The 115,343-nt window shown below is 43.3% G+C and carries 95 protein-coding genes, 4 tRNA genes and 1 pseudogene (1 of these 100 running past the window's edge); 31 read left to right on the top strand and 69 right to left on the bottom strand.

Annotation, left to right across the window (positions count from 1 at the left end):
* Both gyrA and DXK30_RS05055 read right to left on the bottom strand, forming a co-directional pair.
* Positions 1 to 765, bottom strand: partial view of a DNA gyrase subunit A gene (gene gyrA, locus DXK30_RS05060; RefSeq protein WP_114700781.1) — the 5' portion only. It extends 2,028 nt beyond the left edge of the window; 765 of the gene's 2,793 nt are visible here — the first part of the coding sequence; its start codon is at positions 763 to 765; the stop codon falls past the left edge of the window.
* Positions 766 to 1,069: 304 nt separating this feature from the next.
* Positions 1,070 to 1,249: a YdcA family protein gene (locus tag DXK30_RS05055; protein WP_114700780.1), complete on the bottom strand. Its 180-nt coding sequence runs from the start codon at positions 1,247 to 1,249 to the stop codon at positions 1,070 to 1,072.
* 467 nt (positions 1,250 to 1,716) lie between these two features.
* Here DXK30_RS05055 and DXK30_RS05050 point away from each other — a divergent pair, with 467 nt between their 5' ends.
* Together DXK30_RS05050 and DXK30_RS05045 are read left to right on the top strand one after the other, a co-directional pair.
* The gene (locus DXK30_RS05050; protein WP_114700779.1) at positions 1,717 to 1,998 is read left to right on the top strand and encodes a hypothetical protein; all 282 of its coding nucleotides are present in this window, start codon (positions 1,717 to 1,719) and stop codon (positions 1,996 to 1,998) included.
* Positions 1,999 to 2,054: 56 nt separating this feature from the next.
* Positions 2,055 to 2,924, top strand: a complete 870-nt coding sequence (locus DXK30_RS05045) for a methyltransferase domain-containing protein (RefSeq protein WP_114700778.1) — start codon at positions 2,055 to 2,057, stop codon at positions 2,922 to 2,924.
* Between the two features lie 33 nt (positions 2,925 to 2,957).
* Here the strand turns inward: DXK30_RS05045 and DXK30_RS05040 are convergent, their stop codons facing one another.
* From DXK30_RS05040 to DXK30_RS05010, 7 genes are all read right to left on the bottom strand, one after another.
* Positions 2,958 to 4,220, bottom strand: coding sequence for an ABC transporter ATP-binding protein (locus tag DXK30_RS05040; RefSeq protein ID WP_449314285.1), 1,263 nt, complete (start codon positions 4,218 to 4,220; stop codon positions 2,958 to 2,960).
* Positions 4,221 to 4,407: 187 nt separating this feature from the next.
* The gene (locus DXK30_RS05035; RefSeq protein ID WP_114700776.1) at positions 4,408 to 6,084 is read right to left on the bottom strand and encodes an ABC transporter permease; all 1,677 of its coding nucleotides are present in this window, start codon (positions 6,082 to 6,084) and stop codon (positions 4,408 to 4,410) included.
* Between the two features lie 199 nt (positions 6,085 to 6,283).
* Positions 6,284 to 7,408, bottom strand: coding sequence for an extracellular solute-binding protein (locus DXK30_RS05030; RefSeq protein ID WP_114700775.1), 1,125 nt, complete (start codon positions 7,406 to 7,408; stop codon positions 6,284 to 6,286).
* Between the two features lie 263 nt (positions 7,409 to 7,671).
* The gene (locus tag DXK30_RS05025; protein WP_114700774.1) at positions 7,672 to 8,394 is read right to left on the bottom strand and encodes a 16S rRNA (uracil(1498)-N(3))-methyltransferase; all 723 of its coding nucleotides are present in this window, start codon (positions 8,392 to 8,394) and stop codon (positions 7,672 to 7,674) included.
* Entirely contained in the window at positions 8,391 to 9,947 is a 1,557-nt protein-coding gene (locus DXK30_RS05020) for a 3-deoxy-D-manno-octulosonic acid transferase (protein ID WP_114700773.1), read from the bottom strand. Before DXK30_RS05020 ends, DXK30_RS05025 begins: the two co-directional genes overlap by 4 nt.
* Positions 9,948 to 10,079: 132 nt before the next feature.
* A complete protein-coding gene (locus DXK30_RS05015) occupies positions 10,080 to 11,609 on the bottom strand; it encodes a tetratricopeptide repeat protein (protein WP_114700772.1) in 1,530 nt (509 codons plus the stop codon).
* 116 nt (positions 11,610 to 11,725) lie between these two features.
* Complete coding sequence (locus DXK30_RS05010) at positions 11,726 to 13,363, bottom strand: cardiolipin synthase (protein ID WP_114700771.1); 1,638 nt, start codon at positions 13,361 to 13,363, stop codon at positions 11,726 to 11,728.
* Positions 13,364 to 13,664: 301 nt separating this feature from the next.
* Between DXK30_RS05010 and DXK30_RS05005 the strand changes: the two genes are divergently transcribed.
* Both DXK30_RS05005 and DXK30_RS05000 read left to right on the top strand, forming a co-directional pair.
* Positions 13,665 to 13,740, top strand: a tRNA-Val gene (locus DXK30_RS05005).
* 37 nt (positions 13,741 to 13,777) lie between these two features.
* Positions 13,778 to 13,854: transfer RNA gene (locus DXK30_RS05000), tRNA-Asp, on the top strand.
* A gap of 157 nt (positions 13,855 to 14,011) precedes the next feature.
* Here DXK30_RS05000 and modB read toward each other — a convergent pair.
* From modB to surE, 12 genes are all read right to left on the bottom strand, one after another.
* Entirely contained in the window at positions 14,012 to 14,713 is a 702-nt protein-coding gene (gene modB / locus DXK30_RS04995) for a molybdate ABC transporter permease subunit (RefSeq protein WP_114700770.1), read from the bottom strand.
* A gap of 46 nt (positions 14,714 to 14,759) precedes the next feature.
* Positions 14,760 to 15,632: a molybdate ABC transporter substrate-binding protein gene (gene modA / locus DXK30_RS04990; RefSeq protein WP_114700769.1), complete on the bottom strand. Its 873-nt coding sequence runs from the start codon at positions 15,630 to 15,632 to the stop codon at positions 14,760 to 14,762.
* A complete protein-coding gene (locus tag DXK30_RS04985) occupies positions 15,625 to 16,116 on the bottom strand; it encodes a molybdenum cofactor biosynthesis protein MoaE (RefSeq protein WP_114700768.1) in 492 nt (163 codons plus the stop codon). The genes modA and DXK30_RS04985 overlap by 8 nt, the downstream gene beginning before the upstream one ends.
* A 77-nt stretch (positions 16,117 to 16,193) precedes the next feature.
* Entirely contained in the window at positions 16,194 to 16,475 is a 282-nt protein-coding gene (locus tag DXK30_RS04980; RefSeq protein ID WP_114700767.1) for a MoaD/ThiS family protein, read from the bottom strand.
* A 101-nt stretch (positions 16,476 to 16,576) separates the two neighbouring features.
* Entirely contained in the window at positions 16,577 to 17,083 is a 507-nt protein-coding gene (gene moaC / locus DXK30_RS04975; protein ID WP_114700766.1) for a cyclic pyranopterin monophosphate synthase MoaC, read from the bottom strand.
* Between the two features lie 30 nt (positions 17,084 to 17,113).
* Positions 17,114 to 17,866, bottom strand: a complete 753-nt coding sequence (gene mobA, locus DXK30_RS04970) for a molybdenum cofactor guanylyltransferase (RefSeq protein WP_114700765.1) — start codon at positions 17,864 to 17,866, stop codon at positions 17,114 to 17,116.
* Positions 17,867 to 17,884: 18 nt separating this feature from the next.
* Positions 17,885 to 18,415 (bottom strand): molybdenum cofactor biosynthesis protein B, encoded by a 531-nt coding sequence (moaB, locus tag DXK30_RS04965; RefSeq protein WP_114700764.1) that lies wholly within the window; start codon positions 18,413 to 18,415, stop codon positions 17,885 to 17,887.
* Positions 18,416 to 18,544: 129 nt separating this feature from the next.
* Positions 18,545 to 19,657, bottom strand: a complete 1,113-nt coding sequence (gene moaA, locus DXK30_RS04960) for a GTP 3',8-cyclase MoaA (RefSeq protein WP_114700763.1) — start codon at positions 19,655 to 19,657, stop codon at positions 18,545 to 18,547.
* A 122-nt stretch (positions 19,658 to 19,779) separates the two neighbouring features.
* A complete protein-coding gene (locus DXK30_RS04955; protein ID WP_114700762.1) occupies positions 19,780 to 21,075 on the bottom strand; it encodes a molybdopterin molybdotransferase MoeA in 1,296 nt (431 codons plus the stop codon).
* A gap of 406 nt (positions 21,076 to 21,481) precedes the next feature.
* Complete coding sequence (locus DXK30_RS04950) at positions 21,482 to 22,780, bottom strand: lytic murein transglycosylase (protein WP_114700761.1); 1,299 nt, start codon at positions 22,778 to 22,780, stop codon at positions 21,482 to 21,484.
* A gap of 69 nt (positions 22,781 to 22,849) precedes the next feature.
* Entirely contained in the window at positions 22,850 to 23,638 is a 789-nt protein-coding gene (locus tag DXK30_RS04945) for a M23 family metallopeptidase (protein WP_114700760.1), read from the bottom strand.
* A gap of 135 nt (positions 23,639 to 23,773) precedes the next feature.
* The gene (surE, locus tag DXK30_RS04940) at positions 23,774 to 24,592 is read right to left on the bottom strand and encodes a 5'/3'-nucleotidase SurE (protein ID WP_114700759.1); all 819 of its coding nucleotides are present in this window, start codon (positions 24,590 to 24,592) and stop codon (positions 23,774 to 23,776) included.
* A 541-nt stretch (positions 24,593 to 25,133) separates the two neighbouring features.
* On the opposite strand from surE, the gene DXK30_RS04935 reads away from it, so the two are divergent.
* A complete protein-coding gene (locus DXK30_RS04935; protein WP_114700758.1) occupies positions 25,134 to 25,568 on the top strand; it encodes an MCR_0457 family protein in 435 nt (144 codons plus the stop codon).
* 503 nt (positions 25,569 to 26,071) lie between these two features.
* The gene (locus DXK30_RS04930; protein WP_114700757.1) at positions 26,072 to 27,238 is read left to right on the top strand and encodes a D-alanyl-D-alanine carboxypeptidase family protein; all 1,167 of its coding nucleotides are present in this window, start codon (positions 26,072 to 26,074) and stop codon (positions 27,236 to 27,238) included.
* A gap of 180 nt (positions 27,239 to 27,418) precedes the next feature.
* On the opposite strand, the gene DXK30_RS04925 is transcribed toward DXK30_RS04930, so the two are convergent.
* The 12 genes from DXK30_RS04925 to DXK30_RS04870 form a co-directional block, all read right to left on the bottom strand.
* Entirely contained in the window at positions 27,419 to 29,389 is a 1,971-nt protein-coding gene (locus DXK30_RS04925; RefSeq protein ID WP_114700756.1) for a sensor histidine kinase, read from the bottom strand.
* A 196-nt stretch (positions 29,390 to 29,585) separates the two neighbouring features.
* Positions 29,586 to 31,007, bottom strand: a complete 1,422-nt coding sequence (gene der / locus DXK30_RS04920; RefSeq protein WP_057759046.1) for a ribosome biogenesis GTPase Der — start codon at positions 31,005 to 31,007, stop codon at positions 29,586 to 29,588.
* A 385-nt stretch (positions 31,008 to 31,392) separates the two neighbouring features.
* Positions 31,393 to 32,601: an outer membrane protein assembly factor BamB gene (gene bamB, locus DXK30_RS04915; protein WP_114700755.1), complete on the bottom strand. Its 1,209-nt coding sequence runs from the start codon at positions 32,599 to 32,601 to the stop codon at positions 31,393 to 31,395.
* Between the two features lie 146 nt (positions 32,602 to 32,747).
* The gene (locus tag DXK30_RS04910; RefSeq protein ID WP_114700754.1) at positions 32,748 to 33,527 is read right to left on the bottom strand and encodes a YfgM family protein; all 780 of its coding nucleotides are present in this window, start codon (positions 33,525 to 33,527) and stop codon (positions 32,748 to 32,750) included.
* Between the two features lie 69 nt (positions 33,528 to 33,596).
* Complete coding sequence (hisS, locus tag DXK30_RS04905; RefSeq protein WP_114700753.1) at positions 33,597 to 34,886, bottom strand: histidine--tRNA ligase; 1,290 nt, start codon at positions 34,884 to 34,886, stop codon at positions 33,597 to 33,599.
* A 123-nt stretch (positions 34,887 to 35,009) separates the two neighbouring features.
* Positions 35,010 to 36,125, bottom strand: a complete 1,116-nt coding sequence (gene ispG / locus DXK30_RS04900) for a flavodoxin-dependent (E)-4-hydroxy-3-methylbut-2-enyl-diphosphate synthase (RefSeq protein WP_114700752.1) — start codon at positions 36,123 to 36,125, stop codon at positions 35,010 to 35,012.
* Positions 36,126 to 36,241: 116 nt separating this feature from the next.
* The gene (locus DXK30_RS04895) at positions 36,242 to 37,060 is read right to left on the bottom strand and encodes a helix-turn-helix domain-containing protein (protein WP_390178023.1); all 819 of its coding nucleotides are present in this window, start codon (positions 37,058 to 37,060) and stop codon (positions 36,242 to 36,244) included.
* Positions 37,051 to 37,986 (bottom strand): type IV pilus biogenesis/stability protein PilW, encoded by a 936-nt coding sequence (gene pilW, locus DXK30_RS04890; protein WP_227670800.1) that lies wholly within the window; start codon positions 37,984 to 37,986, stop codon positions 37,051 to 37,053. Before pilW ends, DXK30_RS04895 begins: the two co-directional genes overlap by 10 nt.
* Before the next feature lie 210 nt (positions 37,987 to 38,196).
* A complete protein-coding gene (rlmN, locus tag DXK30_RS04885; protein ID WP_057759033.1) occupies positions 38,197 to 39,426 on the bottom strand; it encodes a 23S rRNA (adenine(2503)-C(2))-methyltransferase RlmN in 1,230 nt (409 codons plus the stop codon).
* Between the two features lie 542 nt (positions 39,427 to 39,968).
* A complete protein-coding gene (gene ndk / locus DXK30_RS04880) occupies positions 39,969 to 40,400 on the bottom strand; it encodes a nucleoside-diphosphate kinase (protein WP_057759031.1) in 432 nt (143 codons plus the stop codon).
* A gap of 333 nt (positions 40,401 to 40,733) precedes the next feature.
* The gene (locus DXK30_RS04875; protein WP_057759029.1) at positions 40,734 to 42,023 is read right to left on the bottom strand and encodes an adenylosuccinate synthase; all 1,290 of its coding nucleotides are present in this window, start codon (positions 42,021 to 42,023) and stop codon (positions 40,734 to 40,736) included.
* Between the two features lie 208 nt (positions 42,024 to 42,231).
* Positions 42,232 to 43,530 carry an ATP phosphoribosyltransferase regulatory subunit gene (locus DXK30_RS04870; RefSeq protein ID WP_114700749.1) on the bottom strand — a complete coding sequence of 433 codons (1,299 nt, stop codon included), beginning with the start codon at positions 43,528 to 43,530 and terminating at the stop codon, positions 42,232 to 42,234.
* A gap of 488 nt (positions 43,531 to 44,018) precedes the next feature.
* On the opposite strand from DXK30_RS04870, the gene DXK30_RS04865 reads away from it, so the two are divergent.
* Together DXK30_RS04865 and corA are read left to right on the top strand one after the other, a co-directional pair.
* Entirely contained in the window at positions 44,019 to 44,408 is a 390-nt protein-coding gene (locus tag DXK30_RS04865) for a DUF2237 family protein (RefSeq protein WP_114700748.1), read from the top strand.
* A gap of 145 nt (positions 44,409 to 44,553) precedes the next feature.
* Positions 44,554 to 45,708: a magnesium/cobalt transporter CorA gene (gene corA, locus DXK30_RS04860; protein WP_390178026.1), complete on the top strand. Its 1,155-nt coding sequence runs from the start codon at positions 44,554 to 44,556 to the stop codon at positions 45,706 to 45,708.
* A gap of 80 nt (positions 45,709 to 45,788) precedes the next feature.
* On the opposite strand, the gene DXK30_RS04855 is transcribed toward corA, so the two are convergent.
* Positions 45,789 to 46,307, bottom strand: coding sequence for a phosphate-starvation-inducible protein PsiE (locus tag DXK30_RS04855; protein ID WP_114700746.1), 519 nt, complete (start codon positions 46,305 to 46,307; stop codon positions 45,789 to 45,791).
* Positions 46,308 to 46,406: 99 nt separating this feature from the next.
* Complete coding sequence (folD, locus tag DXK30_RS04850) at positions 46,407 to 47,285, bottom strand: bifunctional methylenetetrahydrofolate dehydrogenase/methenyltetrahydrofolate cyclohydrolase FolD (protein ID WP_114700745.1); 879 nt, start codon at positions 47,283 to 47,285, stop codon at positions 46,407 to 46,409.
* 322 nt (positions 47,286 to 47,607) lie between these two features.
* On the opposite strand from folD, the gene rluB reads away from it, so the two are divergent.
* Complete coding sequence (rluB, locus tag DXK30_RS04845) at positions 47,608 to 48,534, top strand: 23S rRNA pseudouridine(2605) synthase RluB (RefSeq protein WP_114700744.1); 927 nt, start codon at positions 47,608 to 47,610, stop codon at positions 48,532 to 48,534.
* A 139-nt stretch (positions 48,535 to 48,673) separates the two neighbouring features.
* Here the strand turns inward: rluB and DXK30_RS04840 are convergent, their stop codons facing one another.
* The 3 genes from DXK30_RS04840 to DXK30_RS04830 all read right to left on the bottom strand — a co-directional run bounded on the left by DXK30_RS04840 (position 48,674) and on the right by DXK30_RS04830 (position 50,854).
* A complete protein-coding gene (locus DXK30_RS04840; protein WP_114700743.1) occupies positions 48,674 to 49,225 on the bottom strand; it encodes a hypothetical protein in 552 nt (183 codons plus the stop codon).
* 40 nt (positions 49,226 to 49,265) lie between these two features.
* Positions 49,266 to 49,952 (bottom strand): hypothetical protein, encoded by a 687-nt coding sequence (locus DXK30_RS04835; protein ID WP_114700742.1) that lies wholly within the window; start codon positions 49,950 to 49,952, stop codon positions 49,266 to 49,268.
* A 173-nt stretch (positions 49,953 to 50,125) separates the two neighbouring features.
* Positions 50,126 to 50,854, bottom strand: a complete 729-nt coding sequence (locus DXK30_RS04830; RefSeq protein ID WP_114700741.1) for a hypothetical protein — start codon at positions 50,852 to 50,854, stop codon at positions 50,126 to 50,128.
* A gap of 166 nt (positions 50,855 to 51,020) precedes the next feature.
* Between DXK30_RS04830 and DXK30_RS04825 the strand changes: the two genes are divergently transcribed.
* Positions 51,021 to 51,623, top strand: coding sequence for a LysE/ArgO family amino acid transporter (locus tag DXK30_RS04825; protein ID WP_114700740.1), 603 nt, complete (start codon positions 51,021 to 51,023; stop codon positions 51,621 to 51,623).
* Between the two features lie 144 nt (positions 51,624 to 51,767).
* On the opposite strand, the gene DXK30_RS04820 is transcribed toward DXK30_RS04825, so the two are convergent.
* The 3 genes from DXK30_RS04820 to DXK30_RS04810 form a co-directional block, all read right to left on the bottom strand.
* Complete coding sequence (locus DXK30_RS04820) at positions 51,768 to 52,409, bottom strand: MarC family protein (protein WP_082624565.1); 642 nt, start codon at positions 52,407 to 52,409, stop codon at positions 51,768 to 51,770.
* A 302-nt stretch (positions 52,410 to 52,711) separates the two neighbouring features.
* Complete coding sequence (gene nadC / locus DXK30_RS04815; protein WP_114700739.1) at positions 52,712 to 53,572, bottom strand: carboxylating nicotinate-nucleotide diphosphorylase; 861 nt, start codon at positions 53,570 to 53,572, stop codon at positions 52,712 to 52,714.
* Positions 53,573 to 53,732: 160 nt separating this feature from the next.
* Positions 53,733 to 54,764 (bottom strand): NUDIX hydrolase, encoded by a 1,032-nt coding sequence (locus DXK30_RS04810; protein ID WP_114700738.1) that lies wholly within the window; start codon positions 54,762 to 54,764, stop codon positions 53,733 to 53,735.
* 303 nt (positions 54,765 to 55,067) lie between these two features.
* Between DXK30_RS04810 and nadA the strand changes: the two genes are divergently transcribed.
* The 3 genes from nadA (at position 55,068) to DXK30_RS04790 (ending at position 59,240) form a co-directional block, all read left to right on the top strand.
* Positions 55,068 to 56,207 carry a quinolinate synthase NadA gene (nadA, locus tag DXK30_RS04800; RefSeq protein ID WP_114700736.1) on the top strand — a complete coding sequence of 380 codons (1,140 nt, stop codon included), beginning with the start codon at positions 55,068 to 55,070 and terminating at the stop codon, positions 56,205 to 56,207.
* Positions 56,208 to 56,277: 70 nt separating this feature from the next.
* Positions 56,278 to 58,191: an L-aspartate oxidase gene (gene nadB / locus DXK30_RS04795; RefSeq protein ID WP_114700735.1), complete on the top strand. Its 1,914-nt coding sequence runs from the start codon at positions 56,278 to 56,280 to the stop codon at positions 58,189 to 58,191.
* A 137-nt stretch (positions 58,192 to 58,328) separates the two neighbouring features.
* Positions 58,329 to 59,240, top strand: coding sequence for a lysine exporter LysO family protein (locus tag DXK30_RS04790; protein ID WP_114700734.1), 912 nt, complete (start codon positions 58,329 to 58,331; stop codon positions 59,238 to 59,240).
* A gap of 38 nt (positions 59,241 to 59,278) precedes the next feature.
* Here DXK30_RS04790 and DXK30_RS04785 read toward each other — a convergent pair whose 3' ends face one another.
* From DXK30_RS04785 to DXK30_RS04775, 3 genes are all read right to left on the bottom strand, one after another.
* Positions 59,279 to 60,001 (bottom strand): OmpA family protein, encoded by a 723-nt coding sequence (locus DXK30_RS04785; protein ID WP_114700733.1) that lies wholly within the window; start codon positions 59,999 to 60,001, stop codon positions 59,279 to 59,281.
* Between the two features lie 26 nt (positions 60,002 to 60,027).
* Complete coding sequence (locus tag DXK30_RS04780) at positions 60,028 to 61,311, bottom strand: FAD-dependent monooxygenase (protein ID WP_114700732.1); 1,284 nt, start codon at positions 61,309 to 61,311, stop codon at positions 60,028 to 60,030.
* Between the two features lie 166 nt (positions 61,312 to 61,477).
* Positions 61,478 to 62,785: an FAD-dependent monooxygenase gene (locus DXK30_RS04775; RefSeq protein WP_114700731.1), complete on the bottom strand. Its 1,308-nt coding sequence runs from the start codon at positions 62,783 to 62,785 to the stop codon at positions 61,478 to 61,480.
* Between the two features lie 550 nt (positions 62,786 to 63,335).
* Here DXK30_RS04775 and DXK30_RS04770 point away from each other — a divergent pair.
* On the top strand, positions 63,336 to 64,430 hold the full coding sequence (locus DXK30_RS04770; RefSeq protein WP_114700730.1) for a PhoH family protein: 1,095 nt from the start codon (positions 63,336 to 63,338) through the stop codon (positions 64,428 to 64,430).
* Between the two features lie 312 nt (positions 64,431 to 64,742).
* Positions 64,743 to 65,342: an rRNA maturation RNase YbeY gene (ybeY, locus tag DXK30_RS04765; RefSeq protein WP_114700729.1), complete on the top strand. Its 600-nt coding sequence runs from the start codon at positions 64,743 to 64,745 to the stop codon at positions 65,340 to 65,342.
* 49 nt (positions 65,343 to 65,391) lie between these two features.
* On the opposite strand, the gene DXK30_RS04760 is transcribed toward ybeY, so the two are convergent.
* Both DXK30_RS04760 and DXK30_RS04750 read right to left on the bottom strand, forming a co-directional pair.
* Positions 65,392 to 66,267, bottom strand: a complete 876-nt coding sequence (locus tag DXK30_RS04760; protein WP_114700728.1) for a mechanosensitive ion channel family protein — start codon at positions 66,265 to 66,267, stop codon at positions 65,392 to 65,394.
* Between the two features lie 217 nt (positions 66,268 to 66,484).
* The gene (locus tag DXK30_RS04750) at positions 66,485 to 67,372 is read right to left on the bottom strand and encodes an energy transducer TonB (RefSeq protein ID WP_114700726.1); all 888 of its coding nucleotides are present in this window, start codon (positions 67,370 to 67,372) and stop codon (positions 66,485 to 66,487) included.
* 581 nt (positions 67,373 to 67,953) lie between these two features.
* Here DXK30_RS04750 and DXK30_RS04745 point away from each other — a divergent pair.
* The gene (locus DXK30_RS04745; protein WP_224737876.1) at positions 67,954 to 68,733 is read left to right on the top strand and encodes a hypothetical protein; all 780 of its coding nucleotides are present in this window, start codon (positions 67,954 to 67,956) and stop codon (positions 68,731 to 68,733) included.
* 107 nt (positions 68,734 to 68,840) lie between these two features.
* Here DXK30_RS04745 and DXK30_RS04740 read toward each other — a convergent pair whose 3' ends face one another.
* From DXK30_RS04740 to ndhC, 14 genes are all read right to left on the bottom strand, one after another.
* Positions 68,841 to 69,668 carry a ferredoxin--NADP reductase gene (locus DXK30_RS04740; RefSeq protein ID WP_114700725.1) on the bottom strand — a complete coding sequence of 276 codons (828 nt, stop codon included), beginning with the start codon at positions 69,666 to 69,668 and terminating at the stop codon, positions 68,841 to 68,843.
* Between the two features lie 194 nt (positions 69,669 to 69,862).
* Complete coding sequence (locus DXK30_RS04735) at positions 69,863 to 71,341, bottom strand: NADH-quinone oxidoreductase subunit N (protein ID WP_102091037.1); 1,479 nt, start codon at positions 71,339 to 71,341, stop codon at positions 69,863 to 69,865.
* A gap of 3 nt (positions 71,342 to 71,344) precedes the next feature.
* A complete protein-coding gene (gene nuoM / locus DXK30_RS04730; protein ID WP_114700724.1) occupies positions 71,345 to 72,970 on the bottom strand; it encodes an NADH-quinone oxidoreductase subunit M in 1,626 nt (541 codons plus the stop codon).
* A gap of 2 nt (positions 72,971 to 72,972) precedes the next feature.
* A complete protein-coding gene (gene nuoL, locus DXK30_RS04725) occupies positions 72,973 to 74,847 on the bottom strand; it encodes an NADH-quinone oxidoreductase subunit L (RefSeq protein WP_114700723.1) in 1,875 nt (624 codons plus the stop codon).
* A gap of 4 nt (positions 74,848 to 74,851) precedes the next feature.
* On the bottom strand, positions 74,852 to 75,160 hold the full coding sequence (gene nuoK / locus DXK30_RS04720) for an NADH-quinone oxidoreductase subunit NuoK (RefSeq protein WP_025653102.1): 309 nt from the start codon (positions 75,158 to 75,160) through the stop codon (positions 74,852 to 74,854).
* Positions 75,161 to 75,258: 98 nt separating this feature from the next.
* Positions 75,259 to 76,002, bottom strand: coding sequence for an NADH-quinone oxidoreductase subunit J (nuoJ, locus tag DXK30_RS04715; protein WP_114700722.1), 744 nt, complete (start codon positions 76,000 to 76,002; stop codon positions 75,259 to 75,261).
* A complete protein-coding gene (nuoI, locus tag DXK30_RS04710; protein ID WP_010198902.1) occupies positions 75,999 to 76,547 on the bottom strand; it encodes an NADH-quinone oxidoreductase subunit NuoI in 549 nt (182 codons plus the stop codon). Before nuoI ends, nuoJ begins: the two co-directional genes overlap by 4 nt.
* Before the next feature lie 55 nt (positions 76,548 to 76,602).
* Positions 76,603 to 77,595, bottom strand: a complete 993-nt coding sequence (gene nuoH, locus DXK30_RS04705; RefSeq protein WP_179798733.1) for an NADH-quinone oxidoreductase subunit NuoH — start codon at positions 77,593 to 77,595, stop codon at positions 76,603 to 76,605.
* Positions 77,596 to 77,647: 52 nt separating this feature from the next.
* Positions 77,648 to 80,716, bottom strand: coding sequence for an NADH-quinone oxidoreductase subunit NuoG (gene nuoG / locus DXK30_RS04700; protein WP_114700721.1), 3,069 nt, complete (start codon positions 80,714 to 80,716; stop codon positions 77,648 to 77,650).
* 10 nt (positions 80,717 to 80,726) lie between these two features.
* Complete coding sequence (nuoF, locus tag DXK30_RS04695; protein ID WP_114700720.1) at positions 80,727 to 82,151, bottom strand: NADH-quinone oxidoreductase subunit NuoF; 1,425 nt, start codon at positions 82,149 to 82,151, stop codon at positions 80,727 to 80,729.
* Positions 82,148 to 82,657, bottom strand: a complete 510-nt coding sequence (gene nuoE / locus DXK30_RS04690; protein WP_057758927.1) for an NADH-quinone oxidoreductase subunit NuoE — start codon at positions 82,655 to 82,657, stop codon at positions 82,148 to 82,150. The genes nuoF and nuoE overlap by 4 nt, the downstream gene beginning before the upstream one ends.
* Positions 82,658 to 82,804: 147 nt before the next feature.
* On the bottom strand, positions 82,805 to 84,580 hold the full coding sequence (gene nuoC / locus DXK30_RS04685; protein ID WP_114700719.1) for an NADH-quinone oxidoreductase subunit C/D: 1,776 nt from the start codon (positions 84,578 to 84,580) through the stop codon (positions 82,805 to 82,807).
* Between the two features lie 190 nt (positions 84,581 to 84,770).
* A complete protein-coding gene (locus tag DXK30_RS04680; RefSeq protein WP_101206265.1) occupies positions 84,771 to 85,439 on the bottom strand; it encodes a NuoB/complex I 20 kDa subunit family protein in 669 nt (222 codons plus the stop codon).
* A 174-nt stretch (positions 85,440 to 85,613) separates the two neighbouring features.
* Positions 85,614 to 86,237 carry an NADH-quinone oxidoreductase subunit A gene (gene ndhC / locus DXK30_RS04675; RefSeq protein WP_102091044.1) on the bottom strand — a complete coding sequence of 208 codons (624 nt, stop codon included), beginning with the start codon at positions 86,235 to 86,237 and terminating at the stop codon, positions 85,614 to 85,616.
* An 840-nt stretch (positions 86,238 to 87,077) separates the two neighbouring features.
* Between ndhC and DXK30_RS04670 the strand changes: the two genes are divergently transcribed.
* The 5 genes from DXK30_RS04670 (at position 87,078) to argB (ending at position 94,180) form a co-directional block, all read left to right on the top strand.
* Positions 87,078 to 89,111: a UvrD-helicase domain-containing protein gene (locus tag DXK30_RS04670; protein ID WP_114700718.1), complete on the top strand. Its 2,034-nt coding sequence runs from the start codon at positions 87,078 to 87,080 to the stop codon at positions 89,109 to 89,111.
* Between the two features lie 154 nt (positions 89,112 to 89,265).
* Positions 89,266 to 90,669, top strand: coding sequence for a magnesium transporter (gene mgtE, locus DXK30_RS04665; RefSeq protein WP_114700717.1), 1,404 nt, complete (start codon positions 89,266 to 89,268; stop codon positions 90,667 to 90,669).
* A 117-nt stretch (positions 90,670 to 90,786) separates the two neighbouring features.
* Positions 90,787 to 91,251: a dUTP diphosphatase gene (gene dut, locus DXK30_RS04660; protein ID WP_114700716.1), complete on the top strand. Its 465-nt coding sequence runs from the start codon at positions 90,787 to 90,789 to the stop codon at positions 91,249 to 91,251.
* Between the two features lie 137 nt (positions 91,252 to 91,388).
* Complete coding sequence (locus tag DXK30_RS04655) at positions 91,389 to 93,191, top strand: phosphohexomutase domain-containing protein (RefSeq protein WP_114700715.1); 1,803 nt, start codon at positions 91,389 to 91,391, stop codon at positions 93,189 to 93,191.
* A 77-nt stretch (positions 93,192 to 93,268) separates the two neighbouring features.
* Positions 93,269 to 94,180, top strand: a complete 912-nt coding sequence (gene argB, locus DXK30_RS04650) for an acetylglutamate kinase (protein ID WP_057758912.1) — start codon at positions 93,269 to 93,271, stop codon at positions 94,178 to 94,180.
* A 127-nt stretch (positions 94,181 to 94,307) separates the two neighbouring features.
* On the opposite strand, the gene DXK30_RS04645 is transcribed toward argB, so the two are convergent.
* Positions 94,308 to 94,679 carry an arsenate reductase gene (locus DXK30_RS04645; RefSeq protein ID WP_114700714.1) on the bottom strand — a complete coding sequence of 124 codons (372 nt, stop codon included), beginning with the start codon at positions 94,677 to 94,679 and terminating at the stop codon, positions 94,308 to 94,310.
* 135 nt (positions 94,680 to 94,814) lie between these two features.
* On the opposite strand from DXK30_RS04645, the pseudogene leuS reads away from it, so the two are divergent.
* From leuS to DXK30_RS04610, 8 genes and pseudogenes are all read left to right on the top strand, one after another.
* Positions 94,815 to 97,186: pseudogene (gene leuS, locus DXK30_RS04640) on the top strand (leucine--tRNA ligase); the annotation flags it as partial.
* An 8-nt stretch (positions 97,187 to 97,194) separates the two neighbouring features.
* Positions 97,195 to 97,761 carry a class I tRNA ligase family protein gene (locus DXK30_RS12930; RefSeq protein WP_390178025.1) on the top strand — a complete coding sequence of 189 codons (567 nt, stop codon included), beginning with the start codon at positions 97,195 to 97,197 and terminating at the stop codon, positions 97,759 to 97,761.
* Between the two features lie 66 nt (positions 97,762 to 97,827).
* Positions 97,828 to 98,544, top strand: a complete 717-nt coding sequence (locus DXK30_RS04635; protein WP_114700712.1) for an LPS-assembly lipoprotein LptE — start codon at positions 97,828 to 97,830, stop codon at positions 98,542 to 98,544.
* A 153-nt stretch (positions 98,545 to 98,697) separates the two neighbouring features.
* Positions 98,698 to 99,798, top strand: coding sequence for a DNA polymerase III subunit delta (locus DXK30_RS04630; RefSeq protein WP_114700711.1), 1,101 nt, complete (start codon positions 98,698 to 98,700; stop codon positions 99,796 to 99,798).
* Between the two features lie 298 nt (positions 99,799 to 100,096).
* Positions 100,097 to 101,422, top strand: a complete 1,326-nt coding sequence (locus DXK30_RS04625; protein ID WP_114700710.1) for an efflux RND transporter periplasmic adaptor subunit — start codon at positions 100,097 to 100,099, stop codon at positions 101,420 to 101,422.
* Between the two features lie 269 nt (positions 101,423 to 101,691).
* Positions 101,692 to 103,641 carry a MacB family efflux pump subunit gene (locus DXK30_RS04620; protein ID WP_198327634.1) on the top strand — a complete coding sequence of 650 codons (1,950 nt, stop codon included), beginning with the start codon at positions 101,692 to 101,694 and terminating at the stop codon, positions 103,639 to 103,641.
* 194 nt (positions 103,642 to 103,835) lie between these two features.
* Positions 103,836 to 103,911 (top strand) — tRNA-Lys (locus tag DXK30_RS04615).
* A gap of 182 nt (positions 103,912 to 104,093) precedes the next feature.
* Positions 104,094 to 104,169 (top strand) — tRNA-Lys (locus tag DXK30_RS04610).
* A gap of 87 nt (positions 104,170 to 104,256) precedes the next feature.
* On the opposite strand, the gene DXK30_RS04605 is transcribed toward DXK30_RS04610, so the two are convergent.
* Together DXK30_RS04605 and DXK30_RS04600 are read right to left on the bottom strand one after the other, a co-directional pair.
* Complete coding sequence (locus DXK30_RS04605) at positions 104,257 to 105,045, bottom strand: MBL fold metallo-hydrolase (RefSeq protein WP_114700708.1); 789 nt, start codon at positions 105,043 to 105,045, stop codon at positions 104,257 to 104,259.
* A 328-nt stretch (positions 105,046 to 105,373) separates the two neighbouring features.
* Positions 105,374 to 107,461, bottom strand: coding sequence for a catalase (locus DXK30_RS04600; protein ID WP_114700707.1), 2,088 nt, complete (start codon positions 107,459 to 107,461; stop codon positions 105,374 to 105,376).
* Between the two features lie 557 nt (positions 107,462 to 108,018).
* On the opposite strand from DXK30_RS04600, the gene DXK30_RS04595 reads away from it, so the two are divergent.
* The gene (locus tag DXK30_RS04595; protein ID WP_114700706.1) at positions 108,019 to 108,810 is read left to right on the top strand and encodes a dienelactone hydrolase family protein; all 792 of its coding nucleotides are present in this window, start codon (positions 108,019 to 108,021) and stop codon (positions 108,808 to 108,810) included.
* A 129-nt stretch (positions 108,811 to 108,939) separates the two neighbouring features.
* Here DXK30_RS04595 and DXK30_RS04590 read toward each other — a convergent pair whose 3' ends face one another.
* The 6 genes from DXK30_RS04590 to DXK30_RS04565 form a co-directional block, all read right to left on the bottom strand.
* A complete protein-coding gene (locus DXK30_RS04590) occupies positions 108,940 to 109,629 on the bottom strand; it encodes a DUF938 domain-containing protein (protein ID WP_201508083.1) in 690 nt (229 codons plus the stop codon).
* A 96-nt stretch (positions 109,630 to 109,725) separates the two neighbouring features.
* Positions 109,726 to 110,190, bottom strand: a complete 465-nt coding sequence (locus tag DXK30_RS04585) for a flavodoxin family protein (RefSeq protein ID WP_114700705.1) — start codon at positions 110,188 to 110,190, stop codon at positions 109,726 to 109,728.
* Position 110,191: 1 nt separating this feature from the next.
* The gene (locus DXK30_RS04580; protein ID WP_057758892.1) at positions 110,192 to 110,605 is read right to left on the bottom strand and encodes an OsmC family protein; all 414 of its coding nucleotides are present in this window, start codon (positions 110,603 to 110,605) and stop codon (positions 110,192 to 110,194) included.
* 149 nt (positions 110,606 to 110,754) lie between these two features.
* Positions 110,755 to 111,864, bottom strand: coding sequence for an LPO_1073/Vpar_1526 family protein (locus DXK30_RS04575; protein ID WP_201508084.1), 1,110 nt, complete (start codon positions 111,862 to 111,864; stop codon positions 110,755 to 110,757).
* Positions 111,851 to 112,045, bottom strand: a complete 195-nt coding sequence (locus tag DXK30_RS04570; RefSeq protein WP_114700704.1) for a hypothetical protein — start codon at positions 112,043 to 112,045, stop codon at positions 111,851 to 111,853. The genes DXK30_RS04575 and DXK30_RS04570 overlap by 14 nt, the downstream gene beginning before the upstream one ends.
* A gap of 85 nt (positions 112,046 to 112,130) precedes the next feature.
* On the bottom strand, positions 112,131 to 112,976 hold the full coding sequence (locus DXK30_RS04565) for a TIGR02391 family protein (RefSeq protein ID WP_114700703.1): 846 nt from the start codon (positions 112,974 to 112,976) through the stop codon (positions 112,131 to 112,133).
* A gap of 458 nt (positions 112,977 to 113,434) precedes the next feature.
* Here DXK30_RS04565 and DXK30_RS04560 point away from each other — a divergent pair, with 458 nt between their 5' ends.
* Positions 113,435 to 114,460 carry a purine-nucleoside phosphorylase gene (locus DXK30_RS04560; RefSeq protein WP_201508086.1) on the top strand — a complete coding sequence of 342 codons (1,026 nt, stop codon included), beginning with the start codon at positions 113,435 to 113,437 and terminating at the stop codon, positions 114,458 to 114,460.
* The last annotated feature ends 883 nt before the right edge of the window (positions 114,461 to 115,343 follow it).

Raw genomic sequence — 115,343 nt, 5'->3', positions numbered from 1 at the left:
GCGGTTAACGCCAGCATTGCTCATCGGCTCGATATGATAGCGACCACGGATATGCAAACGGCCTTTACCCGTACGATAAGCATCTAAAATGCCCGCGCGACCATAGATAATACCGCCCGTAGGGAAGTCAGGACCTGAAATATGTGACATCAACTCTTCAGCTGAAACTTGTGGATTTTCAGCATAGGCCAAACAAGCATTGATCACTTCAGTCAGGTTATGCGGGGCCATATTGGTCGCCATACCAACGGCAATACCCGTCGCACCATTGACCAATAGGTTAGGAATACGCGCTGGCATCACGCTTGGCATGCGCTCAGAGCCGTCGTAGTTGTCTTCCCAATCGACCGTGTCTTTGTCCAAATCAGCGAGCATCTGGTGGGTCAGTTTGGTCATACGTACTTCGGTATAACGCATCGCTGCCGGAGGATCATCATCGATCGAGCCAAAGTTACCTTGACCATCAACCATTGGATAGCGCAAGCTAAAATCCTGCGCCATACGGACGATGGCATCATAGACGGCACTATCGCCATGTGGATGGTACTTACCGATAACATCACCGACCACACGTGCTGATTTTTTGTACGGTTTGTTATAATCGTTTGATAGCACGTGCATGGCATACATCACGCGGCGGTGTACAGGTTTGAACCCATCACGCACATCAGGCAGCGCACGCGAGACGATCACGCTCATCGCATAATCCAAATACGACTGCTTTAGTTCATCTACGATGCCAATAGGACTGACCGATTCGCTCATATACACTCCTTCACTCACATTTTTTTCTAACGTTGACACATCGCTTATGGCACCCATAGATCATATAAAAATACTGCCACATAAATGGGCAGTCATGACCAAAATAGACACCATAAAAAAACACTGCTACACGTGCAAAACAATAGGAAAATAGTGATACGGTTTTTGTTAAAAACAATGTTTAATAAAAGAAGCTATTTTAGCACAAATTTGCTGATTTAGGGGGCTTTGACTGCCATTAAAATCAAGCTAGACGGTTCATTCACAGTGATATTTTGAATTATTGACACACACTAAAATAATTCTAATGACAGGTTTTTTTTGATTGGCTGATTTTGCCATTTTCACAGACGAACTTACCATCTGCTGAGCAATGAGACACCCCGCCCATTTTACCTGAACAAGGCGTATTTCGAGCTTGGGCTTGGCTCATAGATGTGAAGGCAAATACTAGGGCGAGTAGCGCTGTGCTGATTGATTTCATTGTTTATTCTCCGTATCTGATGGATATTAAATAGAAAAATACTATACTCATTAGCTACAGATCGACAAGATTTATTTTGACTAACTGAGTGGATACTTATATTTCTATCTACAATTCAACATGACATTTAATTTAACGCTAAAATCTTGAGCATAGGGCTCATACGTGGTTTGCATATAAGTTGTATTGGCCAAACAACTAAGATGCTTAGAATATTTAGCCAATACAACAAAACCTACAACTGTCTCTGACGTGAACTGATTGTTTTCATGAGCATGCTTTTTTTACAATCATAATTCTTTAATAAGCATACTGTTTTCAAAGTCATATTATTCTCATGAACACATTGTGATTTAAACCACTTTGATGCGATTATTTTTTAGTGATACTGGACAAAAAAATTCTAAACGCTACACTACCTCATCTTTTATAGCACTTACATAACGACCTAACAGGCTACTTTTATTATGGATATCATTCTTGCAATTGTTTGGATTTTAGCAATGGTGCTATACAGCTTTTCGAGCGATTATGTTGCTAGCTTTCCTAACCATAACAATCGCGCTGTCCCTTATGTCCGTTGGGGAGCACTTTTAGCCGCTATGGCTTTGTCAGCATACTTGTCAAAAGCCTACCAAGAAAACCTACAAGGCAATGGTATGTGGGTGTTTGTTATCGTCGTATTTGTGGTTATTGTTTTAGCGAAGGTCGTTTTTAAATGGGTAATTAACAGAGGTTTGAAACGCTAGGCTATATTGGATATTTTTATTGCTCTCAATCTCTCATCTATTGATCTGAACGCCTTATGACAACTGAACATCAAGACAGACAACCTGACTTAAACCGCTCTATATTACCAGAAGTCGATCGAGAAGATCGTAGCTTCGATGCCATTGCCGATCATTTCGAGAAAAAGGTCTATGGCGGTTTAAAAGGCGAGATTCGATTGGCCGTGCTACGCCGTGATATTTTTGAATATAGTGCACAGATGAGTGAGGCGCTTGGGCGACCTTTACGTATCTTGGATGTGGGTGCAGGGCTTGCGCAAATTGCGATAGAACTTGCTACTCAAGGTCATAGCGTAGTCATCAATGATATATCAGCAAATATGCTTGAGAAGGCGAAAGCGAGCGCAGAAAAAATTGATAAAAAGCTAGACATCACATGGTATGTTTGCCCTTATCAAGCGCTTGAAGAAAAACTGGCTCAGACAGAGACAGAGACAGAGACAGAGACAGAAAAATTTGATTTGATTATGTCGCACGCGCTACTTGAATGGTTGGCAGAACCAGCGGCAGTCATGGACTTTTTTGATCAATATCTAACAGATGATGGCGCGCTATCTTTGTGCTTTTATAATCCTGCAAGCTTTGATTATCGTAACCTTATCATGGGAAATTTTAATCTACTCGATAATACAGACTATAAGGCAGACAACAAGAAAAGTCTGACACCCAATCATCCCGTGGCCAAAGAAGAAGTCGAGTCGTGGCTCAAAGCGCATGATTATCAGACGGTACGTAGCAGTGGTTTACGGGTGTTTCATGACTATGCACCGCTCAAACGTGGCGGTCATAACGACCCAGATGCAGTGATCAGAATGGAGTTACGCTACTCACAATTAGAGCCGTACAAATGGCTTGGTCGTTACTTACACATTTTGGCTAAACGGTAAATTTAGACGATTGCCTATGAATGATGAATACTACTAAACCTCTTCATCCATTCTCAATGACCTATCGTATTCTGACCAAGTAGTGGCATTGATGTCTTTTTCATCAAAGACTACGACATGCTCTAGCAAAGGCAAAATGCCAATATGCGAGCCGATTGCATGATTATGATGGCTCGCAACCAAGGATAAGACAGTCTGTCCGTCATCTAACTGCAGACGGTACAAGTAGTTGGCACCGCGAAATACACGTCCAATAACTAAAGCTGTCTGTGTACTGTCGTCATCATGAATGATGTCATCAGGGCGCACGAGTACTTTGATCGGTGTGCCATTTGGATAATCATATTCGCAGTACTGTGGCTGGCCTGATTCGTCATAGACTTCCATGCGACGATAGATATTACCTAGCGCCGTCTCAACATGACCTTCTTTGATAATGCCGTCTATCATCGCGCCTTCGCCTACGAATTCAGCGACAAAAGGACTGATAGGCTCATGATACAGCTCACTTGGTCGCGCCCACTGAACCAATCGTCCTTTATCCATTACCCCTACTTTATCCGCTAGCGCAAACGCTTCATTTTGATCATGAGTGACCAAAATCGCTGTAGTATTGGTACGTTTGAGGATATCACGGACATTCATTGCCAATGATTCACGCAGTACCACATCTAGATTAGAGAACGGCTCATCAAGTAATAGTAGTTTTGGTTTAGGTGCTAGCGCTCTTGCGAGAGCCACGCGTTGCTGCTGACCACCAGAGAGCTCATTGGGACGTTTATCCGCATGCTCAGCCAATTCGACTAAGCTTAGCATCTCAGCCACTCGAGCTTTTTTGTCAGCAGCTGACCATTTATTCAGACCAAAGGCGATGTTCTTTGCCACGCTTAGATGACCAAACAGAGCATAGTCTTGAAACACCATACCCATGCCACGCTTGGCTGGCGCCACTGCAAATGATTGGCGAGCAGTTTTCTCTGTTAAGCGTTGATTATTTAGATAAATAGTGCCGCCGCGACTTTGCTCCAGTCCCGCGATTGCTCGTAGCGCTGTTGTCTTCCCGCAGCCGCTATAACCCAAGAAGCAACCAATCTCTCCTTGCTCCAGCATCAACGATAGACCGTTGACGACCATAGTATCGTCATAGCCTACGATGAGGTTTTGTACACTAAAGTAAGGATCTGTCGCGATATGTTTCTCAGTATTTTGTTGTGAGGTATTGCTCTGCTCTACAGTTTTATTCGGCTGAACTGGATTGATTCTATTTTGTGACAGTGGTGATTTTGCTACAGGCATGTGATTAGCCCGAGCCTTTTCTGACTTAGAATTTGTTGAGTCGTTCATTGAATCAGTGTACATAGACGGTACCAGTTCGCTATTAGTAAGTAAAACCATCGATAAAACAGAGCAAATTATAATATAGCTGACACTACGCGTGTGCTGTTAAACTTATGTCAAATTATTTCTATTAGCTTTGCTGTTACTAGCTGTGTTTGTCGCTTTGACGCAGTAATATCCAAACAGGGAGCAAACCAACCAGCACAATTAGTAAGCTCGGTAATGCGGCTCGTCCCCACATGCCTTCGCTCGTCATTTCAAACACCCGTACTGCAAGCGTATCCCAGCCTTGACGCCGTGTCATCAGCGTAATGGGCATCTCTTTCATCACTTCGACAAAGCCCATCAATAATGCGGTTAATACACCGGGGCTAAGTACAGGCAGCATCACATGACGCCAGCGCTGATAAGGACTGTCGCTAAGTAATTTTGCAGCCGCCTCTTGATTGACTGTCAATCGCTGCAATTGTCTGTCAACTGGTTGAAAACTCACCGTCATAAAACGTGTCGATAGCGCCAGTAGCATAACAATGACACTGCCAGAGAGCACTTGCTGTGATGTGATACCAAACGCAATCATTTGATTATCAAGCCACGCAATAGGTATAAATATCCCTACCGCCAACACAGTTCCAGGTACGACATAGCCTAGATTGGCTAAAGTGGTCATTAGCTTAGTCGATTTATCAGGATACTGCCGTTTGATCCACGCAATGATAATGGCCAAAAAGGCAATAAACAGCGTGGTCATACTAGCAATCATGAGGCTGTTGGTGACAAAATCAATGTAACGTGCATCAAAATCTTGGCGAAAATTCAGTGCTGTCCAATAGATAAGCTGTAAGAAAGGAATTAAGAAGGCGATTAAAAAAATGAGCGTACACAGCAGTGTCATGGCCAGTTTGGCAGGTTTACTAGCGTCAAAGCGTTGGCTGCTACCTTGGGTAAGTGAGCTACCACGCTTAGCTTGCCAATACTGCTCAAACAATACCACGATAAAGATCACACCAATGAGCAAGGCTGCTAGCTGAGCTGCTGTGGTCAAACTGAAAAAACCAAACCACGCTTTATAAATGGCGGTAGTAAAAGTATCGACATTAAATACCGATACTGCACCGAAATCCGCTAAGGTTTCCATACTAGCGAGCAACAAGCCGCCAATGATCCAAGGCAGTGCCTGCGGTAATGCCAATCGGAAAAATACACGGCTACGACTCAAACCTAGCATCTGCCCCGCTTCTATCGCTCGTCTGCCTTGTGATAAAAATGCCTGACGCGCTAGCAGATATACATAAGGGTAAAACGCTAGCGACAATACCAAGCCTGCGCCCCATACATTCCTTATCGACGGTATGGCAGTACTAATACCGGAATCGCGCAGAGCTGTCTGTAACGGCCCACTGAAATCAACAATGCCGATAGTGACAAATGCCAATACATAAGCAGGGATGGCAAGTGGCAACATCAACGCCCACGAAAAGAAACGCTGACCGGGGAAGCGATACATACTAGTGACCCAAGCCAAAGCAGTACCAATAGTGCCTGAAACGACAGTCACCATAAGCAATAAAATTGCCGTGTTTTTAAGCACTTGCGGCAGGACATAGTCTGCCATATGTGTCCAAATCTCTGCCACTGGTTGAGTCCACGACAGCAACACGATCCAAATCGGTACTAGCATAAACAACGAAATCAGCCCTAAGACTGATTTCGAGATAATACGTTTACGAAGGGCGTGGTCTTGGCTGACAGCCTGCTGGTCATTAACACCGTCATTGACAGTATCGTTCTGACTAACAGACGCATCTGGCGTTGTGATCATATTATCATTACCGTGTCATACGTATAGAGACCTTGTAAGCTTGTACCAAACTCAAAATCGTCATTACTTGAATAACTCATCTGTAACGACTAACCTTTGAACCTATTCTTTAAAAGCTGTGGTTTAAAAGCTACTGTTTTGAGAACTACTGTCTAAAAGTTATGATTTTGAGATTGGTATCAGTATTACTGGCGATCCCTTATTTATAACCCGCTTTATCCATCATTTGGATAGCTTGAGTTTGTAGTTCACCGAATTTTTGTACATTGATATCGTCTTTTTTGAACTCGCCCCATGATCTGAGCATGTCTGACTCATCGATACCTACTTTTACTGGGAATTCTTTGTCAGAGCTGGCATAGAGACCTTGTGCCTCATCAGATGACAACCACTCTATCAGTTTAAGCGTACCATCTGGATTGTCTGAACCTGCAACCACACCAGCGCCTGAGATGTTTACATGCGTACCAGTCGTATCTTGGTTTGCCCAGAATATCTTCACAGGGAAGTTTGGTTTTTCGTCCAATAGACGACCATAGTAGTAGCTATTGGCGATACCCACTTCACACTGACCAGCAGCGATAGCTTCTAGCATCGCAACGTCATCACTGAACACATCAGTCGCTAGGTTATCAACCCACCCTTTGATAACTGCTTCGGTTTTTTCTTCACCCAAATGCTCCATCATGCTGGCTACAAGCGATTGGTTATAAACCTTTTTAGAGGTACGTAAGCATAGTTTGCCTTTCCATTTTGGATCGGCCAAATCTGCATAAGTAGACAACTGGTCGGCAGTGACTTTGTTTGGATCATAAAAGATAGTACGTGCACGTAGTGACAGACCAGTCCACTGACCTTTTGGATCACGGTATTTTGCAGGGACGTTGGCTTCTAACACAGTAGAAGATATTGGCTGTAATAGACCTTGCTCTGCAGCCTGCCATAAGTTACCAGCGTCAACGGTCAATAGCATATCAGCAGGAGTATTCTGACCTTCCGCTTGCAAACGTGCCATCAAAGGACCTGTTTTGTCCGTGACCAACTCAACTTTTACACCTGTTTGCTCAGTATAGCGATCTAACAATGGCTTAATAAGCTGCTCATTACGTGATGAGTAGATAGTAATCGTCTGACCATCAGCAGTCGTAGCTTCGTCAGTTGCTGCTTGCTGCTCAGCACCTGTTTCTGTTGACTCTACTTCTACGCTCTCTTCTGTGGTTGAAGAATTACTACAACCTGCTAGACCCAACATCATGCCAAACACGGCTGCAGGTAAGATAAGCTTCGTAGAGGTTAGATTAGCGCTGATAGCGTTCAATGACATGGTTTTCCCCATAGTAATGCTATAAAAAAGTAAGATGTATAGTGAGACAAAATAACAGTGATTATAACGATGACTTGCTAAGCGTTAACAGTAATCAGGCCATAATATATCAAAGCAACATACTAATCGAAGTGAGATTAATTATCAATACATTTGTTTAACTAGCAAATATACTTGCGATAAGTCTTTAGCATTGGTTTTTAAGAACTATTTTTTACCAGCTCTTTCAATAGTTTGGTCTAGCGACGCGTTTTACTATCCATCTAAAGCAACCATTGCCCTAAGATCGCATTGACCGCAGCTTCTGTTCGCAAGATACGAGAGCCTATATGTACAGGCGTGCAGCCTTGTGCTGACAGCAGCTCTATCTCATAGTTAATCCAGCCACCTTCAGCGCCTATGCAGACTATACTCGGTAGCTCTCGTGATGGTTGCTGTTGTAAAAATTCAGAAAAGGACTGCTGACTATAAGGATGCGCGACAATCGCTTGACTGCTCATTAAGCTTGCAAGTGTGTCTTCAATAAATGGCTTAAAACGTTTTTGCAGCGTAATACTAGGAACAATCGTATCGATGCTTTGCTGCAGACCTTCTAATACAAACTCGTCTATCCGCTCAAGCATGGGACTTTGCCAATAGCTTTTTTGGGTACGGTAGCTATTGATAAGAATGATATCGCGTACACCAAGCGCCGTCATATCCATGATTAAACGTCGTAGCACTTTAGGACGCGGTAACGCTAAAATGACAGTCAGATCCAATTTGGCTGGCGGTGCAGTATTCAGCTGGACGTTACCTAGCTGAATGCTGTCAGAGGTAATACTTTCAATGATAGCAGTACCAAGGTTGCCGCCGATCTGTCCAATTTTAAGCGTATCACCGATTTTTGCACCCAGCACTTTAGTCACATGGCTGACTTGAGACAAGGCATCGATTTTTGCTGCGTCTGCTAAGAAGTTTTCAGCGGGCAATAATATACAGTTCATAAATTATCTTGGTTAGAAGACATCTCGATAGCGTCTTCAATCATCGTAAATTGGCGGGTCAATACTGCTTGCTGCTGTATCGTCATTTGCTCGCCAGCTTGTCCTGCCTGCGCGGCCAATGGCAAATTGCGTAGCCAAGTCGCCAGCTGCGTATAAATACTCACAGCGTCTTCACGGTTATAAGCTGCTTTCTTACGAGAGGATTTTTTATTCGCCTTTAATTGATCATCACTGACTATCTGTGCATCCGAACTACTTGAGTTATTTGACTCGATTGGACGATAGAAGTCATTACTTGGCTGATATACAGCGCCTACGCTAGCCAATTTGTCTATCACGCTTTGGCACGACTGAGTATAACGCCCCATCAGTACAGGCGTGGCCACACTTGCAGGCTCCACTGGATTATGCCCGCCAATATCTACCAGCGAGCCGCCCACAAGTGCTACATTTGCCAATGTATACCAAGTCATCATCTCACCCATGCTATCTGCTAGATAGACTTGCGTATCTGCACCAATCATATCTCCATCACTGCGCCGAGCCATATTTAACCCAGTTTTCTGAATGAGATCTGCTACTGCGTCAAAACGCTCAGGATGTCTAGGGACAATAACAAGCAACGTATCTGCTAATGTCGCTTGAGACAGTAGTTGCTGCTGCAATGACAGCGCTGCTGCCTCTTCGCCATCATGAGTACTCGCAGCTACCCATATAGGACGATCTGCTATACCAAACTCTGCGCGCAGATCAACTTTCTTATTATAAATAAGGTTACCTTCTATCGCCTTGTCATCAGTTTTGGACGCATTGATTACCCACTTTAATGAGCCTGCTACGCGAATTTGGGCGCTACTAGCCCCTAACTGCCGAAAGCGTTTAGCAGAGTCACTGTCTTGCGCAATGATTAAAGAAAGATTTTTCATCATACTGGTGCTGACTGCACCAATTTTTTGATAACTCTGAAAAGAAGAAGCAGATAATCGGCCATTGACTAGAATACTTGGAATACGGTGCTGAGATAATTTGGTCAAGATATTTGCCCACAGTTCTGTTTCTACAAACAACGCAGCGATAGGCTGTACATGCGTTAAGAAAGTCTCGATAACAGCAGGACTGTCGACTGGCACATAGCTGTGACTCATCTGACCTTGAGCTATCTTTTCTGCAAAACGACTGGCGCCACGAGCAAAACCTGTCTGAGTCGTATTGGTCAACCATATCTGATAGCCATTAGCCAATAACATATCTAACAAAGGCGCGACCGTATTGGTCTCACCTAATGAGACTGCGTGGCACCAAATAACCCCTTTATCGATATCAGCATTTACCACTGGACGCGGTGGATACTGCTTACCAAAACGCTGATCGATTTCCTGCTGATAGTTGTCGTTCTTATGAGATCGACGCCATACTTGCAGACGATATAGTGGCTTTAGCAGCCCAATAAGAGACTGATAATATAAAGGTGTCTCATATACCGCTAGACTAGGCAATGATACAGGGTCAATTGGATTTGCAGAGTGGTCAGACGGGGTATTAGATGATGGCATGGAACAGCCCAGATTAGTTATGAATCAAACAATAAAAGGGTAAAGGTAAAGCGCGCCAATTCTACCTGAATTTAAGCTGTAACAATAAGCTTTTAAAAAGTTACTGAGTAAATATTTATTAGATAACGATTTTTAGATAATGACTATTATCAATAAAGCGACTGCGATGATTGCGCCAATTAACAGCTGATAACGCTTGGTGCTATGCTGCTCTTGCTTCTGTGTGGTCAGCAGCATTTCTGCTTGCTGCCATTGCTTGACCAGATTGGCCGCTTCTGCATGACCATTATCCGCTGCCTGCTCTAACCAGTATTTACCGCTATCTATATCTTGGGATACCCCTACTCCTTGGTAATACATTTTACTGAGTATACGCTGAGCACGGCTGTCGTTTTTGCTGGCGGCTTGATTGACCCAATCTACGCCAGATTTTTTTTGATTGTCACTGTCCGCTGTCAAACCTTCCCCTAACAACTCATACATGGCCAAACGTAACATAGCAGCTGTATTACCATCTTCAGCAGCCGCTTGTAGTATTAGAAGCGCTTTGTTTTTTGCTGCGATATGATCATCTGAAAATATAACTTGGCGACGAGGTTTGTTCTGCTTGGCAATATGCTGCTCGAACTGATCCAGTACTTTGCGCGCTTGCTGATATTGCATATCACCAGTTGGTTGTGGCACCGCTATCTCATCTAACTCTACCAGCAGTTGCGTAAACATCTCTGGCGTTGATGTATTTTTTACAGGTGACGTAGGCTTGGCTATTGGCTTCGTTACTTTAGTCAGCTCAGGATTTATTAGGCTCTCAGGCTCAACAGATACTACACTTGCCTGTAATTCAGTTACGGCATCAGGTACAGTAGACTGAATTGCGCGATTCTCACTGTCAGTTACAACTATATTAGCTTGGCTAAGCTCAGCTCCTATCGACACTTCCTCTAGCTTTTCAAGAAGCTCACTCGATTGGCTAGTACTGATATGCATATTTAAATCTGCGCTCGGAACGATGCTTTCAGTGACTTGATGAGTGGTTGCTTTGTGTGTTGTTACTTTGTTTGTTGCTACTTTATCCGCTGTTAATTCAGGCACTGAATGAACGTCGTTACTTAAAGTAGTTGGTAGTCTAAGGCTAACCGCTTGATATAGTCCACTCTCTACTTGCCCGCCTTGTACTGCGTCAAACTGCCGATCAATATGACCAAACAGACGTAACCCTATTGGCTCTAGCGCAAAAAATAAACTTTTTTTAACCCCGCTATCATCATAACCGACTGCCATATGCTGATAAAAATCATCGGTGATCAATGTTAGCTCAGGATAACGTTTACGCAGCTCAAATTGACCATACCAATGTGGCTTGCTTTGCCACTGCTGCGCTAATACACGACCTGCATAAAACGCCAAAAACACCATGAAATTACGATAGCGTTCATCGACCAGCAGCGTCATCTCATCCCATATACCGCTCTTAATCATATCTCGGCGCACTTGGGACAATAATGTATCGATACGCTGTAAACTCTCAAGCGACTTGTCTAGTGTACAAGCGCGCAGCTCAGTTTCGTAGGCGATACCGCCCGCAATAGGACGCCCAGCTAAGAAATCTTGCCAGTAGCCTTCTGCAATATAGTCCAGTGGCGTTAAAGGTGATGCAGACATAGACGGGAGTGACCTCTTTGCAGATAGATAAACCAAAAAAGTATAAGGTATAAAAGTGCTACGACTAAGATGATAGAAAAATACTAGTAGATTACCTTACCCTAAAAATCCGAGTGCTACAATAAAGGACTGAACAAGCGCACGACATTATCAAACAAGCGTTTTGAGCCATGACGCTGTTGCCACTCATCACTATCCAAGATTCGACAGTTTTCTAAATAGACTTCCTGACAGTCCGCTACTTGGGCAACCATTTCTGGCGTATAAATCGCCAAACTGACTTCCATATTTAAGTAAAAGCTGCGCATATCAATATTGACGGTGCCAAATAGACAGTAGTCATCATCGATAACTACTGTTTTTGCGTGTAGCAAACCACCTCTAAACAATGCAATCGTTACCCCAGCGTCCAACAACTCTTGATAATAAGCCTGAGAAGCATGCTGTACCAGAAATGAATCTACTTTTTCAGGAACAATAATCGTTACATCAACACCGCGCTTAGCCGCTATCGTCAGCGCGCCCGATAGGGACTCATCCGGTACAAAGTAAGGTGTGGTAATGCGGATGCGCTTATTGGCACGATGAATCACGGTAACTAATGTATTGTAAATCACATGAGCCGTTAGCTGCGGTGCTGAAGGTATTAGCTGCGCCAAGACTTTGTCCACGACAGGCATCTTTGGTACGACAATCGAGGTGGCACCTATATCTGGCTGCTCATGATCATCAATCGTATCCGCCAATACCTTCACACGGCTATTTAGATCATTGATGGTCGGATGCATCACATATAATTTACGGGTGTAGTTATTAACCCGCTGATGCAGTTCAGCAAGATTGTCATTACTTTCAGCACCGATGTCGGTAACAATCACCTTAGCCATCGCTGTATTAATACTAATCGAGTGCTGGCTAGTCGTTCGTAGCGCCACATCAATCCATTGACCGACATTTTTATTTTGCTTAAAAAACCTTGGATCAACCAGATTGAAGCTGCCGATATAGCCAATATGTTCATCGATAACCACCATTTTACGATGATTGCGCAAATCAGAGCGTTTAAATAGTGTCTTAAACAACCCTACTGGCAATGACTGATGGACATAAACCCCTGCTTTTTCTAATTTACGATGCACGCTACTATTAATAAAGCTAAAACTACCCACACTATCAGCCAATATATGACACTCTACGCCGCGCTGAGCCGCTACGGATAGCGCTTCTATGACTTCTAACACCTGTCCTTTTGGATAGACAATATAAAACTCCATAAGGACAATACGCTGGGCGGCATGAATATCTTCAATCAAACGCTGAAAAATAGAAGCAGGATCGGTCAATAGCTGCATTTGATGATTGGGAAATACACCAAATCCGGTCCAGCGCGTTCCTATTTGGCTAACACCGCGGTAGTTGGCTGGTACTAAGTCCTGCCCTTTGTCAAAAATCAGATGCTCACGCCTTGCCATATCGTTCATCAAGATACTGGCTTGATCAACACGTTCACGATAGCGCCGCCCAATCATCGGCTCACCGAGCAGGATATAAGCAATAAAACCAAATACTGGCAACGTGTAAAGCACCGCCACCCACGCAATAGACACGCCAATATTGCGCTGCACCGAAACCACTCGCAGCGTCATTACTATCATAAGTACAATATGCAGCACCAGACCTAGACCCGCTAAGTCTCCCCAGGTCCAGCTAGTAAAAGTATCTTTAATAGTAAAAGTGTTTATATTGGCCTCCATCAACCGTGTTCAACGAATAAAGCATCCATAACGAGCAAAGCATCCATAGTATAGTAGCTTTTCACCGCCAAACAACAAATAATGATAATAAGTGTATTGTTAGAAATGCTATATAATACATGGCTTTGAGTGCTATTTTTGATAGATTACAAGTCCGATTTATAATTATTTTCTAAAAACATTAAAATAATATTTGACACCCAACTGTAAATCTATATAATACACACCCACAGCAACGGAGCTTAGTGACAAACTTAAGAGCTCAGTTGATGTTGAATAAATTGCCTAGCAATTGTTCGAAGGGTGATTAGCTCAGTTGGTAGAGCGTCTGCCTTACACGCAGAATGTCGGCGGTTCGAATCCGTCATCACCCACCACTTCTTAGCAAGTGGCTAAACAAGCTAAGAGACCTAAGCAGCGGTAGTTCAGTTGGTTAGAATACCGGCCTGTCACGCCGGGGGTCGCGGGTTCGAGTCCCGTCCGCTGCGCCATATTTAAAACGAATTTAAACCTTTGGGTTTAAGCAAGTTTCGCCTCAAGCATTAGATTGCTTGAGGTTTTTTTGTGTCTGCGTATTTTTCTTAGACATTGTTCATACAGCTACTGTGATATCTAACACTTCTCAACTCGCATACAAATGTTCCAGTGCTATGGACGTTGACTTATTCGGCTTACGCTAGCGATTAACGCTACCATCATTACACCCATAATAATCAGAATACCAGACATGATATGCGCCGCCTCATAGTTGAGCGCCTCTACTTGCTCATATATCGCAATCGATACCACTTTGGTTTCGCCTGAGATGCTGCCGCCTATCATCAGTACAACACCAAACTCACCAATGGTATGAGCAAAACTCACCAAACCACCCAAAATGATACCTACGCGCACTTGCGGTAAGGCTACTTTCATAAACCGTCGCATACGACTTGGTTCTAAGAGATGAGCAACTTCTGTGACACTTTGTGGAATACGCAAAAACTGTGCATAGACAGGCTGTATATAAAAAGGTAATGAGTAAATAATGGAACCAATGACCAAACCTTCAAAGGTAAAAATCAACGGGCTAATATTATGTTCGCTCAACCATTTACCGATACCCACACTAGGACTGAGCAGTAACAGTAGATAAAAACCAATCACGGTAGGTGGTAGCACCAGGGGCATCGCAATGATGCCCATGAGCAGTACCTTAAGACGCCCAATTGCTTTTATACGACTCGGCTTAGCCAACCAATAAGCTATAGGCGTTGCAAATAGCAGTAAGCATAAGGTAGTCACGCAAGCGAGCTTGATGCTCACCCAAAATGGACTGAGCATATCTGACATAAGAGACTGGTCGATCATATAATGTCACTGCTCGTTCTATGATGAGAGGGGTTAGTCTAACGTATTACTGGACGGCCAGATAGCCTGCTTGCAAGAAGTGCTGCTGCCCTGCTTTTGAGCGCAGGTAGTCGGTGAAGTCTGCTGCTTGGTCAATGTTATTAACGATTATCCCATCTTGTAAGATAGCTGGATAAGACGCTGGCAATAAGGTAATAAACTGCTCAGGCTTGGCTTTAATCGCAACAAGCTGAGACTGTGCCACAAACCCATAGTCTACGCTACCTGTATGAGCGTATTGGAACGCCTGACCGATATTCTCTGACTGTATCAAACTTTTTTGAGCATTTAACTTATCGTACATGTATTGTGATTGCAGATAGGCTTTTGCAGAGGCACCATAAGGCGCAAGGTCAGGGTTCGCAATAGCTACCTTGCTGTCCTGAGTAAAGTCAGCACTGGTAAACACATCACCTAGCGACGTTGGCGTAAAATCGTTTAAAGGTTTGGTGACACTATAGAGCGCTAATTGACCTCTGGTATACGTAAAAGGCTTGGTTAGCTTATTATCTTCGTTAATAACACTAGCTGAATTTTCATCAGCCAATTTAGCAGGGAAATCCTGATTGGCAGACAAGAATATATCATAAGGTGCCCCTGCTTTGATTTGCGCATATAACTTACCAGAAGAGGCATAAGTAACTTCAATATCTGAGATACTTGAAACATTTTGGGCAGATGAGCTGTTATCAGCCTGATAGCTATCAATAATATGAGGTAGTACATCAGATAAGTTAGCAGCCGCAGCGATACGCAATGTTTGAGCTGGTTCAACTTTGTCAGAAGCAAGCGCCATATTGGCGTCTTTGTCTTGCGTACAAGCATTTAGTGACAATAGCAGACAAGCAGATACACAGGCAGTAACTAATGACTTAACCATTATTGCTGAGCCATTTAGACGAGTCGTCTTCGTAGTACTCTTGCTTCCACACAGGAATGTCCGCTTTGATAGTATCTAATATCCAGCGACAAGCATCAAATGCTGGATAACGGTGCGCTGATACTACCCCAACCCACACAGCTACATCGCCAATTTCTAGCGCACCGATACGATGTATCGCGATGGCATGGGTAATTTCAAAACGCTTTTTGGCTTCTTCTATAATGGCGCGGCCTTGATTGATGGCCAAATCCTCATAACCATAATAGGTAAGACGATCAACGCTCGTGGCGTTATTATGGTTGCGCACTCGCCCTTCAAAACAAACAAACGCGCCGCAGCTGTCATTATCTAACGTACTTTTTAGCCTATCTTCATCAATCGCAATATCTAGTAGTGCAAAACCATCACGCTCAGCGATAAGGTAAGCGTCGTCAGCACTACGTTTGATGCTCATTGAATGATCGTGGACGTTGTCGGTCATTTTTTTTCTCTATTTATTATTTTTTCTTTGTAACCACTGAATAGCCACTGAAAAAATGGACACTAGTAAATGCTTGTCTAACCACCAGCGACTGGCGTAATGAAAACCACGCTATCACCATCATTTATCTGGTCAGTCCATTTAGCAAAGTAGTCATTTACTGCAACACGTAGCTCCGACTGCGAACGGCCAAAACGATGCTTTTGACTAAGCTGTTCGTATAGTTCAGTCAATGACGTATCCTGCTGTACGCTTACTGTCTCTTGCTGACAATGGGCCTCGTCAGCCAAACTGGCAAAATACATGACATTAATATTCATCGTTGATTCGATATTAGTTGTCATATCGATAGCACTCATAAATCTCTCCATCTTATGCAAGCTTCCTTGCTTGGCATTTAGCATATCTTTATTGATTAATTGGTTGATTAATTGATGACGTACTCTGCAATTTCGTCATTTTAAGCATGACTGTAATCTGACTTACCACCTGTCTTTTTAACCAAATGAATATCGTCTATAACGATATCATGCGATAGTGCTTTGGTCATATCATAGATAGTTAAGCAGGCAACACTAACTGCTGTTAGCGCTTCCATCTCAACCCCTGTTTTGTGCGTGACCTTGACTACGGCACTGACCGTGATGCTGCTGAGCGCGTCGTTGTACTCAAAGCTCAAACCTATCTTGTCTAGCGGTAGTGGATGACAAAGCGGTATAAGATCATGAGTGCGTTTGGCCGCCATGATACCAGCGATGTGTGCCGTTTGCGTGATACTACCTTTTTTGGTCATTCCATCAGCCGCTTTAATCTGCGCATAAATCTCACTGGGAAAGCGTACTTGTCCAGTGGCATTGGCTTCTCGCGTTGTTGCTGTCTTACCACTGACATCGACCATGGTAATATCACCATCACTGTCTAAGTGAGATAAAGTAGATTGCTGATTTATCTGAACGCTGTCACTCATTTATATAACCTTTCTTATTTGATATTTTTATTATTTTGATAGAGCAGCACATGCCCGCTTAAAATCTTCAGGCGTATTAAAGTTGGTCAAATTCTGCCACTCTTTGCTAAATGGTACGGCTTGCACCAATGGCTGAATAAACTGCATCACTCTACGCTGTCCGTTATCTATATAGGCCTTCAAATCAGGCTCGATGCTCAACTGATAAAACCCTAACAATGGATATAAATGACCGTCATCTTTTAAGCAAATTACTTTTTTATCGGCAGCAAGTCTTATTTCACATTGTAATTTCTGCCACAAGTCAGTTGCTGGTATTAAGCTATCACAGCTAATAACCAGTAACCATAATGCTTGTACGTTTTTTGATATGCCTAAATCATTCAAATCGTTCAAATCGCTCAATGTTTGTAAGGCTGATTCGATAGCGACCAAAGCGCCGCCAGTTTTAATCTGCTCATCATGCTCACTAGAGTCAACATCAGTACCATAATCAGCAATGTGAATAACAGGCGCATTAGGTTCTTCTGAATGGATATCTAAACCCGTTTGAAAGTCGCGACCATTATCTGCAATCAATATAGGAACTTGTAACTTGTTCGCATGACGAACATGATAGTTTAACAGCTGCTCACCTGACGGTAGCGTCAATATAGCCTTAGCCGTTCCCATACGTCTAGATGCCCCGCCTGCCAAGATAACCACACCTGCCAAACCATCCAGATTATTTGAGCAATCTGTTACTATGCTATTACCTGTCAGGCTTGATTGTATATCACTCATAGCTCAATTATTTATATCTCAATTATGGCTAGGATTTTGTGCCAAAAAATGCGGCACAAAATTGCACGGACGAGTACGACTATCAAACTGATCTTTTAAGATATTTTCCCAACCAGTACGGCAAGCACCAGAAGAACCTGGTAGACAGAATATACCCGTACCATTGGCCATGCCAGCAACTGCTCGCGATTGTACGGTAGACATACCGATTTCGTCTTTTGAGATTAAACGGAACATTTCACCAAAGCCATCGATTGATTTGTCAAACAGTACACTCACAGCTTCTGGCATGCTATCTCTAATAAAGAACCCTGTACCGCCAGTTGTAATAACCGCATGGACGTCTGGACTAGCAATCCAACCACTGATAACTGCGCGAATCTGGTAGATATCGTCGGTAATTAGTTGACGATCTGCTAAATGATGCCCTGCTTCAGTCAAGCTATCTACTAAGTACTGGCCTGACGTATCTTCTGCCAGCGTACGGCTATCAGAAACAGTCAATACAGCAATATTAAGCGGTGTAAATTGTGCAGCAGGCTTACTCATAAATAATCCTTTATAGATTTCATTTTATAATTGTATTAAAGATCTGTTGTATCGAAAAAAGCTATATTGAAAAACGATTGCGTTGGAAAACAATCTCTATCAGCGTCATGATTGCAGACTCAAAATGTTTTATCCGCCGATTATCGATAGATTGTGCATGATGCCACTGTTAGAGTTATGGAGATGATGATGCTCAGGCTTGATTGGCATAAAGCTATGTAAAGTGTTCACCAGTCCTTGGATATCGTCTTGCTGTAAGTATGGACGGATATCGTAGTTGCCTTGGTCAAACAGACACAAATGCACCTTGCCTTGGCTGCTTACGCGCAAGCGGTTACAGGTATCACAGAAGTGCGCCGCATATGGGGCAATCATACCGATACGACCGACATATTCAGGGTGGCTATACTCTACTGCGGGACCATCGGCACTACCGCGCTCGTGCGGCTGCCAGCCATTTTCTAACAAGTAATCAGTGATAATATCAGACTGAGCATGCTGCGCAAAAAACAAATCGCTATTATCACTGGTCTGCATAAATTCAATAAAGCGATAGGTCACTTGTCTGTCTCTGACATAGTCGATCGCCGTGATTAAGTTCTCAAAAGCAGTCTCTGCCATCAAGACACTATTTATTTTGAGTTTGATATCAGTCGTTTCTAATAATGTATCCATGTCAGCCAATATCTGCGGCAAGGTATCAAAGCCTGTCATTTTATGAAAGGTAGCTGCATCAAAACTGTCCATACTGATATTGAGCTGATCAAGTCCAGCAGCTTGCCAGTTGGCTATATGTTTACCCAATTTATAGCCGTTACTGGTCATCGCGACCGTCTCAATACCGTCAGTCTGCTTAATCGTTTCGATAATTTCGACAACATCACGACGAATAGAAGGCTCACCACCTGTAATTCTAACTTTTTTGGTACCTACTTGAGCAAAGCCGCGCACCAAGGTGGCAATTTCAGAGATACTCAGCTCATCATCAGGGCGCTTACCTTGATAACCATTTGGCAGGCAATACTCACAGCGAAAATTACAAAAGTCAGTAATAGATAGACGCAGATATGTCAGACGCCGTGCAAACCCATCGGTTAGCGGCTGGTGATAGTCACTCATCTGTTCAGCGGGCACGACCAAGGAAGGCTCTATGTAGCCATCAGATAATGCCGGTGCCAAGCTCGGCGAATAGAGTTGCGGGCTGTCTATTTTGTGTTTGTCATCTATGTTGTCATCAATCATATGTTACTGCCATCAGTACTGCTTACTATAAGCACTACTTTATTATTCGTGTTTAGCATACCAATGTAAGGTTACTCTCTAGCATTGTATGAGCACCTTACAATAAATTGGCAAACGATGAATTAGCGATGTAGCCAAGAAAACGGTTGTACAACGACGTCATTACCAGCTGCTACGTTCCCACTGTCTTTGTCCAATACAATAAAGCAATTGGCGCGGCTCAGCTGTTTGATTCTATGTGACTGCTGTCTTGAGAAGCACTCAACTTGATAATTACCCGTATCGTCTCGTGACAATACGCCACGCTGAAAGTCTTTGCGGCCGGGAGATTTTCTGATATCACTGATGAGTTTGGCTTTAATAGCTAGCGGCATAGGCTGCTCTGACACACTAGCACCTGACATTTGCCACAATGCAGGTATCACAAACTGTAGCGTACCCACAACAGTAGAGAGCGGATTGCCCGGTAGGCCAAAATACAGTACTGGCTTATCGAGATTTTTATTCAATTCACCAAATACAAAAGGCTTACCAGGTTTCATCGCCACTTTGTAATGGTTAATCTGACCTAGTGTTTCAATCACCGTGGTCAAAAAATCATAGTCACCAACTGAGACACCTGCCGTCGATATCAGTACATCACAGTCCTGCATGGCATCATTGACTGCGATAGTTGTCTGCTCTAGGCTATCAGGGATAATGCCATAATCACGAATAGTGATAGGCAGATCTGATAGCAAGCTTTTGAGCGTTGGGGTATTAGAGTTATATATTTGGGCTAGACTTTGTAGCTCATTGCCAATAGCCACTAGCTCATCACCTGTTGCCAACACGCCTACAACGAGCGGCTGGAACACGTTCACTTGGCTAATACCAAGGTTGGCCAGTAAGCTAATATCTGCAGGATTTAGTCGTTTACCGATTTTTAAAACGGCTTCCCCAGACTCAATCTCTTCGCCTTGTGAGCGGATATTATCGTCAACTTTGGCGGTTTGCGTGAGCGTGATGTCGTAAGGTCGAGATTTATCAACGGTCGCTTTGATAGCTGCAAAATTTGTATTCTCTTGCATAATGACCGTATCACAGCAATCTGGCACGACTGCACCCGTAAAAATCCGCACCCCTTGCCCTGCAGCTGTTTCACCAGTATAAGCACTACCAGCTTGCGACTCACCAACGATTTCGATAGTACTGTTTTCTGATAATTCACTACCTTTGGCAATCGCATAGCCATCCATTGCAGATAGGTTTTGTCGCGGTACATCAAAAGGCGAAGCAATATCTTGAGCCAGTATATGGTTTAGGCTGCCCAGCAACTCTAGAGTGTTAACGGCTCTTTTTTGTAGCGGAAAGTCAGTAATATGATAATTATCTATCCGTTGCTGTATCGCAGCTTGTAATTCTTCCATGGTAATCATAAGGTCACGCTCTTTCTGTCGTTCTAATTATTTATAATCGAAACTGTTATTAAAAATGGTCGTTAAAGACTGTCACTAAAAACTATGAGTAAAAGCCATCGTTAGAAAACACATTATCTAGAGTCTATCATTCAAAGTATCAACTTTCTTGTATTAACCTTGTCCTGATAAGTTTTGAATAAAGCCAGATTACACTGGTCTTAATATTTGATACTTATTGCATTGTCCATTGTGTTAAAGATGTCAGCAAAATCAGACATAGATTGAGACAAAAAAAGCACCTTGGCAAGGTGCTTTTTGTAGAACAAAGTAAATTATCGTTTGATGACTAGTGGCTAATTAATAATGGCTAAGTATGATTAAAAAGAGCCACTTTTATACAGTGCATAAATACCGTCAGCCTACCTCACCATCCAGCCAATGAAGACGCACTGTTTTGAGTGATAAATCCATCTGGCGTTTGGCCATTATCTGCTTGCCAGCGCTGGAATGCCATACGAGTATTGGTACCCACGATACCATCAGCGCCTTTGGTATCGTAACCCATACTAGTCAAACGACGTTGTAGGTTAGTCACTTGCGTAGTCGATAACGGACGCTCATAACGAGGCCAAGATTTTTGCAAACCGCTTTGTCCATCAATCGTTTTGCCTAGCAGACTAACCCCCAACGCATAGCTTGATGAGTTGTTATAGACTTTGATTACATCAAAATTTGGGCTTAACAGTAACACTGGACCGTCTTTACCGGCAGGTAACCATAGCTCCATCTGAGTATTGGCATCTAGGTAAACGTCCGCTATCGTATCGACACCCATCGCAGCCCATCTAGCAGCAGGTTGTTTGCTACCAACCACTGAGTAATCAAACGAGGCTGGCACCGTTGCTTCATAAAATGGCGCTAAGCCACGAACCCAACCTGAGTTACTAAGATAGTTGGCCGTCGAGGCTAGTGCATCACCAGTCGCCCAAGGATTGCGATGTCCATTGCCATCACCATCGACCCCTTGTTTGAGCCAAGTCTCAGGGATAAACTGTGTTTGTCCCATACCGCCTGCCCAAGAGCCATCTAACTGTGACCATGATACGTCACCACGTTGTAGCAAGGTCGCTAACGATAGCAACTGCGTTTCAGCGAACTCTTGACGACGACCATCATAAGCAAGGCTGGCAAGCGAACTTGGCAAATCACTATTGCCCGTCACAGCGCCATACGATGACTCCATACCCCATATCGCAGCGATAATCTCTGCACTAACCCCATACTGAGACTCTAGCTGAGACAAGTAAGCACGCTGCTCAGAAAATTTACGTTTACCCACACTGACGCGTCCACTTGATACCGCAGAATCTACGTATTCCCACGGCATCTTAGAAAACTCGGGCTGACCTGAATCTAATGAGATGACTTGCTGATTTAGATAAGCAGAATCGAGCAATCGACCAATAACTTGGGCATCATAGCCTGACGATATGGCCCGCATAGAAAAGTCTGACTTCCAATCAGAAAAGCTACTGTAGCTAGGCTTTGGCGCAGGCTGCGGTTTGACTACTGGCGTAGGTGTTGGTTTGACCTGAACGGTTTGGGTTTGAGTAATTTCAACGCCGCCTTGACGAACAGGCTTATTTTGCATTGCCTGCTGGCTTGTACACCCGACCATCACTAATGCTGGCATAAGGGTGAGGTATTGCTTTTTTAATCTCATAAAAAATCTCAAACATGAATAAATAAAATGGCTCACAGTGGCCAAGCTATCCGTAGCTATTATTTAAGTCTAACGCCCAAGTACGCTACGTGGATCAATAGGATTACCGTTTAAGCGAACTTGAAACTCTAAGCCTACCTCATTGGTCTGACCACTGCTGCCCATACTGGCAATGCGTTGACCTCGCTGTACTGTGTCGCCTTCTTGCACCAATAATTGGCTATTGTGCGCGTAGGCTGTGATGTAGTTATCACTATGACGAATCATAATTAGATTGCCATACTCTGGCAGACCGTTGCCTGAGTAAAGCACAGTTCCTGATTGGCTAGCAAGTACTGGATCACCAACTTTGCCCGCAAACCACATTCCCATATTGCCTGAAGCAGGGTCAATATTACGAGTCACTGGATTGCGCGTAGGATAATCATAACCAGAGGTCGAGTTGGCAGTGACTTCATAGGCTGGGGTTTGAGATTGGGTGACAGGTGGCGTATAAGTTGGCTGTGATTGGATTGGGGCACTATAGCTACTGTTACTCGCAGTAGTTGCCGCATTGCCTTGCCATAGTTTGAGCCATTGACCACTATAGATGGTGTATTTACTATCTAGATTGTTCATCGCCCCGATTTGGCGATAGTTCAGACGATAACGCGCTGCAATCTGGCTGACCGTGTCACCGCGTTGTACACGGTGATAGTTAGGGATGCCTTGCGCGTTAGTAATAATCTTAGGACCTGCTTGGTTTGCCGATTGATAGGTAGGCTTCGTTGCACAGCCGACGACAGATAGAGTAGCGACTGCCATAGTACCAATCAACGCAGCTTTAACAAGGTGCGATCCAGCTATGATTTTTTTCATACAAGGTTCCTGTTCTTTGTGTTGCTCATTCATTGTTTAATCATTCAAAAGCGCTTGATATTACACAAGAGTCTTCTGATATTCTCATAACACGTCAGTGTTTAATAAGCCGATATGGATTATATCTTATAGAATTTATAGCGCGAGTGTTGATAATCTATCTAGCGCTGCCGTTGGTGTATGATGCAGGCGTACTGGTGATAAACTGACATACCCTGCCGCTACAGCCTGATAGTCTGTTATCGCATCCTGCTTAGCTTGTATCGCATCGATTGACGGCTCTAATGGTCTCTCATTTTTACCTTTTCGTAGAGACAACCAATACGCGTCTCGACCGCGTGGGTCTATCATATGGCACACTGGCTGAGCAGCCTGCTTATGTCCTAACGAAGTTATTTTTCGACCTTTGATATCGTCAGCATGCTGCACATCAGGAATATTAACGTTTAATACATGATAGGGCAAACTTTTGAGCATCTCTAAAATCGAAGTCTCGGTAAGCAGTTTGACGATTTCATGTGCGGCCACTTGATAATCACTGGCTGATTCTTGCCCGCCATTTTTGACACCCCCGCCTACTAAAGACGTTGCTATAGCAGGGATACCAGATAGTTGCGCAGTCAATGCAGCACCGAACGTACCAGAGAACATCACATCTTGTCCCAAGTTAGCCCCTGAGTTAATGCCTGTAATCACGCAGTCAAAGTCAGTATCACGATACAACTCATGGATTGCTAGATAAACACAATCAGCTGGTGAACCATTTACTGCTACGAATCCAGAAGGCAGCTGATGCGTATGCAGTGGTCTTGAGACACTCAGCGCACTGGCATAGCCGCTTTGTTCATCGTTCGGGCCGACGACCACCACTTCACCAATAGTCGATAATGCCTGAGATAGTGCCAATAATCCTGGCGCATACACACCATCATCGTTACTAATTAAAAATCTCATTTCTACTCAGTATATGGTTAATATTTTATTAGCTGTCTTTCTACATCTCTACTTGATAATTCTGCTATCGCGCCATGTCTGTTCAAAATATGGCATAAAAATACGATACCCATATTTAAAATGAAAACATGATACTCTAATTCTCCAACGACATGACGTCTCAGTCCAGCGAAAAATAATCATTTTGATAGCGTGGGCGATTATAACTGAATAATATACAGACACGAACCCTGTCTTTAGCAAAGTATCATTCTCATCTTATACTAATGATTATATGCTAAGAATGACGCGACAAACATGTGTATCAAACGGATGACAACTAGTAGATTAAGCATCACGTTACAATACGCAACACCCCACAACAATACAAACTGATGTACTGATACTGAGGTAACGTCATTAGGGTATGCTACTGATATGTTGCTAAAAAACGGTTTTGACTCACAAGATATCTACACATAAATCAATATTTTATGTGACTTTTGTTTTTTTACCGATTAACATATGACCATTAAATAAAGACAAGCGAGTGTAATACTGAATGAATAAACAATCGATATTATCTATAGCTTCTGTGATAGCAAATACTGCTTCAAAAGTTGGGATTGCAGGACTGATAACGTCTGTTGCTATGCTGTCTCAAGCTTCTAATGCTGCGAATAACTCTGGCACTACCATTCCGCTAGACATGTCTGGCATCAATATCACTAAGCACGAAATTGCGGTGATGCAGGTACTATCAGAGATATGCCCACCAATGCTAAATGGTAAGCAAAAACAGCGGTTCTATAAGTCGTATACTGTACAGCTGCATGAGCTAATGCCTTCTCTAGAAGATCCAAAAGCAGCTATTCAATACCTATCCACACAGCAAGACTATCGCCAGATATTGCAAGGTATTCGTAGTTGGACAATGGGTTTCTCAAAGCAAGAAAATAAAGCACTATGTGAAGATTTGGCAAACGCAGAATACTAAAAAATTAGTTAGCTAGACTCAACTATTAGTGTCGTCTGCTTAACTTATTAATAATAGTATTGCTATTAATGATAATAAAATAAAAGCTCTGTACTCTTTATAACATCGGTTAAGCAAAGTTTATCAGCTGATTGTCTAGGTATCTGTAGCATCAAAGCTTGCTGTCACTTTACTTGTTATTCACAAGCAGTGCAGCAGGCTTTTTTGTGAGCGTTGAATCTTCTATTATAAAGACAGTCAGATTGTAGTCACAACAGATACATGATAGGTCTTCATTTTTCTTTTCAAACTTGCCTTATTTTTACATTTATCGATTCCCCATCGGTGGTCATTTTGCTAAGATAAGGCGTTAATTTTATGTCTATTGTGTAGGCGTTACTATTTTCGTTGATACATTATTTTAAACACTGCATTTAAGACATGCTGCTTAAAATAATGTATGGAAATAGGTACAACACATAAACGATAGATACATTTGGTTCCATGATGCGGTGTAATGATATATGACAGTAAAGCGTGTAAAAAATCAGCTGGTACAGTTGGTAGTTGGTGTAAGTATCTCGATGAGTGCAGTAATGGCAAACGCAGCCATACAACCACCTGAAATGGACAATACTGCCTATGTGTTGATGGACTATAACACTGGCGAAATTTTGGCTCAAAAAAACGCTAATGAGGCGCTGCCGCCTGCATCTCTGACTAAGATGATGACCAGTTATATCATTGAGCAACGCTTAACATCAGGTGACCTGAAAGAAGATGAACAGGTATTGATGAGTCCAAACGCATGGTGCCGTGGTAGTAGCAGCCAATCTTGTATGTATGTGCCCGTGAACAAAACCGCCAGCGTCATTGACATGCTACGCGGTATTATCATTCAATCAGGTAATGATGCATCAAAAGCCATGGCTGAACATATTGCTGGCAGCGAAGACTCGTTTGCAATCTTGATGAACGAACAAGCGCAAAAAATTGGCATGGAGAACTCTAATTTTGTCAATGCTACCGGTATGCCTGATGAAGGTCATTTAGCATCTGCTTTGGATTTGTCTAAACTCGCTCGCGCTATTATCAAGAACAGCGGCGATTACTATAGTATCTACGCAGAAAAAGAGTTCACTTATAATGGTATTACCCAAGGTAACCGTAATGCTTTGCTCATTACTGACCCAACCGTTGATGGCTTAAAAACGGGCCACACTGATGCAGCAGGTTACTGCTTAGTGGCATCAAGTAACCGTGAAGGCATGCGTTTAATCTCTGTCATTATGGGTACCAAGAGCCAACAAGCTCGCGCTGATCAGTCACGCGAATTACTTAACTGGGGCTTCGGTCATTTTACAACGGTTACTAAAGCACCTACTGGGCAATTCGTCAGCAAACTTCCAGTATGGTTTGGAGAAGCCGATGAAGTGGAGCTAGCAACTGGTGACAACTTGCAAATTCTGACCAGCAAAACACAGAAAAATAAAATCACCACAGTAGTCGATATCCCTGAAAGCTTAGAAGCACCGATCAAGAAAGGTCAGGAAGTTGGTAAAATGATGGCTGTCATTGATGGTAAAGCGGTAGCCTCAGTTCCCATTATCGCAACTAATGATATCGAGCAGTCAGGCTTTATGAGCCGTACTTGGGAACATATCGTACGCTGGGCAAAGAATCTTTTCTAAGAGAGACTTTAAAAGTAATTCTAGCTAAAACTGTTTAAAAAAAAGACGCCTTAAAATGGGCGTCTTTTTCTTTTTATGCCTGCTTTAATATATAACTTTCTTGATATTAAAAAGCAGAAAAGTAATATCCAGTAGAATAAATAAGCCTAACTAGGAAAACCAAGCTTCATAAAAACAGCATTATATCCAAACTAACCATTGCTTCAATAGGTCAGTCAATGCCCTTTCTTTATGTGTAGCCACATGACAATAGTCAACACCAGCCGCTTTTAATCCATATTCAAAATTATCTATATAACGTGCACGATGCTGCGGATACCAATATATTAGTAGTGCTCGATGCTCACTCTTGTTGCCTTCTTCACTTTCGTACTGACGAATACGTTTGGCTATCAACTCGGCTTTATTAGGAAACACATCTTCAGCAAACATTACTATATCGACTTTATTGTTTTTCATTTCATCTATGATTAGTTGCATATCCTGACGACAAATAATCGTAGCACCTAGATACTCCAATTCATCTAATAAGGAGCCTGTCTCATGATAGTAATAATAAATAATCGTTAGGCCAGACAATAAGCGCTGCTGTTTTGATTGCTGTTGGTTGGGCATTGCTATGGTCAGCGTAAACTGTGTACCTACGCCAAGCACACTATCAACATCAATCGTAGCACCCATAAGCTGCGCCATTTGCCTAACGATTGGCAAGCCAACCCCCGAGCCTTCGTACTGGCGAGTTTGCGAAGAATCCACCTGAAAGAACGGATTAAATATATCGTCTAGGTGCTCATTATCGATACCAATACCTGTATCTTTCACGCTAATCTGCCACCTATTACTCTTGTTAAAATGTGTTAGTTGCGACGTAATAGTAACTTTCCCGACAGGCGTGAACTTAATCGCATTATTGAGCAGTATCGATAGTATCTGATGTATTTTCTCTGAGTCACCGTAGAGACTATGGTCTATATGATGAATATTACTAATCAGCTCTAACCCTTTTTGAGTAGCTATATTTTCAAACTTGGCTAATAGATCAGCGATTAACTGTAATGGATTAAACTCATTTTTATGAATTCTTATCTGACCTTTTTGGATCTGGTTCAACTGTATAATATGATCTAAAGACAATACCAATTTATCACTGCCACTACTGATAATCTCTACTGCGTCTTTTTGCTCTCTGCTGAGAGTCTCATAATCTAACAGTTGTAAACCGCCTACAATTGCATTCAATGACGTTTTTAACTCGTGAGAAATCATGCTTTGAAAATTGTGCAACTGCACATCTAACGACACATCTTTATTATGTAATTGCTGTTCAAAAGCCGCAAGGGTTTCATAACCTTGCCTTGCTTCTTGTAATCGATTGAATAACACAATTAATGCTTTCTTGATCTGGGTCAGTTCTTGGAAATTGAATTGTTGCGGAATAACTGGCAACTGCTCTACATTAGAGTTACTTATAACAATGTCACAAACATCGGTCAATGCTTCGATATCTTTAACTGGCCAATTAAGTTTTCGGAAAATGTAAAAAGCAAAAATAATAATCAGCACAACTGTTGTTAGCCATAACCATAGGATATTTTGGAACCAATATAAACGAATCAACTTTACATCTATCGTAATATTAATATAACCAATTAGTATACTATTTTTAGTGGTCTTACCAGCCGACTCATCTGGCGCTGATGACTCGCTCATAACATTCGATAGAACCATTGCCAACTGTTGATTGGTATCAGACTTATTAGATGTGACACTACCGGCATCAATACCCTTACTAACTACTGGATAGTTAAAACTGACAGTATGCGCAAACAAAGCGTTTTTCCAATCATCAAGCGACTGATCTATATCTTCAATCGGCTCAGAGGTTGAGTAAAATACAATACTCTGAATAGTGGGCTCATTCTCTAACAAGATATTAACTTGCTTAGCCACAACCTGTGCCCCATCTGCAGTGGATGCACTAGTCGTTAGTAATGCTGCCAGTTGTTGGATATGGTGGTTTTTCTCTTGATAGTAATGTACTAAGCCATAAATAAAAGGCAACAAAAAGCCTGCCAGCACTGCCAATATGACAGCTTGTATGACAGAACGCCAGATAAGCATATGGATGGTTTGAGACGAACGCTTGTTCATATCACTCTACTAAGTCGCGGGTAGCTTTCGTTTATAGTACAAGTGTTTTGAAGATGTGATAAGTAAAACATTTGAGTATTTTTTGAAGTACTAAGCAAGATAGATACCTATGAGCTCAACCTATAGAGTATTAATAGAAAAATGTCATCACACTATCAAGCGGATGACATTAACTATAAGCCAATAGACACTAAAATTAACGAGGCTTTTTATCTTTGGTAGTAAATTTCTGTGATCTATTACGCTCACGTTGACGCAATTGCTGAGCTTTAGCTTTAGTCGGCGTGTCGCTCTTATTCGCATATGGGTTATCATTTTGCTTCAAGATAACGTTGAGCGGTGTGCCTTCTAACTTAAATACTTGACGGAACTGATTCTCTAGATAACGCTGATAGCTCTTAGGAAGCGCACTGGTTTGGTTACCATGAATAACAATAACGGGTGGATTGTGACCACCAATATGCGCATAACGCAACTTGATACGACGACCAGCAACAGTTGGTGGCGGATTGGCCGTCACCGCATCTTGCAAAATCTGGGTCAAACGGTTGGTCGATACTTCGAACATCGAAGATTTGTACGCACGTAAGATAGACGGATATAAATTACCAACGCCTGTACCATGCAGTGCTGAAATCAAATGTATTTTTACATAAGGAATAAAGCTAAAGCGGCGATCCATTTCAAGCTTGATATAGTCTCTTTGATCTTGTGTTAGACCATCCCACTTATTGATCGCAACGACCAACGCTCGTCCAGCGTCAAGCGCATAACCAATCATATGCAAATCTTGATCCACGATACCTTCGTGAGCATCAATAACAATCACGGTTACGTTAGAATCTTCAATCGCTTGCAAGGTCTTGATGACAGAGAACTTTTCTACTTTTTCATCGATTTTACCACGGCGACGTACACCAGCAGTGTCGATCAAAACATAGTCGCGACCTTCACGCTGATAAGGAATATAAATACTATCGCGCGTCGTGCCTGGCATATCGAATACCACTACTCGGTCTTCGCCAAGCAGGCGGTTGACGAGCGTTGATTTACCCACGTTTGGGCGACCGATAATGGCAAGCTTCAAGCCTCTTGGCTCTACTATGTTTTCTTGCTCAGGCATATCAGCTGTTAGCACTTCAAGCAAGTTACCCACACCGCGACCATGACTGGCTGCCATCGGATACGGCTCGCCCAATCCTAGTGCATAAAACTCAGCAGGTGCTGCATCATGTACACCGTCAACTTTATTGGCAACAACATAGACAGGCTTGCCTAACGTATGCAAGAATTTACCAATTTCAGCATCAGCGCCAATCATACCGGCACGAGCGTCAACGACGAATACAATAATATCTGCTTCATGGATCGCTGTATGCGACTGCTCAGACATATAGTCATCGATATTACCGCTACCGTCGTCAGCTTCACCGATACCACCCGTATCTACAACGATAAAGGATTTATCTTCATAAGTTGCATCACCGTACTGACGGTCACGAGTCAATCCTGAAAGGTCAGCGACCAATGCCTGCCGACTTTTTGTGAACTGATTAAATAAGGTGGATTTACCGACGTTTGGACGACCAATTAAGGCGACCACAGGCTTGATACTCATGGGTTACTCTCAGTGAAAGGCACAATGACGGGCAGTACAGTTATTCTTATAACCAGTGACATAACAATAGTAATAGATATGCTGCAATTGACCGTGAATTAAAATGAATGATAGAACAATAGCAAAAATAATAGATGGCTATTTTACGATTAAAAATAGTATATAGGATGGCTTCATTATACATATTATACATAAATAAGTAGTATATATGGATAGCACATCGGTCGCATAGAGTACGCGAAAGCCTGTGTTTAAACAAGCAATTTACACAAGGCACTAAACGCTGACTAAGCAGCGTTTGTGTTTCATAAATGACAATCAAGAATAGGCTTAAAGGCTATATTAAAATTTGTTAATCACCGATAAGCACCTATCCGTATAGTTATTAGCGTACTAACTGCCAGATAGCAACTTGTCCTGACGTACTTTGAGTCATTAAACGGCTACCTTGTACTTGCAAGTTGGTCAACGCACCTTTTGTCTCTACACGACTAACGATGCTACCCGTAGCAGGGTCAAACAAATGCACTACGCCATCGAAATCACCAATGGCGATATAGTTGCCAAGCATCACAGGATTGGTGAGATCACGATAAGCCAATTCGTCACTTTCCCATAGCGTCTCGCCACTGTTGCGATCATAAGCAACTACTTTGCCATCTAGACTAGTAGCGATAACTTGCTGAGTATTTACCGCCAGTGATCTGAGGCTCGCAATTTCATTGACGAACATCACCTGACGCGAAGCCAAATCAATCCCTAATAGCTGACCACTATAGCTGATCGCAAACAACTGATTTTTATCTACGATAGGTTTACCATCGACATCGCTCATGCGCTCAACTTCACTACTACCAGCACCTACGCCAACACGTCTTGACCATAGTGGAAGACCGTTATCAACAGTAATTGCATGCAGACGACCATCAGCTGTCGCCAAAAGTGCCGTCTCATTGTCTAATAAAGTCGGCGCAGCACTACCGCGAACGCTGATAGCAGGTACTTGAGTTGCGAACTGCCATACTGACTGTCCAGTTTGCAGCGACAGACCATGTAAGAAACCATCATTCGCTGATAATACCACACGATTATTGGTAATCAGTGCTGGCGTCAAAACCGAGCCTGATAACTGCTGCTGCCAACGCTTTGCACCAGTCGTGCTATCAAACGCCATGACCTTGCCACTACGAGTACTAACGATAGCTGTCTGGCTCAATGCATCTACTGCAACACCGCCGGTGATTTGGTCATCAACATTGATTGACCATATGCGCTCGCCTGCGCTATTAAAGCCTGACAGTTCACCACCGCGTGATGCAGTAACGATTTGACCATTGGCATAGCCAACTTGCAAATCTAGCGGATCTTTTTTGCTGGCTTTTTTGTTGCCAACATCTGTACTAAAAACAGGCTGTAGTACGCTAATCGGCTGAGCGACTTGTACCAATTTTACCGGATCATTCACGACCGGCTTAATACCGCGATTACATCCAATCACTGCCGTGCTCATTACTGCCAGTACGGCCACATGCATGACTGTCTTTTTGATAGTCTTGGTGTTTAATATTTTGCTAGAGCGAATAGATTGAGTCATTGTATGTTCTCACTACAGATAAATTATTATTAATTGGTAAATTGGCCAACAGCAAATTAGTAATCACTAGGTTATATTAAAAAAGAGCTTTGGATGATTACCAACTCTCAATACTATACTACTGACTTAATATCTAGCCTACTGACTTACTGCCCTGCTTCGGCAGCGACTTCATTCGAGGTATCCATCACTAGCGACGGCTCTTGAATAAGACTGGTTTGCTCAGCAATCGGCTCAGCAGTGATACCTAAGCTTTCCATCTTTAATGCCAATACTGCACGCGTTTCTTGACGGCTACGTAATAGCTCCCACGCATTGTTATAAGATTTAATCGCTGAATCTTTATTATCTTGCGCTAAGTAAATATCTCCTAGTAGCTCCTGCTGACTTGCTTCAAACGAGCTTGGCATGTCATTGTTTGCTTCTGACAGGGCAGCATCTGTATCGCCTGCGGCCAACAGCGTTTTTGCATAGCGTAAACGAGTAATTGCTTCTAAACCAGCATCACCCAAATCGATGGCCAATGCTTTTTTGAATGTCTCAGTCGCTGCTGCAAAGTCATCATTGTCTACTTGTTGACGTGCTTTTATCATCAGCGCTTGCCATGCATAAACCGACTCACCGTGCGTACTGACCAAAGTATCAATATCTTTGTCTAGCTGGCTACGACTCTGGGTCAGCGCTTCTTGAGCTTCTGCTTCTAAATCTGGGTTTTGCGAGGACAGTTTGACCTCTTCGTTTAGCTGCTGAATATCAGCATATTGATCGGCAGCGACGGTATCTACTCGCGCATGGTTGTTTTGCCAGTATGTCCAGCCAAAGTAGGCGGCCAATGCTAACAAAATCGCAGTAACGATATAACTACCATATTGCTTTAGCGCTTGCATGGAGTTATCTGCATTTGGCGAATTAGGTGTCAGAGCCATATATATTTACCTGATAAAATTTACATTAAATTGCTAGTGCGACAAACAAAGCTGATTAGTCAAAGTCAATTAGCGACGAGAAAAGTTATCTGTATTTGATAACCAATCTTGGGCGACCGTCTTTTGCTCACCTGTCTGCATGTCTTTAATGCTAATCGTATTATCATCCAGCTCTTGCTGTGCGATGATGACTGTCAATGCCGCGCCTGACTTGTCTGCCTTCTTCATTTGCGCTTTTAGACTAGTGGCACTGGCCATCTTTACTCGTACATCTGGACGACTGTGACGTAAGTTCTGTGCATAGCTTATGCCAGCACCATATACATCAGGATGGGCCACGACGAATACATCACAAGCAGGTATGTCAGCAATCGGTGCAACCGCTTCTATCAGTAGTAATAAACGCTCAAGCCCCATTGCAAAACCAACACCAGGCTCAGATTTGACTGGTTTGCTACCATCTGTACCGATTGATTTTAATTGCCCTACTAGCCCGTCATAACGACCACCCGCACAAACGGTAGCTTGGCTTCCAAGCTTATCCGTTACCCACTCAAATACTGTTTTATTGTAATAATCAAGGCCACGTACTAAGTGCGGATTGATTTCAAAATCGATATTAAGCACAGTCAGATAGGCTTTGACCTGCTCAAAATGCGCCACACTCTCTTCACCCAAGAAGTCAGCAAGCTTTGGCGCATTTGCCAATACTGCTTGCGTGCTCGCTTCTTTGCTATCCAAGATACGTAAAGGGTTAGTCGTTAGACGACGTTTGCTGTCTTCGTCTAGCTGCTCTTTTTTATCAGTCAAATAAGTAACCAATGCTTCGCGATAAGCATAGCGCTCATCAAGCTCACCCAAACTGTTTAGTTGCAAACGCATCTCATTATTGAGACCTAACTCTTGCCACATCAGATGAGTCATCGCAATCAGCTCAGCATCAGCATCTGGTAGTGCACTACCGAAGCTCTCGACACCTAACTGATGAAACTGGCGATAGCGGCCTTTTTGCGGGCGCTCGTAGCGGAACATTGGACCGATGTACCAAAGCTTGGGCGTGTCACCGCGTAGCAAGTTATGCTCGATAACTGCGCGTACTGCTCCAGCTGTGCCTTCAGGACGCAACGCTAACGGCGTTGGCGGCTCAGATTTATCAGTAAAGCTGTACATCTCTTTTTCGACGATGTCAGTCGCGCCGCCAATAGCACGCGCAAATAGATCCGTTTGTTCAACAATAGGCAAGCGAATATGCTCGTAACCGTACCTACCAAGTACATCAGCCAATATCGCTTCTAAATGCAGCCACTTTGCTGATTGGTCAGGCAAAATATCATTAAAACCTTTGATAGCTTTGATCATGGTACGGTCGTATCCTTAAATGTTTAACAGGTATTCTATTATTGTTTTCTATATATTCAAATAAGCGTCATATCTAATTAATACTGTGACGATATAGCCTAACGTATTAATCTATTCTATGGCTTATTTTACGCGAATGATTTCATTCTCACGTTTTTTTGCCAAGTCTTCTGCATGGGCGCGAACCATACCTTCTATTTCATCGACCAGATTACCTGTATCGATAAGGTGGCTTTTTTCACCCATACGATAGACCAATGATCTAGGGGCAGCACCAACGATACCGATATCGGCCTCTTTTGCTTCTCCTGGACCATTCACCTTGCAGCCGATCACAGATAGATTCATCGGTTCACGAATATCTTCTAAGCGAGACTCTAACGCTGTCATTACTTTAATCACGTCAAACTCTTGACGCGAGCAGCTTGGACAGGCGATAAAGTTTACGCCGTTCGAACGAATATTAAGCGATTTTAAGATATCAAAACCAATCTTAATCTCTTCTTCAGGCTCCGCCGCTAATGAGATACGAATGGTATCGCCAATACCGTCTAGCAATAACCCACCTAGCGCGATAGCAGATTTGACAGCGCCCGTACGATAGACACCCGCTTCCGTCACGCCCAAATGTAATGGATTATCAATTTCCGCTGATATTAAGCGATAGGCATCTAATGTTAGAAACACGTTACTGGCTTTAACAGATACTTTGTACTGGTCAAAGTTAAGACGCTCTAAAATATCGATATGGCGCATTGCCGACTCTAGCATTGCCTCACCAGTTGGCTCAGTATACTTTCGCTGTATGTCTTTTTCTAAAGAACCAGCGTTGACGCCAATACGAATAGGAATATTATGATACTTGGCGCAAGCGACCACTTCACGTACTTTGGCATCGCTACCAATGTTACCCGGATTGATACGTAAACAATCAGCGCCCGCTTCAGCAACGGCCAAAGCGATTTTATGATCAAAATGCACATCAGCGATCAAAGGCACGCTTACCAGTTTGCGAATTTCACCAAAGGCTTTGACCGTATCCATCGTTGGCGTTGATACGCGCATCAAATCTGCACCAGCTTCGACACAACGCTCGATTTGAGCGACAGTCGCTGCTACATCACAGGTATCAGTATTGGTCATGCTCTGTACGCTAATTGGTGCATCACCACCAACCGCGACATCACCGACATAGATTTTTTTGGTCAGACGACGATTAATAGGCGATGGCATTGACATACATAAATCCTTAAATCAAAAATAGAAAAGCCCTAGGACTTTGCACATATAATATAAATTAGCTAAATCAATATACGCATGAGTGCTTTATTCACATGTGGCACTTATACGACTGACTACGGTGCTAATTCAAAAGTGGCTTGCTTATCCGTTGCATAAGTATCTAACGCAACGGCTTGTTGATTGAGCATCAAGCTAACACTGTCGATATTATCAATTTGCACGTTAAACGGTGGCATACCTGACAATTCATAGTTACCCGCAGACTGAGAACCGCTTATTAAACTGTTTCCAGAAGCATCTGTTATGCTAACCACAGCGTCACTTGTCAATACAAGGTTGAGGTTAGCAGTTGTTGCAGCATCACCTAGATTCAATGCAGAGCCAGAGGCACCAACGCCACTCACATCACTGTTGATGGCAGCGCCTTGAGCTTGCTCTATTGCTGACATATCTTCCACAGCAGATACAGGTTCTTGGTTGCTTTCCTTGCTAGCGTTACTCACCATGCGGAATAGGAACACCGCCAAGACAATCAATCCGATAACACCTATGATCAATAAGGGGTTGAAACGGATGCGGTTGTGAGTATCACGCTGCAAAGTTCCCATTGGGCGCAGCGGTGTATCGATATTGCTAGCTGATTTGGCCTTTAACTCATTAGGATAAGCGGCATCGAAGCTACTAGCGATTTTTGCTGAATCTAAACCCAAATATTTGGCATAGTTAATCGCAAAACCACGAGCAAACGCAGCCTGTGGTAGCTCAGCGAAGTTTTCACTTTCTAGCGCCTCTAGATGACGCTTTAGAATAAACAGCTCGGCTGCCGCAGCTTCTAAAGTTACTTGCTTATTTTTGCGGGCTTGCTGCAACACGGCACCAAATGATCCCTGAGCGTTAGATTGAGTGTTAGATGATGGGGTGATCATTTCCATGGTGCCTCTGGATTGTTAAGCCAAGTCTTAAGTTGTTTTGCTTCATCACTTAGCGGGTAAGCGGATAAAAGCTGCTGTGCCAATTGCTGGCGCGTCGTTATATTATTTTGTGCTGCTGCAAGCTTGATACCTTGTAAGAGCAAGCGCGGGCTAATACCCTGCCCCTGCACCAATATCAGCGTCTCATCATACAGTCTCTGTGCCTGCGGTACACGCTGTTGCTGCAGCAGCAAATCTACCAATTCGATATGAGCAATGATGCTGTTACGATTGCCATCGAGTGCGCGTAAAAATGCTTTTGAAGCGGCACTATTATCACCTAACTGTAGATAAGTGCGACCTAGGTTTTCTAGCGCGCCAATACGACCTTCATAGCCTAGCGACGCCCCTGCAATCTCAAACTGTTCTGCTGCTTCACGGTAACGCTTTGTCTGTGACAGATACACGCCATAATTATTGTGTGCTTGTACAAAGTCTTTATCTAGCGCGATTGCTTTTTTGAAGTACTCATCAGCTTTGGCTAGATTGATACGGCTGCCTTCTTGCTGCAACAAAACGCCCATCATATCATAGGCTGGCGCATAACGGCTATCGGCAGCAAAGGCTTTTTCAAGCTGCTGCTGTGCAGTATCTAGCTCGTTTTTTCGGATATATTGCGCGGCAAGTGAGGTACGCACACGAGCGATTTCCTGCTGATCCAAATTTCGATCATTGCTAGCGCGCGTAGATGTTTGATAAGAAGAATTGCCTAGCAAATCATTAGCCGGTGTGGTCTGACAGCCACTTAATACAAGGACACCAAACACTGCCGACAGCACTGCACGCTTTGGAAAAGCGGTTTGCGCAGCACTGATACTCGACTGCTGATAAAATTTAGAAAATGATTTTTGATATTTGAACTGACAAGAATTTTTAGAAGTCATCATAGCCGCCATCATAAAACTGGGATTCAATGCGTTCGATCTTCGAGGCCTCAGTTTAATAGATTTAACCCCTATAAGTACAATTTAGTTGTTATTAATTGCCGCGTTCTGCAATCTTGACCGTCATTGCTACATTTTCTTACCGTTGCGACAGACAAAAGACAGCTAAAAAGCTATATCAGTCAGATATCGCGCTTATCCTCTAAAGAACTACTAAACGCTTTCACGATCTTTGATGCTCTGCTGCCACGCGGCTGAGCGTCTGGTACGATCGGCGACTTGTCCAACTAACTGACCACAAGCAGCATCGATATCATCACCACGTGTTTGACGAATCGTACAAACAAAACCGGCTTCACTCAATATATTACTAAACGCATGGATACGGTTGTTGCTTGATTTGTCATACGGTGCATGCGGGAATGGGTTGAACGGAATCAGGTTGATCTTACTTGGTAACCCTTCTAATAGCGCAACCAACTGATGGGCATGCTCATTGCTATCATTGACCCCATCAAGCATCACATACTCAATCGTAACGTGCTTCTTATGACGTGGATTAACATCATAGACATAGTTTTTTGCCGCTGCAATCAGCTCTTCTAACGGATATTTCTTGTTAATTGGTACCAACTCGTTACGCAGCTCATCATTTGGCGCATGCAGTGAAATAGCCAATGCCACATCGATATCTTGTGCTAGCTGATACATTTTCGGGACGACACCAGAAGTCGATAACGTGACGCGACGCTTTGATAATCCATAAGCATGATCGCTGAGCATCAACTCCATTGAGCCTACTACAGGTTTGTAGTTCAATAGCGGCTCACCCATGCCCATCATCACCACATTGGTGACGTTATTTTCCCACAGGCTATGGTCGACGTTTTCTAAACTTTCATTTTCATCTGTCATATATGACGCATTAGCGACCCATAACTGACCGATAATTTCAGCCGCACTTAAGTCACGCTCAAACCCTTGTTTGCCCGTACTACAGAAGCTACAGTCTAGTGCGCAGCCTACTTGCGAAGAAACGCATAATGTCTTACGACCATTTAACTTACTATCATCTGCAGGGATAAGCACCGTCTCAACCAACGAGCCACCAGTGACTTCAAATACCCACTTACGTGTACCATCATCACTATATTGACGATGAATCACTTTGGGCGGTACCACACAAGCATTAAGCGACAATTTGTCTCGCAACGACTTACTCAAATTGGTCATTTGCTCAAAATCTGTCACGCCATGCTGATAAATCCACTTAATCACTTGAGTTGAGCGGAATGGTTTTTCACCAATACTCTTGAAGTAATCAGCTAGTTGCGCTTGCGTCATACCCAATAGATTGGTTTTGGCATGTGCCTCATCTACTAGCTTAATGCTATCAGTAATCTTAGCAGGTACGTGCTGAGTAGGTGCTTGAACAGTTGACATAATAGGTAACCTTTTTGCAGAAGCTTAGATAAGCGGTGCAATTATTTATATGGGCTTTGCCATACATACATAAGTGCATGAGCAATCCGCTATGAGCGCAGTTTTCTAACTTAACAAATACTAATTAATAAATTAGCAATTGATAAAAACATGCTGATAAGGGATTGATAACGCTAAGTAAAATCAATAATGAGGCAAGTCATTAAGAATTTCAATGAATAATATAATCACAGAACTCTAAAGCAGATACAAGGCAGCCAACTGCAGATTGTACAAGTAGTACATCCAAGGAGGGTAACGCCCTAGCAGTTTAGTAACTCTTGGACTATAGGATTATTATAATAGCTAAAACGGCCTATACCCATAAGATATAAGCCGTCTCGCAAACCAACTATACACAATCAATGTTGTAAATAATTCGTCTATAGTCAATCAAGTATAGAACTCATACAGGTAAGATCAGTCTAAATCGTAGCTGTCTTATTATAGCAGTTACCTCAAACAAATCGAACGCCGTAAAAGCTTATAGCTGGTTTACTATATTAGCGTGTACGTGCACAAACTTCATCATCGCTGAAGAAGTAGCTGATTTCACGTGCTGCTGATTCAGCTGAATCTGAACCATGTACTGCGTTTTCGTCGATGCTGCTAGCGAAGTCAGCACGGATAGTGCCTTCAGCAGCTTCTTTTGGGTTAGTTGCACCCATGATTTCACGATGCTGAGCGATAGCGTTTTCGCCTTCTAGTACTGATACCAATACTGGACCTGACATCATGAAAGATTTTAGGTCGTTGTAAAATGGACGCTCAGCGTGCTCAGCATAAAAACCGCCTGCTTTTTCATCATCAAGCTGTAGCATTTTAGCTGCAACAATTTTTAGACCAGCTTGTTCAAAACGGCTATAGATAGCGCCGATGTGGTTGCCAGCAACTGCGTCAGGTTTGATGATAGATAAAGTACGTTCGTTAGCCATGAGAAGCTCCTAATAAATGATAAATTCAATAAAATATGAAAAAATTAATGCGTTGTTTTAGCTTTAGCCACAATGTTGACTTGGACTGTTTTACACAACTCATGGTATATCAGTGTATAACCATAAGCGCCAACATCGGATTGCTGCCTATTATAATGATTAAGGCCATAAATGATAGGGTTAATTTATGACCATACCTTGCATAAAAGTAAATTTATTGTGCATTAGTCGTTGATAATGCTATAAGTTCTGACAAAAGCAAAAACCCCAACGCTCAGCATTGGGGTTTTTTTATTGATACTAAAAACTATTTAATCAAGTTTGTAGTAAAAACTAAGCGTCGTACGGATCACGCAGTACGATCGTTTCTTCGCGATCAGGACCAGTCGAGATAATATCAACTGGGCAACCAATCAGCGCTTCGATACGTTTGATGTATTTTTTAGCGTTTTCTGGAAGCTCATCGTAGTTAGTGATACCAACGGTAGACTCGCTCCAGCCTTGCATCGTTTCGTATTTAGGCGTAACTGACTCGTAGAACTCAGCATCATGCGCGCCTGCACACTCAGTCTCAGGTAGGTTGTAACCTACACCGATTAGCAACTCTTCAAGACCATCTAGTACATCAAGTTTGGTCAAGCAAATACCTGACATAGAGTTAAGTACTACTGCACGGCGTAATGCTTCTGCATCGAACCAACCACAGCGACGGGCACGACCAGTCGTCGCACCAAATTCATGACCGACTTTGGCTAAGTGAGCACCAACATCATCAAACAATTCAGTTGGGAATGGACCACTACCAACGCGCGTAGTGTACGCTTTGGTGATACCAAGTACATAGTCTAAATACAATGGACCGATACCTGTACCAGTTGATACACCACCAGCTGTTACGCTTGAGCTGGTTACAAACGGATAAGTACCATGGTCGATATCAAGCAGCGTGCCTTGAGCACCTTCAAACATTAGGTTTTTGCCAGCCAGACGTAATTGATTTAGGTCTTCAGTTACATCAGTAACCATACCTTTAATCTCTTCTTTCCACTCTTTACAAAGTTTAAGTGTCTCATCAAAATCAATTGCTTCAACTTTATAGTACTCAGTCAGTTGGAAGTTATGGTATTCGATTAGGTTACGTAGTTTTTCTTCTAGATCTTCACGAAACAAATCAGCAAGTTTAATCGCACGACGTGCTACTTTGTCTTCGTATGCAGGACCGATACCGCGACCTGTTGTACCGATTTTACCAGAACCACGCTTGGCTTCACGAGCTTGGTCAAGTGCCACGTGATAAGGCATGATAAGTGGGCAATTAGGAGAGATACGTAGACGCTCACGTACTGGTACGTTGTTGTCTTCTAGCTCTTTCATCTCTTTTAGTAGTGCATCAGGTGCTAAGACCACGCCATTACCGATAAAGCAAGTAACGCCTTCACGCAAGATACCTGATGGAATCAAATGCAAGACAGTGGTTTTGCCATCGACAACCAACGTGTGACCAGCATTATGACCGCCTTGGAAGCGGGCTACTGCTGAGGCTTTTTCAGTAAGTAAATCAACGATTTTACCCTTACCTTCGTCGCCCCATTGGCTACCCAAAACTACAACATTCTTACCCATGATCAATCCTTACCTTTATGTATTGAGGTGTGTGCAATAAAATCTGAAAAATTAAAATGATTTTCTTAGCTATATCTTTTTATCTCAGTGATTCACGAAATAGAAACACTGAGATATCTAACAAATAATTTTACGTTCTCGTAATCTGTACTGAATAATTTTGACTACGTGTGCCGCGTGCGCCATTCAATAGCCTACTGTCAAACAGTTAAACAGTTTGTAGCTGCCATTGACTGTCATCAGCCATGCTCAAACGATGCGTAACATCATCTGGACTATCCTGTGCATCTAACGGCACAGTGACGCGATAGCCTTGCTGACGTAGACTCTCTACTTGTTGCAGTAGCGTCTGCATCTCATCTGTATTTGCATTAGACAAAGCAGTAAAATCAACCAAGACAACGGTTGTCGCATCTAACTGTGTATGAGCCAGCAATCGGCTGACATCCATACTAAAGCCTGTGGCCGCACGTAACGCTTGCGTTTGGCTTTGCATACCATCAAAACGACCACCACGTACTAGTGGCTGCGTTTCGCTATTGATATAACCATTGAAGACGATGCCAGTATGATAGTGATAACCTGATAGCTCAGTCACATCAATACTGACTGGGCACTGCCATTGGTCTTGTAGATAGTTTTTCAAACGCTGTAGCTCATCAATTGCCGTTGCGATTTGGCTGTCTTGTTGCGCTGCATCTGATAATTTAGCCAATAGGTTTGCGATATCATGACCAAAGCGTGCCAACACATAAAAATCATCACCCATTGGCAAAGCGCGGCAAACACGCTTAAGCTCTGGCAGGTTTTTATTGGCATATAAGTACATCAATTGCTCAGTATCACTGTCTGACAATTCCGCCAATTCAGCCAAGCGCTTAAATATCGCTACGTGACCCAAATCGATATGAAGCGCTGCACTCATATTGAGTTTATTTACCATCGTAAACAGCACGTCTATCAGCTCAATATCTGCTGCTAGTGACGCACAGCCAAATATCTCAGCACCTAACTGTAGCGGCGTACGTGAGCCGAATAGACCTGATGGTAAGGTATGTATCACATCACCAACGTAGCAATAACGCGCAATACCGGTACCGCCATGATGCGCATCTATACGCAAGATTTGCGGGGTAATATCAGCGCGAACGCCCATTAGGCGACCCGTCAACTGATCGATAATCTTAAAAGTTTGACGCTTAAGATCTTCTGATGCATCACTTAGTAAAGATTCGGTGAATTCAATCATCGGTGGACAAACCAGCCGATAACCATGAGTAATAAGCTGCTCGATTAACTGATGTCTAAGCACTTCTTGCTTATGCGCATCTTCAAACAGGACATCAACCACCCCATCAGGCAATAGCCAACTATTGGCAACATCACTGCCAAAGTTACTCAAATATGGCATGCGATTGGGTGCAGCATTATTTTCAGCAGGCTGAGACACTGTTTCGTTGGTAGAATTTGGCTGGGCAGGTTTTGCAGAATCAGAACTAACAGACACAATAAATCCTTGTTTGGCGTATCGCTTACCAAAAACGCGGTACTGATGCGGTACTTAAAAGGTGATTTGCCGGGTATTGACGCTGTGTATGTTTATTTTTAACGCGCAACATCATTGACCCAATTATTTATAAACAAACCAGGTAACCGCAAAAGGGTGAATAATAAGTATAATTTAGAATGATAAGACGAGTATCTTTATGCGCTAAAAAATTGCGACAAATAATCAAGGCACTTTATGCTTTAGTTTAGCATAGCACTCAAGGTTCGCCTAGTGACAATTGGCCACAATCACTATCTAATTACAGTTCAATTGCTGCTTATTAGCTTAGCAGATGTAACAGTTATCGTTGATATATTTGGCTCAATATTGGGCGAATAGCCGAGAGGTTTATTTTTTGTTAACCATAAGATAATGAGTGTGATTACGGCAGCGTCATCAACACAGACTCATGATACACTAACACATATTTTTATCTCGGAAGCCTTATGTCATCTGATTACCACCCAAACCCTGCGATCAACCAAACCAATGTCTTAGGCACCGCACTTGCCAGCTGTTGTTTCGATCCAATTACTGGCTATTATCGCAATGGTTTTTGCCATACTGGCAACCATGATGTTGGTCAACATACCGTTTGCGCTAAGATGACCAGCGAGTTTTTAAACTTCTCTGCCAATCGCGGTAACGACCTGATTACCCCACTACCTGAATACAACTTTCCTGGTCTCAAACCTGGTGACTACTGGTGCATCTGCGCGCTACGTTGGGTTGAAGCATTGGACTTTGATATTGCACCGCAAATCAAACTAGAAGCTTGTCATGAGAGTCTATTGGCATTGGTAGATATCGATACCCTAAAAAGCTATGCACTATAGATAGTATTGACACACGATAAAACCGTAACAGCGTTCACAGCATATTTGGATTATTGAAGTTTTTTATTATATGACAGGAAAGTATATGGAAAATGATAATAATCAATTGATTAAAAAAACGGCGCATATTGCGCCTGATTCCAATATGGATCATATCTACGCCAATATGAATGACAAGCATCTCTATTTGGACGATGATGATAGCTATATTTATGGTGATGTGGACGCCACTACTGAAGATACTATTGAGACTATGACGGTCTACGATCCTGACTCTGAACGCTATGAAGATATTGATTCATCAAGCGCAGGTGAAGTGGTCAATTGCTACGCTTACTCACGTAAAACAGGTGAGAACCTTAATAGAGTGGCGCTCAATGATGTGAGTCGTACGCTAGGGAACAACGGTCAATTTATTTGGCTTGGGCTATATGATCCAAGCTTAGAAACCATGGTCAAAGTAAAAGAAGCCTTTGACCTGCATGAGCTAGCGATTGAAGATGCCTTTGCTGATCATCAACGTGCCAAGGTCGAAAACTACGATAATGACATGGTTTTTGTGGTGCTACGTACGGCCAAGCTAGAAGACAATGTCATTCGTTATGGTACTACTGCGATATTTATGGGTAAAAACTACCTCATTACGATTCGTAATGGCCCGTCAAACTCTTATGCGCCAGTACGTGAGCACTGCCATCGTCGCCCCGAAAAGCTACGCATGGGCCCTATCTTTGTACTGCATGCTATCCTTGATTTTATCGTTGATAACTATATGCCGATTACCGATCGATTGGGCCGTTACTTGCGCGAGCAGGAGCGCTATGTATTTACCTCTGAGTTTGATAAAGGTACGCTAAAAAACCTCTACGAGCTTAAATCTCAACTGGTACATATGCGCGCCATTATCTTACCTGTGCAAGACATCTGTAGCTTTTTTATCAATCATAAAAAGAGTGAGATTGTCTCTGGTTTTTCTCAAGCCGCTAAGCCTTACTTTCGCGATGTCAACGATCACCTGTTGCATTCACTAGATGCTATAAATGGTCTCAATGAAATGCTGAGCGTGGTGATGAATACCTATATGGCGATGGTCAATATGGGTCAGAATGAAGTGGTCCGTAAGCTCGCGGCATGGGCAGGTATTTTAGCAGTACCAACAGCTATCGCTGGTATCTATGGCATGAACTTTGACTTTATGCCTGAGCTGCATTGGAAATACTCTTACCTTATCATCATGACCATTATTATCGCCTTATGTAGCTATCTGTACTATAACTTCAAAAGATTAAAATGGTTGTAATACCAAACGCTAGGCATAAAAAAAGAGCAACCACTGGTCGCTCTTTTTTTATGTTGCTATCTTTTTATATTACTATCTAACTATTCACGGCGATGCTTGGTATGGCTATCGGGCGCTTGCGCATTATCAGGCAACAATGCTTTAACCGTTAGGTTTGCATGCTGCTTATCAAGATTGTCTTCTGGACGACCAAACGTTTTTGCTGTCCAAGTTAATACTACGATAGAGCCACTTAATAGCATGATGGCCACAGAAATTGTCGCTAGCAGCCATAAATGGAAATAGTCTGAAACTGCCTGTACATCAACCACCAAATGTCGTGACAATGCCGTTATGGCAATAAATATCAAAAACTGTACTGGCAGACGGTGGGTTTTAAAGTAGATGCCTATCATGGCCAGTAGCTCAAGATAAATAAATAACATCAATATGTCTTTTAGATCCGCTGAGCCTTTTTGAATAATACCAATGAACTCTTTTCCTGCGGTCCAAACGACAACCACACTGATTAGAAATAAAATAACGTAATGACAGACATCGACAAACTCTCTACCAATACCTTGTAGTCGCTCATGAACACCTACGTTTTTTTTAGCCATGTTTAGGTCCTATCAACTGAAATGTGGTTGATTTAGCCTGAGTTTATGTTACCTCAGGCCCCTTATATATCGGCAATCAGTATTCGTATGACTATCTTTTTAGCCGTTATTCAAACCCGCTGATTTTTCAGCAGCATCTACCGTTTGGCGAATAAGCGTGTTGATAGTCATTGGGCCAACGCCGCCTGGTACTGGCGTATAAGCGCTGGCAATGTTTTCCATACCTTTCATTTCGATATCACCAACACCGCCGTCATCTGTCGGATGGAAACCCGCATCAACGACAACCGCTCCTGATTTGATCCATTCCGCTTTAATCAGCTCAGGTACACCTACGGCACCAACCACTATATCTGCACGCTTAATATGTGCTGCCAAATCTTGAGTTCTTGAATGGCAGATCGTCACCGTACAGTTAGCATTCAATAGCATCATCGCCATTGGCTTACCTAAGATAGCACTACGCCCTACGACCACTGCTTCTTTACCTGATAGCTTGATATTATGATGCTCTAACAAATGCATAATGCCCTGCGGTGTGCATGAGCCATAAGCTGACTGCTGCATCGCCATACGACCAAAACCAAGACAAGTCACACCATCGACGTCTTTTGCTAAGTCAATCTGCTCAAAACAAGCACGCTCATCAATATGCTCAGGAACCGGATGCTGTAGCAAAATGCCGTGTACATCTGGATTGCTATTTAACTCATCTATCTTTGCCATGAGCTGCTCAGTGGTCGTGGCACTTGGCATCTCAACGCGTATAGAGTCCATGCCAACACGCTTACAGGCGTTGCCTTTCATACGAACATAAGTGGCAGAGGCTGGATCATCACCAACCAATATCGTCGCTAAGCTTGGGGTGCGGCCAGTCTTTTCCTTAATCGTATCTACGCGCGTGCGCAGATCCTGTTCTATTTGTTTGGCAAGTGCTTTGCCGTCCAAAACGGTGGCGGATTCTTGGGCAGTAGACATAGTAACTCCAATAGAGGGTACGATATAAAAAAATAAAGACAGCGCGCGCAAATACTTTGCATGCCTGTCTTATCCTTAATCAAGGTATGGTTGATAGTGATATTGTACCTGCCTGCGTCTAAAAATCCTAGCGTAAGATAAAGCCTGTGTACTGATGAATTTTTATAATAAGTGAATTAAACAGTATTGCTTATTCGTGGATAGACACATTAATAATCAGTAAGGTATTGGTTTACGTGCTAAATTTGTTAAAATAGCGTAGAATAGTCAATCCAATTTTTTACATTGAGAAATGTAAACCCACCGACTCAAGGATATTACGATGAAAGACGAAAAATTACAGAAAGCCCTCGCCCGTATGGGGCTTGGTTCACGCCGTCAGATGGAAGAAGTCATCAAAGCAGGTCGCGTCACTGTCAATAACGGCCCAGCAACCATCGGTGATCGTGTTGAGCAAGGCGATGAGATTCGCGTTGATGGCCGTCAGATCAAATACACCTCTGAAAACGAGAAGCGTCGCCGTGTTATCGCTTACTACAAGCCTGAAGGCGAAGTTTGCTCGGCTAAAGATCCAGAAGGTCGTCCAACTGTCTTTGAACGTTTGCCAAAGCTGACACATGACCGCTGGGTAATGGTTGGACGCTTGGACATTAACTCAACTGGCCTATTGTTATTTACTAACGATGGCGAAATGGCACATCGCTTGATGCATCCATCTGGTGAAGTCACTCGTGAATATGCCGTACGTGTATTGGGTGAAGTAACGCCTGATATCGCTCGTGCATTGACCGCTGGTGTCATGCTAGAAGATGGCCTTGCAAAATTTGAAGACATCAAAGAAGGCGGCGGCGAAGGCGTCAACAAGTGGTATCACGTCCAGTTAAAAGAAGGCCGTAACCGCGAAGTACGTCGCTTATTTGAGTCACAAGGTTTAAAAGTTAGTCGTCTACTACGTACACGCTATGGCACGATTGTTCTACCAAAAGAGCTACGTACTGGCCGTTTCTTAGAGCTTGATAAAAAAGAAATCAACACGTTGACGGATTTGGTCAGCTTGCGTCCACGTTATGGCACGGGTCTACATGGCGCAGCCAAAGAAAAGCAAGAACGTATCAGAAACAAGCCGCTTAAAGCGCGTCGCACTGACACTCGTAGCGATAACCGCAATAGCAGCGCGAAACCTAAAAGTAGCGCTAGCCCTGCCAGCCGCGGTACACGCAACACCCGTGATCGCAATGATAAGCGCTAGTTAAATTGGTTTAACATTATTCTAAGTCTTAAATAGATTTGGGATAAACATAAAAAAGCGGTCAATGATAAATAGTCATTGACCGCTTTTTTTGTGTCTTTTTGCAGGTGTCGCAGTCGCTTAGTATAAAAATAACGGCTCAGCTATCGTGGCTATTAATATAGTGCTTCATGACTCGCAGCTCTTGTAGCTGCTCCTCGTCCATTTGTGCCAGTAATCTATCCAAACGCTGTTCGATATTATCTAAAACACTCTGCAATAACTCACTAGCTTCTAACCTCTTTTCGCTATTCACGTTAGTGACATTTATATCTGTTAATTGATAATGAGTAGCTAGCATTTCTGGTAACCGTATTTGCAACATTTTATTCAACACAAACTGTGCTTCTGTTATCGCTGGTGTCTTATGTTGAGCATGTAGGGCTGCTTGATAAGCGTGATAGCTGTTTACTTTTTCATCAATACGTTTTAATTGGCGCAGTTGCTGCTCTGACAATGTTTTTAAGTGCTGTTTATTTAACGTTAGCTGCTGCAAGCTTAATGTGACTAATGACAAGGGCGCATCGTAATCCTGATAAGTGAGTACGCCAGGTGAAATACCGACGGCTTTATGAAAAGCCTGCCAGCCTTTTCTACCTAAGTAAAAGGTAGTGACGGTCGTTACAATACCGATGCCTATTAAGATACTCATATACGCTTGCTCTTTACCCTTTCACCATTCAACTTTGTATTTATAGCTTAATGTCTTCAGCGCTCACACTTTCACCAGTTGGGCTTTCAATCGCTTGGATATTTACATCACTGCTAGCATTATTATTGGCATTACTACTGGCATTGCTATCGGGCTTTTGAAACTCTGTATTGCTAGTAGGATTGTCAAAACGTTTTTGGAGATAGCGATTGGTCGCGAGTAGTTTTTGACCGTCTTGATGATATGATGCGTTGAGCAGGTCATCGAACTGTGTGTTAATTGTCTTAAGCACATCTAACAAGGCTTCTTTGCCAGTGACATTAGAGTGCTTAATTTTGGTAGTGTCAGCAAGCGCACTGTCTGCTACATCTAAATCATGTAATCGGCGATAGTCAGCCACTGCTTGTGGCACGTGCCTATCCATTAAGTTTTGAATCATAATATAAGTTTCGTTGACGGTATCCTTATCATCAATCTTGCCATCGTTATTGGTATCGCCATACAAGACACGCAGCTTTTCACCCTTTGTATTAATTTGCTCCAGAGCAGTTTTAACGTCGATGGGTAGGCTTTTTTCAGGTATATAACCCAGTTGCGGCATCGCCTTATATTCGAGCATTTTGGGCGCTGTGACTTTTTTAATTCCACGGTAACCTAGATATAACCCAGCCGCTGGCAACAGCCCATACAAAACAAACATTACGAACATTGCAGTCATTTGGGTCATTATATTGTCCTTATTATTTATCAGAATGTCGTGGCAAATTTCTTATGGTTGTTATTATTAAACAAAAAAATAAGGCTCTATTAAAGCCCTATATTATTATGCAACGGGTCGATTGTGTTTTTTGATAATACTTAGCCTTTGCAAGTGTTCAAAAAAACATCATCAAAGAAAATTTAACTTTGCGTACGGCTCTTAACATAACGATGGGTCAAGGCAAGGCGGTTCAAAACTGTCTGGTGCAATTCATCTAATAATTCGTCAAGCTCATAATCAATCTCTAAGAACAAATCTGTCAGCATATCACCAGCAGTCATCTTGCCCTGCACCATGTTGTTTTTGGTGCGATGCGGACTAAAGCGTTGTAGCTGCTCATAATGATGTAATGCCTCAGGAATACTTTCGGACACCAACTTATCGATGACGAACTGACGCTCATTATGTTGCTGCTGTTGCTGTTCGTTCAGCTCACTACTCCACTCACGGTAACGCTTTAGCTTACCGTTGATACGGTCTAGTATCGCAACGGCTTCAATAGGCATGGCATTTAGGGTGGCCTCATCAACCACATCAACAAGCTCAGTCATAATCGGACAACGTCCATGTTTGAGATACCACAAAGTATCTGGGTCAAAAGGCGGTCTATTGGTTGGGCGCATTTGAGCGCGATTACTCAGATAGCGATCGGTCAAAGGCGTGGATGATTGGCTATCACTCACTTGTGCCAACGCATCACATATACGGTTTACACGTTCAGGCGGAGTTAGTGTAGAACGCTCATGTACTGCATGATTGCTATCATTATCGGCAGCAGCATCCTGTTCATGATTGACGCTCATCTCCTGAGCATTCTTTGCTGCCAATGTCGGTAGGTCATCTTGAGCTTGCCCAAATGACTGTAGCATTCTTGTCAAACTGACTACCATGACTTGCTCTGCCCCTCGTCTATTACACTCACATTGTGCGCATATTGCATACATTCATTCAATAGCGTATCTTAGCAGGTTTTTGCTGGCCTGCCAGTAAGCAAAATGTCACCATTCCTACACTCCAACCGTTAAGCACCGTATTATGAATGCTCCCGATTATATTTCTGGCTTCCTACTTGGGCTATCTCTCATCATTGCTATCGGCTCCCAAAACGCCTTTGTACTCAAACAAGGCCTTAAACGCGAGCACATATTTTTTGTTTGTTTGTTTTGTGCGGTAAGCGACGCATTTTTAATATCAGCAGGTGTTGGTGGTTTTGGTGCAGTTACGGCTCGCTATCCTCACGTTATAGATATCGCAAAAATAGCAGGTGTTATATTTTTATTAGGATATGGCTTGCAGAGTTTGTATGCCAGCGTACGTGTGTCACATGCTTTGACTGTCGAAGGACAAGTCGTCACTAGCTTAAAAAAAGCCTTATTACTATGCTTTGGTTTTACTTGGCTAAACCCGCACGTCTATCTAGACACATTGGTACTCGTCGGTATGGTTTCTACAGGTGCAAGCAGTAAATTGACGTTTGCCACAGGTGCAATTAGCGCCTCGTTCTTTTTCTTCTTTGCGCTTGGGTATGGTGCGCGATTACTCAGGCCTCTATTTGAGAAGCCTAAGGCATGGAACATACTGGACGCTTTAGTAGGGTTACTGATGCTGTATCTGGCTTGGCATTTGTATCAAAGCTGATAGAGGTATGACTGAGAAATGATAGATAAGCTGAGTGTTGAATAAACTGAATATTAAGTAAACAACGTATTGGATAATACTGAATCATGTTGATAACTGCTAACCGCTGTATAAATATACATGGTTAGCGATAGTATTGATCATTTACATCAAGCTAGGAAAGAGCGTACGCAGTCCATTAACGATAATCTCGATAGAAACGGCGGCCAATAGCATACCCATGATTCGGCTCATGATATTCAAGCCAGTATCACCCAATAGACGACTGATACGACCTGCCGCCATCAATGCCAAATAGCAAAACAGACTGATGAATAAGCCTGCAATCAAGATGGCAGATACCTGCAAAATACCTGATACTTGTGAAGAATAAATGATAACCGTGGAGATACCACCAGGCCCAATCATCATCGGAATCGCAAGGGGAACCACGGCAGCTGCCATCGAGACCGGTGCATCTTTCACATGATCAACATCGAAGTTCTCTTGATCAGGTTTAACCGGGTTACCCTCTCCATTCATCATATTTAGGGCGATTAAAAACACCAATATACCGCCTGCCAATTGGAAAGAGCCGATAGAAATACCAAGGGTTTTTAGTAGCGTCTCACCTGCAATCGTGAAAAAGCTGATAGTGATAAAAATGGTCAGACAAGCAACGCGCGCGACCTTACGTCGATTGTTCATCGAATAGCCGCGAGTCAAATCTAAAAATAACGTCAATGCGCTAAATGGATTGATCAATACCATAAAGGCTAGGATTATCTTGATAATTTCAGTATTCACTGAGCGCTCGCTTGTCTATTGATACCGCTTGTGCAAAAAGATAAGGTCATCGTGCGAGTGCAACGATGACCCAATAGGCAACTAAAAATAGCATTGTAGCATAGGCAGATAAGCTAATAAAATCATTAACTTTGCGTCGTTACGCCTACATGTCACCTTAGTAAAGCTTCAGTGCAAAAACAAGCATTTAACAGATGATCAGTACAAGCTATCAGTATAAATTACCATTTTACTAACTCGGTGATAGCCCTTGTCATAAAATCGAGCGCATGTAGCGCTACTAGCCTTTAACACGTTTGTATTTATGCACTAAAATCTAGCCCAATATCTAAGGCTGTCGTACTGTGCGTCAAATAACCCATGGCGATAAAATCAACTCCCGTACTTGCTGCCGCTTGTACCGTTTCAGGCGTAATACCACCTGAGGCTTCAGTCTTTGCTCGACCCTGACACATAGCAACCGCTTGCGATAACGTTTCAGGCGACATGTTGTCTAATAATACTAAACTCACACCTGCATCGAGCGCTTGCTCTAATTGCTCTAGCGTATCGACTTCGACCTCAATAGGAATCAGATGCCCAGCAAATTTCTGTGCTTGCTGAATGGCCGTTTTGATGTCACCCGCAATGGCGATATGGTTGTCTTTAATTAAAATCGCATCATCCAATCCCAAGCGATGATTGCGTCCGCCGCCGCAGCGTACGGCGTACTTTTGTACAATACGTAAGCCTGGAATGGTCTTACGCGTACAAGTAATTTGTGCAGGATATTGAGCCACGCTATCGACAATTTGACGGGTCGCTGTCGCAATACCGCTGAGATGGGTCATAAAGTTCAGAGCCGTGCGTTCTGCTGTCAATAAGTGACGCGCGTTACCTTTTACGGTCGCTAACACTGCGCCAGCCTCTACTGTTTCGCCATCCTGTACTTGTGCAATAAACTCAATTTGCGCATCGACTAAGGCAAAAGACAAACGTGCCAAGTCGATACCACATATCACGCCTGCTTGGCGCGCCTTGATCTGTAGCTGCGCTTGCATATCGGCTGGGATAGTAGCTTGTGACGTTACATCACCACGCCTACCCAAATCTTCAGTTAGTGCTTGATCAACCAATGGCTTGAGCAATACGTCATCCAATGTTGGCTCTTTTTCAATTGTCATCTTTGACCCTTATCTAGGCATGATATTGATAAAAACTGCTCGTTATTTAAACTCAAAATGAGCATAAATATAGCGTAAAGTTAGCGACCCTGCAAGGAAAGGTGACAAATTTTTCGTTTTACAAACTGATTTAGAGATACAACGGACTGGCTTGAAATGACTATTTGCGCTTAGGAAGTTTGCTATCCATCAGTAAACTCTGTAATTCAATATCATGACGGAAGCGATATAGCTTGGCAGGACGACCGCGCTGAGCAGTGCTACTCTCTCCTGTCTCCATCACTAGATTTTGCGAATCAAGCAATCGACGAAAATTTTGCTTGTGCAAACGCACTCCTGATAACGCCTCAACACTCTGCTGCAATTGCGATAAGGTAAAGACGTCTGGCATCAGACCAAAAATAAGCGGTCTATATTCAATCTTCGCGCGCAGTCTTGAGATAGCAGTAGCAATCACGCGACGGTGATCATAATACATGGGGACGCCTATGCGTTGTGACCAGTCCTCTGGCAAAGCAACAGCCTGATAGTTGGGCGGATAATTAGGGGCTTCAGGTATCAGTCCTGCTTCATAGAGCATCTCATAACGTAGCAATACATGCTCTGCGATCCATTCTCTACTTTCATTATCCTGCTCGCTAACTGATTGACTGTCTGGCAGTTGACCACTTGCCAAAAACGCTTCACTGAGTCCCCAACACAAACCAATACGCTGACGTCGGCGCTGTTGAACAATCGAATCCTCTGCGGTATTGGCCCATTCCAACAGTACAGGCACAATGAAGTCCATGATGATACTGGGCATACCATCCAAGTGATTTTCCCATGGGAAATAATCATACCAACCTCGCCAGAGTGCTTTGCTTTGGAGTGCCTGCGTTTGCGTTTCTTGCACCAAGCCCAAATAACTCACATACACCAACGCATGACCGTCGATGTTACGTCTATTGGTGTCGACAAAGGTATATAGCTGCTCCAAATATCCGAGCGGTTGCTGTGTTTGTTCTTCTACCCACTGACGCACGCCTGCCTGTAGCGAGCGATGTAGCGGCATAAGTGGTCCATTTGGCAACAGCTTGCCTTGGTCAACGGTTAGGACACGCGCGATATGATCTGTGATAGCGACCAACACGGCGACCACTTCTGTCGTGCCGCTACCTTGTTGGTGCGCATGTGAATAAGACAACGTCATGGCTTTGGGGGTTATCCTTTTTCTCTGAAAAACAAAAGGCTATCAAGGTTAATAGCTACCGTACGGCTTAGTATAGCTTGAATCTAAAACTATCATAGTCTGTCGTTGTAAGTATAAAAAATCAATATCGACATACCGTTTTGAAAGGCTAAAACCGAATATATTGAATAGATCAGTATAAAAAAATACTTGTAATTATGCTCAAAATGAGCATAATTAAGACAACTTATAAATTGACTATGTTCAATTCCCACATTTTTAGCACACACATTTATCGTTATCGCACCAACAAAGGCTGCCATTATGAAAAACTATCCTTACGACGCACCCATCATGAGTACGGACAATCGCATCGCCACTCAGATGAATATCGAATATGCCAAAGCTAAGATGCCAGTGGATCTGCCACGTGCTGAACGCATCGTGGTTGAAGAAAATATTAAACAATTATTGAAAGATAATAATGCCGTACTGGTTGCGCACTACTATGTCGATCCTTTTATACAGGATTTGGCATTGGTAACGGGTGGCTGTGTCGGCGATTCGCTTGAGATGGCTCGGTTTGGACAAGCTCATAGCGCTCAAACATTGGTGGTCGCTGGTGTACGCTTTATGGGTGAATCGGCAAAAATATTGAGCATGGAAAAGACCGTCCTCATGCCAGATTTAGAAGCCGAATGCTCGCTTGATTTGGGCTGCCCTGCTGACGAGTTTTCAGCATTTTGTGATGCTCATCCTGAACGTACTGTCGTCGTCTACGCCAATACCAGCGCCGCGGTAAAAGCGAGAGCTGATTGGGTGGTTACCTCATCTGTCGGTATCGACATCGTTCGTCATCTGCATGCCCAAGGTGAGCCGATTATTTGGGGGCCTGACCGACATTTGGGCAAATACATCGCTCGTGAGACTGGTGCCGATATGCTGCTTTGGCAAGGGTCTTGTTTGGTACATAACGAATTTAAAGCCACTGAACTAATGCAATTAAAAGAGGAGCACCCAGAGGCCAAAGTCTTGGTACATCCTGAGTCACCTGATAGCGTGGTTGAACTAGCCGATGTGGTCGGCTCGACTAGCAAGCTTTTGCAATCAACGTATGAGATGGATGCTGATACCTTTATCGTCGCTACTGATTTGGGCATATTGCACGAGATGCAAAAACGCTCACCAAACAAGCGATTCTTGGCCGCACCAACTGCTGGTGAGAGCGCAAGCTGTAAGAGCTGCGCGTTTTGTCCTTGGATGGCAATGAACGGTCTAAAAGGTATTGAGCAGTGCTTAACCAATCAAAGCGGTGAAGTACTAATGACACCTGAGCTGGCAGTAGCAGCTAAGAAACCATTACAACGGATGCTTGATTTTGCTGAATCACAAAAGCAACGCGTAGCCGCCAGTGGCGACATAGTAAAAGACCGTACACTGTTCGCTAACGTTGGGGCAGCCTAGCATGAGTCAGTCGCATTCAGTTGATCACTCTAGCACCACTTGCTATAAAAATAACAGGAGCAGCAGTGATATGAGTAATATTATAAAAACTGATGTTCTTATTATTGGGGCTGGTCTAGCAGGTTTGAGCACCGCACTATCTCTGCCGAAATCGCTGAATATCACTGTTTTAAGCAAAGCGGCACTTGAGGTTTGCTCAAGTCACTACGCTCAAGGTGGTATCGCAGCCAGCTTAGACACGGCGGACTCTGTGACTGATCATGTCGCTGATACCTTAATTGCTGGTGCAGGATTGTGTGCGACTGACAATACTGCCCGTATCTTGGCTGCTGGACAGCAAGCGGTGCAGTGGCTATGCGAGCAAGGTGTGCCATTTACTCAAACTACTTTAACTAAAGAAAATGATAATACACCTGATTTTGCAGTCTTAAAAACCAGTGACTTACACTTGACTAAAGAAGGCGGTCATGGCTGTAGACGTGTGGCTCATGCGGATGACGCAACGGGTCGACACGTGATGAACGCATTAATTACCAAAGCACAGACTGCAACCAATATCACTATCTTGCCTTATCATGAAGCGTTAGAGTTACTGACTTCACCTATAATTAGCAGCTCCTCTTTTAGCATGAACGATAGCGAGATTAGACATTGCCGAGGAGCGCTAGTCTTTGATCATATCAACGAGCGCCAACTCACCATTCATAGTTCAGCTGTCGTACTCGCTAGTGGTGGCTTAGGTCAACTATTTAAGCGTTCCAGCGCGCCTAATGTCTGCGTCGGTGATGGCGTCATGATGGCATGGCAGGCAGGCTGCCGCTTGGCAAATTTAGAATTTGTGCAATTTCACCCAACAGGTCTAGCATTAGATGACAGCAGCTTTCTGATATCTGAAGCGTTACGCGGTGAAGGTGGACGACTCTATTGTCCACAGACTGGTACGCGCTTTATGTTAGAAGTGGATAAGCGCGCTGAGTTGGCGCCGCGTGATATCGTCGCTCGGGCAATAGCCAATCAGATTAGTAGTAACGGACTTGGCTACGTGCATCTTGATGTCAGTCACTTGCCAACCGCATTTATACAAGCGCATTTCCCGCAGATTTATCAGACGCTGCTAGCACTCGGCATCGATATGACCACAGACCCTATTCCGGTCGCTCCGACTGCCCATTATAGTTGTGGCGGCGTCGTGACTTGCGCCAATGGTTTGACCGACGTCGCAGGGCTGTATGCAGCAGGCGAAGTTGCTTATACAGGACTACATGGAGCCAACCGCTTAGCAAGTAATTCATTGTTGGAGTGTGTGGTAGTTGGTCGCAACATCGCCGCCAATTTGCCTCGTTATTTAATAAAATTGAAACGCTTAAAGAACTTAGAAACCTTAGAGAAAACGGCTGAAGCTTTAGAAAAAGATATTTGGCAATATCCGATATTAGAAAACACGCAATTTGTTGTTTTACCATCTTCCAAGCAGTCATCGTATCCAACTTATAAGGCCGATAAAGCATTTCATTCTGACGTAGATATTGCAGAGATAACTATAGCGTTGAAAGCTCTTTTGACAGCCAATATGGGCATCACACGTAGCGATGAAAAATTAGAGCAAGCACTGCGACAAATTGAGCAGTGGCAAGAGTCAATCGAACATACTGAAACCATGCTATCTGATATGAGCAGTAAAACCCCTACTACTAATAGTGAGCTTGCCATTTTTCAATTGGTGAGGCTATTAGCGTTAGCAACGATGATTGTTCAATCGGCTTATCAGCGTTTTGAGAGTCGCGGTGGGCATTATCGTGAGGATTATCCTAACCTAGCTGAAACACCTTTGACTAGTGTAATTGGACCACTACTTAGTCCTTCTTGCGCTCAGCCTAGCTTTTCAAAATATTCTATAAAACAACCAAAAAAATCTGATTGCTTTTCTGAGCAAGGCTTAAATCAAAATGGTAGAGAAAATAAAACATTTGTAGAAATATTTTAGCTGACATTTGAGCCTGTAAGCTAAAAACAATAAACCTATATTTGCTAAATAGCATATTTTCAGTATTATTTCGATGTTGTGGTACAATCTTCAGCTTCTTAAAAACGCCTTATTAAAAATGCTGCGAGCCCGTCATCATGCAAAGCCTAATCACCCTTGTTCTGGTATTAATGCCAATGTTTATTGGCTTTGCCATTCCCTCTAACCCTACTATGACGAAAGTGGCCGACAAAGGTCTATCATACTTGGTATTTATCATCCTAGCGTTGATCGGTATTGAGCTATCTCAGGTAGAAGGTCTAGGTAATCAGCTGGGTGAAATTGCGCTGTATGTCACTGTATTATCAGTACTGACAATTGGCACAGGTTTATTTGCGCTGATATTGTTCGATCACCTGCGTCCATGGCATGCCAAAAAACCAAGCGTAAAATCTAAAGAGCATCGGGTGAGTATTCGAGGTAGCTTGGCGCAAGTGGTTTGTGTGGTAATTGGAATGGTGATTGGCTATTTCTTGCCTGCTGATTATATGCCGCCTGAAAACTCTATGACCGTCATGCTGATGATTTTGATATTACTGGTCGGTATAGGCTTAAAAGGCTCGGGCATCACTTTAAAAGAAGTGTTGCTCAATAAACGCGGCGTAGAAATGAGTGTCATCTTTACGCTAGCGGTATTGGCAGGCGGGCTTATTTTCGCGCTACTATTTACGGATGTGTCATGGACGAAAGGCTTAGCACTATCGTCAGGATTTGGTTGGTACTCGCTATCAGCGATTGTCATGACGGATGCTTATGGCGCGGTCTGGGGCAGTGTCGCGTTGTTTAATGACTTGGTACGTGAATTCTTTGCGTTAATCTTTATTCCGGTATTTATGCGCAAATACCCTTCCGCCGCGGTTGGACTTGGCGGCGCGACCAGCTTAGACTTTACCTTGCCTATCATTCAGCAGTCAGGTGGTCTAAAAGTCGTGCCACTAGCGATTAGCTTTGGCTTCCTAATTAACATTGTCTCGCCAGTACTAATGGTGTTTTTCTCGGCACTTGGGTAGGTATAGCTTTTGATGATAATTAATGATTATTCATATCGTTACTCAAACGACTCACACTGCTTTGCATACTCACCATACATTCGTGAATAGGATATATATTTGAGGTCATTCAAGTCACTTACTTCAGAGCTTGCCCTTAAGGTTACACGGCTCTGGTTTGATTCAATATTTTTGAGATTAAGTGCTTTAAAGTTACGGTCTATAGACTCTGTATCTATAGCTAAAATTTTATTTGAGCAGTCATAAGTATGGATACGCTCGGCAGCAATACCATGGTCTAATACCAGCATGTTTTTGACGATAAGCGCTCGATTACGAGGCAAGGACTCAAATCCAAAGGTTGCTAAAACATCCTCATTCATTTCACTTGATGCAACATGACCAAAAATAAACACTGTGGCTTCTGGATACTCACTGAGTTTTTCTTCAATTTTTTCAAACTCAACATCGTAAATATCAGCTAACTGGCTGCTCATGAGTGGAAAGAACCCATTAAACTCCATTTCAAGTGCATCACCTCCCTCAATTATTACTGTACAACCTTTCACATCGACTACCGTATGATTTGGCGTTTCAGGACATTCATCTAACGAACTAAGCACACCATCACCGTCGCTATCCAAATTAATGGAAATAGTAGGCATACTGATGGTTTGACCTGCTTGATTATACAACTCAGATTCTTGAGTGGGCGTTTGACAGCCTATCATTGCTAACGCACTCACTGTAAGCGTCGCGAATTCTAGTAATTTAACTTTCATACTTTACTTATCCCTGAGTCAAAACCCTAAACCCCACTCGCCTGCTTAGCAAACAAGCGCATTAACGGCTTGATTTTACTGACTCGGTACATACCCTCATTACGTATCTGCTGCACAGGGCGCATTTGTGCAAGCGACCCTGCAAATAGCCAATTAAGGGCAGAAAAGCTGTGCATCATTAGGCTATTATGCGGACGGCGCGAACGCTCATAATGACGTAGCGTTTGATTGCTACCCCAAAGCATACCACCACTACGGGCAAAATCATGCGTTAACTGCTCACATAATACTTGCACATCCAGCATACCGAGGTTCAATCCTTGACCCGCCAGCGGATGTACGCCATGAGCAGCATCACCGATCAGCACTAAATTGTCAGCGACGTAGCTTTTCGCTTGCTGAGCCGCTAATGGAAAACTAGCGATAGACTCAATCTGATTAATCGCACCCAACTCGTAATTGCTGGCAGCTGCTAACTTATCAGCAATAAAACGATCTTCTTCCTCTATCAATGCCAATGCTTGATTGCGTGGCAGTGTCCATACGATCGACTGCCAATGCTGCGGATTTGTCTTATCAGCATCGGTTATATCTGCTAATGGCAATAGTGCCAGTGTACCCGTCGGTAGCATAGCTTGGCGTGCAGTTGCCTGATGCGGTTTCTCAGTCTGAATCGCACAGCAAATTGCGGTTTGATTATAATCTAACGTATCTACGCCAATCCCTGCTTGCTGACGGACAAATGAACCGCGACCATCAGCACCAACTAAGAGACGCGCATCAATCGCCTCGCCACTATCCAGAGTTACACGGTAGCCTTGCTGTGCCCCTAGCCAATCCATATCAACAACTTTATGACCAGCGATGAGAGTCAGATAGTCACTAACATCAGCTTCTTGCAAGCGTTGCCATAATGCGTACTCCATAACAGCAGGCTCTACCATACTACCTAATAATGTAGGCTCATGATTTTTATTACTATTATCCTCGGCGCTGCTATCTTCACTTTCGCCAAATAATAACTCACCCATACCATTTAGCTGCCATACCTGCATTTGCGAGTAATCAGCCTTACGCTCAGAGCTAGCAATCTTTTGCCACGCGCCAATATCTTTAAGCAGATTGATACTTGCCATACTAAGTGCATAGACACGTGCATCACGTTTGCTAAGTACATCTTGCCAAGCTGATTCATCACGTACAGGACGGGCATCAATCAACGTCACTGGCATTTTATCCTGCGCCAGCTTTAGAGCAAGCGTCGCTCCAACGATACCGCTACCGATAATCAGCGTATGGTTGTTTTTCATAAGGTATCTCTCAATATTGCTCAATATTAGAATGCTTATTATCAATCTTAATTACAGTTAGTTGATTCAGTTTAAAAGAGAGACAAGGCAACCGAGTGCAGATGTATAGGCAATACTTCAAACGAGGTTAACGCTGTCGCTCTTTTAAAGAGGATTAGCTATAGCACTATGACTTTAGACCCATCGCATAGGTTGCAACTAGTGGCTTGATATTTGGCAATTTATCAAAGGCTAACAACGCCATATTTCTTGCCAGTTTAATCGCTGGGTTAGGATGCGTGAAGCCGTGTACTACCGCATCACAAAAACGAATCACTCGCTTCTGGTCGGTTTGACGTGCTTTCTCATAACGTTTTAATAACTGTGCATCACTGATATCTGCGCCTTTGAGTACTTGTGCACTTAGCATTTGCGCCAATACATGGGCATCTCGCATACAGAGATTAAAGCCTTGACCGGCGACAGGGTGTAAGGTATGAGCGGCATTGCCCATAATGACGCAGCGCCCTTCTACTTGCTTATCCGCTAGTACGCGGGTCAATGGATAAGCGCCGCGGCGACCAGCAGCGATGAACTTGCCAGCGCGTTGACCAAAGGCTTGCTGTAGGGTCTGCAAGAAATGGGCGTCGTCTTCTAAATACCTGGTTTCTTCACCTGTTGGGCATACCCATACGACAGAGCGTCTGTAGCCTTGTTGAAACTCATCATTACCATTGCCCTCTGGATCGGTCAGTGGGAGCACAGCAAGTGGGCCAGCTGGACTAAAACGCTCAATCGCTGCATGCTCGTGTGGCGTATCTGTCTCTACTACGCCGACGATGGCCGTTTGCTGATAGTCATACGTAGTTGTACCGATATCTAGTAATTGGCGTACTGTAGAATCACGCCCATCACAAGCGACTAATACGCTAGCTTGTAGCTGCTGCTCGTTTTCGGCTTCATCATTGTAATTAAAGCTAAGCGTCACACTATCGGCCTGCTGCTGGACCGTTGTCACATTGGCATTATCTATCAAGGTAATTAGTGGCTCTTGCTGCGCGGCTAATAAAAGCTTACGCCCCAGCCAAGCGTTTTCGATGACTTGTCCAAATGACTCAACACGCTCTTCTGCTTTATTCAGCTGCGCGCGCCCAAAGCTGCCTTGCTCACTAATCTGTACGGCATCGATACGACAGGCATGGCTCTGTAATTCATCCCACAGTCCAATCTCTTGATATATCTGTACCGTGCGCCGTGATAACGCCGTATTGCGACTGTCTAAATAATGGCTGCGAGTACTGTCATCCGTTGGACTGATGGTTGGATAGCTGTTTTTTTCTAATAAGGTGCTCGCAATACCGTGATGGGCCAATAGCAATGCAAAGGACAAACCAACATGACCACCACCTGCGATAAGCACTTGCTGGTCAGTTATCGCTTCTTTGTTTTTAGGTATGCTTTCAGAATTGAATAAATGTGAATCAGTATCTTGCATCGTTATTTTCCTATTATAATTTTTATCATGTCGCTGCTGCTATTAGATGGGTTGCAGCAAACTATGGTATCGCCCATAGATTACCACAAATTGTCTATTCTGCCGTGGTCTTAACCGTAGACAAATCGTTTCTTTACTCTCATCATAAACGAGATTTATATTTATAAAACTCAAATATCTTAATCTAATTAAAGCGCTATCATACGATGGGCAGCGATGAATTATATAGAACTGATAGCAATATCAAATCGATCTATAGAAAATCGCTGTAGCAGTTGCAATCCGCATACAAAAACAGCGCTATCTACCTGATGTATGGCTTGAAATTTAAAAATTCTCTACCATAATGAAGGCAAGACTTTCATTACTTTCATTTACCACCTTCCACAATAACAAAAATAATATCGCCGTCATTTTTATCATCTACAATCTTTGTATCACCTAAACACTGTAATTCCACTAACTATTTTATCTCTGCAACCCGCCACGCAATTAAAACCAAATCATAGCGTCGGGTACACAATAAAAGGATAATCGCTTGACTGATTCCATGAGCCGCCGTATTAAGTTTGAATCACTGACTCCAGCACAGCTAAAAACCGTGCTGGGTGAATACAACAATCACATGAAATATATCCAAAAACGCCTCGATATTAAAATCATTCAGCGCCAAGGCGATTTTTGTCTGAGTGGCGATGTGACTAATGTCGAACGCGGTGAACGTATTATCTACAAAATGGTAGATGAAGCACAGAATACTAAAGACATCAGTGCAGAAGAGCTACACCTCATCATCCAATCGAGCATCTCTCGTGATGAAGATATAGCAGCGGATGAGCAAAAGGCAAAGGACAATGCAGACAATGAAGAAAACTTGGAGTCAGCTCACGAGTTTACACCTGTTAGCTTACGCACACGTAAGGGCCGTATCATTCCTCGCGGTGGCAATCAGCAGACCTATGTCCAAAATGTCCTGAACTCAGACGTCTCATTTGGCATTGGCCCTGCTGGTACTGGCAAGACCTATCTAGCAGTGGCTTGTGCCGTAGATATGCTTGAACGTAATGAAATCGAACGTATTTTGCTAGTGCGTCCAGCAGTAGAAGCTGGCGAAAAATTAGGCTTCTTACCAGGTGATCTGACCCAAAAAATTGATCCTTACTTACGCCCATTATATGACGCACTCTATGAGATGATCGGCGTTGAAAAAGTTGGCAAGATGATTGAAAAGCAAATTATTGAAATCGCACCTCTTGCCTACATGCGCGGTCGCACACTCAATAACTCGTTTGTCATTTTGGATGAAGCGCAAAATACCACGCCTGAACAGATGAAAATGTTTTTGACGCGTTTGGGCTTTGGCTCACGTGCTGTCATCACTGGTGACGTTACTCAGGTAGATTTGCCACGTGGTCACAAATCAGGCTTGGCGCAAGCGATGGATATTCTAAAAGATATCGAAGAGATTCATATCACAAAGTTTGACTCAAAAGATGTGGTACGCCATCAATTGGTACAACAAATCGTCGAGGCATATGACGTGTATGATGAGGAGCAGATGGCTTTAGAAGAAAAACGTAAGTTTGAACGTATTAAAGAACAAGAGCGTAGACAAGCCGTCGCTAATGCAGCAGCCAATCTTTAATAATCAAGCTAATCACTGAATTACAATCATTTGCTATAAGCATTTATATTGCGTAAGAAAACCGGATTACTCAAAGTAGTCCGGTTTTTTCTTACCGGTAGTTTATTGAATTTAGCATATTCACTACTAGTCGCCTACCAGCAACTTAGCTATAGTAGCCTCTATACATTTTATACATGGGCCTCTATTTATTGGCCAAAAATTTAGCAATGAAAAACAGTAATCAAGCTACTTTTATGGTAAAAAACTGGCAAATAAGCAACGTAGACGCTGCAGCGTTAGAAACACATTTATAATAAAAAGGACAGCAATATGAGCCAACCTGACAATACTAATTTCGATGACAAGATTGCTAGTAATCATGCCAGCTTAGCAGCACTTGATATCAGTGCGACCGACAGTATTGATGATGAAATATTAGATACTTTTTATAATCGCGAGCATTTACTATCAGTCATGATGGCGACTTTAGATTATATAGACGGTCGTATTGATAATGGTCTGACCCTACCCTATTTTGCAGATATCGATCCTGAGCTGTGGCAAGAAAAGTCTAAAACACTAGATATGTATATCACTGATGAGGTCGAAGGCCGTGCTTTAAATCTAGAAGCACGTGGTAAAGACTATGCGACCAATATTTTGTCTTATCCAAGCGAATTACCTGCAGCCATCATTGAGCTGATGCCAACATTGCCTCTTGGAGAGCTAATTATCTGTCATGAAGTGATGGTACGTGAAGCGGCTGAACAGGACAAAATAGTGGCGCAGCACATTAGCCATTTGCTAGTGCATGGCGTGCTACACCTACTGGGTTTTGATCATGAGCTCGGACAAGCTGAACAAGATGAGATGGAGTACTTTGAAATTGAGATTTTGGCAGGTCTAAACCTACCAAACCCTTATGTCTAAACTAGCACTGCTTTATTAAACAGTCTTTTAACTATTAAGCAGCTATCAATCAATCTTTAGATAGTGGCAACTTTTGCGCTTGACCCATTTGGTTGATCATATGATCTAAGCCTTTAACATGGACACTGCGCTGCGGGAATGGAATCTCAATCTTTTCATCATCTAGAGCTTGCTTGAATTGCTCTAGTAGCTCGCATTGCATCGACCACCAGTCGGCATTGGTTGTCCAAACGTTTAGGGTAAGATCTACTGAGTTGTCACCTAGATTGGTCACTCGCACGATAGGCTCAGGATCAGTGAAAGCCAATGGATTGTTTCTTGCCAGACTTAACATCAGGTCTTTAGCTGTTTTGATATCAGCATCGTAGCCAATGCCGACAGTAATATCGACGCGACGATTTGGTAGCGCTGTATAATTGACCACAGGTGAAGTCGTAATATCGCTATTGGGAATGATGATATCGTGATTGTTAATGGTCGTCAGATGGGTATTAACCAAGGTAATCTCAGTCACTGTACCTGTGTAGCTACTAATCTGTACATAATCACCGCGTACAAACGGGCGAAACGTCACAATCATAATACCAGCGGCAAAATTTGATAGCTGGTCTTTTAGTGACAAACCAACGGCAACAGCGGCACCACCTAAGATTGCGACGACCGAAGTAGTCTGTACACCGACTTTGCTAAGTGCAGCTAACATTACCACAACCAGTAGCACGCCATACAATAGACGACTTAGAAAGCTAGCAACTGTCTCGTCCAGATGGCTGCGCGTCATCAATCGATCGGAAAAAGCGACTGCTTTTTTGGCAAGCCAACGTCCAATGATAAATATAAGTATTGCTAAAGCGACTTTAATGACTAGCTCTAGGGCGTTGCTCGTTAAGGTAGCGACATCTACGGTAAAACCTAAAAATTCCATACTGACTCTTTATTTTATAGCGGTGTGTTATGAACTTGGGTATCTGTAATGATAAAAATGGTGCGTTAAACGTTATTCTTAGCAGTTATGTTTTCAGTGACACCTTTTTCAGTAACTTTTTCAGTAACTTTATTTTCAGTAACTTTATTTTCAGTAACTTTATTTTCAGTAACTTTCTTCTTAGCACCTGTCTTCTTAGTGCTTGGATACGTTAACCTTAGTACGTTACTTCGACTGTATCACTATAGCGGTAAGTACGTATCAAGCGCAGCTCGACGATATCGCTCATGTCTTCGGTGAACTTACCAAAAGGTGCAGCTTGTCGTACCGACTGCTTGGCCGCTTCATCCAATATCGTAGAGTTTGAGCTTTCAAGTAAACGAATGGCTTTGATATTGCCGTCATTACTGACGATAACCATAAGGCGTACTTCACCCGTAATGCCTTGAGCACGCGCTTGCACAGGATAATGCAAGTTGCCCACTCGCTCGACATGCTCACGGAATGTATTGATATAATCTGCTGCCGCACCCCGTGTGGTCGAATTACTATCCATCGTCACGACTTTGGATTTGGTCGCGTAGACCTGCTGACGCTGAGATAGCTGAGCCTCTAAGGTTGCAATCTGCTTACGTAGCCGCTCTTCTTGCGCCATCGCATCATCTTGCGCTTGCTCGCTATCATTATCCGACTCTACAGTGGCCTGACGCCAACTTAACGTCGTGCGTAGGTAGCTTTCTTGATAGCGCTGCTGAAGCACTTTACGCTGTAAGTTAACGATATCTTGAGTCTCACTCATTTGCTCAGCAGACATTGCACTTAGCTGATTGTTCTCTTGTCTTAGCTGCTCTTCTATTGTACCGCCGCCCTCTTGCGAAGCATTGGCAATAAAGTGCGCATCTTCATTGGGCTGCATGTTATCGGTCAGCACCTTTGCCACATCTTGCATCATAGCAGCTGGGTCTTTTCCCATAGAAAAGCTAATCCCGAAAATAATCAGCACATGAACAGCCACCGCAATAACAATAGCGACAGGCAAACTTATATCACGCTTGGGCGCTTGCGCGGAAAAATGATAGCTCTGTGAGTCTTTTATATAGGCCACAATGAATCTCAGCTTGTGAGCACATCAGTACAAAGCACTATTTAACAAGTGTTGTAACGATAGGCATGATTTATACTGGCGCTATCATAACATGACATAGAATTATGTCGCCAGTATAAGCACTGAGACGGCACTTTGACATCTGCCATGCAGTATTGGTAACCTTATCCGCTGATTGAAAATCATGCATTTAAGAATATACAAGGCAGACAAAACACTGCCTATACCAAATGAATTGCTATAAAACGCATGTGTTCATTTTGAAGCCACTGTATTTGTTATATACTGCTTTAGCACAATAGAATTAGTAGCACGATACTTTGCAACAATCAGAACTGTTCATTGTCTTAATTAGGCACAGTAGATGAATAAGCAGCACAATAAGTGCAGATTCACTACGCACTAGTATCAGAGGTCAGTTTTTCGCTTTTGCTACCTATCAGTATAAAAATTACTAATGGTCGTAGATATTCAGAAATTATAGATGATTAGCTTTCGTTTAAATTAATGATAGCCTACAAAGTTTGTTTAGCCATTTTTACGTCACCGATTGAATGACGCGCCCTATAAGGATAATAAGTTTGAGTGACTTTGATAACGTGAATAATTCAGACAATTTTGATGAGTTCTTCGAGAGTATTGGCTATCGTTTTGACGAGTCATTCGGCAGTGGTTGGGAGCGTATCGCCCAATCGGTTAAAGATATCTATAATAAGACGACGGACAAGTTCGAAGATGAGTTGTCATTGCCAGTGGCACAGACTTACGTTAATGATGCACTACAAAAATTCGTCACCGACAATGTAAAAGCCATTTTAGAGCTACGTGTCGAGATGCATGAGGATTGGTTTCGTTTGTACTGCACTGTCAATGCAGGCGGCATCTATGCCGAGGTGGCAAGTAACTTTAGCTTAGTTCACGTCCAACTCGATCGCAATGTGCAACGCTTTGTATTTGGTCAGCAAACTTATACCGATATCTTAAATCTGCGCTGCGAATCTTTCGTGAAACGTCAAGGCGTCAAACTGGCGATTTGGTTTTATCATAGCGTCCTCAAAAAAGACCCTTTAGGCTTTATTCTGTCATACGTCAATATTGCTCGCGCAAAAGACGAAGTGATTTATCTCGATATCCATCGTTGGTTAAAAAACAACAAGAAAATCATGAGTACCTTGCATAAGGTACAGATAAATTATGGCGAGCTAGAAGAAGAGCAAATGATTTTGAAGGCTCAAATCAACTATCGTGATTTACTGGCGGCCAGCAGTAACGAAGATATCATCGGTGATGATGATGATCCTGAATTGATGCAAGGCCCTATTAACCCTGTAGACGATGCGACTGAACCAAGCCAAGAGTAAGTCGCTAATGTTTCATCCCATAAGACAATGTTTTATCCCATAAAAAAACGCTGCATCTTAGAGGTTATTGGCCTTATAGATGCAGCGTTTTTTATTAAAGTCGTCAACTACCAGTAGTTCTCTACGGCAATATTACCCTCACCGCGGCGATTCATTACCAGTCCCAATGTCTTTAACGCCTCTTTGGTATCTTCTACCATGTCTGGGTTGCCACATAGCATGACATGCGTAGTATCAATATCTAATGCGATACCCGCGCGCGCTTGCAACGTACCCTCTAGTAGTAGCTTCGGCAGACGCTCTGACAATGCACCTTCGACAGGCTCACGAGTGACGATTGGGATAAAGATAAGATTTGCTGGATTATCAACCAGCGTGCCGAAGTCTTCTTGTAGGCTCTCAATTTTCTCAACGTACGCAAGTTCTTCTGTCGAGCGTGCGCTATAAGCCAATACAATGTGCTCGTAATCTTCCCATGTCTTTAAATCTTGCAGCATCGATAAGAACGGTGCTAAACCAGTCCCTGTTGCTAGCAGCCATAAATCTTTTGGCAATGGTTTTTGGTAACGTGCTAACGTCAAAAACCCAAATGGCATGGTGTTGAGCAGCAGCTCATCCCCCACTTGTAAATGCTGCAATTGCGAGGTAAATGCCCCATCCGGTATCACGATAGAAAAAAACTCTATTACCTCATCAAATGGCGAAGAGACAATCGAATACGCGCGGAAGACATCTTCATTCAATGCGGTATCAGAGACTTCATCACTTGCATCAGTCTGTTGATAATATTTTAATTGACTAGGATTGACGCCCAAGCGTACAAACTGCCCCGCTGTAAACTTAAAGCTATCGGGACGGCTGACGGTAAAGCTAAATAAATTTGGCGTCCATGTGGTTTTACTGAGCACCGTTACTGTTTGGATATTATCACTCATAATTATTCGTCACTTATACTTTATTAAACTGTATTTTTATAAGATACCTTTGATAGATAAAAGAAGATAAATACAAAAAAGGTAAGCATAAAAAAAGATGCGCCAAGCTTATCATAAAGCTGGCGCATCTTGGTTTTTTAACCGTAACAACAGATAGATCGCAGCGATTTATCTGTTGTATTGACTCAGCAACATTACCAAATGCGAGCCAAACTTGCCCACTCAATCATACTATTTGGCAAGATACCAAAGAATAGAATAATTGCCGTCACAGCAATGACCATGATACCACCGGTACGGATACCCCATTGCCCAGACACGTCAAACTCGATGAACTGCTTAGGGCGTTTGAACAGCGTGAGTAAAACGCGTAAGTAGTAGAATAGACCAATCGCACTACCCAAGATAATCATCGCAGCCAAGAACCAGTTGGTGCCTTGTACCGCAGCTAAGATAGCAAATAGCTTGGTGATAAAGCCTGCCGTCAACGGAATACCAGCCAATGACAACATCATGATGGTCATGACAGCGGTCAGTACTGGACGACGCCAGAATAGCCCTTGATAATGCGTCAACTCATCGGCTTCACCAGATAAGCGATATGGACTCGACATCAATGTCACTACACCAAAGGCACCGATAGAGGTAAAGGCATAGACTGCCATATACATACTAGAGATACTATCAGCGGCTGAACCAATACTAACAATCACGATCATCACGTAACCCATATGGGCAATAGATGAGTAACCGAGTAGACGTTTGAGGCTGGTTTGACGTACTGCCAATAAGTTACCTACCAAGATAGATAACGTTGCCATTACCATCAATAGCATTTGCACTGATGGTAATGCCAGCAAAGCAGTATCGATTAAGAAACGCACTGCTAGTGCCATCATCGCCACTTTTGATACTGATGCTAAAAAGGTAGCAATAGGCGCTGGTGCACCTTCATAAACATCTGGCGTCCACATATGGAAAGGAGCAGCCGAGAGTTTAAAGGCGATACCAAACATCATCATTGCCGCGCCTAATATCAGTAATGGTGACTCAAAGATATTGCCTAGTACCATGCTGATTGGCTTAAATGCTAGTGAGCCTACTTCTGCATAGATAAAAGCCATACCCATTAGCAACGTCGCTGATGCAGTCGCCGACAATACCAAATACTTCAGTCCCGACTCAAGTGACTGGTTGCGCATATAAGTATAAGCGAGCAAACCATATAGTGGTACTGACAGCATCTCTAGGCTCATAAAGAATGACGCCATATGCTGCGCGCTTACCATTAGTAATGCACCAATGGTCGATAGCAGCATGAGCAAGTACAGCTCTTCTTTGTTATCTTTAAGATTAGCCAGATACGCATAAGACAGCGTACAACAAGCCAAGGCACAGATAAAAATCACCACCATATTAAACTGAGCAAAGTTATCTATGACAAATAACTGCTCAGCGTTTGGCGCGATAGATCCGCTCTCAATCACACCGATCATCTGACCGATCAGGGTGAATAGACCAATGTTTAAGCCTGCCACCGTAATCGTACCGGTGACCATGTGCGAGCGTTTAAAGGTAATCGCGATCATAACCGTGAGTACCGTAATCACTACGGCGATAATCGGCGCGTAAGGCAACAATCCTATCAAATCATTCATCGTAATATCATTCATGACTTAACGTGCCTCCATTACATCAAGTAGCTGCGACGCATCTACCTGTGTCACTTGACTGTATATATATGCGTTATTGATCCACTGCATAGCATGACTTGAGGTATCAAGGAACGGCTGTGGGTACAGTCCGAGCCATACCAAACCAGCGGCTAGCATCAGTAGTAATGACAGCTCGCGCTTGCCCAAATCTTTTAATTTACGTGCAGGTAAGCCATGTGACTTAGTCTCTCGCTCTGCCAATGCGGCGATGTTGTTTTCACCAAATAGTGCGCGATGAATCAAAATAAGCGAATAAAGACCTGCTAATACCAAACTGAATGTCGCAAAAACCACAAACACTGGATACTGAGCAAATGAGCCAAATAAAATCATGAACTCGCCAATGAAGTTACCCGTACCAGGAATACCTAGCAGCGCGGCACAGAAGAACATCAATATCGGTGCGTAATAGCGGAACTGTCCCCACATACCACCCATCAAGGTCAAATCGCGTGTATGCAGACGCTCATATAGCTGTCCTGCCATAATGAATAGTGCGGCTGAACTCAAGCCATGAGCAAGCATCTGAATCATCAGACCTTGTAAGCTGAGCAATGTTCCCGCATAGATTGCTAGTACCACAAAACCCATGTGCGAGATACTGGTATAGGCCAGCAAACGCTTCATGTCGGTCTGCATAAATGCTAGCCATGCACCGTAGAAGATACCAATCGTACCTAGGGTAATCGCTATCGGCGCAAACTCTTGTGACGCTGCTGGAAATAGCGGCAACACAAAACGAATCAAGCCATATGCAGCAGTCTTGATGAGCACCCCTGCCAAATCCACCGAACCTGCCGTTGGTGCCTGCGCATGCGCATCTGGCAACCAGCCGTGGAAAGGAATGATTGGCAACTTCACCGCAAAGCCAATAAAGAAGCACAGCATGATTGGATATTCCCAGCCGCCAAGTGACGTACCGAGCAAGTCATTATAGTTAAAGCTCACTACCCCTTTTTGGGCATAGCTGATAATGACCAATACCAAAATACCGATGAGCATGATAAGCCCAGACGCTTGGGTATAGATAAAGAACTTGGTGGCCGCGTATTCTTTGGTTTTGCCAACCACATCATGACCCCAAATCGCGATCAAGAAGTAGATAGGAACCAGCATCATCTCCCAAAAGAAGAAGAATAAGAACAGATCAATGGCTAAGAAAACACCAATAACGCCGCCCAAACTCCATAGCAAGTTCAGGTGGAAGAAACCAACGCGGCGCTGAATCTCATTCCACGAACAAGCAACAGCTGCCACACCAAGTAAGCCTGTTAGAGCTACCATCATCAATGACAAACCATCTAGTGCTAAGTGAAAACTAATACCAAAACTTGGTATCCACGGCACACTAAATTCTGCTACCCAAGGCACTGCAGCATCTGGTGCAATGACCTGCTGACTCATACCGCTAAAATCGCCCTGCTGCCAAAGTACCAATGACAAAGCAAAGGTCAACATCATACCGATCAAGGCAATCCAGCGCGGCAGACGTTTATTAAATCGCTCTACCAACCAGCATAGCAATCCTGCAATAAAAGGAATTGCGATTAATGCTGGTAGCATCCACGTTTGTTGTAACTCAATCATCTTTACACCACCGTCATCATTACCAGCACCAGCAATACAGCCATACCCAAGCCAAAGCTTGTGGCATAACCTCGAAGAGACCCTGTTTGTGTCGCAGACAATACTTTATTACCAGCTGAGGCAAGCTTAGGTAACAGCAACCACGTTTTATCGATAGGGTCGGCTTTTAATAAGCGGCCGATGAATAAAAAGGGTTTTACAAAAATTACATCATATAGCGCGTCGAAACCTAGGCCATGGTAGCACCAGTGATATAGTGCCCCACCAATACGTGAGCGCTTAAAGCTAGTGAGCAAGCGACCTTTGTTGACGACATATAATAGTGCTGCCAATATCAAACCTGTTGCCATGGCACCCATCGCGATATACTCTGCGGTGTGCTTAGCATGTGCTTGACCGGCAACTTCTAATAGATGACCAACGCTCTCTGGCAGCACACCATCTAATGGTGGCGTAATCCAAGCACCAACAGCGGTAGACAGCACTAGCAACACGGTCAAAGGCAACCAATACGACACCCCTGATAGTTTATGCGCATGGGTTTTTTCTTCACCAAAGAATATGATCCAAATCATACGGAACGTATAAATCGCGGTTAAGAATGCACCGAATACACCCATATAGAATAGTACTAAGTGACCTGTTGCATAAGTCTCCCAAAGAATCGCTTCTTTAGAGTAAAAACCAACGGTAACCCAAGGTATGGCAGCAAGTGCACCGCCACCGATGATATAACACCAAAATACCAATGGGATCTTTTTACGTAGGCCGCCCATTTTAAAAATGTCTTGCTCGTGATGTACCGCAAGGATGACGGCACCTGATGATAAGAACAGCAATGCTTTAAAGAAAGCATGGGTCATCAGATGGAAGATTGCCCCTTGCCATGCGCCCACGCCAAGCGCTAAGAACATATAGCCAATTTGACTCATGGTCGAATAAGCAAGAATACGTTTAATATCTGTTTGCGCGAGTGCACAGAATCCAGCAACAACCAACGTCAATGCCCCTACGCCGCCAACCCAATACAACAAGATACCTGGGGTCAGCTCAAACAATGGATGTAGACGGGCGATTAAATAAACACCTGCTGTGACCATCGTTGCTGCGTGAATCAATGCCGATACTGGTGTTGGACCTGCCATCGCATCAGCAAGCCATGTGTGTAGTGGCAACTGCGCTGATTTACCCATCGCGCCGCCGACCAACATCATCGTGGTAAGCATCATCGTTGGGTTGTTAACATCGAATACTTCTGGCGCGCGCGTAATAATCTCTTGAATATTAAGCGTACCGAATTCACGGAATAATAAAAACAAACCAAAGGCTAAGAACACATCACCGACACGAGTAACGGTAAAGGCTTTCATCGCGGCACGGCCGTTGGCTCTATCATGATAATAGTAACCAATCAATAAGTACGAACAGATACCCACGCCTTCCCAACCGAGATATAGCAGAAATAAGTCATCTGCGAGTACCAGTAGTAACATACTGGCCACAAACAAGTTCATATAGCTAAAGAAACGAGCAAAGCCAGTGTCGCCTTTCATATACCAAGAGGCAAACAGATGAATCAAAAAGCCAATCCCAGTAATGACACCTGTCATGGTCAATGCAAGACCATCAAAGCTCAAACCGAAATGTGGCGCAAAGTCGCCAACTTGGAACCAAGTCCATAGCGGAACTTCAATTATCGTTCCAGCTGGATTGGTAGTCAAAAAGGTATAGCTAACCACTAGCGTGCATAATGCTGAGAGCAGCATGCTACCCACGCCAACAATCGCTGCGACCGTTTCTGATAATTTGTCGCGCATAAAGGCTAAAATCAAAAAGCCAATGAGCGGGAATATAAAGGTTAATGGTAATAAACTCATGACATCATCCTTTCATCTCATTGGCGCTATCGACATCGAGATGCCCACGCTGATGATAAAAACGCAATAATATTGCCAGACCAATTGACGCTTCAGCCGCGGCCAAGGTCAAAATAAAGATAAACATAATCTGTCCGTCTGGATCGACCCAGCGACTACCTGCCACTACAAATGCCAATGCTGCCGCATTCATCATGATCTCAAGACTCATTAGCATAAATAAGAAGTTACGTCGTACCATAACGCCGCACAGACCGATAGCAAATAAAATGCCTGCCAAAATCAGTCCATGGCTCATGGGTATCATACCCAGTACATTTTGCGCCTCAGCAACTGGCTGTACTAAGCCTGCCACCTCGTGGGCAAACGGCACGTTTGACACATCTTGTGCCACGCTTGCTGCTAGTACCATTAGTCTGACTCCTTGCGCGTAACTTTGTTCGCACCTACTTGACTACCTGCTTTCATGCCTACCTTCATACCTACATAGTCATGCGGGTCAACATCTTTATATTCGTAAGGCTTAGCCATTTCTACGCCGTCATGCTGTGTAAGCGTACTATCATTGTCGTATTGTTTGATACTGCCTACGCTTGGCTTGAAGTTTTGGCTATCATTACCGATGACCTCATCGTCGACTGTCTCTTTACCTAAATGATAAGCGGCGACCAAGGCTGCCAATAATAGCAATGCTGCCACTTCAACCAGCATAATGTATTTGGTAAATAACACCGTACCGACTGCTTTGGCAGAGATAGTCGTGCCACCCATCATGACAGCTTCATCATGATTGAGACCAATCATCGCATAGAGCACAACGGCAATAATTATCGTCAATCCTGTCGGTATCGCCCAAGTGCCTGCATCGAGCCAACGCTCTTCGCGCTCGTCATTACTCATGCCCAAATTAAGCATCATGATAACGAAAACAAATAGCACCATAATGGCACCTGCATAAACAACAATCTCTAATGCTCCTGCAAACGGCGCACCTAGTACAAAAAATATCCCAGCAATTGCCAACAACGACACAATCATTGATAAGATAGCATGCACTGGATTGGCCTGAGTCACTACGCGCAGACTGGCAAATATCGCCACTGCTGCAAGCGAATAAAACCCAGCCAATTCAGGATGGTTTAAAATATTCATCATGGTAGCAAGCTCCTTAGATCAATCGGTGCAGACTCATTTTGTGCTGCGCCTTTTGGTTTATCTGCTACCGCCATACCTGTCACACGATAATAGTTATAATCAGGGTATTTACCTGGTCCTGAAATGAGCAAATGCTCTTTTTCGTAGACCAAGTCTTGGCGCTTATATTCACCCAGCTCAAAATCTGGGGTCATTTGAATCGCTGTCGTTGGACAGGCTTCTTCACACAATCCACAAAAGATACAGCGTGAGAAATTGATACGGAAAAACTCTGGATACCAGCGTCCATCTTCACGCTCGGCTTTTTGTAATGAGATACACCCTACCGGACAGGCCACCGCACACAAGTTACAAGCGACACAGCGCTCGTCTCCATCAGGATCACGCGTTAGGACAATACGTCCACGAAAACGCGGCGGCACAGGTACCGGCTCTTCAGGATAAAGGATGGTATCACGCGGTCTGAGCGCATGACTATTGACCATCCACATGCTGCGGACAATGGTAAATATACCAATGACGGTCTTTTTTATGGTAGTAAACATGGGATTATTATCCTTATCAGCTTTACCCTAGTTCATCAGTGATGGCTAGTAATGACTATAACGTTGGGGAAAAGATCAAAATGACCGCAGCAGTAATCAACAGATTGATTAAGGTTACGGGCAGACATACTTTCCAGCCAAAGTTCATCACCTGATCATAACGCGGACGCATGAGTGAGCCTCGAGCCAAAACAAACATGGTCATAAAGAACAGCGTTTTAATCATGAACCAAAAAGCTGGTGGAATAAATGGAATATCTAAATTGAACGGCGCAAGCCAACCGCCAAAGAACAAGCAAGTCATTAAGGCAGAAATCAAGACAACGTTGACATACTCACCAATGAAGAACATACCAAACTTCATGCCAGAATATTCGACATGATAACCTTCAGCCAGTTCTTGCTCTGCTTCTGGTTGGTCAAATGGATGTCTATGCGTAACGGCCACACCAGCCACTACAAAGGTTAGAAAGCCAAAGAACTGCGGAATGATATACCAGCCGTCTGCTTGCGCTTCAACAATGGCACGTAGGTTAAATGAACCTGTTAGCGCAACAACGCCCATCAACGACAAACCCAAAAACACTTCGTAGCTGATCGTCTGTGCAGCAGAGCGCAAACCACCGAGTAGCGAGAACTTATTGGCAGACGCCCAACCGCCGAACATTACGGCATAAACCGCAATACCCGCCATGGCAAAGAAAAACAGAATACCGATATCCCAATCAACCACGCCAAGCGTTGGCGAGATAGGAATAATGGCAAATGAAGCCAAGGCAGTAAACATCGCGACCGCAGGTGCCAACGTGAACATAAACTTATCGGTAAAGTTTGGTGTCCAATCTTCTTTAAAGAAGATTTTTAGCATATCGGCGACTAACTGCAACGAACCAAAAGGCCCGACACGGTTTGGACCATAACGATCTTGCCATAAGGCCAACATACGGCGCTCATAGATAATCATCATCGCGGCAACCAATACCACGACCAAAAAGATGACTAGTGATTGACCCACCAAAAACAGAATAGACCAGGTATCAAAGCTCATACTATTGGCCAAAAAGCTTGGCACATCAGGGATAATACGGGTAACTTGCATATTACACCTCCTGTGTGGTGGTCGGCGCTGCGTTTATTTGCGCTGTGTCATTATCATTAATCATATCGTTAGCCATGCTACCCATCATCGTCACTGGTGCATCCACTTTACGCACCGACGCTGGCATTGATGGGTGAATAATGCTCACCTGCCCAACGGGGTAACCGATACAGCCTTCTGCCAAATAACCGACCAGCTGTACTGGCAAGGTGATTTGTTGCTTATCGATTTCTATCGCCAAGTAATCACCAGCAGCAATCTTCCAGTCTTTGGCATCGTCTATACCGATACGCCATGCAGCAACAGGTAGTTGCTCTGCGACGATTGGGCTACGTGATGCCATCATTGAGCTGGCGTATATATTATAGATAGGCACTAGCTTCGCTTGGCCGTGCTGCAAGTCAGTTGTATTCGAAGACATCGCTTCTGGCGCCACATATTGACGAGTGGCTAGGCGCTCTAGCTGATCGAACAAGCGCACACCTGGATCACCATTTTTCAGATGACCACCGACTTTGTCTTGGTATTTGTTCCATGCTTGAGGTGAGTTCCAACCTGCCGCATTGGCAAAAGGAATCATCGAGCTTGGCGTTTCTTTACCGCTATAACCTTCCATTGAGAAAGTTAGACCAGTGTCCAAATCTTTCGGCTGCATTGGCTCGTGCACTGAGATTGGCGCACGCATAGCAGTACGACCTGAATAACGACGCGGTTGACGCGCGATTTTCAGACCCGTTATACGGTAATCAGCATCAGGCGCAGCGCCTTTGATACCTGCAAGTTTAGGATGGGTGGCAATCAATGCATTGATAACATCATCTAGCTGCGTCCAGTCGACATCACGACCTTCAATGCTGCTATGCACAGCATGTATCCAGCGCCAGCCTTCTTTAATGCTGCTCATTGGATGGTAGTATTCGTTATCGTAAACTTGGAAGAATCGCTGCGCACGACCTTCAGCCGATACCAATGTACCATCTGCTTCTGCAAAACTAGCCGCTGGCAATACGATATCGACGTCTTTGTGCCAATCAAGTAGCTGATGATCCAATGCAATGACTGTTTTATCAGATAATAACTGCGTCAATTTATTAGCATCGATGGCATCAGTCAGCTGATTTTCAGCGACGATAACTACATCGAAATCAGTCGCCAGTAATTCTTCGACTGATTGACCGCCAAGCATACAAACGCCCATGCTATTAGCATCGGTAACCGTTAAGTAGATACCTGCTTGTGCCTGATACTTGTTATTTACTTCTTTTAACTCAAGGTTTCCAGCAGGCTCACGCTCAACATCATCTTGCGCTTCTGTATTTACACCCGTTTCAGGTTTGTTTGGCTTGGCAGATAAATCTTGGTCTTCTTCAGGCTGGTCATTAGCTGCTTTTGCTTGCGCTGCCTGTACTTTGGCATTATGTGCCTCGACCTGCTGTTGCTCAGTCGCTTTAATTGCCGCGCGTTTTTGGGTCAATGCTTGGGTAATCTGTGCTGCTGCTTCTATCAATGCGGTAGAAGACAAGCTGCTACCCGAAACAACTAACGGCTTATCAGCTTGAATCAGGTCATAAGCAATTTGCTGCGCCAACGCTTGCATACCATCAGTTTCAGCACTTGCATCAGCTGCTTGTGGGTCTGTTATGTCTGCTAAATCATCAGCGAAGTTAGCAATTTCATCAGCGACTTTGAAGCCAAGTTTAGTGATATCTTCAGGGGTCGCCACTACGCTCACTTTACTGATATCTTCTAACTTAGTTTGCGTTACATCAATGACATAGACTGGGCTTAGCGCATCTTGAGCGATACGCTTAACTGGTTCAGCAAGCCACGGCTGTGTTTGCAGCGCCGCTGCCATTTTTAGACCTTCATTTTTTGCCGCTTGACGTACTGACAGTGCGACACGTGATGAAGTTTGCGTGATGTCTTCACCCAATACGAGCACCGCATCATGCGTTTCGATATCGGTCATGCTAGGGTTATAAATACCTTCAGTGCTAAGCACTTCGATGCATTTATTGACCAGTGCTTGCTGCTGATGGTTCAGACCTGTTGAGAAGTTATCAAAGCCGACCAGATTTTTTAGCGCAAAGTTAGTCTCTAAACTGGCACGTGGTGAGCCAATCCCGATGACTTTTTTATCTTTGATACGTTTGATGGTTTCATCAAGTGCGTAGTCAATATTGATTTTGACATGCTTATCATTGATACGTTCAAGCGCTTGGGTTGGACGATCATCACGATTGACATAGCCATAACCAAAGCGGCCACGGTCACATAAGAAATAGCGGTTTACTTCGCCGTTATAGCGGTTTTCGATACGGCGCAATTCACCATAACGCTCGCCCGGTGAGATATTACAACCAGCTGAGCAACCATGACAGATGCTTGGCGCATACTGCATATCCCATTTACGGTTGTAGCGCTCAGAGTGGGTTTTATCAGTAAACACACCCGTTGGGCAAACTTCGGTTAAGTTGCCTGAAAATTCGCTTTCAAACTGACCATCTTTATCACGGCCAAAGTAAACGCGATTGTTTGAGCCATAAACGCCCAAGTCTTCGCCGCCCGCATAGTCTTTATAAAAACGTACACAACGATAGCAAGCGATACAACGGTTCATTTCATGCGCGATGAATGGACCAAGCTCTTGGTTATGATGCGTGCGTTTGGTAAAGCGATAGCGACGACGGCTGTGACCTGACATGTAAGTCATATCCTGCAAATGACAATGTCCACCTTCTTCACAAGTTGGACAGTCATGTGGATGGTTGGTCATGAGTAGCTCAACCATCGACTTGCGGAATGCTTTGGCTTCATCGTCAGTGACCGAGATGTACATATCATCGCCAGGAGCGACCATACAAGACATCACGAGACGACCGCGACCTGCTTCCATATCTTCTTTATTTTGGAATTGCTTGACCGCGCACTGACGGCACGAGCCTACTGAGCCAAGGGCTGGATGATAACAAAAATACGGCACATCAATGCCGAGTGATAAGCAGGCTTGTAGCAAGTTATCTGCGCTATCTACTTCGACAGTGGTTCCATCAATATGTATGACTGCCATGCCGCTCTCCTTATTTCACTACTGGCTGTTGGTTGGCTGCAGCATCAATAACATCGACACCAACCGCCTGCGCGATTTTTTGATCAAACTCTGGACGGAAATATTTAATCGCACTCATTAGTGGTTCCATCGCACCTGGGGCATGCGCACAGAATGTTTTACCAATCCATAAGTCACGCGTGAGGCCCTCTAGTTTTTCTACATCGCCCACTTGCCCTTCACCATCATTGATGGCGGTAAGCAGTTTAACGCCCCATGGCAGACCATCACGGCATGGTGTACACCAACCACATGACTCGCGCTGAAAGAAAATCTCAAGGTTGCGCAGTAATGGCACCATGTCTTGTGATTCATCAACAACCATAATCAGACCAGTACCCATACGGCTACCCGCATTTTGAATGGTGTCAAAATCTACCACCACATCTAAATGTTCTGCGGTCAAAAAATCAGTCGAGGCGCCGCCCGGTAGCCAAGCTTTCAGTGTTTTACCATCTTTCATACCACCCGCTAAATCTTCAATGATTTCGCGAGCTGTATAACCAAACGGTAATTCCCAAAGGCCTGGATCATTGACCAATCCTGAACAGCCAAATAGTTTGGTGCCCGGCGTTTTGCTTTTGCCTTTGATTTCAGATAACGACTGATACCATTCAACGCCATGATTCAAAATCGCTGGCATATTACACAGAGTTTCAACGTTATTAACAACGGTTGGACGACCCCATGCACCAGAGATTTGCGGAAACGGCGGCTTGGTACGTGGGTTAGCACGGCGGCCTTCTAGACAATTAATTAGCGCTGTTTCTTCACCGCAGATATAACGTCCAGCGCCCGTATGCACATGCAGATTAAAACTAAAATCTGAGCCTAAAATGTTGTCGCCCATGAGATTGTTAGCCAAGCACTCTTCGATAGCAGCGACCAAACGCTCAGCGGCCAAGATATACTCTCCACGGATAAAGATATAACCGTCAGTGGCGCCAATCGCATGAGCGGTAATCAGCATACCTTCGATCAGCTGAAACGGTAGACGCTCCATGAGCAAACGGTCTTTAAACGTGCCCGGCTCCATTTCATCCGCATTACAGATGAGATAACGCGGCAAACCGTCCGGCGGTGACATAAACGACCATTTAAGACCAGCGTTAAAGCCCGCACCACCGCGACCCCTGACATTGGCCGCTTTAATCATATTGCCGACGTCTTTAGGCGATTTGGATAGGGCTTCTTTTAGACCCGTAAAGCCTTTTAGAGACTCATAAGTGGCTAAATCAAGCACCGCATCATGATGCGCTAAACGCCAAGTCAAAGGCTTGGTTTCGCTAGTGGCTGTCGCTTTATCACCATAGATTGGAACACGCTGTGCATTTAGCTGGCTTGGCGCTTGGCCTTGACCGCGACGAGCAATTTGCTCTGAAATCGTTAAACTCATGCGTATAGCTCCAATAATTGCGCGACCTCAGATGGCTGGACAGGGCCGTAAGTGTCTTCATCAATCAGTACCGCTGGTCCCTTATCACAGTTGCCCAAGCAGCAAATTGGCAATAGGGTAAAACGTCCGTCAGCAGTTGTCTGACCATACTCAATACCCAGCTGTGATCTAATCTCAGCTGACAGCGCCTCATAACCTGTCAAATAACAAGCCACGGAGTCACATATGAGAATCACATGGCGACCGACAGGTTGGCGATAAATACGGTTAAAGAAAGTCGCAACCCCATCCATGTCTGACATCGGGATGTCTAGGATATTAGCAATGGCATTTGCTTGCGCATCATCGACCCAGCCGTTGCGCTTTTGCACGATTTTTAGTGCATCTAGCGAGGCAGCACGCGCCTGTGGGTAATGATGCATAAACTCATGAATGGCAGCGATTTCATCACTAGTGAGAATGCTTTCCACATCTACTTTTGGCATTTTGTCGGAAACAATTTTCATAATCTTCTGTCTTTCCTCACTCATCCTGCTCTATCACAAGCCAATATCAGTCTGATTAAAACTGTGGTTATATTGGCGAATGACAGCATTTTGGTGTGCCATCAGGCAATAATATATTGATGAACAAATACTTTTGAAGCAGCGGCTCTAACGATCACAATCCGCCATCACAATATCAATCGATGCCAGATACATAATGGCATCAGAAACCAGCGAGCCATTGATGACCGATGGCATCTGCTGCAAATGCGCAAATGTCGGTGTGCGGATACGGGTACGATAGCTCATCGTGGCCTTGTCTGAGGTGATGTAATAACTGTTCAGACCTTTAGTCGCCTCGACGATCGTTGTACATTCGCCCGCTGGCATCACAGGACCCCAAGATACTGAGATAAAGTGATTAATAAGCGTTTCGATATCATTTAGCGTACGGTCTTTTGGCGGTGGTACGGCCAGTGGATGATCCGCTTTATAAGGACCTTGTGGCATATTGTCCATACATTGACGGATGATACGTAACGACTGACGCATCTCTTCGACTTTGACCATACAACGGTCATAAGCATCACCGTTGTAGCCAACTGGCACTTCAAAGTCGTAATTCTCATAGCCCATGTATGGACGCGCTTTACGCAGGTCAAAATCAACGCCTGTCGCACGCAGACCTGCGCCCGTCACGCCCCAAGCAAGTGCTTGCTTAGCATTATACTGAGCAACCCCTTGGGTACGGCCTTTGAGCACGCTGTTTTGTAATGCCGCTTTGACATATTCGTCCAGACGTTTTGGCATCCAATCTAAGAACTCACGAACCAAACGCTGCCAGCCACGTGGCAGATCAGCAGCCGTACCACCGATACGGAACCAAGCTGGATGCATACGATAGCCAGTCACGGCTTCGATAACGTCATAGGCTTTTTGGCGATCGGTAAACATATAGAATACAGGGGTCATACCGCCCGCATCCTGAATGAACGTACCGACGAATAGTAAGTTATTGGTAATACGGAAAAACTCGCTCATCATCACGCGGATAGTTTCAGCGCGCGGTGGAATGGTAATTCCAGCCAACTTTTCGACCGACATGATGTACGGTAGCTCATTCATTACACCGCCGAGATAATCAATACGGTCGGTATAAGGAATAAATGAATGCCAAGTTTGACGCTCAGCCATTTTTTCTGCACCGCGATGGTGATAGCCGATATCAGGGATACAATCGACGACTTCTTCACCGTCAAGCTGTAGCACCAAACGGAAGGCACCGTGAGCAGAGGGATGGTTAGGACCGATGTTCAAGAACATAAAGTCTTCATCACGTCCCGAACGCTTCATGCCCCACTCTTCTGGGACAAAACGCAAGTTTTCTTGCTCGTATTGCTGTTTAGCGGTGTTCAAGAAATATGGGGTAAATTCCGTCGCGCGCGCATGGTACTCTTTACGCAGTGGATGACCTTCCCAGTATTTCGGTAATAAAATACGGGTCAAATGCGGATGACCTGTAAAGACAATACCAAACATGTCCCACACTTCACGCTCATACCAGTTGGCGTTTGGCCAAATATTGGTGGCGCTCGGTACATTGACATCGTCTTCGCTTAACGCGACCTTGATACGTACATCACTATTACGCTCAAGCGACATCAAGTGATAAAACACCGTAAAGTCACTGTCAGGCAACCCTGCGCGATGCTGGCGTAAACGCTCATCTATCGCTGACAAGTCAAATAGCATGACATAAGGTTTAGGCAGTTTGCGCAAGAATAAGAGAATATCTAATAAATCAGCACGCGCCACCCAAACCGTTGGAATCTCATCCACAGTCTGCTGCACGACAAATTTACCAGCATACTTTTGCTCCAGCTCTGTGACGACTGCTGGGACGGGCTTGATCTTAGGATCTATGTTTTCGACTACCGTGACCATGAATGATGTATTCCTTCATTAATCATAACTGAACTATGTTAGTCATAACCGAACTATGTTAGTCATAACCGAACTATGTCAACCATAACTGAGCTATGTTAATCATAACCGAACTATGATAAGCGCATAAAATATTGAAACTGTTGCTACAAGTCTAAATGCTGTTTGAAACTTAAATACTGTTTGAAACTTAAATGCTATCTGGGCTGCGCAAGTTTTTGACAGCGATACGATCTGCTTGCTTACGGTCACGCTCAGGCGTCATTTGTGGCTGATAGATACCCTGCTCATTGACATGGATGCCCAGCGGACGACGCTCTTTGGTGATAGATTCTTGCAATAACATCAAACCTTGAATAAGCGCTTCTGGACGCGGCGGACAGCCTGGCACATAGACATCGACTGGAATGATTTTATCTACGCCTTGTACGACAGAGTAGATATCATACATACCACCAGAGTTGGCACAGGCACCCATTGAGATGACCCATTTTGGCTCAAGCATTTGCTCATAAAGACGTTGAATAACAGGTGCCATTTTGACAAAACAAGTACCAGCGACAATCATGACGTCCGCCTGACGAGGCGAGGCACGAATAACCTCTGCCCCAAAACGTGACAAATCATGAACGGCGGTTAAGGTAGTAGCGTATTCAACATAACAGCAAGAGGTACCAAAGTTAAATGGCCAAAGTGAGTTCTTACGCCCCCAGTTTGCTGTTGAATGAACGAGGTCTTCGAGACGACCCATAAAGACGTTTTTATTCACTTCATCTTCGATAGGATCATTGACCGTTTGACTGGTCTGTGCAGGATAGGTATCTGCATCGGGGTTGGCTTTTGTTAATGTGTATTTCATAACATACAACCTTCATATTAGGCTTGGCGTGGCAATCATCTTGCTTGCGCTGTCACCATAATTTTATTATTAATAAGTGGCTAATCATCAGCGATCATTAATACAAACAGAACTGACGCCTTCATGCTTTGCTGCTCGTTTTTGCAAACGCTATAAGCTAAGCATCAACTGCTATTAACGTTCAGTTTTGTCCTGCTGGGCAGACGTCGCAAAATCCACAGAAGTAACGTTACCCGTGGTATTAATATGATCGATGTTTTGTAGATGACGACGATTGGTCTCAATATTGTTTGAGACATTGATTTGACCGGATGACTGCGCGGGTACTTTACCTGTCGGATCGACCATTAGCTCATGAGCACCATCAAACTTGGTGATGTCTGCTAAGTTAAAGCCTGCAGGCGCCGCATATAAGCGTGCTTTTTTGCGTAGCTTGTCAGCAGGTGCCCAGTTCATCGCACCCAAGCTCAGCTCATAAATCAAACCGATAATTAGAATAGTGATAAACGTACCAGCGGCGGCAAAGCCAAGCCAGCCTGCCTCTCGTACTGACACAGCATAAGCGTAGAGATATAGCGCCTCTAAATCAAAAATCACAAAGAAGATTGCGACCAAATAAAATTTGGCAGACAAACGAATACGGGCGTTGCCAGATCCGACAACACCCGCTTCAAACACTTCTTCCTTTTGTGAGCCTTGAGAGCGACCGCCAAGTAAGCGCGGTACGACCAGCATAAAGACAACTAGCCCAATGGCGGCTAAGATAAAAGCAATGGCTGACCAATTAAAAGCAGACATGATAATACGTGCTCCTCACCCAATCGAGTGTTAGACACAGCGCAAGCACTGACCCACTCAGGCCATGTTGCGACAGGTATAACGCAGACGAAAACACAAAGTGACTTCATTTAAGTAATTATTTAAGTAATTGTCACTGCACTTCAGTAACTGTCACTGTGTTTAAGTAACTGTCATTGAGTCACATGTTAGGTATTTTGCTGGTAACAACCAATTATCAAGCTTATTGACGACGATGTCAGACGTGACCAACTGTAGAGATTCCGGTATGCGCGCGGATAAAGGCTGGTCGCCCAACGCATCTTCTAACAACGTAAGATCAACGTATTAAATCAATATCATATCTGACTGCTTACTTAATTGATTTAATAGCTCATTACACGTGGTCAACAATGACGTGACAACTGGCATAAATTATTTACGTACTATACGCATATCAGTGCCTAAAAGCTAGTTTTTAACTGTATTGAACGGTCACTTTCTGTGTAAAAAAAATGTGTTTTTTTTACTATGAATTATGATATAGACCTTACCTTATATTAACCCCAAATCCGTACTTTTGACTATGAGCAAACACTGCCACGCTATTTGTCAAAAATCAAGTGTCTGAATACCCCACTTTCATCACCCAAGTCCTCCCCCAAAGTGAGTATTTTTGCTTTATAATGACCCACCAGATTTTTATGATATGCCATCATCAAACCTTAAATTCTATTATTCTTATAATAAAGATTATTAAAATATCGCAACGATACGAGTTTTGATGATGCGCGCTGCGTTTATCTATGTTTTTCATATCAGCGCTACCCTCTTTTTTGCTTTTGTCTTACAGGTCACGTTATGAGTCAACTCAATCCCAAACAACAAGAAGCCATGCTCTACGTATCTGGTCCATTACTTGTACTTGCAGGTGCTGGCTCCGGCAAAACCTCTGTGATTACGCGTAAGATTGCTTACCTAATCCAAGAATGTGACATGCCAGCTGAGCGCATCACCGCCGTGACCTTTACCAATAAAGCGGCACGTGAGATGAAAGCGCGGGTAAGCAAACTGCTACCAAGCGAAAAAATGCGCGGGTTAACGGTATCGACGTTTCACCAATTTGGTCTACAGTTTTTGCGCTATGAGCTGATTCATACCCCGCTAAAAGGCAATTTTTCCATCATGGACAGCGATGACAGTAAGCGCCTCTTGATGGAGCTGATGATGCGCGACAACTTAAGCGGCGCTGAAAGTCGCGAGTTAGTCGGTAAAGCCATCAAAATGATTTCTGATTGGAAAAATGACTTGGTCGAGCCTGATAAGGCGATGGAAACGTTAGACGATCCAGAAGATATGATTTTCGCGACGTTATATGCGCTTTATGAGCGTAACTTGCGTGCTTATAATGCCGTCGATTTTGATGACTTGATTGTCTTGCCAACCAAGATATTGCGTGAAAATAGAGAGCTACGTGATAAATGGCAGAACCGTATTCGCTATCTATTGGTCGATGAGTATCAAGATACCAACACTGCCCAGTATGAGATGATTAAGTATTTGGTCGGTCCGCAAGGTCGCTTCACCGTGGTAGGTGATGATGACCAATCTATCTATGCGTGGCGCGGGGCGAAGCCCGAAAATATGGCACTGCTAAAAGAAGATTTTCCAAAACTAAAAATCGTTATGCTTGAGCAAAATTACCGCTCAACCACACGTATCTTGACCTCTGCCAATGCCGTTATTCTAAACAACGAGCATTTATTTGAGAAAAAACTGTGGTCAGATAAAGGTCAAGGCGAAAAAATCCGCATTATTAATTGTCGTAATGACGATGATGAATCCGAGCGCGTGGCCAAAGAAATCGTCACACACAAGCTGCGTTTCGGTAATGAGTGGGAACAGTATGCCGTACTGTACCGCAGTAACTTTCAAGCACGTATGCTAGAGGCACAACTGCGCCAGCTGCAAGTGCCTTATAAATTATCAGGCGGTCAGTCATTCTTTGCACGTAGTGAAATCAAAGACATCATGGGCTATCTGCGTCTGATTCTGAATCCCGAAGATGACAGCGCGTTTTTGCGTATTATCAATACACCCAAGCGCGGTATGGGACCCGCCACGCTAGAAAAACTCGGCTTATTTGCGCAAGAGCACAGCATATCGCTACTGGCATCTTGTACCCATGCTGGCCTGACTCATGTATTGCCATCAAAGGCTTATGGTACGATAAAAGAGTTTGGTGAATTTATCGAGCACTATACGCGTGAGCTGGATCAACACCCAGACCCTGTACCTATCGTACGCCAGATGATTGATGAGACAGGTTATATTGACTTTGTCCGTAGCGATGCTAAAACGCCGCAACAAGAAAAAAACCGTATTGATAATATCGATATGCTCTACACCAGTATTCAGTCCTTGATTAATCGTGCTGAAGAAGACGAGGACCGAACGATTGATACCATCATTCGTAAGCTGGTTTTGCTTGATATGCTCGAGCAACAGCAAGAAGAAGAGAATACTAATAAAGTTAACTTGATGACTTTACATGCGGCAAAGGGCTTGGAGTTTGATTTTGTTTATATCATGGGGCTTGAGGAAGAGATGCTGCCGCATCGCAACTCGATTATGAGTGAGACGGTCGAAGAAGAGCGCCGTTTGATGTACGTGGGCATTACCCGTGCGCGTCGTGAGCTGACATTGACGCTCGCGACCCAGCGCCGTGCTGGTGGTCAGATGCGCGTTACCTCAGAATCAAGATTTTTGGATGAGCTGCCTGAGGATCATATTGACTGGCCTGCCAAAGCGAAAAAGAAAAAAGCGACCAAAGACCCAGAAGCCGTTGCTGATGAATATTTGGCCAATATTCGAGCGTTACTGGGTAAGCGTTAATCTTAATCAAAACACTTAAACACCTAAGTAAGTAATAAGCACCTAAGTAAAATGCTTGCGAAAACACGCTTTAGACTGCGCAAAAGGCGATTATTATAATCGTTATTGTTCTTTATATACTGTAAACACTTGACTGTAAAAACTTGGAACACTTATGCCTACCCCGACGCCAAATCAGGAACGAACAGCCATGCTGTCAGGAGACTATAATTCGGCTGAATATAGTGCCGAATATAAGCTTCTGTATCTTCAGGGTTTGGTTGCTGATAAAGCATACGAGGCCATTACAGAGTTTTTGGAAAAGCAGTCCGAATATGAGATTGCCAACCTACTAGAGTCCTTCCCAACTCAAAACCGTCTGTTGATTTGGGCGCAGGTGCCAGAACATATCAAGGGTGAGGTGCTTGCCGAGCTAGATGTCGATACGCGCCAGCCATTGATGGAGAATATTTCTTCTCAAGAAATCTCCATGTTTACCCAAGATCTTGATGCTCAAGACATTTCCGAGATTTTGGATACCGTCACTGAGAGCATACGTACCTCAGTTATGGCAACGCTGGACGAAGAGACTCGAGTCCAAGTTAATAAACTCGATACCTATGCCGACTGGGAAGTTGGTAGCTATATGGATCCTGATATTATCCAAATAAGAGATGATATCTATTTGGCAGATGTGCAGGATTGGCTGCGAGAAAACGACGACTTACTTGATGACGAGAGCCAAGAGCTGCTCGTTGTCGATCAAAGCCAGCAATTACTGGGACTACTGAGTCTAGTAGACTTAATTAAGCATAAACAAAACACCTTAGTCTCGGAACTGATTGATACTGCCATTACAATTAATGATCGCTTGGATATTCAAGATGCTGCCGCGATTTTTCGTTCAGAGGATATTCGTTTTGCGCCTGTCATCAATAGCCATGGCGAGCTGGTTGGTCAACTAAACGGTGAAGACATCATGGAAATCATCCAAGATGATGTCGACAGCACCATGAAAAACCTCGCTGGTGTTAGCCAAGATGAAGAGTTGTTTGCTCCCATCCTAACCAGTGCTAAAAGCCGTAGCGTTTGGCTAGGTATCAATTTATGTACTGCCCTATTGGCCGCAGCAGTAATTGGACAGTTTGAAGAAGTATTGGCACAAGTCGTGGCGCTAGCGATATTGATGCCAGTGGTCGCCAGTATGGGCGGTATTGCTGGCTCGCAAACGCTGACGGTCGTTATCCGCGGGATGGCGATGGGTCAAATCGGTGGTTCTAACCGTGTCTGGCTGTTGAATAAAGAGCTGTGGGTGGGTGCGATAAACGGTATCATCTGGGCGATAATTATGGCGTTTATTGCTCAGTTATGGTTTCATGATATTAAAATCAGTGCCGTCATTGGTTTTGCCATTGCGATCAACATGACTGCGGCTAACGTCTCTGGTATCAGCATACCGTTGATGCTGAAACGAATGAATATCGACCCTGCTCTCTCTGCTTCGGTTATCCTAACGACCGTCACGGATATTGTCGGCTTTATGTCCTTTTTAGGATTGGCCAGCGTGTTGATACTTTAGTTAAATGCTGAATTGCTGAAATATAAAAATTTCGAATAAGATTTATTTAGACCATAGTTCAAGGCCCTAGTTTAAAATCATAATTTAAAAACCATCAAATCGTTAAGTGAGTGTGTTATGCAAGCTGTACAAGTTAAAGTGGTAAACTCTAAAATTACTGAAGACGAAGCATTTTCTCTACCAACTCGTGCCACTGATGGCAGTGCAGGTATTGATTTGCGTGCTTGCATCGATGAGCCATTAACGATTAAAGCAGGTGAAACCCATTTAATTGGCACTGGCCTTGCGGTTTATATTCAAGATCCTAATTATGCAGGTATGATTTTACCGCGTTCAGGTCTTGGTCATAAGCACGGTATCGTCTTGGGTAACTTGGTTGGGCTAATCGATGCCGACTATCAAGGCGAGCTGATGGTTAGTATTTGGAACCGCAGTGGGGATGACTTTGTTCTTAATCCAGCTGAGCGTATGGCACAGTACATCGTGGTACCTGTTGCCCGTCCTGAGTTTGAAGTAGTTGCAGAGTTCAGTGATGAAAGCGTACGCGGTGCAGGCGGGTTTGGACACTCAGGTCGCCAATAGTAGCTATTTTGTTGGTCAATTTTTCTGACAACTTTTTAGATAGCGTTTAAGGTTTTGCTTAAGCTATATATAAAACCTTGCGCTATTCATTTTTATTTATCATTGAACATCTATCACGGTTATAAGGAGAGTAAGCAATGCCACCTTTTGCGGCGCAGCAATCCTTATTCCGTGCTTATGATATTCGCGGTGCCAACCAGTATTTTACTAGCAGTTTTATACAAGCATTAGGCCGTGCTTTTGCCACTCTCTACAATGCCCAAGATAGCCAACCGACTAAAAACATCAGTACTGATGCTTCTGTTGAGACTAAGCAGAATGTTGTCGTTATTGGTTATGATATGCGCATTGGTAGTGAAGCCATTGCACATACACTCTCTACTGTATTAGCTCAGCAGGGTTTACGCGTAATCCAGTTAGGCCTAATCACCACGCCGATGATGGCATTTTGGGCAATGCAATATCAAGGACATGGCATAGTCGTAACAGCAAGCCATTCTGCTAAAGACATATTAGGCATCAAATGGTTAGTAAATAATAAGTCCCCTAGTAGCTCAGAGATACAGACGCTCTATCATCAACTAACCGCCCATCATGGTCATCACGCTTATCCCGATAGCCAGGCTAACAATTCTATCTGGTTTTCAGAAGGCTTTAAAAATATTCAGAGTAGCCACGACTCAAAATTACCAATTGATTTGCTTGAGCAATTACCTACTCGTCAAGTAGCAAACGTTTATATTGATGCTATTGAGCAGGTATTTGAACAATTATTTCAGCACAATCACTCGGCAACTAAAGCCAATCAGAAAAGCGCTTATAAACTTGATTTAGTCATAGTTATTGACTGTATGCATGGCGCAACTGGGAGTATTGCTCAGCGCTTGTTTAAACATTTTTGCCAGCACGTTATTTTTCTCAATGACACACCCAATGGCAATTTCCCCCTTGGTAATCCAGACCCCACCGAACCAAATCGCTTAAACGAATTGCAACGAGTCGTTGTTTCGAATGCAGCAGATATAGGCTTGGCGTTTGATGGCGATGGCGATCGTTTAATGATCGTTGATAACAACGGCAAGATAGTTACGCCCGATCATTTGCTCTATTTATTGGCACGTATTGCTATTACTGAACATCCTAACTCTCTTAGCGACTCTTTATTAGCGTCTGAAGTTCTTTTTGATATTAAGTGTGCCCATCATTTACCAAGACTATTATCTGAGCTTGGTACTACACCTGTGGTTAGCAAGACTGGCAGCAGCTTTATGCGCCAGCAGGTACAGCATCCTGACAATCAGATTGTCTTCGCTGGTGAATTATCAGGGCATTTCATCTTTAATGACAGCCGCTTTATCCCTTATGATGATGGGATGTATGCCGCATTACGGTTGCTGCATTGGATTGACCAAACTCATAATGATATTAATGATAAAAAACCACTAGCAGATATCATCCAAAGCTTGCCCACTATAGTCAGTACTGCTGACCATTACTTGCCAATGCCGCAAACGGCTACTAACGACTGCTCACTTGTAGAGCAACTAACGAGATTTTGTCATTACTTGCAGTATCTAGTAGATATGTCTACTCATACTGATTCTTCATCTAGTCAGCAATTAAAAGATACTTGTCTGCCTGCCACAACATGCAAGTCGTCAGTGTGTACTTGCGCTACTGCGAAGGCGCAAATAACATTAAAACAGACGCATGAATTATTACCTGTAGGAACCAAGCTGAGCTGTATCGATGGTGTGCGCTTGGATTTTGCGCATGGTTTTGGGGTACTGCGCCAGTCAAATACCAGCAATAGCCTGACCGCCCGCTTTGCGGGCAATAGCATAGATGACCTAAAAGATATTCAGGCGACATTTGCCGCTTTATGCCGACCATTTAACGCAGATCTAGCAGAACAGATTCTTGCTATTCCTGCGGAGTAGCCACATAACATATATCACTGTCTCATTAGACATAGTAGAAAAACAACCAATTTAAAACCGGCCCTTAGGAGTTTGTAATGACGCTTAATTTAGATGATGCCAAAAACACCGCTGAAGTATTGACCACTGCTCTGCCCTATATCCAGCGTTTTGTTGATAAACTCATCGTCGTAAAATACGGCGGCAACGCCATGACCGACCCTGAGCTTGAGAGCTCATTTGCTCGCGATATCGTTTTGCTAAAAACCGTCGGTATGCATCCAGTAGTCGTACATGGTGGCGGCCCGCAAGTTGACAACCTCCTAAAAGAGCTCGGACGTCAATCAGACCGTATCGATGGCATGCGAGTCACTGACAAAAGCACCATGGATATCGTAGAGATGGTTTTGGGCGGTAGCGTCAATAAATCGATTGTTAGCTTGATTAATAAACATGGCGGTCGCGCGATTGGTCTTACAGGTAAAGATGCAAACTTGATTCAAGCGAAAAAACTGATGATGGAAAAAATTGGCGCAGATGGTATCGCTGTACCAGTTGATTTAGGTTTCGTCGGTGATGTAGTAAGCGTCAATAAAGACGTAATTAACATGCTGATTGCCTCTGATTTTATCCCCGTTATCGCGCCACTTGGCGTTGACGCTGAAGGCAATACCTATAATATCAATGCGGATTTGGTCGCAGGTAAAGTAGCGGAGTTTTTACAAGCAGAAAAGCTGATGCTATTAACCAACATCAAAGGCGTATTGGGACGTGACGGCGAAGTGGTGACTGGACTCACGCCAAAGAAAGTCGATAGCTTAATCGAAGATGGTACTATCTCAGGCGGCATGATTCCTAAAATTCAATGTGCGCTTGATGCGGTACGTAGCGGCGTCAAAAGCGCGGTAATCGTTGATGGCCGTGTCCCTCATGCGACCTTACTTGAGATTTTCACTAACGAAGGGGTTGGTACGCTCATTAGTCGAGAAATAGATTCATCATTGAGCTAGCAAAATCTAGCAATGTTAAATGTAAGAAAGCTAAATGTAGAAAAGCCCGAGTTGATATAAACGCTCGGGCTTTTTTATGCATTTTTATCTTTAATAATCAGCCTAGCTTAGTTTTTATAGCTCAATTTTACGAAAAAACTTTATTAAACTCAGATTCATCGAATCCGCATAGTAATACGGCTTGATCTCTATCTGCCAACTGACCTTCTACAATCGGACGTTTAATCATGCTGGTATTTTCCACGAGTAAATCTATCGCGTTGTCTACATTAGCGTCAGCCGCTTGCTTTTGACTGTCGTCTAGCTTGCGCCATGTCGTACCACGCTTATTAAGCATTTTTTCGATACCTAGTTCATTTACCCAGCGCTGTACTGTTTCTTTCTCTATACCTTGTTTCTTATAATCGTGAAAATCGTAGCTGACATCTAGATCGTCTAGCTTAGTAAAAGCTTTTTTCATCGTGCTACAAGATTTGATACCGTAAATGGTGATGGTCATGATAAATCCTCATAAATATTCATTAATTTGTCTATTATACCTAAGGCTGACTGGATATAGAGAATGCATTACTTTTAATCGTCAAACCTAGTAAGCAACTGCATCATATCGTCGCAATTTTCGTCAAATTACGCTATGCTATGGCATTGTCAAATTCCACCTATTTTGATCAGTATTAAACAAATCCGTATTAAACAAATCAGTATCAACCAATTTCGAGCCGACTATGAGCAACGCCGTGACAGCAGACCAAACAGAAAACAATTATTATAACCCACAAGCGATAGAAGCCGCGCAGCAGACCAAATGGGCCACTGACAAGCGCTTTGAAGTAAGTAACGAGCCAAGCGACAAGCCAAGTCGTTACATGCTGTCGATGTTCCCTTATCCAAGTGGCAAGCTGCATATGGGCCACGTACGTAACTATACGATTTCTGACGTATTAAGCCGTTATTATCGCCTCAAAGGCTATGAAGTCATGCAGCCAATGGGTTGGGATGGTTTTGGCCTGCCAGCGGAAAACGCAGCAATTGCCAACCAAACCCCACCTGCGGCATGGACATTTGCCAATATTGACAGCATGCGTGCGCAGCTTAAATTGCTAGGCCTGTCTATTGACTGGTCACGTGAATTTGCCACTTGTAGCCCTGAGTATTATCAGTGGGAGCAGTGGTTATTCTTGCAATTGTACAAAAAAGGCCTAGTCTACAAAAAGCTGTCGACGGTCAACTGGGATCCTGTTGACAACACCGTCTTAGCAAACGAGCAAGTCATCGATGGCAAAGGCTGGCGTAGTGGTGCTGCGGTCGAAAAACGCGACATCCCAATGTATTACTTCAACATCACTGATTATGCCGATGAGCTACTGGATGATTTGGATCAGCTAGAAGGTCATTGGCCATCTGAAGTACTAACCATGCAGCGTAACTGGATTGGTCGTAGTGCTGGTATGGAAGTGCACTTCCCTTATGAGCTTGCTGGTGAAGAAAACACCTTAGATGTGTTCACCACTCGTCCTGATACGTTGATGGGTGTGACTTATGTCGCTGTAGCCGCAGAGCATCCACTTGCACAGTATGCCTCTGAGCAAGATGACGCAATCGATCAATTCTGTGCCCTTTGCAAAAAAGGCTCAGTAGCTGAAGCGGATCTGGCCAAAGCTGAAAAAATCGGTATGGATACAGGCCTCACTGTGACGCATCCTTTGACTGGTGAAGAAGTGCCAGTGTGGGTTGCTAACTACGTATTGATGAGCTACGGCTCAGGCGCAGTTATGGCAGTACCTGCTCATGATGAGCGTGACTATGAATTTGCGGTGAAGTACAATTTACCTATAAAAAGAGTAGTTATCGATCTAAATGTTAAAAATTCTATTGAAAAGATTGAGCTTATAAGTAAAGAAATCAATTATGATTTTGATATAAATTACGATGAAAATTATTCACCTAGTAGCTTTGTAGATAGTATTTTAAAGCATGTAAACAACTCAAACCTACTAAAAATAATTGACGATACTGATAACAAATTTCATATGCCTCTGTTTGAGGCACTAGATACAATACGTTTTAAGTCTCACAGTCAATTTAACAATTCACCAGATAACTTGTTAATAAATTCAGGTGAGTTTAACGGTCTAGACTTTGAGCAAGCGTTTGAAGCAATGCTAGCCAAGCTTGAGCCAAAAGAGCTGGCTAAGAAAAAGATCCAGTATCGCCTACGTGATTGGGGTGTCTCTCGCCAGCGTTATTGGGGTTGCCCTATCCCAATGATCAACTGTGAGCATTGTGGTACAGTACCTGTTGAAGAGCAAGACCTACCAGTTGTATTGCCAACCGACGTCGTACCTGATGGTCGCGGTAACCCACTCAAGAACATCCCAGAGTTTGTCAATACCACTTGTCCTAAGTGTGGTAATCCTGCTGAGCGTGAGACCGATACCTTTGATACCTTTGTAGAGTCAAGCTGGTACTATGCACGTTTTGCTAGCCCAAATGATGCGCAAAACATGGTCAACAAGTCTGCTGCCAATAAATGGTTGCCTGTTGATCAATACGTCGGCGGTGTCGAGCATGCGGTGATGCATCTATTGTATGCGCGTTTCTTCCATAAGCTTATGCGCGACGAAAATTTAGTCACAGGTGATGAGCCATTTGCCAATCTAATGACCCAAGGCATGGTGCTTGCTGGTACGTTCTACCGCGTCAATGCGGATGGCAGTACGACCTACTACTTTGCAGAAGATATCGATATTGACTTCAACGAACGTGGTCAACCAATCAAAGCTATCTTGAAGTCAGATGGACAGCCAGTGACGATTGGTAAGATCGAAAAAATGTCAAAATCAAAGAACAATGGCGTAGATCCACAGCTAACCATTGATAAATATGGTGCTGATACGGTTCGTTTGTACACACTATTTACTGCGCCTGCGGATCAAACGCTTGAATGGTCAGATGACGCTCTAAAAGGCCCTTATAACTTTGTGAAAAAAGTATGGCGCATTGCAACCGACCATATGCAAGCGCTAACGGCCGCTAATATCAGCATTGATACGCTTAACAGTGCTACCTTGAACACAGACGGTCTAAGCAAAGAAGCCAAAAATTTACGCCGTAAAACGCACGAAACAATTGCTAAGATTGACAGTGACTTGGGTGATCGTCTGGCATTGAACACGCCAGTATCAAGCCTGATGGAACTTGCTAATGAGCTGACTTCTTTTAACGCCAGTAGCGAGCAAGAGCTACACGTCAAACACGAAGCGTTGACCAACCTGCTGATTATGCTATCTGTATATGCGCCGCACGTTGGCGAGCATCTGCTTGAGCAGTTGGGTCTTGACACCTTAACCTTAGACTACCCAACCGTGGATGAAAGTGCGCTGGTACAGGACATGATCACCATGGTGGTACAGGTCAATGGTAAGATGCGTGGTAAGATGGATGTCGCACCAAACAGCGATCCTGAGCAGCTAAAAGAGCAAGCTCGTACTATGGAAAGTGTGGCAAAATTCATCACTGGCGAGATCAAAAAAGAAATCGTCGTTCCTAACAAATTGGTTAACATCGTGGTTGTAGGCTGAGATATCTTGAGCTAAGTATTTTAGGCTTAGTGCTCTAAGCCTTCTTATCATATGAGGATAGCGTTTATGTCATACAAGCATCGAGCTGAGCAGGCGCAACCAGAATCAAGCGCATACAGCCTAGCTAACAAAAAGTCCCATGGCCAAAAGCTCGGAGCAGTCTTACTTGCCACGCTGCCAATGTTTGCGGTGGTAGGTGCAGCGGCGGCTCTTAGCGGCTGCGGCTTCCAGCTGCGGGGCTACGACTCAGCGATGCTGCTTGACGTCGAAAAAACAGCGGTCATCATCGAAGACAATCGCACCTCGTTCCCGCTGAAACTACCATTGACGCGTCGCCTAAAGACATTAGGTGTCGACGTTATTGATAATATGAGCTCGGAAGAAGTTGCTCGTAATAATCAACAAGCAGGGGCTGAGTCTATTGCCGCTATCGACATCCGTAATGTACGTTTTAAGCGTTACGAATTGGTTGGCGTATTAACAGAGATTCGCTTGGTACTATCAGCAGATGTCAGCTATCAAACGATGGAAAATGGTAAGCCTGTAACACTAAGCAACCCCATTCAAGTCGAGCGAAGCTACCAGTATAACGAAGCGTCTGTTAGTACTGACGATCAGCAAGGCGATCAGACTCGCGATTGGCTCTATGATACTTTAGCTCGCCGTATCACTGACCAGTATGTTGCTATCTCGCTTCCAAAAGTCGCACCTGCTGCCAAGCAGTCTGTGCAAATGAATAAAGGTGTGACACCAACCGTTGTCGTCGTACCACAACCGGAATAGTTAGTCGTTCTGATTATCAAACGATACCATTTCTAGAAATATGAGTAGCAAACTAAGCGAGTGTAAGTACTAGTAAACTCGGCTAGCTTAATACTGTTAAGCATATTTTTGGAATTGGCATTACCTGCTCATCAACCTGTGTAATACCACGCTATGCAAGACACTTTCATAAAAGCCTACCCAAAACTACTGCAGCCTTCCGTTGCGGTAGCCGGCTTGTGGCTGGCGCACGGTGACGAGCCACTGCTGAGTCAATGGTTGATAGATGCGCTGCGTCCACACTGGCGCGCACAGAACTATGCAATCAAACGTATAGAGCTAATTTCCGTCAAGAGCTGGCAAGAAGTACTGTCAGAGCTTGGCAGTCAGTCTTTATTTGATGATGCCAGCGCCTTAATCGTGACGGGCAATCATAAACCTGACAAAGCAGTTATCGCCGAGCTGGAACGTTTTGCGGTCGAGGCACAAGCTGGCACACATGGTCATAGTGTATTGTGGCTTACACCTAAGCAAGACAAACGCAGCCAGAGCAGCAAATGGTTTGCTCCTTTTGCGCAGTATGGCAATGTCATTGATTGCAATTTATACAATGAGCAGCAGCGCCAACAGCTACTACAAATACAAGCTCAGAAGTTTGGCTTACGACTGTCTCAAGAGGCTTGGCAGCTACTCATGTCACACACTGAGCATCATTTGCTAAGTGCTTATCAAACCCTATGGCGATTGTCTTATCTGTTTGCACCGCAGCTAGTTGCTAATAACAGTACTAATAAAGATAGTGCTAATGACAACAGTACCGAACAATCTAATAGCTTTTCACAACCTGTGAATAATGTGGCATTGGATATTGCAGACCTACAAGCAGCGTTGGTCAGCGACGCGCAGTTTAGCGTGTTTGATTTGTCTGATGCGATGCTCGCGGGTAATAGTACGCAGGTTGCCAAAATCATTTTTCAGCTAAAGTCGACCGATGAGCCCACTACTTTAGTGTTATGGGCTATTAGCAAAGACATGCGTCAAATTATCCAGCTTATGGACGGTCAAGACCCTCAAGCATTAGGCATTTGGCGTAGTAAGCAAGGGTTGTACCAACAAGCCTGCCGCCGTCAGTCAAAGCAACAAACGAGCGAATGGCCTGCCCTGCTTTACCGCTGTGACCAAGCTATCAAAGGACTTATTCGTCAGCCAGCATGGGAGCTATTATTACAAGCAGCACTAGAGCTTGCAGGTAAGCGTTTATTTGCTATGCGCTAAGACTAGCCTGTCACCACCTTTTATTGTTGCGCTTAGCCACGAGTTATCCATCTCTTATCTTACTGATTTATACGTTTTTCTTACTGGTTTATACATTTAAACGCTATAAATCCAGATTCTAATACCCTATCTTGTCCTCCTATAATCTCCGTTTTATTGATTTTTAGTACGCATTTCTTTTCTGTACCTATCTCTATTCTTGGCTACCTTAACCTTTCGTAAACTAATTTCCATTCCCTTTTGTAGGTGAAGTCTCTACTATATCTACACTTGATTTAATTGTGATTGGATTGTTGTCATGCGCAAAATAAGCAAAAAGTCTGCTATCAAATGGGGTGTCATCACCTTAATTATCGTAGCATTAGGGGCTTTGGCCTATACTTTTTTAAAACCAGAAGAAACCACACCTAACTACCTAACCGCAACCGTTGAAGTCGGTGATATTGAAAACAATGTCATGGCGTCCGGTAAAGTAAAAGCTTTAAATACCGTCGATGTAGGGGCACAGGTATCTGGTGAAGTAAAACGCCTGTACGTTGAAGTCGGTGACGAAGTGAACCAAGGCGATTTGATTGCGCAGATTGATCAAGTGACTCAGAAGAACAGCCTGAGCAATGAACAAGCCAGTCTTGAACAAAGCGAAGCCGCACTACAAAGTGCACAAGCAGAATCGTTAAGTAAACAAGCCAGTCTAAAAAGTGCCTATGCCGATCTTGCCAGCCGTCAGTCTGAACTCAAACAAGCCCAGTCTGATTTTGCGCGTTTGCAAGACTTAGTCGCTATCGACGCTATCTCGCAGCAGGAATATGACACGCAAGCGACCAGTGTCGAGACAGCAAAAGCAGCCGTTGCCAATGCGCGTGCGGCTATCGATACAGCAAAGGCGGCGATTGCGACTACCGAAGCCAATATCAACAGTCAGCAAGCGGCGTTACGCAAATCACGAACCAACGTCAGTACTGCTGAAGAAGATTTGAGCTATACCACGATTCGCGCCCCGATATCAGGTACTGTCGTTTCTATTACGACGGAGCAAGGCACTACGGTTAACGCTAATCAAACAGCGCCTACACTAGTAACGCTAGCAGATTTATCGACCGTACGTATCAACGCGCAAATCTCCGAAGCTGACGTTATCAATGTCAGTGCTGGCATGCCTGCTTATTTCAACATCATCGGTAATCCAGACCAGCAGTATGATGCGACGTTGACTGCTATCGAGCCTGCCCCAGAGCAAATCAGTAGTACCAGCTCAACGGACGCTGCTATCTATTACGTCGGCTACGTAGAAGTGCCGAACCCTGACCGCTTGTTCCGAATTGATATGACCGCGCAGATCTATATCATCGTCAATGAAGCCAAAAATGCGCTATTAGTACCGTCAACAGTGATACAAGAAAAACGCTCTGAAGGTAAAGAAAAAGGCAAAGCAGCTACCGGCAAGTTTGTACGTGTACTAAAAGAGGACGGAACCGTAGAAGAGCGTACTGTAGAAGTCGGTATCGATAACCGAGTAAATGCGCAAATCTTAAGTGGTTTGAAAGAAGGAGAAGAAGTAATCATCAGTGAAGAAAGCGGTAAGAAATCTGGTAGCGGCCGTATCCCTGGTGGACCTCGAATGTAACTTGCTCTTTGACTATGTTGAATAAAAAAGGGCTCGTTAAACATAGCGGCCCTTTCATAACAACACTATAACGCTTATTAGCCTTTATTAAAGACACTGCTATGACTATATCTCAATCTCCTAAACCGTCGACTGAAGATAGCTCTGAAAGTAGCACGGCTCAAAACTTAGGGTCACACACTTCTGCTAACCCTTCAAACAGCTCAGATAACTCAGATAACTTGGCAAAAACCAATACCGTTAATCACCCTGTACCAGGCAAGCCTATTATGGAGCTGTCTGGTATTATCAGAGAGTTCCCTGCTGGTGAGCAAACCATTCGCGTCTTGCATGATATCAATCTAACTATCAATCAAGGCGAGATGGTTGCTATCATTGGACAATCAGGCTCTGGTAAGTCCACCTTGATGAATATCTTAGGCTGCTTGGATCAAGCCACTGCTGGCGATTATAAGATTTATGGTCAATCCGCTCGTAAGCTTGATGCCGATCAGTTGGCTGAGCTGCGCCGTGAGCACTTTGGGTTTATTTTTCAGCGCTATCATTTGCTTGGGGATATCAGTGCCAAAGACAACGTGGCCGTCCCTGCCGTATATGCGGGCATGGATACCGAGGCACGCACCAATCGTGCTGAGAAGCTTTTAACGGATTTGGGCCTTGGTAATAAGGTCAATAACCGTCCCAATCAGCTCTCAGGTGGACAGCAGCAGCGTGTTTCTGTTGCTCGTGCACTGATGAATGGTGGTGACGTGATTTTGGCAGATGAGCCAACGGGTGCCCTAGACAGTAAATCTGGTGAGGACGTCATGGCGATTTTGCATGACCTCAGTGCACAAGGCCATACTATTATCATGGTCACTCATGATCCAAAGCTAGCGGCACAAGCGGAGCGTGTGATTGAGCTAAAAGATGGCTATGTCATCGCTGACTATCAAACTGAGCATTATAAGCATACAGACAAAAAACCAGAGTCTATCCTTGGTGAACATCGAAAAAGTGCCTTTGGTAGCTTTATAGATCGATTGCTTGAAGCCTTTAAAATGTCTTTGCTTGCCATGCGTGCGCATAAGATGCGTACCCTACTGACTATGCTCGGTATTATCATCGGTATCGCTGCGGTTGTATCTATCGTAGGTCTTGGACAAGGCTCTCAGCAGCAAATCCTTGCCAATATCAGCTCGTTAGGTACTAATACCATTACCGTCAATGATGGCTACCCTAGAGGCGACCCTAGACGCCGCTATAATGATGACAACTTGACGCCAGAAGACGCCGAAGCGGTCGGCAATCAGCCCTATATTATCAGCGTCAGCCCTCAAGTGAATGCCAACTCTAGCGTGCGCTATCGTAGTATACAAGAGGACGCTACCGTCAACGGCGTTGGTGAAGACTATCTAACCGTCACTGGTGAGACATTGGCATTGGGTCAAGGGTTTGATGCAAAAAGCGTCACATTACGTAGTCAAGATATTATCATCGATGACAATGCTAAGCAGACCTTTTTCTCAGATATTGATAACCCTGTTGGTGAGGTAATATTGGTTGGTAGTGTGCCTGGACGCGTGATTGGCGTCCTCGAAGAGAGCGATGGTGGCTTTGGCCCCAGTGTGACGACGCCTACTATATATATGCCTTATACGACGGTGATGTCGCGTGTCACTGGTAGTACCAATATCGATCGCTTTGTAGCGTTATTAGATGACAGTATCTCTTCTAGCGCCGCAGAAACAGCCATCTCTGACTTGATAGAGAGTCGCCATGGCAAAGATGACTTTGAGCTGCGCAATTCAGACTCTATTCGTCAAACGATCGAGTCGACGACAGGAACGATGACCCTGCTGATCTCATCAGTCGCGGTTATTTCATTGATCGTCGGCGGTATTGGGGTGATGAACATTATGCTAGTCTCTGTCACCGAACGTACCAACGAGATTGGCGTACGTATGGCAGTAGGCGCACGTCAGAGCGATATCATGCAGCAGTTCCTTATTGAGGCCGTTTTGGTCTGTATCTTAGGGGGACTAATCGGTATTGGACTGGCCTTTGCCATTGGTGAGCTGATTAATAGCGTGGGTGGTGATAATTTCAAAGTTATCTACTCATCAACCTCTATTATTGCCGCTTTTGTTTGTTCGACGTTAATTGGTGTAGTATTTGGATTCTTGCCAGCGCGTAATGCCGCCAAATTAGATCCTGTTGAAGCACTTTCTCGAGACTAATAATCGATTATTGACTCGCTTTGGCCGAAAATAGAGCAGTCAATATCGATATAATGATGAAAATTTAAATAAACTGGAATAAATTGGCAATTTTATAAGAGAATTGCACTTTTTTTATCATGTGGGGTTGTAATTGTCATAATAATATATATAATGTGCTCTCACGTTTAGGGATACAAACACTTTAAACGTTAGGGCTGTTAGCTCAGTTGGTAGAGCAGTTGACTTTTAATCAATTGGTCCCGCGTTCGAGTCGCGGACAGCCCACCATATTTAGTTTGATCTTTATTAATCGTTCTGCCCTATCCGGTAGTAGACTGATAAAGGTAAGTTTAAAAGACATCGTTAAGATGTTTAATTTTAGAAAGTTCTCTAGTTAGAATTTTCTCTTGCAGTAAAATGCAAACCTAGTTTGGATATGATGAAGTAATTCTTTATTTAATCCTCGCTCAGGGCTGTTAGCTCAGTTGGTAGAGCAGTTGACTTTTAATCAATTGGTCCCGCGTTCGAGTCGCGGACAGCCCACCATATTTAGAAAGCCCAGTTACTATCTTAGTAATTGGGCTTTTTTTCGTCTGGGCTTTTTAAATGTTGTTTTTTAGCTTTTATATACCTCTATTTATTATGCTTGCGTTTAAACAGTCGAAAGCTATCTCTCTTGCGCCATAGTAGTTTATGTCTGATCGTATCTTTGATGGTACGTGGATGCTTGGGTGCATGAGCGATAAACTCATCAAACTCTGCCTCACTCATCGCTAGCTCTCGTCCATGTGCCATCATCACCATTGACGGTTGCAACGCTCTTATTTTTTTTAACGATTGAACATATTCTTTAGGGTAATAGACAGGAAACGGCGCTACGAACTTGTGCCGCAACTTAATGATTAAATCAGCGGTATATACTTCGCGACTGGGCAGGTGAAACAAAGACAAATCGCGATCCGTATGACCTGGTGTCTCTAGTACTTGCCATTCATCAAAGTGTGGCACAAGCTCGCCATCTTTGACGGTGATATCTGGTTTCAGACTTGCCGAGTAATATAGGTTTTTAAGTGGGCGGCCTTGACGTCTGGCCACATAATATCCTAGATGTATATCTACGAAGTGCATCGTGCGCCCACCAATACCGCTATACCACTGCTTTTTTCTATCTGCTGAGACAATCAGACAGCCAGTCTTTTCTCGAAACTTATTCGCACCGCCTGCATGATCCGGATGCATATGCGTGACCACCACTACTTTTAGGTCGGTGACGGGTCGTTTTAACGTTGTCTTAATATAGTCAAGCACCATCGGTACATCAGCACGGCAGCAACCATCTAGCAGCATTATTTTATCTGGATATACTGCCAGATAGCTACTCTGGATATATCCTTCTAAACGTACAATTTCACATAGACTCATTGGTGTTCCTTACCTCATTCGTCGTTATTATTGTGAGGCTTTTGTTCAGTTTTATAGCCAATCTTTAGTATAGCGCCCGTCAATATAAATAAAATGACTTTGAGTGAACGCTTGTGACTATATACAAGAGTAATCCGATATATAGAGACGATGCGGCTAACAATTAACTATGGACAACTTACTACTCATAACCGTATGTATGGTTCTATTTATGATAATTCTCACCTTATTAGCAAAAAGCAAAAACCCAGCACTTAGGCTGGGTTTAAGGAAACACTTAATATCTTATTTGTTATCTTAGATAATTCGTAAATTACCTACTTATCAACTATGCAAGATCACGAACCTTTGGCTCACGTTCCCATAGACGAGACTTAGCATTATTAATAAAGGCATCTAGCTCGGCCAATGGTGTCACAAATTCATCTTTTTCAACTGGGAGTTTACTTAAGATAAATTCATCAGTCGCACCGCAATATGCAATAGCTTTGCAATGGTTGTACGCGTCGTTGAACCAATCTAATGCTGAGCTGTCTTTTGCCAGCTTTTTAGCTTGGTCAGGCATGATGATACTAACGACGGCATCAAACATCACTGACGGACCACCAGCGAGGCGCTCATCAGCTTGTATGCGTGTACCATCATCCAATACGACTTCTTTATTAGGCGCTACAATCTTGACACTAGCACCCTGCGCTTTGGCAGCATCTTCGAATTTTTTGACTTCACTGCTATTAGAGCCTTCTGCAACCAAGATACCGATCATACGACCTTTTAGGCTATCAGGCGTTAGGCCAATAGTTTGTACCGCTTTAGAGGTTCCCAAGTCTTGGACAGGTGCAGCCGCGTCAGCTGGCTCTGGTAGCTCCATACCCAATGCCGTTGCTACGCGATTGGCCAAGTCTTCATCGATATGAATCAAATGGCTAAGCATACGCGTACGCACATGGGCTGTATCTACTTTACCTAGCTCAAACGCATAAGCAGTTGCGATATGTGCTTGCTCAGTTGCTGTCTGACTACGGTAGAACATACGTGGCTGGCTATAATGATCTGCAAAGCTCTCGTCACGTACGCGGCCTTTTACGCCATCATCTAGTTGCTCATGGAATGAGTTAAAACCACGTTTAGCGCTTTCACGAGGACGAGTTGGATCTAGGCTTTGTGGCTCATAGAGTACACGCGTCTTAGGCACTTGCATCTGCATATGACCATCTTGCTGATTGTTAGCAAACGGACATTTTGGCGCATTGATAGGAATCTGGGCAAAGTTTGGCGAGCCTAGACGTGATAGCTGAGTGTCCAAATAACTGAACAGACGACCTTGTAATAATGGGTCGTTACTAAAGTCAACACCCGGTGGCAGATGCGATGGGCAGAATGCTACCTGCTCAGTCTCTGCAAAGAAATTATCTGGATAACGATTCAGCACCATTTTACCGACGACTTTCACTGGCACCAACTCTTCTGGAATCAGCTTGGTCGCATCAAGATGGTCAAATGGGAATTCGTTGGCTTCTTCTTCAGTAAATAACTGCACGCCAAACTCCCACTCAGGATAATCACCGTTGTTAATTGACTCAAATAAATCACGACGATGATAATCAGGGTCAGCACCTGAGATTTTTACTGCTTCATCCCACGTGGTTGACTGTACGCCCAACACTGGCTTCCAATGAAAACGGACAAAAGTGCTCTTGCCATCTTTATTGATTAAGCGATAGCTGTGAATACCAAAGCCTTCCATCATGCGCAAGCTGCGTGGCAAAGCACGATCACTCATCAGCCAAATTAGATTATGCATGGTTTCAGGACTTAATGACACAAAATCCCAAAACGTATCATGAGCAGACGCTGCTTGCGGGAAACCGCGATCTGGTTCTGGTTTTACCGCATGAATCAAATCTGGAAACTTCATCGCATCTTGGATAAAGAATATTGGCATGTTGTTACCAACGATATCCCAGTTACCTTCTTCTGTATACATTTTCACAGCAAAACCGCGCACATCACGTGGCGTATCTTTTGAACCTTTGTTACCTGCTACCGTTGAGAAACGCGTGAACAATGGCGTTTGCTTACCCGTTTCGGTCAATACTTTGGCAGTCGTATATTCTTCTAATGACTCTGTCAGCTCAAAATAACCGTGTGCTGCGCTACCACGAGCATGGACGATACGCTCAGGGATACGCTCATGGTCAAAATGATTGATTTTTTCACGTAATACAAAATCCTCTAATAGCGTCGGCCCACGTGAGCCTGCTTTTAGCGAGTTTTGGTTATCAGCGATGGCCACACCCTGCTGCGTGGTTAATACTTTAGTGTCGTCGCCTGCACGCTGATGGGTTTCACCACCATTGCCACGTTCAGTATTCATGTCTTTGGCGGGGTCAGTATGATCGATATTATTATTCATAAAAAATCCTAGCTAATAGATTGAGAGTGCTCTTTTAAATCACTAAAAGAGTGCCTACACAGGTTTGATATCCTTTGAGATAGTGGTGACTTCATCTGTCATTTGTTTGTCTGTGTTTTCAGCATTGCCGAGCGTTAAATTAATACCGCACTAAAATTCGTAAAGGAATAATAGGCTTAGGAGTTATACTACCCAAAAAATAAGTCAAATATAGTTGCGTATATAGTAAACCTTGTTGATATTTAGTTAACGTTTATAGACGCCATAGAGCAACTACTTTAGATGGTCTTAAAGGCGCATAAACGTTAACAATAGAATCTTGTAATGTAGTTATTCTTTAAGGTATGCTTTTATGCAGTACTAGAGACTATTGATAAATAAATTGGCAGGTTTTTAGCCTTATATTTATCTTTTTTATATCGTTGGATTCAAATGATTTCGTTACAAGAGAACCGAGCACAAGCTATACATTAGTATGGTTAGCGAGGATGATAATGTAGCGGATTTGTAGGGATTTGATGATGCGACTATTTTATATAACTATAAGGCTACCTACCATGTTACCAACTCTAAGCTCCTCGACTAAAAAACCTTATCACTCATTGCTAGTAGGCGCGTCAATGGGTCTAATGGCATTAACGTTCAGTCAAACAGCTGCTGCTATCACGACCAAAAACGTAACGTATACGGTCGATGATAAAGCGTATGAAGGCTATTACGCCAAGGCAGATAAGCCAAACGCACCTTTTATCTTACTGATTCATGATTGGGATGGTCTAACTGACTATGAGCGCAAACGTGCTGACATGTTAGCGGCTGAAGGCTACAACGTATTGGCGGCCGATATGTTTGGACAAGGCATTCGCCCTACTTCTATCGAAGAAAATAAACGCCTAACTGGCGAGCTATATGATGATCGTAATAAGATGCGCCGCATATTGGCAGGGGCATTAACGGCAGGACAACTACAAGGTAATGATGTGCGTAAAGGCACGACTATGGGATATTGTTTTGGCGGTACGGTCGCGTTAGAGCTAGCACGTTCAGGCTTTGAGCAAAAAGCCTTTGTACCCTTCCACGGTGCTTTTGATATTCCAACCGGTCAAAGCTATGACAAAACTACGGGAGAAATCCTAGTATTCCACGGTTCTGCTGACCAATCTGTCTCGCTAGAGAGCTTTGCGACTTTGGGCAAGACGTTAGAAGCAGCCAAAATCCCGCATGAGATGGTTACCTACAGCGGTGCGCCACATGCCTTTAGCGTATTTGGCAGCGATAGATATGACGCCCGCGCTGATGAACGATCTTGGAAACGCTACTTAGATTTTTTAGCAGAAGAATATAAATAACCTAACAGCACAAGTCGAATCAGTAATAATATAAACAAGCCCAAACAAAAAGACACCTCAATTAAGATCCGATAACGATCCATTGAGGTGTCTTTTTATTTATGTAATTTTTGCCAACGCTTTAAAAAATTAGCGTTTATGAAATACCAATAGCTGATTATTGGCAGGCATCGCATACGTTTTAGAAAGTTGTAGATAATGAGCGTTTGCTAAACTAACGACATCTTCTTTATCGCGAATGCCGCTGTCAGGATTACCTGCTCTCAACATCGCATCAAATCGCTGATTCCCTTCACTAGTATATTTACCGTGCTCATTAAATGGGCCATATATAATCAGCTTACCGTCAACAGGTAGTGCCTCACCAGCCAATGCAAATAATCGCTCTACCAAAGCCCAGCTAATAATATGCAAAGTATTGGCCGTAAATATCACATCGTAAGGTTTGTCTACATGACTGCTATTTAAATGACTATTATCTAAATGCCTACTAACAGGTACTGAGTCATGCGCCAAATCAAACGCTAATGGCGAATATAGATTGGGTGCAGGATAAGCATTGTACCAAGCAATGATATGGCGGTGATTACCAGTGACATCGCTCGTTTGCCACTGTATCTCAGGCAGATTAGGCGCAAAGTAAACACTATGCTGACCTGTCCCAGAACCAATCTCTAGCACATGATTAAAGCCTTGCAACTCTGTTTGAAGTACTTTTAGAATAGGCTGCTTATTATTCTCACACGCTTGAGAAAACGGCAATGCAGAAATATCTACTTTATTATTTGGATTATCACTATCCATATTATCGTCATGCATCACAATCCTCCCAGACCGTCTATTATGCTCTCAGTATTGATAGCAGTAGATTAACAAGCACTGTCTAATACTGCCTGACTACCAAACAACTGACTACTAGTAAATACCTGCCTCTACCCCAGCAGCAAGCGTCATAGCAAGCTCTTCTACTTGCTCAGCAAAACTGTCTTGCCAGTCGCCTTGTAGTATCAGCGCCTCTTGAATCCATGACCAACGTAGCCCTGTCGTAATCGTTTTGAGCGCAAGCTTGGTACCTGTACCATCATGCCCTGCGCGTATATATACCGCAAATGGCATGCCCTGCTTCTCTTCTAGCACGGGATAATAGCAACGATCAAAAAAGTCCTTGGTCAGCCCTGCCATATACGCTAGATTTTCGGTCGTACCTAGCAATAACGCATCAGCAGCCAATACATCTTCAGGCTGCGTATCCTGCGGTGATTTCAAAATGACAGTGATATCTATATCAGGATGATTCGCACCGTCATAAGCTGCCTGCGCCAATTTCTTAGTATTAGGCGATGGCGCATGAGCAACGATGAGTAGAGTCTTAGTGGACATATTAGGCTTCTGTGCCATTGTTAAACACTAAGTTTTGAGTGATAGCAGGATCCAAGCTATTGCCTACTGGGCAGGTCAATGCGGTTTTATAAAATCTCTTTAAGGTACTCTCATCCAATGCTTTTGAAAAATTAACCACGACATGTATTTCACTTACCCGCCTTGGTTTGGCAGCCATAACTTTGGTAACTTCTGCGGTCGTACCTGAGATATCGATATCCATCGCTTCGGCTTTGATACCAATAATTGTTAAGATACAACTACCCAAACTAGTGGCTAGCAAATCAGTCGGAGAAAACGCCTCACCCTTGCCATGATTGTCTGTCGGCGCATCGGTAATGATTTGATTATTCGACTGTAGATGGATGGCTTGGGTGCGTAAATTGCCTTGGTAAGTTACTTTTGATGTTGTCATAGGATTCTCTTTTATGTGTGTCGTTAAACTACTGGTCTTTAAAAACTCTTGAGTAGCTAATTCATAGAGAATTAAAATTTTAGTATTATCAGTCAATAATATGGGAATTTAAGTTCACATATTCTCATATATAAAACCTATATATTATACTAGTCAAGTGAGGGAAGGTCTTTATCACATCTCTGCGCATTAGATTGAGCTAGTACTCTTCCTACAGAAGTCACCTGTATACCTAAGTCTAAGTTATTCCACCATTTCTTGAGAATATTCAAATTGGCTCTTTCATCCCATTTTTCCATAAATATACGAATATTTTCACTCTTAATATTTGGATCTTGTAAATAAAGATCATATATCCTATTGATAGCTTCTTTCTGTCCTTCTGTTAAGGCTACAGAATTAGGAATAAAAACTCCTTGATGAAAAAACTGCTGCGTAAAGGTAAAAGATTCAATTTGCTGTCTATTTGGAATAGGCACCCTTACAAATTCAGAGTTTAGAGCGTGATCAACTAAAATGTTTTTAGGCAACTTATTATCTTTTATAATATCTATTGCTTTAGAAAAATCTTCAGAATTTTTTCTTATGCCTACATCCACGTAGCCATATAGCTCTTTAGAATAATACTCATCTAACTTTATTAAGCCACCAAACGAATTTAAACGCACTGCATCTAATATATCTAAATGATCTAGCCAATCTCTACCTGTAGGCAATTTTCCGTAAAAAATATTTCCAAATAATTTATCTAACGTATCTAATCCTTTATATATCTCTCCTGATGCTGGAAAGAAGTGATTTACAGCATGGAAAGCGGTTAGACCAAGTAAAGCATCGTCAGAAATTTCATCTACGATTTCAACAGCACGATTGACTCCTGCTCTTACAATACGATTTTCACCTTTCGCAAACCTATGAACCAATAGTTCTGAAAGAAGATCGTAGTCAGCAGGTCTTTCTGTAGATGCAGCTGTTTTTTGAGCTTCTGAAAGTAGGATTTGAAAGCTAGGATCAGCAAATGCCTCAAAAGCACCATCCATCTTTTCCATTTTTGGTAATAAAATACTTTCAAACTCACTTACCCTTGAATTTGCAACCTTTAAGGCCTCTTGTGCAAACTCTTCTTTCAGTTTCAAACTCATTTCTTGATATACTTCACGGGCACGTTTTTCATCTATGCCAGAAATGACCGTTATATTTTGAGCTTGATAATTAGTAGAACTATCGCCTCCTTCTTGAGTTTGTCTACTCATCATCATTTTTGTTCCTTATATTTAAACTTCCACCAACTTGTATATTAGTTGAGCTATCGCCACCTTTCTGAACCTGCTTATTTGTCGGAGTAGAATTATTACCTTTAAACCACCGTATTATTGCTCCTATAGCTACGATGGCCACGCCACTAAAAAGCCAATCTTTATTTTCAATAATCCAATCCATAGGTAGAATTCCTAACAATTCAAAATAGTATCTTACTAGATAATAGCGCTATTAAATGATAAAAACTCTACTCAAATACAGTATATTACGACTTCATTCTTTTAATCTTATTAAGGACTGCCTCACTTTCTAAGATGAATAGCTGATTGATTAACATAAACTCTCGAATATCATCACTTACATTATAACGAGGTTCTTGATGTGCTCGATTGTTGCGATAAGCCATATAGACACTCGTAAACAGCGATGCTTTACCTTTAGATTCACCTGAATCTAAGTTTTCCCAATACAAAACTGAATCATCACCTTGGAATGCTTTTGCAAATAGCTTAACGCCACTTTCGTTGTTCAAGCCTGTACGCTCTTTGACAATAGATTCCAGCTTTCGGTATGCACCCATGATTGCATTGTCTGGACTCTTATCAAAATCCAATGCCAGTTCGATCAGGCGTGGGTCAAGCAATGCCATAGGAATAATGAGCGGAAATTCACTAAAAATATTGTGCTCACGCTTCTTATAAAGATAAACAGACTCATACCACCTAGCAGGGCGCACTGGATTGATACTGTTGATATATTCCAAATCTTTCACAGTTAAAATTGAATTGGATATACGTTCAAAAATCGATTTTGAAATGATGTACTCATTAATACTATCGGTATAGTTGCGTAATAAGTTCAAGACAAATGCATATCCTTTTGGGGCCTCTCCCTCGTAGCCAGAAGCAAAACCACCTTTAATGACTATCTGAATATTATACTTGAGGGTTAGCAGTAGCGCATGAGTATGTGAATAAGCCTCTTCAAAGGTTAGTATTTTCACGTCTTGTATTTTTTCACCACCATGTATGAGCTGTATAACCGCCTCTTTACATGTTTGGGTAATACCGCTGTCGCCTAAATATTGAATACCTGCAAATTTAGCTTTCACTTGTTTTCCTTAAATTAATCTAATCTATAGTAGAAACATTCCTTATTATCAAATCGTCTTAAATAAGCTATTAGCTAAACCTCGCTGAAATATAGATCCAATACTCTAAGAGCAGTACAAGCAAACCCTAAGACAACGAAAAGCATAAATAGTATGAGTCGCTATTAAGTGCCACATAATGGTGAATATCAAGTCCAATAGTCACTAGCAGAAATCTTTTATCGAAAAATATAACTGCACAGTGTAAATAGTTAAATAAAATCAGTAAAAAAGGAAAATCTATTCCAACCAAAACCTTTTGACCTACCCTCTACACTGCCCGAACGTTCCAGCCTATCTACAGATTATGCTATTCTATGTTGAATATATATAAGCATTTATTTAGTTTTAGCAAATTTTTTAGTTATTGCCAATTAAATTATAAATCCAGACACAAATATTTTAAATAGGCGTTCCATATGTTTATAAAAAAAAAAATTTTTCATTTATCTATTTTTACCATGATACTTATGTTCTGCAGTAATGCACAAGCTGAAACTCATCAAGATAAAATCCAAGTAAAGGTATTTATCGCAGCGATGTTTGAAATTGGTGAAAATAGTGGAGATAAAGCAGGCGAATTTCAGCATTGGTATAATCAATATTTTACAGATAGTAAGCCTATAAAAGTAAAAGGTGCCCATAGCCCAGTTTATTGTAACTCAGAAGGTGTCTGTGGTTCGGTATTAGGGATGGGTAAAGTAGGGTCTTCAGCATCCATGCAGGCAATCACACTTTCTCCTAAATTTGACTTTAGCAAAAGCTACTTCGTTTTAAGCGGTGTCGCCGGAACACCACCGAGTAAAGGTACAATAGGTGATGTAAGCTGGGCGTCTTGGCTCGTAGATTATGACTTAGGTCACCGCTGGAAAGCCGAAGAAGGTGAAAAAGGTGCACCTACGTTTACACCTCGCAAAGGCTATGAAGATATTCGCCGCTATCAACTTAACTCTGAACTGCTAAAATGGAATCTACATCTCAGCCAGTCAGTTGCTTTAAAAGATTCAAAAGAAGCCAGCGCATATCGAATGAAATATCCTGATGCAGCAGCACGACGTAGCCCAGCTATAACCGTAGGCACTCATATGACAGGAGATACTTTTTTTCATGGACCAGGGTTGTCAAAGCAAGCTCAATATATAGCTGAACTATATAATGCAGATGATTACATTATCACTGAAATGGAAGCCGCTGCAATAGCACAAGTACTTAACAGAACGGTAGGTATTGAACGCATAATGAGCTTACGTGGTGCAGTGAATTTTGACCAAGGTAATCCAAATGAGACCACGCTTCAACATCTAGATCCAGCACCAGGAGAAACAGCTGGTGGTTTTGCAGAAACAGTAGAAAACATAGTACTAATAGGATCAAAAACTGTCGATCACATCGTTGATAACTGGGATGTCTGGGAAAAAGGTGTGCCAAAATTCAAAGAAGAATAAAGAACTCCAAGATAAATTTTAAGTAGTACAACAGACGGTTAATAGTTAGCAGTCAGTAAGTAGTTTCTAGAATGAGTTTACGCTCATTCTGGGAACTGCTATGGCTGAAAGCTCTACTACCAATATAGCTCTTACATTACAGTTTCATTAGAAAATAATTAATTCCTCGATCCGCCTATGTTTGTTAGATAGCATACGATTAAGTAAGCTGTAGGATTCATCCTTGATATAGACCTCTATTCAATCTTTAGCGAGTTTTCTCATTCTATCTAAGTTACTCAAAAGATGACAACATCACTCCGCTCAATAATTAAGGTACTGTATCAATCGTAGTAAAAGGTACTTCTTGTCCCAATATCAATACCTCACGGCTTTCTCCTTTAGCATACTAAAAGGGTAGAAGCGGATATTGTGGTGTTGTTTATCGCTTATAAACTCTACTGGCTAGGTATAAATCTAATACATTTGGTTAGATTCAATGGCATAGTCTTGCCTGATGATAGATATTCTTTTTGTCTTAGGGCACGGTTTTCACTTTAAAATAGTACATACGCAATGAAAACATCTGTGATTCTATCAGTAGTAAGGTTCGGATATACGTTGTAGTATTGGCAAAATAATTTTTAATGTTAGCCAAAGAAAAGCCCTCTTCGCGTTAGCGAAGGGGGCTTTATTTAGAATAGAGAGCTGAAGAACGAGAAGAGCGTCGTTAAGGCAAAGCATTGCTTTGCTTGGCAGCACAAGAGCAAATCCTATTTAAAGGATTTGCTGCGTAGGTCACTAGGAATAAAAGACAGACGCAAAGAAAATCCCCCGGCTAGGTAACTAGTCGGGGGATATTTCAGAATAGAGAGCTGACGATGACCTACTCTCACATGGGCGA

This window comes from Psychrobacter proteolyticus (genome assembly GCF_003350005.1).
In the GTDB taxonomy this organism is placed as follows: domain Bacteria; phylum Pseudomonadota; class Gammaproteobacteria; order Pseudomonadales; family Moraxellaceae; genus Psychrobacter; species Psychrobacter proteolyticus.
Note: the sequence above shows the minus strand (reverse complement) of the source record. Positions and strands in the feature narration are given on the sequence as shown.

Bases quoted from the DNA above. Each gene is read 5' to 3' on its own strand.
- DXK30_RS05055 (WP_114700780.1), bottom strand. From the start codon at position 1,249: ATGAAATCAATCAGCACAGCGCTACTCGCCCTAGTATTTGCCTTCACA.
- DXK30_RS05050 (WP_114700779.1), top strand. From the start codon at position 1,717: ATGGATATCATTCTTGCAATTGTTTGGATTTTAGCAATGGTGCTATAC.
- DXK30_RS05045 (WP_114700778.1), top strand. From the start codon at position 2,055: ATGACAACTGAACATCAAGACAGACAACCTGACTTAAACCGCTCTATA.
- DXK30_RS05040 (WP_449314285.1), bottom strand. From the start codon at position 4,220: ATGCCTGTAGCAAAATCACCACTGTCACAAAATAGAATCAATCCAGTT.
- DXK30_RS05035 (WP_114700776.1), bottom strand. From the start codon at position 6,084: ATGATCACAACGCCAGATGCGTCTGTTAGTCAGAACGATACTGTCAAT.
- DXK30_RS05030 (WP_114700775.1), bottom strand. From the start codon at position 7,408: ATGTCATTGAACGCTATCAGCGCTAATCTAACCTCTACGAAGCTTATC.
- DXK30_RS05025 (WP_114700774.1), bottom strand. From the start codon at position 8,394: ATGAACTGTATATTATTGCCCGCTGAAAACTTCTTAGCAGACGCAGCA.
- DXK30_RS05020 (WP_114700773.1), bottom strand. From the start codon at position 9,947: ATGCCATCATCTAATACCCCGTCTGACCACTCTGCAAATCCAATTGAC.
- DXK30_RS05015 (WP_114700772.1), bottom strand. From the start codon at position 11,609: ATGTCTGCATCACCTTTAACGCCACTGGACTATATTGCAGAAGGCTAC.
- DXK30_RS05010 (WP_114700771.1), bottom strand. From the start codon at position 13,363: ATGGAGGCCAATATAAACACTTTTACTATTAAAGATACTTTTACTAGC.
- modB (WP_114700770.1), bottom strand. From the start codon at position 14,713: ATGATCGACCAGTCTCTTATGTCAGATATGCTCAGTCCATTTTGGGTG.
- modA (WP_114700769.1), bottom strand. From the start codon at position 15,632: ATGGTTAAGTCATTAGTTACTGCCTGTGTATCTGCTTGTCTGCTATTG.
- DXK30_RS04985 (WP_114700768.1), bottom strand. From the start codon at position 16,116: ATGACCGACAACGTCCACGATCATTCAATGAGCATCAAACGTAGTGCT.
- DXK30_RS04980 (WP_114700767.1), bottom strand. From the start codon at position 16,475: ATGAGTGCTATCGATATGACAACTAATATCGAATCAACGATGAATATT.
- moaC (WP_114700766.1), bottom strand. From the start codon at position 17,083: ATGAGTGACAGCGTTCAGATAAATCAGCAATCTACTTTATCTCACTTA.
- mobA (WP_114700765.1), bottom strand. From the start codon at position 17,866: ATGAGTGATATACAATCAAGCCTGACAGGTAATAGCATAGTAACAGAT.
- moaB (WP_114700764.1), bottom strand. From the start codon at position 18,415: ATGAGTAAGCCTGCTGCACAATTTACACCGCTTAATATTGCTGTATTG.
- moaA (WP_114700763.1), bottom strand. From the start codon at position 19,657: ATGATTGATGACAACATAGATGACAAACACAAAATAGACAGCCCGCAA.
- DXK30_RS04955 (WP_114700762.1), bottom strand. From the start codon at position 21,075: ATGATTACCATGGAAGAATTACAAGCTGCGATACAGCAACGGATAGAT.
- DXK30_RS04950 (WP_114700761.1), bottom strand. From the start codon at position 22,780: ATGAGATTAAAAAAGCAATACCTCACCCTTATGCCAGCATTAGTGATG.
- DXK30_RS04945 (WP_114700760.1), bottom strand. From the start codon at position 23,638: ATGAAAAAAATCATAGCTGGATCGCACCTTGTTAAAGCTGCGTTGATT.
- surE (WP_114700759.1), bottom strand. From the start codon at position 24,592: ATGAGATTTTTAATTAGTAACGATGATGGTGTGTATGCGCCAGGATTA.
- DXK30_RS04935 (WP_114700758.1), top strand. From the start codon at position 25,134: ATGAATAAACAATCGATATTATCTATAGCTTCTGTGATAGCAAATACT.
- DXK30_RS04930 (WP_114700757.1), top strand. From the start codon at position 26,072: ATGACAGTAAAGCGTGTAAAAAATCAGCTGGTACAGTTGGTAGTTGGT.
- DXK30_RS04925 (WP_114700756.1), bottom strand. From the start codon at position 29,389: ATGAACAAGCGTTCGTCTCAAACCATCCATATGCTTATCTGGCGTTCT.
- der (WP_057759046.1), bottom strand. From the start codon at position 31,007: ATGAGTATCAAGCCTGTGGTCGCCTTAATTGGTCGTCCAAACGTCGGT.
- bamB (WP_114700755.1), bottom strand. From the start codon at position 32,601: ATGACTCAATCTATTCGCTCTAGCAAAATATTAAACACCAAGACTATC.
- DXK30_RS04910 (WP_114700754.1), bottom strand. From the start codon at position 33,527: ATGGCTCTGACACCTAATTCGCCAAATGCAGATAACTCCATGCAAGCG.
- hisS (WP_114700753.1), bottom strand. From the start codon at position 34,886: ATGATCAAAGCTATCAAAGGTTTTAATGATATTTTGCCTGACCAATCA.
- ispG (WP_114700752.1), bottom strand. From the start codon at position 36,125: ATGTCAATGCCATCGCCTATTAATCGTCGTCTGACCAAAAAAATCTAT.
- DXK30_RS04895 (WP_390178023.1), bottom strand. From the start codon at position 37,060: ATGGAAATGATCACCCCATCATCTAACACTCAATCTAACGCTCAGGGA.
- pilW (WP_227670800.1), bottom strand. From the start codon at position 37,986: ATGATGACTTCTAAAAATTCTTGTCAGTTCAAATATCAAAAATCATTT.
- rlmN (WP_057759033.1), bottom strand. From the start codon at position 39,426: ATGTCAACTGTTCAAGCACCTACTCAGCACGTACCTGCTAAGATTACT.
- ndk (WP_057759031.1), bottom strand. From the start codon at position 40,400: ATGGCTAACGAACGTACTTTATCTATCATCAAACCTGACGCAGTTGCT.
- DXK30_RS04875 (WP_057759029.1), bottom strand. From the start codon at position 42,023: ATGGGTAAGAATGTTGTAGTTTTGGGTAGCCAATGGGGCGACGAAGGT.
- DXK30_RS04865 (WP_114700748.1), top strand. From the start codon at position 44,019: ATGTCATCTGATTACCACCCAAACCCTGCGATCAACCAAACCAATGTC.
- corA (WP_390178026.1), top strand. From the start codon at position 44,554: ATGGATCATATCTACGCCAATATGAATGACAAGCATCTCTATTTGGAC.
- DXK30_RS04855 (WP_114700746.1), bottom strand. From the start codon at position 46,307: ATGGCTAAAAAAAACGTAGGTGTTCATGAGCGACTACAAGGTATTGGT.
- folD (WP_114700745.1), bottom strand. From the start codon at position 47,285: ATGTCTACTGCCCAAGAATCCGCCACCGTTTTGGACGGCAAAGCACTT.
- rluB (WP_114700744.1), top strand. From the start codon at position 47,608: ATGAAAGACGAAAAATTACAGAAAGCCCTCGCCCGTATGGGGCTTGGT.
- DXK30_RS04840 (WP_114700743.1), bottom strand. From the start codon at position 49,225: ATGAGTATCTTAATAGGCATCGGTATTGTAACGACCGTCACTACCTTT.
- DXK30_RS04835 (WP_114700742.1), bottom strand. From the start codon at position 49,952: ATGACCCAAATGACTGCAATGTTCGTAATGTTTGTTTTGTATGGGCTG.
- DXK30_RS04830 (WP_114700741.1), bottom strand. From the start codon at position 50,854: ATGCTACAGTCATTTGGGCAAGCTCAAGATGACCTACCGACATTGGCA.
- DXK30_RS04825 (WP_114700740.1), top strand. From the start codon at position 51,021: ATGAATGCTCCCGATTATATTTCTGGCTTCCTACTTGGGCTATCTCTC.
- nadC (WP_114700739.1), bottom strand. From the start codon at position 53,572: ATGACAATTGAAAAAGAGCCAACATTGGATGACGTATTGCTCAAGCCA.
- DXK30_RS04810 (WP_114700738.1), bottom strand. From the start codon at position 54,764: ATGACGTTGTCTTATTCACATGCGCACCAACAAGGTAGCGGCACGACA.
- nadA (WP_114700736.1), top strand. From the start codon at position 55,068: ATGAAAAACTATCCTTACGACGCACCCATCATGAGTACGGACAATCGC.
- nadB (WP_114700735.1), top strand. From the start codon at position 56,278: ATGAGTAATATTATAAAAACTGATGTTCTTATTATTGGGGCTGGTCTA.
- DXK30_RS04790 (WP_114700734.1), top strand. From the start codon at position 58,329: ATGCAAAGCCTAATCACCCTTGTTCTGGTATTAATGCCAATGTTTATT.
- DXK30_RS04785 (WP_114700733.1), bottom strand. From the start codon at position 60,001: ATGAAAGTTAAATTACTAGAATTCGCGACGCTTACAGTGAGTGCGTTA.
- DXK30_RS04780 (WP_114700732.1), bottom strand. From the start codon at position 61,311: ATGAAAAACAACCATACGCTGATTATCGGTAGCGGTATCGTTGGAGCG.
- DXK30_RS04775 (WP_114700731.1), bottom strand. From the start codon at position 62,785: ATGCAAGATACTGATTCACATTTATTCAATTCTGAAAGCATACCTAAA.
- DXK30_RS04770 (WP_114700730.1), top strand. From the start codon at position 63,336: ATGAGCCGCCGTATTAAGTTTGAATCACTGACTCCAGCACAGCTAAAA.
- ybeY (WP_114700729.1), top strand. From the start codon at position 64,743: ATGAGCCAACCTGACAATACTAATTTCGATGACAAGATTGCTAGTAAT.
- DXK30_RS04760 (WP_114700728.1), bottom strand. From the start codon at position 66,267: ATGGAATTTTTAGGTTTTACCGTAGATGTCGCTACCTTAACGAGCAAC.
- DXK30_RS04740 (WP_114700725.1), bottom strand. From the start codon at position 69,668: ATGAGTGATAATATCCAAACAGTAACGGTGCTCAGTAAAACCACATGG.
- DXK30_RS04735 (WP_102091037.1), bottom strand. From the start codon at position 71,341: ATGAATGATATTACGATGAATGATTTGATAGGATTGTTGCCTTACGCG.
- nuoM (WP_114700724.1), bottom strand. From the start codon at position 72,970: ATGATTGAGTTACAACAAACGTGGATGCTACCAGCATTAATCGCAATT.
- nuoL (WP_114700723.1), bottom strand. From the start codon at position 74,847: ATGAGTTTATTACCATTAACCTTTATATTCCCGCTCATTGGCTTTTTG.
- nuoJ (WP_114700722.1), bottom strand. From the start codon at position 76,002: ATGATGAATATTTTAAACCATCCTGAATTGGCTGGGTTTTATTCGCTT.
- nuoI (WP_010198902.1), bottom strand. From the start codon at position 76,547: ATGTTTACTACCATAAAAAAGACCGTCATTGGTATATTTACCATTGTC.
- nuoH (WP_179798733.1), bottom strand. From the start codon at position 77,595: ATGAGCTTTGATACCTGGTCTATTCTGTTTTTGGTGGGTCAATCACTA.
- nuoG (WP_114700721.1), bottom strand. From the start codon at position 80,716: ATGGCAGTCATACATATTGATGGAACCACTGTCGAAGTAGATAGCGCA.
- nuoF (WP_114700720.1), bottom strand. From the start codon at position 82,151: ATGAGTTTAACGATTTCAGAGCAAATTGCTCGTCGCGGTCAAGGCCAA.
- nuoE (WP_057758927.1), bottom strand. From the start codon at position 82,657: ATGAAAATTGTTTCCGACAAAATGCCAAAAGTAGATGTGGAAAGCATT.
- nuoC (WP_114700719.1), bottom strand. From the start codon at position 84,580: ATGGTCACGGTAGTCGAAAACATAGATCCTAAGATCAAGCCCGTCCCA.
- DXK30_RS04680 (WP_101206265.1), bottom strand. From the start codon at position 85,439: ATGAAATACACATTAACAAAAGCCAACCCCGATGCAGATACCTATCCT.
- ndhC (WP_102091044.1), bottom strand. From the start codon at position 86,237: ATGTCTGCTTTTAATTGGTCAGCCATTGCTTTTATCTTAGCCGCCATT.
- DXK30_RS04670 (WP_114700718.1), top strand. From the start codon at position 87,078: ATGAGTCAACTCAATCCCAAACAACAAGAAGCCATGCTCTACGTATCT.
- mgtE (WP_114700717.1), top strand. From the start codon at position 89,266: ATGCCTACCCCGACGCCAAATCAGGAACGAACAGCCATGCTGTCAGGA.
- dut (WP_114700716.1), top strand. From the start codon at position 90,787: ATGCAAGCTGTACAAGTTAAAGTGGTAAACTCTAAAATTACTGAAGAC.
- DXK30_RS04655 (WP_114700715.1), top strand. From the start codon at position 91,389: ATGCCACCTTTTGCGGCGCAGCAATCCTTATTCCGTGCTTATGATATT.
- argB (WP_057758912.1), top strand. From the start codon at position 93,269: ATGACGCTTAATTTAGATGATGCCAAAAACACCGCTGAAGTATTGACC.
- DXK30_RS04645 (WP_114700714.1), bottom strand. From the start codon at position 94,679: ATGACCATCACCATTTACGGTATCAAATCTTGTAGCACGATGAAAAAA.
- DXK30_RS12930 (WP_390178025.1), top strand. From the start codon at position 97,195: ATGCAAGCGCTAACGGCCGCTAATATCAGCATTGATACGCTTAACAGT.
- DXK30_RS04635 (WP_114700712.1), top strand. From the start codon at position 97,828: ATGTCATACAAGCATCGAGCTGAGCAGGCGCAACCAGAATCAAGCGCA.
- DXK30_RS04630 (WP_114700711.1), top strand. From the start codon at position 98,698: ATGCAAGACACTTTCATAAAAGCCTACCCAAAACTACTGCAGCCTTCC.
- DXK30_RS04625 (WP_114700710.1), top strand. From the start codon at position 100,097: ATGCGCAAAATAAGCAAAAAGTCTGCTATCAAATGGGGTGTCATCACC.
- DXK30_RS04620 (WP_198327634.1), top strand. From the start codon at position 101,692: ATGGAGCTGTCTGGTATTATCAGAGAGTTCCCTGCTGGTGAGCAAACC.
- DXK30_RS04605 (WP_114700708.1), bottom strand. From the start codon at position 105,045: ATGAGTCTATGTGAAATTGTACGTTTAGAAGGATATATCCAGAGTAGC.
- DXK30_RS04600 (WP_114700707.1), bottom strand. From the start codon at position 107,461: ATGAATAATAATATCGATCATACTGACCCCGCCAAAGACATGAATACT.
- DXK30_RS04595 (WP_114700706.1), top strand. From the start codon at position 108,019: ATGTTACCAACTCTAAGCTCCTCGACTAAAAAACCTTATCACTCATTG.
- DXK30_RS04590 (WP_201508083.1), bottom strand. From the start codon at position 109,629: ATGCATGACGATAATATGGATAGTGATAATCCAAATAATAAAGTAGAT.
- DXK30_RS04585 (WP_114700705.1), bottom strand. From the start codon at position 110,190: ATGTCCACTAAGACTCTACTCATCGTTGCTCATGCGCCATCGCCTAAT.
- DXK30_RS04580 (WP_057758892.1), bottom strand. From the start codon at position 110,605: ATGACAACATCAAAAGTAACTTACCAAGGCAATTTACGCACCCAAGCC.
- DXK30_RS04575 (WP_201508084.1), bottom strand. From the start codon at position 111,864: ATGATGATGAGTAGACAAACTCAAGAAGGAGGCGATAGTTCTACTAAT.
- DXK30_RS04570 (WP_114700704.1), bottom strand. From the start codon at position 112,045: ATGGATTGGATTATTGAAAATAAAGATTGGCTTTTTAGTGGCGTGGCC.
- DXK30_RS04560 (WP_201508086.1), top strand. From the start codon at position 113,435: ATGTTTATAAAAAAAAAAATTTTTCATTTATCTATTTTTACCATGATA.